The 115,343-nt window shown below is 45.3% G+C and carries 103 protein-coding genes, 1 pseudogene and 1 riboswitch (3 of these 105 running past the window's edge); of the genes and pseudogenes, 34 read left to right on the top strand and 70 right to left on the bottom strand.

What is annotated here, in order from left to right:
* Window positions 1–47, bottom strand: the beginning of a protein-coding gene (locus tag AAAA78_RS05610) for a TPM domain-containing protein (protein WP_340590808.1). The gene continues 766 nt to the left of window position 1, outside the view; only the first 47 of its 813 coding nucleotides appear in the window; the start codon lies at window positions 45–47; the stop codon falls past the left edge of the window.
* A protein-coding gene (locus AAAA78_RS05605) for a TPM domain-containing protein (RefSeq protein WP_340590807.1) crosses the window boundary here: on the bottom strand, window positions 1–681 show its 5' portion. Its footprint begins 57 nt before the window's first position; the window shows 681 of its 738 coding nt (coding positions 1–681); it begins with the start codon at window positions 679–681; its stop codon lies off the left edge, out of view. Before AAAA78_RS05605 ends, AAAA78_RS05610 begins: the two co-directional genes overlap by 104 nt.
* The gene (locus tag AAAA78_RS05600; protein WP_340590806.1) at window positions 681–1,268 is read right to left on the bottom strand and encodes a LemA family protein; all 588 of its coding nucleotides are present in this window, start codon (window positions 1,266–1,268) and stop codon (window positions 681–683) included. The genes AAAA78_RS05605 and AAAA78_RS05600 overlap by 1 nt, the downstream gene beginning before the upstream one ends.
* Before the next feature lie 188 nt (window positions 1,269–1,456).
* On the opposite strand from AAAA78_RS05600, the gene AAAA78_RS05595 reads away from it, so the two are divergent.
* Entirely contained in the window at window positions 1,457–3,022 is a 1,566-nt protein-coding gene (locus AAAA78_RS05595) for a class I SAM-dependent methyltransferase (RefSeq protein ID WP_340590805.1), read from the top strand.
* Here the strand turns inward: AAAA78_RS05595 and AAAA78_RS05590 are convergent.
* Window positions 3,019–3,438, bottom strand: a complete 420-nt coding sequence (locus AAAA78_RS05590; RefSeq protein WP_340590804.1) for a hypothetical protein — start codon at window positions 3,436–3,438, stop codon at window positions 3,019–3,021. The genes AAAA78_RS05595 and AAAA78_RS05590 overlap by 4 nt on opposite strands.
* Window positions 3,438–4,319, bottom strand: coding sequence for a phosphatase domain-containing putative toxin (locus AAAA78_RS05585; RefSeq protein WP_340590803.1), 882 nt, complete (start codon window positions 4,317–4,319; stop codon window positions 3,438–3,440). Before AAAA78_RS05585 ends, AAAA78_RS05590 begins: the two co-directional genes overlap by 1 nt.
* Before the next feature lie 131 nt (window positions 4,320–4,450).
* Here AAAA78_RS05585 and AAAA78_RS05580 point away from each other — a divergent pair, with 131 nt between their 5' ends.
* Window positions 4,451–5,074, top strand: coding sequence for a hypothetical protein (locus AAAA78_RS05580; protein WP_340590802.1), 624 nt, complete (start codon window positions 4,451–4,453; stop codon window positions 5,072–5,074).
* Window positions 5,075–5,169: 95 nt separating this feature from the next.
* Here the strand turns inward: AAAA78_RS05580 and AAAA78_RS05575 are convergent, their stop codons facing one another.
* The 3 genes from AAAA78_RS05575 to AAAA78_RS05565 all read right to left on the bottom strand — a co-directional run bounded on the left by AAAA78_RS05575 (window position 5,170) and on the right by AAAA78_RS05565 (window position 7,493).
* A complete protein-coding gene (locus AAAA78_RS05575; RefSeq protein ID WP_340590801.1) occupies window positions 5,170–5,325 on the bottom strand; it encodes a hypothetical protein in 156 nt (51 codons plus the stop codon).
* A gap of 237 nt (window positions 5,326–5,562) precedes the next feature.
* Window positions 5,563–6,279 (bottom strand): TrmH family RNA methyltransferase, encoded by a 717-nt coding sequence (locus AAAA78_RS05570; protein WP_295904903.1) that lies wholly within the window; start codon window positions 6,277–6,279, stop codon window positions 5,563–5,565.
* 5 nt (window positions 6,280–6,284) lie between these two features.
* Window positions 6,285–7,493 (bottom strand): acyl-CoA dehydrogenase family protein, encoded by a 1,209-nt coding sequence (locus tag AAAA78_RS05565; protein ID WP_340590800.1) that lies wholly within the window; start codon window positions 7,491–7,493, stop codon window positions 6,285–6,287.
* Between the two features lie 246 nt (window positions 7,494–7,739).
* Between AAAA78_RS05565 and AAAA78_RS05560 the strand changes: the two genes are divergently transcribed.
* From AAAA78_RS05560 to AAAA78_RS05550, 3 genes are all read left to right on the top strand, one after another.
* Entirely contained in the window at window positions 7,740–8,843 is a 1,104-nt protein-coding gene (locus AAAA78_RS05560) for a competence/damage-inducible protein A (RefSeq protein WP_340590799.1), read from the top strand.
* 78 nt (window positions 8,844–8,921) lie between these two features.
* Complete coding sequence (locus AAAA78_RS05555) at window positions 8,922–9,077, top strand: hypothetical protein (RefSeq protein ID WP_340590798.1); 156 nt, start codon at window positions 8,922–8,924, stop codon at window positions 9,075–9,077.
* Window positions 9,078–9,166: 89 nt separating this feature from the next.
* A complete protein-coding gene (locus tag AAAA78_RS05550; RefSeq protein ID WP_340590797.1) occupies window positions 9,167–10,426 on the top strand; it encodes a sensor histidine kinase in 1,260 nt (419 codons plus the stop codon).
* Here the strand turns inward: AAAA78_RS05550 and AAAA78_RS05545 are convergent, their stop codons facing one another.
* Both AAAA78_RS05545 and AAAA78_RS05540 read right to left on the bottom strand, forming a co-directional pair.
* Window positions 10,427–11,620 (bottom strand): S1 RNA-binding domain-containing protein, encoded by a 1,194-nt coding sequence (locus AAAA78_RS05545; protein ID WP_340590796.1) that lies wholly within the window; start codon window positions 11,618–11,620, stop codon window positions 10,427–10,429. It abuts the gene before it with no gap.
* Window positions 11,621–11,726: 106 nt separating this feature from the next.
* The gene (locus AAAA78_RS05540) at window positions 11,727–14,018 is read right to left on the bottom strand and encodes a vitamin B12-dependent ribonucleotide reductase (protein ID WP_340590795.1); all 2,292 of its coding nucleotides are present in this window, start codon (window positions 14,016–14,018) and stop codon (window positions 11,727–11,729) included.
* 173 nt (window positions 14,019–14,191) lie between these two features.
* On the opposite strand from AAAA78_RS05540, the gene AAAA78_RS05535 reads away from it, so the two are divergent.
* The 3 genes from AAAA78_RS05535 to AAAA78_RS05525 all read left to right on the top strand — a co-directional run bounded on the left by AAAA78_RS05535 (window position 14,192) and on the right by AAAA78_RS05525 (window position 17,329).
* Complete coding sequence (locus tag AAAA78_RS05535; protein ID WP_340590794.1) at window positions 14,192–15,637, top strand: hypothetical protein; 1,446 nt, start codon at window positions 14,192–14,194, stop codon at window positions 15,635–15,637.
* 56 nt (window positions 15,638–15,693) lie between these two features.
* Entirely contained in the window at window positions 15,694–16,884 is a 1,191-nt protein-coding gene (locus AAAA78_RS05530) for a cysteine desulfurase family protein (protein WP_340590793.1), read from the top strand.
* A gap of 118 nt (window positions 16,885–17,002) precedes the next feature.
* Window positions 17,003–17,329 carry a HesB/IscA family protein gene (locus AAAA78_RS05525; RefSeq protein WP_295905565.1) on the top strand — a complete coding sequence of 109 codons (327 nt, stop codon included), beginning with the start codon at window positions 17,003–17,005 and terminating at the stop codon, window positions 17,327–17,329.
* An 84-nt stretch (window positions 17,330–17,413) separates the two neighbouring features.
* Here the strand turns inward: AAAA78_RS05525 and AAAA78_RS05520 are convergent, their stop codons facing one another.
* The 10 genes from AAAA78_RS05520 to AAAA78_RS05475 form a co-directional block, all read right to left on the bottom strand.
* Window positions 17,414–18,223, bottom strand: a complete 810-nt coding sequence (locus AAAA78_RS05520) for an alpha/beta fold hydrolase (protein ID WP_340590792.1) — start codon at window positions 18,221–18,223, stop codon at window positions 17,414–17,416.
* Window positions 18,224–18,273: 50 nt separating this feature from the next.
* The gene (locus AAAA78_RS05515) at window positions 18,274–18,810 is read right to left on the bottom strand and encodes a 2Fe-2S iron-sulfur cluster-binding protein (protein ID WP_340590791.1); all 537 of its coding nucleotides are present in this window, start codon (window positions 18,808–18,810) and stop codon (window positions 18,274–18,276) included.
* A complete protein-coding gene (gene tyrS, locus AAAA78_RS05510; RefSeq protein ID WP_340590790.1) occupies window positions 18,810–20,015 on the bottom strand; it encodes a tyrosine--tRNA ligase in 1,206 nt (401 codons plus the stop codon). The genes AAAA78_RS05515 and tyrS overlap by 1 nt, the downstream gene beginning before the upstream one ends.
* Entirely contained in the window at window positions 20,012–21,577 is a 1,566-nt protein-coding gene (rny, locus tag AAAA78_RS05505) for a ribonuclease Y (RefSeq protein ID WP_295905444.1), read from the bottom strand. The genes tyrS and rny overlap by 4 nt, the downstream gene beginning before the upstream one ends.
* A 5-nt stretch (window positions 21,578–21,582) precedes the next feature.
* The gene (locus tag AAAA78_RS05500) at window positions 21,583–22,146 is read right to left on the bottom strand and encodes a 5-formyltetrahydrofolate cyclo-ligase (protein ID WP_340590789.1); all 564 of its coding nucleotides are present in this window, start codon (window positions 22,144–22,146) and stop codon (window positions 21,583–21,585) included.
* A 26-nt stretch (window positions 22,147–22,172) separates the two neighbouring features.
* The gene (locus tag AAAA78_RS05495; protein WP_295905448.1) at window positions 22,173–22,481 is read right to left on the bottom strand and encodes a cell division protein ZapA; all 309 of its coding nucleotides are present in this window, start codon (window positions 22,479–22,481) and stop codon (window positions 22,173–22,175) included.
* A 102-nt stretch (window positions 22,482–22,583) separates the two neighbouring features.
* Complete coding sequence (locus tag AAAA78_RS05490; protein ID WP_340590788.1) at window positions 22,584–23,174, bottom strand: hypothetical protein; 591 nt, start codon at window positions 23,172–23,174, stop codon at window positions 22,584–22,586.
* A 13-nt stretch (window positions 23,175–23,187) separates the two neighbouring features.
* Window positions 23,188–24,159 carry a hypothetical protein gene (locus AAAA78_RS05485; protein ID WP_340590787.1) on the bottom strand — a complete coding sequence of 324 codons (972 nt, stop codon included), beginning with the start codon at window positions 24,157–24,159 and terminating at the stop codon, window positions 23,188–23,190.
* Between the two features lie 11 nt (window positions 24,160–24,170).
* Window positions 24,171–25,859, bottom strand: coding sequence for a L,D-transpeptidase family protein (locus AAAA78_RS05480; RefSeq protein WP_340590786.1), 1,689 nt, complete (start codon window positions 25,857–25,859; stop codon window positions 24,171–24,173).
* 200 nt (window positions 25,860–26,059) lie between these two features.
* Complete coding sequence (locus AAAA78_RS05475; RefSeq protein ID WP_340590785.1) at window positions 26,060–27,685, bottom strand: hypothetical protein; 1,626 nt, start codon at window positions 27,683–27,685, stop codon at window positions 26,060–26,062.
* Window positions 27,686–27,848: 163 nt separating this feature from the next.
* Here AAAA78_RS05475 and AAAA78_RS05470 point away from each other — a divergent pair, with 163 nt between their 5' ends.
* Both AAAA78_RS05470 and AAAA78_RS05465 read left to right on the top strand, forming a co-directional pair.
* Window positions 27,849–29,408, top strand: a complete 1,560-nt coding sequence (locus AAAA78_RS05470; RefSeq protein ID WP_340590784.1) for a hypothetical protein — start codon at window positions 27,849–27,851, stop codon at window positions 29,406–29,408.
* A 7-nt stretch (window positions 29,409–29,415) separates the two neighbouring features.
* The gene (locus AAAA78_RS05465) at window positions 29,416–30,087 is read left to right on the top strand and encodes an oxidoreductase (protein WP_340590783.1); all 672 of its coding nucleotides are present in this window, start codon (window positions 29,416–29,418) and stop codon (window positions 30,085–30,087) included.
* 16 nt (window positions 30,088–30,103) lie between these two features.
* Here the strand turns inward: AAAA78_RS05465 and ftsY are convergent, their stop codons facing one another.
* The 4 genes from ftsY to AAAA78_RS05445 all read right to left on the bottom strand — a co-directional run bounded on the left by ftsY (window position 30,104) and on the right by AAAA78_RS05445 (window position 33,874).
* Complete coding sequence (ftsY, locus tag AAAA78_RS05460; RefSeq protein WP_340590782.1) at window positions 30,104–31,315, bottom strand: signal recognition particle-docking protein FtsY; 1,212 nt, start codon at window positions 31,313–31,315, stop codon at window positions 30,104–30,106.
* Window positions 31,316–31,424: 109 nt separating this feature from the next.
* Window positions 31,425–31,880: a chemotaxis protein CheW gene (locus tag AAAA78_RS05455; protein WP_340590781.1), complete on the bottom strand. Its 456-nt coding sequence runs from the start codon at window positions 31,878–31,880 to the stop codon at window positions 31,425–31,427.
* A 10-nt stretch (window positions 31,881–31,890) separates the two neighbouring features.
* Window positions 31,891–33,492, bottom strand: a complete 1,602-nt coding sequence (locus AAAA78_RS05450; RefSeq protein ID WP_340590780.1) for a HAMP domain-containing methyl-accepting chemotaxis protein — start codon at window positions 33,490–33,492, stop codon at window positions 31,891–31,893.
* A 157-nt stretch (window positions 33,493–33,649) separates the two neighbouring features.
* A complete protein-coding gene (locus AAAA78_RS05445; RefSeq protein WP_340590779.1) occupies window positions 33,650–33,874 on the bottom strand; it encodes a helix-turn-helix domain-containing protein in 225 nt (74 codons plus the stop codon).
* Between the two features lie 211 nt (window positions 33,875–34,085).
* Here AAAA78_RS05445 and AAAA78_RS05440 point away from each other — a divergent pair, with 211 nt between their 5' ends.
* Window positions 34,086–34,394, top strand: a complete 309-nt coding sequence (locus AAAA78_RS05440; RefSeq protein ID WP_340590778.1) for a KH domain-containing protein — start codon at window positions 34,086–34,088, stop codon at window positions 34,392–34,394.
* Between the two features lie 14 nt (window positions 34,395–34,408).
* Here the strand turns inward: AAAA78_RS05440 and AAAA78_RS05435 are convergent, their stop codons facing one another.
* The 7 genes from AAAA78_RS05435 to AAAA78_RS05405 form a co-directional block, all read right to left on the bottom strand.
* The gene (locus tag AAAA78_RS05435) at window positions 34,409–36,598 is read right to left on the bottom strand and encodes an FHA domain-containing protein (RefSeq protein ID WP_340590777.1); all 2,190 of its coding nucleotides are present in this window, start codon (window positions 36,596–36,598) and stop codon (window positions 34,409–34,411) included.
* Window positions 36,599–36,600: 2 nt separating this feature from the next.
* On the bottom strand, window positions 36,601–37,503 hold the full coding sequence (locus AAAA78_RS05430; protein WP_295906220.1) for a hypothetical protein: 903 nt from the start codon (window positions 37,501–37,503) through the stop codon (window positions 36,601–36,603).
* 12 nt (window positions 37,504–37,515) lie between these two features.
* Window positions 37,516–39,195 carry a microtubule-binding protein gene (locus tag AAAA78_RS05425; RefSeq protein WP_340590776.1) on the bottom strand — a complete coding sequence of 560 codons (1,680 nt, stop codon included), beginning with the start codon at window positions 39,193–39,195 and terminating at the stop codon, window positions 37,516–37,518.
* Window positions 39,196–39,393: 198 nt separating this feature from the next.
* Window positions 39,394–40,308: a hypothetical protein gene (locus AAAA78_RS05420; RefSeq protein WP_340590775.1), complete on the bottom strand. Its 915-nt coding sequence runs from the start codon at window positions 40,306–40,308 to the stop codon at window positions 39,394–39,396.
* An 87-nt stretch (window positions 40,309–40,395) separates the two neighbouring features.
* The gene (locus AAAA78_RS05415; protein WP_340590774.1) at window positions 40,396–40,590 is read right to left on the bottom strand and encodes a DUF5522 domain-containing protein; all 195 of its coding nucleotides are present in this window, start codon (window positions 40,588–40,590) and stop codon (window positions 40,396–40,398) included.
* On the bottom strand, window positions 40,583–41,134 hold the full coding sequence (locus AAAA78_RS05410) for a GNAT family N-acetyltransferase (RefSeq protein WP_295905843.1): 552 nt from the start codon (window positions 41,132–41,134) through the stop codon (window positions 40,583–40,585). Before AAAA78_RS05410 ends, AAAA78_RS05415 begins: the two co-directional genes overlap by 8 nt.
* 20 nt (window positions 41,135–41,154) lie before the next feature.
* The gene (locus AAAA78_RS05405; protein ID WP_295905842.1) at window positions 41,155–41,565 is read right to left on the bottom strand and encodes an RrF2 family transcriptional regulator; all 411 of its coding nucleotides are present in this window, start codon (window positions 41,563–41,565) and stop codon (window positions 41,155–41,157) included.
* 180 nt (window positions 41,566–41,745) lie between these two features.
* Between AAAA78_RS05405 and AAAA78_RS05400 the strand changes: the two genes are divergently transcribed.
* Window positions 41,746–42,387: an NAD(P)H-dependent oxidoreductase gene (locus AAAA78_RS05400; RefSeq protein WP_295905841.1), complete on the top strand. Its 642-nt coding sequence runs from the start codon at window positions 41,746–41,748 to the stop codon at window positions 42,385–42,387.
* A 14-nt stretch (window positions 42,388–42,401) separates the two neighbouring features.
* On the opposite strand, the gene AAAA78_RS05395 is transcribed toward AAAA78_RS05400, so the two are convergent.
* From AAAA78_RS05395 to ppdK, 8 genes are all read right to left on the bottom strand, one after another.
* Window positions 42,402–42,950 carry an NADPH-dependent FMN reductase gene (locus AAAA78_RS05395; RefSeq protein ID WP_340590773.1) on the bottom strand — a complete coding sequence of 183 codons (549 nt, stop codon included), beginning with the start codon at window positions 42,948–42,950 and terminating at the stop codon, window positions 42,402–42,404.
* Window positions 42,951–43,000: 50 nt separating this feature from the next.
* Window positions 43,001–43,834, bottom strand: coding sequence for a DUF6662 family protein (locus AAAA78_RS05390; protein WP_340590772.1), 834 nt, complete (start codon window positions 43,832–43,834; stop codon window positions 43,001–43,003).
* A gap of 183 nt (window positions 43,835–44,017) precedes the next feature.
* Window positions 44,018–47,605, bottom strand: a complete 3,588-nt coding sequence (gene smc / locus AAAA78_RS05385; RefSeq protein ID WP_340590771.1) for a chromosome segregation protein SMC — start codon at window positions 47,603–47,605, stop codon at window positions 44,018–44,020.
* 265 nt (window positions 47,606–47,870) lie between these two features.
* Window positions 47,871–48,392, bottom strand: coding sequence for a hypothetical protein (locus tag AAAA78_RS05380; RefSeq protein WP_340590770.1), 522 nt, complete (start codon window positions 48,390–48,392; stop codon window positions 47,871–47,873).
* 189 nt (window positions 48,393–48,581) lie between these two features.
* Window positions 48,582–49,049 (bottom strand): ankyrin repeat domain-containing protein, encoded by a 468-nt coding sequence (locus AAAA78_RS05375; RefSeq protein WP_340590769.1) that lies wholly within the window; start codon window positions 49,047–49,049, stop codon window positions 48,582–48,584.
* 82 nt (window positions 49,050–49,131) lie between these two features.
* The gene (locus AAAA78_RS05370) at window positions 49,132–49,761 is read right to left on the bottom strand and encodes a LysE/ArgO family amino acid transporter (protein ID WP_340590768.1); all 630 of its coding nucleotides are present in this window, start codon (window positions 49,759–49,761) and stop codon (window positions 49,132–49,134) included.
* Between the two features lie 177 nt (window positions 49,762–49,938).
* Window positions 49,939–52,563, bottom strand: a complete 2,625-nt coding sequence (locus AAAA78_RS05365) for an RCC1 domain-containing protein (RefSeq protein WP_340590767.1) — start codon at window positions 52,561–52,563, stop codon at window positions 49,939–49,941.
* Between the two features lie 180 nt (window positions 52,564–52,743).
* Window positions 52,744–55,458: a pyruvate, phosphate dikinase gene (ppdK, locus tag AAAA78_RS05360; RefSeq protein WP_340590766.1), complete on the bottom strand. Its 2,715-nt coding sequence runs from the start codon at window positions 55,456–55,458 to the stop codon at window positions 52,744–52,746.
* 260 nt (window positions 55,459–55,718) lie between these two features.
* On the opposite strand from ppdK, the gene AAAA78_RS05355 reads away from it, so the two are divergent.
* Window positions 55,719–56,033, top strand: a complete 315-nt coding sequence (locus AAAA78_RS05355) for a hypothetical protein (protein ID WP_340590765.1) — start codon at window positions 55,719–55,721, stop codon at window positions 56,031–56,033.
* A 72-nt stretch (window positions 56,034–56,105) separates the two neighbouring features.
* On the opposite strand, the gene AAAA78_RS05350 is transcribed toward AAAA78_RS05355, so the two are convergent.
* The 11 genes from AAAA78_RS05350 to AAAA78_RS05300 form a co-directional block, all read right to left on the bottom strand.
* Window positions 56,106–57,122, bottom strand: coding sequence for a VWA domain-containing protein (locus AAAA78_RS05350; protein ID WP_295905191.1), 1,017 nt, complete (start codon window positions 57,120–57,122; stop codon window positions 56,106–56,108).
* Between the two features lie 2 nt (window positions 57,123–57,124).
* Entirely contained in the window at window positions 57,125–58,714 is a 1,590-nt protein-coding gene (locus AAAA78_RS05345) for a tetratricopeptide repeat protein (RefSeq protein WP_340590764.1), read from the bottom strand.
* A complete protein-coding gene (locus AAAA78_RS05340; RefSeq protein ID WP_340590763.1) occupies window positions 58,711–59,418 on the bottom strand; it encodes an outer membrane beta-barrel domain-containing protein in 708 nt (235 codons plus the stop codon). Before AAAA78_RS05340 ends, AAAA78_RS05345 begins: the two co-directional genes overlap by 4 nt.
* Complete coding sequence (locus AAAA78_RS05335) at window positions 59,415–60,572, bottom strand: hypothetical protein (protein WP_340590762.1); 1,158 nt, start codon at window positions 60,570–60,572, stop codon at window positions 59,415–59,417. Before AAAA78_RS05335 ends, AAAA78_RS05340 begins: the two co-directional genes overlap by 4 nt.
* Window positions 60,573–60,575: 3 nt before the next feature.
* Complete coding sequence (locus AAAA78_RS05330; protein ID WP_340590761.1) at window positions 60,576–61,706, bottom strand: AgmX/PglI C-terminal domain-containing protein; 1,131 nt, start codon at window positions 61,704–61,706, stop codon at window positions 60,576–60,578.
* On the bottom strand, window positions 61,703–61,963 hold the full coding sequence (locus tag AAAA78_RS05325) for a hypothetical protein (RefSeq protein WP_340590760.1): 261 nt from the start codon (window positions 61,961–61,963) through the stop codon (window positions 61,703–61,705). The genes AAAA78_RS05330 and AAAA78_RS05325 overlap by 4 nt, the downstream gene beginning before the upstream one ends.
* Window positions 61,960–65,001, bottom strand: coding sequence for a tetratricopeptide repeat protein (locus AAAA78_RS05320; RefSeq protein ID WP_340590758.1), 3,042 nt, complete (start codon window positions 64,999–65,001; stop codon window positions 61,960–61,962). The genes AAAA78_RS05325 and AAAA78_RS05320 overlap by 4 nt, the downstream gene beginning before the upstream one ends.
* Before the next feature lie 24 nt (window positions 65,002–65,025).
* Window positions 65,026–65,523, bottom strand: a complete 498-nt coding sequence (locus AAAA78_RS05315) for an ExbD/TolR family protein (RefSeq protein WP_340590756.1) — start codon at window positions 65,521–65,523, stop codon at window positions 65,026–65,028.
* Between the two features lie 12 nt (window positions 65,524–65,535).
* The gene (locus tag AAAA78_RS05310) at window positions 65,536–65,991 is read right to left on the bottom strand and encodes an ExbD/TolR family protein (protein ID WP_340590754.1); all 456 of its coding nucleotides are present in this window, start codon (window positions 65,989–65,991) and stop codon (window positions 65,536–65,538) included.
* 16 nt (window positions 65,992–66,007) lie between these two features.
* Window positions 66,008–66,712, bottom strand: coding sequence for a MotA/TolQ/ExbB proton channel family protein (locus AAAA78_RS05305; RefSeq protein ID WP_340590752.1), 705 nt, complete (start codon window positions 66,710–66,712; stop codon window positions 66,008–66,010).
* A 201-nt stretch (window positions 66,713–66,913) separates the two neighbouring features.
* On the bottom strand, window positions 66,914–68,254 hold the full coding sequence (locus AAAA78_RS05300) for a glycine--tRNA ligase (RefSeq protein WP_340590750.1): 1,341 nt from the start codon (window positions 68,252–68,254) through the stop codon (window positions 66,914–66,916).
* A 117-nt stretch (window positions 68,255–68,371) separates the two neighbouring features.
* Between AAAA78_RS05300 and AAAA78_RS05295 the strand changes: the two genes are divergently transcribed.
* Entirely contained in the window at window positions 68,372–68,728 is a 357-nt protein-coding gene (locus tag AAAA78_RS05295; RefSeq protein ID WP_340590749.1) for a photosynthetic reaction center cytochrome c subunit family protein, read from the top strand.
* A 68-nt stretch (window positions 68,729–68,796) separates the two neighbouring features.
* Window positions 68,797–71,865, top strand: a complete 3,069-nt coding sequence (locus tag AAAA78_RS05290; protein WP_340590747.1) for an efflux RND transporter permease subunit — start codon at window positions 68,797–68,799, stop codon at window positions 71,863–71,865.
* A gap of 4 nt (window positions 71,866–71,869) precedes the next feature.
* Here the strand turns inward: AAAA78_RS05290 and AAAA78_RS05285 are convergent, their stop codons facing one another.
* Complete coding sequence (locus AAAA78_RS05285) at window positions 71,870–72,646, bottom strand: TIGR02147 family protein (protein WP_340590745.1); 777 nt, start codon at window positions 72,644–72,646, stop codon at window positions 71,870–71,872.
* Between AAAA78_RS05285 and AAAA78_RS05280 the strand changes: the two genes are divergently transcribed.
* Window positions 72,637–73,182, top strand: coding sequence for a YbaN family protein (locus tag AAAA78_RS05280; RefSeq protein WP_340590744.1), 546 nt, complete (start codon window positions 72,637–72,639; stop codon window positions 73,180–73,182). The two genes, AAAA78_RS05285 and AAAA78_RS05280, sit on opposite strands and share 10 nt — an antisense overlap.
* 395 nt (window positions 73,183–73,577) lie before the next feature.
* Here the strand turns inward: AAAA78_RS05280 and AAAA78_RS05275 are convergent.
* Window positions 73,578–74,459: pseudogene (locus AAAA78_RS05275) on the bottom strand (GAF domain-containing protein); the annotation flags it as partial.
* A 50-nt stretch (window positions 74,460–74,509) separates the two neighbouring features.
* Window positions 74,510–74,974, bottom strand: coding sequence for a hypothetical protein (locus AAAA78_RS05270; protein ID WP_340590740.1), 465 nt, complete (start codon window positions 74,972–74,974; stop codon window positions 74,510–74,512).
* 112 nt (window positions 74,975–75,086) lie between these two features.
* On the opposite strand from AAAA78_RS05270, the gene AAAA78_RS05265 reads away from it, so the two are divergent.
* On the top strand, window positions 75,087–75,587 hold the full coding sequence (locus AAAA78_RS05265) for a cytochrome C (RefSeq protein WP_340590738.1): 501 nt from the start codon (window positions 75,087–75,089) through the stop codon (window positions 75,585–75,587).
* A 136-nt stretch (window positions 75,588–75,723) separates the two neighbouring features.
* Window positions 75,724–76,209, top strand: coding sequence for a hypothetical protein (locus AAAA78_RS05260; protein WP_340590737.1), 486 nt, complete (start codon window positions 75,724–75,726; stop codon window positions 76,207–76,209).
* Between the two features lie 53 nt (window positions 76,210–76,262).
* Here the strand turns inward: AAAA78_RS05260 and AAAA78_RS05255 are convergent, their stop codons facing one another.
* Window positions 76,263–76,661, bottom strand: coding sequence for a hypothetical protein (locus AAAA78_RS05255; RefSeq protein ID WP_340590736.1), 399 nt, complete (start codon window positions 76,659–76,661; stop codon window positions 76,263–76,265).
* A gap of 50 nt (window positions 76,662–76,711) precedes the next feature.
* On the opposite strand from AAAA78_RS05255, the gene AAAA78_RS05250 reads away from it, so the two are divergent.
* From AAAA78_RS05250 to AAAA78_RS05240, 3 genes are all read left to right on the top strand, one after another.
* Window positions 76,712–77,506 carry an Mrp/NBP35 family ATP-binding protein gene (locus tag AAAA78_RS05250; RefSeq protein WP_340590734.1) on the top strand — a complete coding sequence of 265 codons (795 nt, stop codon included), beginning with the start codon at window positions 76,712–76,714 and terminating at the stop codon, window positions 77,504–77,506.
* A 103-nt stretch (window positions 77,507–77,609) separates the two neighbouring features.
* On the top strand, window positions 77,610–78,641 hold the full coding sequence (locus tag AAAA78_RS05245) for a hypothetical protein (RefSeq protein WP_340590733.1): 1,032 nt from the start codon (window positions 77,610–77,612) through the stop codon (window positions 78,639–78,641).
* A 430-nt stretch (window positions 78,642–79,071) separates the two neighbouring features.
* Window positions 79,072–79,154: riboswitch (cyclic di-GMP riboswitch) on the top strand.
* Window positions 79,155–79,429: 275 nt separating this feature from the next.
* Window positions 79,430–79,747: a KH domain-containing protein gene (locus AAAA78_RS05240; RefSeq protein ID WP_340590732.1), complete on the top strand. Its 318-nt coding sequence runs from the start codon at window positions 79,430–79,432 to the stop codon at window positions 79,745–79,747.
* 9 nt (window positions 79,748–79,756) lie between these two features.
* Here AAAA78_RS05240 and AAAA78_RS05235 read toward each other — a convergent pair whose 3' ends face one another.
* The 5 genes from AAAA78_RS05235 to AAAA78_RS05215 form a co-directional block, all read right to left on the bottom strand.
* Window positions 79,757–80,584 carry a hypothetical protein gene (locus tag AAAA78_RS05235; RefSeq protein WP_340590730.1) on the bottom strand — a complete coding sequence of 276 codons (828 nt, stop codon included), beginning with the start codon at window positions 80,582–80,584 and terminating at the stop codon, window positions 79,757–79,759.
* A gap of 171 nt (window positions 80,585–80,755) precedes the next feature.
* Window positions 80,756–81,436: a hypothetical protein gene (locus tag AAAA78_RS05230; RefSeq protein WP_340590728.1), complete on the bottom strand. Its 681-nt coding sequence runs from the start codon at window positions 81,434–81,436 to the stop codon at window positions 80,756–80,758.
* Between the two features lie 12 nt (window positions 81,437–81,448).
* Window positions 81,449–82,795 (bottom strand): hypothetical protein, encoded by a 1,347-nt coding sequence (locus AAAA78_RS05225; RefSeq protein WP_340590727.1) that lies wholly within the window; start codon window positions 82,793–82,795, stop codon window positions 81,449–81,451.
* On the bottom strand, window positions 82,779–83,978 hold the full coding sequence (locus tag AAAA78_RS05220) for a PilW family protein (protein ID WP_340590726.1): 1,200 nt from the start codon (window positions 83,976–83,978) through the stop codon (window positions 82,779–82,781). Before AAAA78_RS05220 ends, AAAA78_RS05225 begins: the two co-directional genes overlap by 17 nt.
* A complete protein-coding gene (locus AAAA78_RS05215) occupies window positions 83,972–84,499 on the bottom strand; it encodes a hypothetical protein (protein ID WP_340590724.1) in 528 nt (175 codons plus the stop codon). Before AAAA78_RS05215 ends, AAAA78_RS05220 begins: the two co-directional genes overlap by 7 nt.
* A gap of 169 nt (window positions 84,500–84,668) precedes the next feature.
* On the opposite strand from AAAA78_RS05215, the gene AAAA78_RS05210 reads away from it, so the two are divergent.
* The 3 genes from AAAA78_RS05210 to AAAA78_RS05200 all read left to right on the top strand — a co-directional run bounded on the left by AAAA78_RS05210 (window position 84,669) and on the right by AAAA78_RS05200 (window position 89,343).
* The gene (locus AAAA78_RS05210) at window positions 84,669–86,423 is read left to right on the top strand and encodes a hypothetical protein (RefSeq protein ID WP_340590722.1); all 1,755 of its coding nucleotides are present in this window, start codon (window positions 84,669–84,671) and stop codon (window positions 86,421–86,423) included.
* 1 nt (window position 86,424) lies between these two features.
* Window positions 86,425–87,510 carry a hypothetical protein gene (locus AAAA78_RS05205; protein ID WP_340590721.1) on the top strand — a complete coding sequence of 362 codons (1,086 nt, stop codon included), beginning with the start codon at window positions 86,425–86,427 and terminating at the stop codon, window positions 87,508–87,510.
* 207 nt (window positions 87,511–87,717) lie between these two features.
* Entirely contained in the window at window positions 87,718–89,343 is a 1,626-nt protein-coding gene (locus AAAA78_RS05200; protein WP_340590720.1) for a hypothetical protein, read from the top strand.
* Window positions 89,344–89,412: 69 nt separating this feature from the next.
* Here the strand turns inward: AAAA78_RS05200 and AAAA78_RS05195 are convergent, their stop codons facing one another.
* The 3 genes from AAAA78_RS05195 to AAAA78_RS05185 form a co-directional block, all read right to left on the bottom strand.
* A complete protein-coding gene (locus tag AAAA78_RS05195; RefSeq protein ID WP_340590719.1) occupies window positions 89,413–90,987 on the bottom strand; it encodes a LysM peptidoglycan-binding domain-containing protein in 1,575 nt (524 codons plus the stop codon).
* A gap of 69 nt (window positions 90,988–91,056) precedes the next feature.
* On the bottom strand, window positions 91,057–93,276 hold the full coding sequence (locus tag AAAA78_RS05190) for a lytic transglycosylase domain-containing protein (RefSeq protein WP_340590717.1): 2,220 nt from the start codon (window positions 93,274–93,276) through the stop codon (window positions 91,057–91,059).
* Window positions 93,277–93,278: 2 nt separating this feature from the next.
* Window positions 93,279–94,760, bottom strand: coding sequence for a flippase activity-associated protein Agl23 (locus AAAA78_RS05185; protein ID WP_340590716.1), 1,482 nt, complete (start codon window positions 94,758–94,760; stop codon window positions 93,279–93,281).
* Window positions 94,761–94,777: 17 nt separating this feature from the next.
* Between AAAA78_RS05185 and AAAA78_RS05180 the strand changes: the two genes are divergently transcribed.
* Window positions 94,778–95,500, top strand: coding sequence for a glycosyltransferase family 2 protein (locus AAAA78_RS05180; RefSeq protein ID WP_340590715.1), 723 nt, complete (start codon window positions 94,778–94,780; stop codon window positions 95,498–95,500).
* On the opposite strand, the gene AAAA78_RS05175 is transcribed toward AAAA78_RS05180, so the two are convergent.
* The 3 genes from AAAA78_RS05175 to greB all read right to left on the bottom strand — a co-directional run bounded on the left by AAAA78_RS05175 (window position 95,480) and on the right by greB (window position 97,553).
* Window positions 95,480–96,457, bottom strand: a complete 978-nt coding sequence (locus AAAA78_RS05175) for a YheT family hydrolase (RefSeq protein WP_340590714.1) — start codon at window positions 96,455–96,457, stop codon at window positions 95,480–95,482. The two genes, AAAA78_RS05180 and AAAA78_RS05175, sit on opposite strands and share 21 nt — an antisense overlap.
* The gene (locus tag AAAA78_RS05170; protein WP_340590713.1) at window positions 96,445–96,957 is read right to left on the bottom strand and encodes a DUF3465 domain-containing protein; all 513 of its coding nucleotides are present in this window, start codon (window positions 96,955–96,957) and stop codon (window positions 96,445–96,447) included. Before AAAA78_RS05170 ends, AAAA78_RS05175 begins: the two co-directional genes overlap by 13 nt.
* A gap of 119 nt (window positions 96,958–97,076) precedes the next feature.
* A complete protein-coding gene (gene greB / locus AAAA78_RS05165; RefSeq protein ID WP_340590711.1) occupies window positions 97,077–97,553 on the bottom strand; it encodes a transcription elongation factor GreB in 477 nt (158 codons plus the stop codon).
* A 115-nt stretch (window positions 97,554–97,668) separates the two neighbouring features.
* Between greB and AAAA78_RS05160 the strand changes: the two genes are divergently transcribed.
* From AAAA78_RS05160 to AAAA78_RS05135, 6 genes are all read left to right on the top strand, one after another.
* Entirely contained in the window at window positions 97,669–99,477 is a 1,809-nt protein-coding gene (locus tag AAAA78_RS05160; RefSeq protein WP_340590710.1) for a fibronectin type III domain-containing protein, read from the top strand.
* 5 nt (window positions 99,478–99,482) lie between these two features.
* The gene (locus AAAA78_RS05155; RefSeq protein ID WP_445291975.1) at window positions 99,483–101,099 is read left to right on the top strand and encodes a fibronectin type III domain-containing protein; all 1,617 of its coding nucleotides are present in this window, start codon (window positions 99,483–99,485) and stop codon (window positions 101,097–101,099) included.
* Window positions 101,100–101,112: 13 nt separating this feature from the next.
* On the top strand, window positions 101,113–102,939 hold the full coding sequence (locus tag AAAA78_RS05150) for an adenylate/guanylate cyclase domain-containing protein (protein ID WP_340590708.1): 1,827 nt from the start codon (window positions 101,113–101,115) through the stop codon (window positions 102,937–102,939).
* A gap of 66 nt (window positions 102,940–103,005) precedes the next feature.
* Complete coding sequence (locus AAAA78_RS05145) at window positions 103,006–103,698, top strand: JmjC domain-containing protein (protein ID WP_340590706.1); 693 nt, start codon at window positions 103,006–103,008, stop codon at window positions 103,696–103,698.
* Window positions 103,699–103,724: 26 nt separating this feature from the next.
* On the top strand, window positions 103,725–103,928 hold the full coding sequence (locus tag AAAA78_RS05140; protein WP_295902253.1) for a SlyX family protein: 204 nt from the start codon (window positions 103,725–103,727) through the stop codon (window positions 103,926–103,928).
* Between the two features lie 56 nt (window positions 103,929–103,984).
* Window positions 103,985–107,359, top strand: a complete 3,375-nt coding sequence (locus AAAA78_RS05135) for a beta strand repeat-containing protein (RefSeq protein ID WP_340590704.1) — start codon at window positions 103,985–103,987, stop codon at window positions 107,357–107,359.
* A gap of 7 nt (window positions 107,360–107,366) precedes the next feature.
* Here AAAA78_RS05135 and AAAA78_RS05130 read toward each other — a convergent pair whose 3' ends face one another.
* From AAAA78_RS05130 to AAAA78_RS05115, 4 genes are read right to left on the bottom strand one after another with little or no spacing between them, the layout of a single operon-like run.
* Window positions 107,367–108,632 carry an ABC transporter permease gene (locus AAAA78_RS05130; protein WP_340593628.1) on the bottom strand — a complete coding sequence of 422 codons (1,266 nt, stop codon included), beginning with the start codon at window positions 108,630–108,632 and terminating at the stop codon, window positions 107,367–107,369.
* The gene (locus AAAA78_RS05125; protein WP_445291974.1) at window positions 108,632–109,336 is read right to left on the bottom strand and encodes an ABC transporter ATP-binding protein; all 705 of its coding nucleotides are present in this window, start codon (window positions 109,334–109,336) and stop codon (window positions 108,632–108,634) included. The genes AAAA78_RS05130 and AAAA78_RS05125 overlap by 1 nt, the downstream gene beginning before the upstream one ends.
* Window positions 109,311–109,793 (bottom strand): ZrgA family zinc uptake protein, encoded by a 483-nt coding sequence (locus AAAA78_RS05120; RefSeq protein ID WP_340590701.1) that lies wholly within the window; start codon window positions 109,791–109,793, stop codon window positions 109,311–109,313. Before AAAA78_RS05120 ends, AAAA78_RS05125 begins: the two co-directional genes overlap by 26 nt.
* 23 nt (window positions 109,794–109,816) lie before the next feature.
* Window positions 109,817–110,266 (bottom strand): DUF3299 domain-containing protein, encoded by a 450-nt coding sequence (locus AAAA78_RS05115; RefSeq protein ID WP_295903092.1) that lies wholly within the window; start codon window positions 110,264–110,266, stop codon window positions 109,817–109,819.
* A 114-nt stretch (window positions 110,267–110,380) separates the two neighbouring features.
* Between AAAA78_RS05115 and hisS the strand changes: the two genes are divergently transcribed.
* Window positions 110,381–111,631 (top strand): histidine--tRNA ligase, encoded by a 1,251-nt coding sequence (gene hisS, locus AAAA78_RS05110; protein WP_340590700.1) that lies wholly within the window; start codon window positions 110,381–110,383, stop codon window positions 111,629–111,631.
* 205 nt (window positions 111,632–111,836) lie between these two features.
* Window positions 111,837–113,687, top strand: a complete 1,851-nt coding sequence (locus tag AAAA78_RS05105; RefSeq protein WP_340590699.1) for a C1 family peptidase — start codon at window positions 111,837–111,839, stop codon at window positions 113,685–113,687.
* Window positions 113,688–114,076: 389 nt separating this feature from the next.
* Here the strand turns inward: AAAA78_RS05105 and lgt are convergent, their stop codons facing one another.
* On the bottom strand, window positions 114,077–115,135 hold the full coding sequence (gene lgt / locus AAAA78_RS05100; protein ID WP_340590698.1) for a prolipoprotein diacylglyceryl transferase: 1,059 nt from the start codon (window positions 115,133–115,135) through the stop codon (window positions 114,077–114,079).
* Window positions 115,136–115,218: 83 nt separating this feature from the next.
* Here lgt and AAAA78_RS05095 point away from each other — a divergent pair, with 83 nt between their 5' ends.
* Window positions 115,219–115,343: the beginning of a hypothetical protein gene (locus tag AAAA78_RS05095; RefSeq protein ID WP_340590697.1), read on the top strand. The gene runs 634 nt beyond the window's last position; the window shows 125 of its 759 coding nt (coding positions 1–125); the start codon lies at window positions 115,219–115,221; the stop codon falls past the right edge of the window.

Genomic DNA, 115,343 nt, shown 5'->3' with positions numbered 1-115,343 from the left:
GCCGCCGCCTCCGCCAGAGGACCATCCTCCTCCACCGAAGCCGCCACCACCGCCCCAGCCTCCGCCGCCGCGATAGAAGCGTCCTCTTCCGCCACCGAATCGGCCGAGGATAGAGATGATGATTAACAGAGCGATGATCACAAAAACGGGAATGTCGCCGCCTTTGGATTCAGAGTCTTGCAGATTATTTTCGTCAGCAAATTCTTTATCCGCCAAACGAAGAATTTCATGAACACCGACAACGATGCCCGAAGAATATCTTTTAGCGCGGAAAAGCGGAATGACTTGATCGCTGATAATACGTTTCGCCGTGATATCAGGAATCGCACCCTCAAGGCCTTGTCCGACTTCGATGCGCATCGCTCGTTCTTGGGCGGAGATCAAAAACAAAACGCCATTGTCTTTTTTCTTATCGCCTAATTGCCACTTGTCAGTGATTTGAATGGAAGCTTGCTCAATCGGAAGACCTTGCAGGTCAGGCACAATCAAAACTTGCACCTGCGCTTTGCCACGACGATTGAAGTCGTAAAGAAGCTGCATCAGATCTTGGCGATCCGAACGATTTAAAAATCCCACCTCATCCATCACGGGCCCCGTGAGAGCGGGAACTTTAAATTCAGTCTGAGCGAAACCACTCAGACTGGTAAAAAATAAAAAGAAGGAAAGGGCCAAAAAGCGCATTAGAATTTAACTTCTGGAGCTTTCTCAGCCGTTGCTTTTTCCTCTGGAGTCAAATCCCACTGAGGCATTTTTTCGAAGTGATACATCACAGAGTTCGTCCAGCTTGTTGGCGGAACCGTGATAAGATTATTGAAATCACGAATAGATTCAATATAGCGCTGACGAGCAATCGTAATACGATTCTCAGTGCCTTCCAACTGCGCTTGAAGATCACGGAAGTTTTGATCGGCTTTCAAATCAGGATATTTTTCAGTCACAACCATCAAACGCCCCAAAGCTTGAGACAATCCAGATTGAGCTTGTTGAAACTTAGCCAACTGCTCAGGAGTCACCTTCGAAGGATCAATCTGCGTCGAAGTCGCCTTAGCACGAGCTTCCGTCACAGCCGTCAAAGTCTCCTGCTCATGCTTCGCATACCCTTTAACAACATTCACAAGATTAGGAATCAAATCAGCCCGACGTTTGTACTGGTTAGTAACCTCAGCCAAAGCCGCCTCAGTACTATTCTTACCTTGAGGAAGAGATTGAATCCCACAACCCGCAAGAAATGGAAACGCAAGCAGAACTACTATAATCAGGTTTTTCAAGAGAGACCTCCGTTATTCGCTAGAAAGTATAGCTGGATCTTGACGCAAGTTCCGCAACGAGGCGAAAAACAACGGCGGAGCCATCACCAAACCATTCGAGTGAGGACTGTCCGAAGCGGCAAGGTCCAGCTATACTTTCTAGCGAATATACCGATGACCCTCAATGAAAACCGGATTATAGTAGCCAGATGACACGTGTGATTAAGCTCCGATACACCGAATTAGCCGGCTGCATCTTTATTGACAAGATCGCAGGCCTCAACACCCATACTCCCGAGTTCGGGCAGCGTGGTTGCGTGGAAGTGTATGAAGAGGAACTGGATCGCAAACTCTACGTCGTGCATCGCCTGGACAAAGCAACATCAGGAGCCATGGTCTTCCCGACTTCGCAGGAATTAGCCGCCGAGATCACGCATCTTTTTGAACAACACAAGGTCGCTAAAAAATATCTTTTTCTCACGGACAAAAAATCTTCACAGAAAGAGTTCACTTACGAATCTTTAATCACGAAAGAAAGAAATGCTTTCGTCAGCTCGGTGAGCAAAGAGCCGAACTCTAAAACCAGTTTTAAATGGCTGAAGAGTGTTGGCGATTACGGTCTTTGGGAAGCAGTTCCCCACTCGGGAAAACCTCATCAAATTCGTTTGCACGCCGAAGCTAACGGCATTGCAATCTTAGGTGATAATGATCACAACGGAACTCCTTATTTCCGTTTGTGCCTTCACTCGCTTTCGCTTTCTTTTGAACTTCGTGGTGAAAAAATCCACTTTGAAACGGATCTTCCAGAGTGGGCCGAGCACAATGAACAATCTCAAACGGAAGAGCTGATTTTAGCGGAAGCGTTCCAGCGCCGTGAACGCATGTATAAGTTTTCGGAACTTAAAGAAGAATCATTGCGTCTTAGTCATCGTGAGTTGGACACTTACCGTATCGATCAATACGGTGAGTACCTTTGGGTTTATTGGTACAAAGAATCCGATCCAACGGTTCAAGATCTGCTTCGCTTTGAAAAGCTTGCTAAAAAACATCAAAAGAAAATCCTGGTGCGCAAAATGCTCAACCGTGGTGAAGATCCCAATGCTGAGATTCTTTGGAATATCGGCAATACTTCGACACGTTGGACGGCGAAAGAAAATGGCGTGAACTACGAACTTCGCAGTGACACGGGATTGTCTCCGGGACTTTTCCTGGATCAGCGTGAAAACCGTCTGTGGGTGAAAGAACATGCTGAAGATCGCCGTGTTTTAAATCTTTTCTCTTACACGAGTGGTTTCAGTGTGGTGTCAGCGTTAGCGGGAGCCCAGGAAGTTTGCACCGTCGACGTTTCGCAAAACTTCATTGATTGGAGTAAACGCAATTTCGAACTGAACAGTTTGAACCCAGAACAAGATAATTACGAGTTTTGGGTGCAAGACTGTTTGTTGTTCTTAAAGGGCACTATCCGTCGCAAAAGAAAATTTGGGTTGATCATCTGTGATCCTCCTTCTTTTGGTCGTTCGAAGAGTGGTGTGTTTTCAATCAGCAAAAACTTTGATGAGCTGATGATCAATTGCATGTACTGCTTAGAAAAAAACGGCCTTCTGCTTTTCTGCACGAACTACGAAAAATGGACGACCGGTGATTTGCATTTAAGATTGAACAAACTAAAAAGAGAATTTTCGTTTAAGATCTTGCCCGCTCCGGCGCAAGGTTTGGACTTTGAGCTCCCAGATCAGGAGCCCTTGATGAAATCCATCATCCTTCGTAAAAACTAAGGATAAAAATCGTATTTCACGTGCACGCGTTGCTCTCCTTGCAAGCCCATTTTTGAGCCGCTGGCATAAGGAGGCACCGCACGTGCGATTTTCTTTTTTGTTTTCGGGTAAGCTTTATCGTCTACGAAACAATCAAAGCGTTTGTCTTTACAAAGTGCTGTGAACTGCTTCTTATCATTTTTTAAAACATACAACTCCACAGCTTTCGTCATTTTTTCTAGAACTTGTAAATCCTTGGAATCGACGACGATACTTGAAGCCTTCGCCGGTTCTGCGGGAGCTTTTTCTGCTTTCTTTACAGTTGTTGCATGTTTTGTTTCTTTTAAATCTTCAAAACCAGAGTCATGGGATTTTGGTTTTGTCGCACAGGCTCCTAGAAACAACATGACCAAAACGATACTTAAATTCTTTTTCATTATTTCACCCACTCCGACCAAAGTTTTTTCTCACCACGTGGATTTTCTTTAGCGTATTCGTAAAAGGCACGAACGAAATCAGCGCGTTCTTTTTGGTAAGGCGCTCTCCAGTCTTTGGCATCAACAACAGCCATCACGTCGTAGTCTTCGCTGAGTTTCGCATTTCTATTGATGATGTCGTCAAACGGAACATACTTTGCGTTGATCAGCATATCGTACAAAACCATAAACGTCGTTGTACGACCTTTGCCCGCACGGCAGTGAAAATGAATCCACGCATTTTCCGGAAGCTCGCGAACCGCCTCAATGAAGCGATCTACTTCTGAATCCACCGGACGAACGTGGTCCGTCACGGTTAAGCGCACGTATTGATAGCCGGCACTTCGAACCATGCTCTCTTCCGTTTCGATACTTTTGATTTCTACACCATTGATTTTTTCCCCGACACGCAAATCACCAAGTTGACGGCGTTCGCGGCGAACAGCTTCGTCATGATTCAAATCGGCGTTGGCCCAATCGTGCTCTGCTTGCCACGTCACCGGAATGTCATTGATAAGACCGTGAGATTCTTGACGAAGATCAAACACGTAAAAAGGGGCTTTGTTCTTTTTAACAGGCTTAGCGACTTCCTTTAGAGCTTTCGGGTCTAAAGTCGCGCTCCCCGACATTTTGATATCGGGATTTTTTCGATAGTTCACCGCCTTTTTCCCTGCGTACTTTGTATCAAAGACCAACTCGACAGGTTCGGTCGGCTGAGGTTTTGTCATAAAAAACGAGGATTTTGCGGCGATGGGTGCCGGCTTATCACTATGATCCGTCACTACTTTCTCGGCGCAACCGGCAAGAACCGCAAGGGAGATTATCAAAGCTGTCTTTTTCATAGAGGCTCCTTCCATAGAAAAATCCTAGTGGAATTTGAGCCCAAGGACAACCCTTCAATCTAGACTCGAAGCTGGACAAAATTCCGTTTATCCTCAAAGAGCGGCATGTGAGCTCGCGGAACTGGAATACTATGAAAAAAGCGTCTCTCTTTTTAGCGTGTTTAGGTGTTCTTTCAACTCTTCCGGCTTTAGCTTCTCAAGAGCTTACAAACTTGATCCGTTGCCATGAAGCTTTGGATGGCAAAGCGGATGCTCGCACTTTTAAGCTCACAACCGATTCTGCAACACCATTTGAGTTTTCTTCCGGCAAGAAATTATATTTCGTAACAGACGAATCCATCGGAGTTCTTGAAAACAAATACGCCGATAAATCTTTAGTCATCCGTTTAGATGAAAAGAAACAACCGTTTTATCGTGTGTTGAACTTCCAAAAAAATGGAACGCTAGGAAATGTGTCTTTTCAAGAACCAACCAAAGAACAAAAAGCGCATGCTGAAACTCCAAGTGCGCAATTGGATAAATCTTTATTGGATCTATTAAAAAAAGAATTGATCCGCCAAATGAACAGCGTCACATCCGAATATCAAAACAAGTACGACCCAGCAGGCACAATTGAATCGCTGAATGTCTGCCGCAAAGTCGACTCACCAGAAATGCAAAAGAGCATCGACAAACAAATCGCATTCTATGAAAAACTCGTGCGCAAAAACGGCGGCAAAGGTTCGTATCAAAACAAATCTTCAGGAACGAAATAAATTAAAATCTGAGTTCCAAAGCAGGAACGGCGACATCTTTAAAACCCAATTTTTCATAAAGGTGTCGACCCTCTTTAGAAGTCCCCAAGTGAATTTTAGAAGCACCTGATTTTTTGGCATGCAGCAAGCCTCTCAAACTCAGGCGTCTTCTGAGACAAATCACCACCATCTTCACAAATCATCATGAAGCGAAGCTTCACCAATTCGGAAACATCTTCAATCTGCGCGGGACGAAAAATAATATTTTCCATAGACCAATTCTACAAACTCTAAAAACAGAGTCATTCGCAAAAGTACGCCGAGCTAAATCTTAATGCTAAACACAGGACATCATCGCTTTTGCTGGGGAAGAATCCTGGCAGTTCTGCGCAGTCAGACCTCCGCGCCGACACGAAGTCGTACCAAAGCGCGGTGAGGCACGATGCCGTGTCTGACGGAGCGGACCTGCCAGGATTCTTCCCCAGTAAAAGCGCCCGAGAGCCACGCGTTTAGGCTTTAAGGATTCCGCGAGAAAACATTTCTTCTAGGTATTGAGCTGCCGAGTCTTGTGTGCGCATGTAGTAATAAGCCTGCAAGATCCCCTGCTCTTCTTGAGATAAAGACGCATTTGATCCTAAGCGCTTCAAACGATCTTGAGAGATATGGTAAAGACTTAAAGCCCCCGCCACAGAGATGTTAAAACTTTGCACGAAGCCCGTCATTGGAATGATGATGGTTTCATCGGCAGCAGCAATCATCTCAGGGCTCACACCATCTTTTTCATTTCCTAAGACAAGGGCGACTTTGCCGGAAAAATCAATTTCGTGCAGAGGTTTGGCTTTGGCATCCAAGTGTGTGACACAGATTTTGTAGCCTTGGGATTTTAAAGTCTTTACGCAATCAGCGGTCTTTTTCCACTTCTGCACTTCCACCCATTTGTCGGCACCTTGAGTGACACGATTGGCTTCTTTGAATTTTTCTTGAGTTTCAATGACGTGGAAATTTCCAAAACCCAAGCCCTCGGCACTTCTCATCACCGCAGAAATATTCCCGCGATCATAAATGCCTTCAAGAACAACGGCCGTGTCGAAATTTCTTAAAGAGACAACACGCTCGATTTTTTGTCGGCGCTCGTCTGTGAGCAAAGGCCCGATCTTCTCAAGAATCAATTGATAGTGAACTTTTAAATTGGCGTTGATCTCAAGCTCGGGCCCGTATGGAAACATGATACCTACTTGTAAAGAGACTCAGGGCTCTTCGCCAAGTCACGAGTGATATTCTTTTGGTGCGCTTCCAAAGTTCCGCCGCCAATTTCTAATAACTTTGCGTCTCTCCAAAGTCTTTCAACAACGTACTCGCCCACGTAACCGTAGCCACCCAAAACTTGGATCGCGCGGTCTGCGACGTTTTTACCCATTGTTGTTGCAACAAGTTTTACACCGTCAGAATCCAAACGGTTTCCTTCTTTATTCAAATCCATGCGACGAGCTGTTTCGTAAACGTAAGCACGTGCCGCTTTGTATTCTGCATAGCTGTCAGCGATGTAGCGTTGAATTTGACCGAAGTGATTTAAAGATTTTCCGAAAGCCTCACGCTCTGTCGCGTAACGGTTCATGATTTCAATAGAACGACGGGCAATACCCAAGCTCATCGCAGCCAAAGTCAGACGCTCGATCTCAAGATTGCGCATCATGTGGAGCATAGAATCCCCTTCATGACCGATCAAGTTCGCTGCAGGAATATGGCAGTCTTGGAAAACAAGTTCCGCGGTGTTGGAACCACGCATGCCAAGCTTGTCTTTGATTTTTTGTCCGACTTCAAAACCCTTGTGATCTTTTTCAACGATGAATGTCGAAACCAGAGCGCGTCCGTGTTTCTCGCCTGTTTTTGCGTAAACCAAAACAAGATCGCAAGGAGTGTTATTTTCATCGATTGTGCCGTTGGTGATCCACATTTTACGACCGTTCAAAATATAGTCGTTTCCTGTTTTCACAGCTTTTGATTGCATACCCAAAACGTCTGTTCCCACGGCAGGCTCAGACATCGCCATGGAACCAACCCATTCGCCAGAGCAAAGTTTTGGCAAAACTCTGTGACGTTGTTCATCACTTCCGTTCACGGCAATGTTGTTCACGCAAAGCATGGAGTGCGCAAGGTAAGCCAAGCAGAATCCTGGATCTGATGCCGACAACTCTTCATGCACGATCGCAGCCGCTGTCGCATCCATTCCCGCACCACCGAATTGTTCAGGAACTGTGATACCAAGAAGTCCCAACTCACCGACTTTTTTGAAAAGAGCGAGATTGAATTTTTCAGAACGATCAAACTCATGAGCCTGCGGTTCGATTTCAGCTTCTGTGAATGCCTTCACAGTTTCACGAAGCATCGCGTGTTCAGGTGTTGGATTGTAAAGATCAAACTCTTTCCAATTAAAAGACATAACGGGACTCCTTCGGCGGACGCCGGCAGAGTGCAGGGCCACAGGCCCGGAACTGAAGCAGCGTCTTATTATCTAATTTAACTGCGTGAATCTATTGAGAGAGTGACACCGGGGCAAGGTTTTGACCACGATAATGCGATGCATATACGCCATTGGCAGAGCCTATTCGGAAGAATCTGGACGCAGATCTTGAGATTGGATCGTTTGGCGGGCAAAGTGAGAGAAAGATTTAGGAGAATTCTCGCAATGAAAGCCGCAATTTTAGGCATTGGCACAGAACTCACCGACGGACAAATCGTCAATAAAAACGCTTCGTGGATTTCTAAAAAATTAAAAGCGGCGGGCCTGACGACGACAGCGCATCTTGTGGTGCCCGATGAACGAAAGTTGATGCGCGAGGGTTTGGAATTTTGCGCTTCTCATGGAGATCTTTTATTTATTACCGGCGGACTGGGGCCTACGTCCGATGACTTCACTCGCGATATTGTGACGGAATGGGTGGGAGTTCCTTTGGAGTTTGATGAAACTTCCTGGAAGCATGTGAATGATCGCTTAAGCTCTCGCGGTTACGCCGTGAAGGACATCCAAAGACAGCAATGTTACTTCCCCCAAGGTTCCAAAATTCTGCTGAATTCTCAAGGGACGGCGAATGCTTTTTACCTTGAAGCTCATGGTAAAAAAGTTTTTGTCTTACCGGGACCCCCACGAGAAATCGAAGCCGTTTGGGAAGATTCTATTGCTGAGTGGCTCACAGAAAATACTAAAAATCTTGATCCCTATATCACACGCATCTGGGACACGATGGGTGTCGGTGAATCCGATGTCGCCGTGATTGTGGAAGACGTTTTAAAAGATGTGAAAATCGAAAAAGGATACCGCGTGCATCTTCCGTATGTGGAAGTAAAACTGTCTTTCTTTAAATCACAAGAAAAAGAAATGGCCGACGCTCTTGAAAAACTCACGGAGGCCTTGCAGTTCTGTACGATTGCTCGCGATGGCAACGATGCCGCTGAACTTTTTGCGGAGAATTTAAAGCAAATAAAATCTGTCTGCTTGATCGACGAAGTGACAGGGCAATTTTTAATGAACCGTTTAATGCCCGTATTACGAGACTTCATGACGGATCAATCGTGGAGTTTCTCAAAGTCTCGCGCAGTAAAGAATTCCGCGGATTTACATCTGCATGTGCTACCGAAAGATGAGCACAGTTGCGAAGTGAGTCTGCAATACAAAGGGCGCGTTCTTAAAGATATTATCGAAGCTCCCTACAAAACAGCGAACATGCGAGAGCGCCGTCATCAGTACTTCGCGGAAATGGCATTGATCTTTTGGCTTAAGAATCTTTCTTAGAATTTGTAAATAGACACTGGATTCTCCATTTTTTCGAAGGAAAATGATTCAATTTTTCTTAAGACAAAGGAGGACTCTATGATTCGCAAACTTAAATCAGGTGGATATAGAATTTACTCTCGTAAGAAAAATCCAAAGACAGGCAAACGGAGAAATCTCGGAACTTTTTCAACTTTAGCTGCCGCCCAAAAGCATGAAAAAGCCATCCAATATTTTAAACATCGCGGAGGTTAGTTTTACAAAAGTGTAATCAAGAAAAGGTCAAGGAGCTATTGAGACCTTATCACTTAGGAGCTAAAAGAGGGGTGACAAGGAAGTTTTCCATGGGCCCCAACTTTCAATTTATATTCGAGTCATCACCAGGCATTGACCTTATTCTTCTTCCCGACTCTCCTCGATTCACCATCGTAGCCGCGACGGACGCCGTTCTCGAAATCACAATGACAAAACGCGAAGACATTATAGGAAAAAGTCTTTTTGAAGCTTTTCCGGAGAATCCCAACGAATCCAACGCCGATGGAATGCGTAATCTTCGAATGTCATTAAACCGTGTTATTGCGAAACAAGGTCCCGATGCCATGGCCGTGCAGAAGTATGACATCCGCCTGCCCCCCGTCACAGGTAACTATCAAGTCCGTTATTGGAGCCCCTCCAACACTCCGCTTTTCGAAAACGGAGTGTTGAAGTACATCTATCACCACGTCGTCGATGTTACCGATTTTGTTTTAAACAATCATTTCCCGTCAAAAGATCCCAATCAAGAATTTAAAGAGTGTATAGAGCGCATGGAGAGAGACATCGTCAAGCGCGGAAAAGATTTGCAACTTGCCAACGAAAAATTGCGTGACGCTATTCAATTACGTGAAGATGTTCTAGCTATTGTTTCCCATGATTTGAATAATCCCTTGGGATCTATTCAAATGAGCGCCGAACTTCTTAAAGACAGCCTCACCGAGAGCGGACACAAGGAGCAACTGGAACTTGTTCAAATTATTGAAAGATCCGTGCGCTACATGAAACGCCTTATTGATGACCTCTTATGTTTCGCAAAAATCCAATCGGGAAATTTCACCGTGGAATTAAAACCCACCAATTTAAAAAAACTCGTGGAAGAAGGTCTTCATTCGGTCCACCACCACGTTGTTAAAACGAAAATACATATCAAGACAAACATTGAAGTAAGTAAAGAAGATATTCTCTGCGACCATGATCGCATCACGGAAGTTCTCTCTAATATTCTAAGCAATGCCATTAAGTTTTCTCCACCAGGAAGACTTGTCACTCTTTCTGCTCGCGAAGAGCAAGACGACATTCATTTTTCGATTAAAGATGAAGGCAAGGGGATCGCGCCGGAACATTTGCCGCATCTTTTTGACCGCTACTGGCAAGCAAAAGAAACTGCCAAATACGGTTCAGGTCTCGGCTTAGCCATCGCAAAAGGCATTGTCACAAGTCATGGAGGAAAAATCTGGGTAGAAAGCACTTTAGATCATGGTACGACCGTGCATTTTTCTATACCGCAAAAGATGATTTGGACTGGGTTGGCAGACACCAGTCCAAATAAAGAAAAGTATTTAAGTTAACTACTTCGGTTTGATATTTAGATTCTTCAAAGCATCACCCAAAGAACCAAAACCAGTGCCGGAAGCCGGTTGATGAGATCTCCAAGAGTGATCTTCACCTGCGCCCGGAACGCCCAAAGAAATCTTTTTCTCTTCAAATTTGATTTCATCGATTTGAACGACAATTTCATCACCGCGTTTTTTGTTTTCAAATTGCGCGCCATCAATATGATCACGCCATTTCGATTTTGGCAAAAGACCTGTGATGCCTGGAGCGATATTCACAAACAAACCGTAAGTTTCTTTCTTCTCTACTTTACCATTCACGACAGTTCCCACAGGGAATTTTGCCGGAACTGAATTCCAAGGATTGCCATCGCCGTCCGCTTGTTTCATCGATAAAGAAATTTTCAAGCGTCCGTCGACATCTTCAATCTTAAGAATTTTCACAGTCACAGTTTGACCAGCCGAAACAACTTCTTGTGGGCTGTGCACGCGAGACCAAGTCAGTTCTGACAAGTGAACCATACCTTCAACGCCCGCTTCTAGCTCAACAAAAGCACCGAATTTTTCCAAACGTGTGATACGACCTTCAAGGATGTCACCCGCTTTGCGTTTTTCCATGAAGACGCCTTCGTTTTCAGCTTTTTGCAAATCCAAAAGCTTACGACGAGAGACCACCATGTTGCGTTTGTCCATCTGTGTGATTAAGAAATCAAACTTGCGACCTACGTATTCCGCCGTGTCTTGCACAAATTTAGAGTCAATTTGTGAAATAGGACAGAACGCCGTTTTCCCCTGGATGTTCACGCGCAGACCACCATTCACAGCCTCTGTCACGGTTCCAGTCACTGGCAATTCCATATCGAAGGCGTCTTCCAAAGAATCTGTCGAAGCATTCTTAGAACCTTTTTTCGCCAAACGAATCTCGCCGCCCTTCGCAGAAATCACAACAACGTCGATCATATCACCCACGTGATATTTCACTTCTTTGTTTTCATCCATAAGGTCTTTAGTAAAAATCAATCCATCAACAGGAGTTCCTGTAGAAACAAAGGATTCTTCTTTTCCGATAGAAAGAATCTCTCCACGAATTTGATCGCCGACAGAAACACGAGTTTTCAATCCTTGTTCGGATTGAGCAAAAAGCTGCTCAAAACTCGCCATGTCTTTTGTTTCTTCAATTTCATCACCGAAAATATCTTTTTTGCTCATATAAACCTTTACTGCTTCAGTTTCGGGCCTCTGGCCCTACACTCTGCCCGCTGCCGCGGTACGACCTTACCTTAATTAATTCTGAATATCTAGAGCCGATTTTGCTCTAAGCGCAGCCCACCGTGGTGCCACAGTTAGGGCAACGATAACAACCGCTCGTAAGCACTGTGTCGCTGCCACATTCAGGACATTTCATGGTAAAACTCGGGATAACCGGCTCTGCCACGCCTTTAGGCTTATGGACATTCAGAGGTTGGCTCTGTTTGCTGCCGTCGCGATAAACGGCGACCGCCTTGATTCCCAACTTCCAAGCCAGGAAATAAATATTGCTGATGTCTTCTTCGGTAGCGCTATTAGGAAGGTTCACCGTCTTAGAAATTGCACCGCTGATAAAAGGCTGCACTGCGGCCATCATCTTCACGTGGCTTTCCGTAGAAAGAACCCGGTGCCCTGCCGCTCCCGTCGCACAATCAAAAATCGGAATATCTTCAGGATGCATCTGAGGACATTTTTCAACCGTGTTGTGATCCGCGACGTATTTTAGAATCCCCGTGATTTCTTCGGGCGTATAATCCAAAGTGCGCAGAGCTTGCTCAACGGATTGATTGACGATTTGAATTTCTCCACCACCAGAAAGTTTTTTAAATTTAATCAACGAGAAATCAGGCTCAATTCCCGTGGTATCACAGTCCATCAAAAGACCAATGGTTCCAGTTGGCGCAATCACGGTCGCTTGAGAGTTTCGATAACCGTGTTTCGTGCCGTTATACAAAACACCTTTCCAAAGATTTTTAACGGCCTTGTCTAAGCCTTGAGGCAAGAAAGACCATTGAATATCTTTGACGGCCTTTTCATGCTTTTTCATCACTTTCAGCATCGCCGCGCGGTTTTTCCTAAAGCCTGCGAAAGCTCCTTTCGCGCGCGCCACTTCTGAACTTGTTAAATAAGCGACACCATTCATCAACGCCGTGATGGCCCCCGCCCACGCACGTCCTTCATCGCTGTCGTAGGCGATTCCTTTACGCATCAAGAGACTTCCTAAATTCGCAAAGCCCAATCCCAAAGGACGATAGTCATGAGAGTTCTGCGCAATTTTTTCGGTTGGATAACTTGAATAATCCACTAAGATTTCTTGCGCGACAAAAAGTGTGCGAGCCGTGTGAATGAAAGCTTCAAAATCAAAACTGCCGTCTTCATTTAAAAACTTCACAAGATTGATCGAAGCCAAGTTGCAGGCCGAGTCGTCCAAGAACATGTATTCAGAACAAGGATTGCTAGAGTGAATTTCATCTGTGTTAGGGCATGTGTGCCATTTGTTGATCGTGTCGTGAAACTGAACGCCAGGATCTGCACACATCCACGCAGCATGAGTGATCCTGCGCCACACATCGACCGCCGGAAGTTCGTTGAGGGCTTTTCCCGAAACACGGGATTTTAATTTCCAATGTTTTCCATCTTCAACCGCTTTCATGAAAGCGTCACTGACACGAACCGAGTTGTTGGCATTCTGGCCAGAGACGGTGCGATAAGCTTCCCCTTCAAACTCAGGACTTAATCCTGCGGCGATAAGCATGTGCGCTTTTCGTTCCTCTTTCATTTTCCAATCGATGAAATCAAGAACTTCAGGGTGATCGATATCAACAACGACCATTTTAGCTGCTCGTCGAGTGGTTCCGCCGGATTTGATAGCTCCCGCGCCTTTATCCAAAACTTCCAGGAATGACAAAAGGCCTGAGCTTTTTCCACCGGCCCCCGTCATTTCGTAACGGCTGCGGATTTTTGAAAAATTACTGCCTGTGCCTGATCCGTATTTAAAAAGTTTTGCTTCCGTTTTTGCGAGTTCAAAAATGCCCTCGATAGAATCGTCAACACTTTGAATAAAGCACGCAGAACACTGCGGGCGTTCGTAAGCATTCGCTGTCGCAACGATCTGCTTCTTTTTTTCATCCCACGCAAAGTGCTCACTCGGAGATTCAATTTTATAAGATTCCCAAAGACCCGCATTAAACCATACGGGGCTATTAAAGGCGCCTCGTTGTGAAAGAAGAATGTATTGAAGTTCTTTGGCAAAAACATCGACGTCTTTTTTGTTCGCGAAATAACCGCCTTGTTTCACTGCGGAGCCTGCCACGGCCTTCACCACACGACTGACAAGTTGTCTGACGGAGTTTTCATGTTTCGTTCTTGGCACACCGACTTTGCGGAAGTATTTGCTGGCCGCGATATCAATGGCAAGTTGCGACCAACCTGCCGGGGCTTCTACATTTTTCATCTCGAAAAACACTTCGCCTTTGCGGTTGCGAATTTCAGAATCTACTTTTTTCCATTCAAACATGGACTCAGGATTTTTGCCGGCAGGAACAAAATAAGTCGGACTGTGCAGAGAATGTTTTTTCATGAAGAATATTGTAATGGTTCTCTCTGGTTCCGCCAAGCAAGGCTCTGCATAGCATGGATGTTCGAGACCACACCGCCTAAAGACTAGTCATCCGATTAAGCCTTCGTAATCTTGATTAAGATACTGTAGAAACACTCGCTTATTACGGTTAACAAACCGTTAAAGATGTACCTATGAATCAAGAGACTATTAAAAAATCGCTGCTTATTATTAAGTCTCAACCCGGCGGCCTCGGAGCTGTTGAGGGGTTTCTGAGAAATCGGGAATGGAAAGTTAAAGCCACGACAAATCTCAAAGAGGCTTTGATTTTTTTGGTTCAAGAACAGCCGCAGTTTGTGATGGTGAGCATTGATCATCCCAACCGCAAAGTGCGCAATCTTCCGAAAATTTTAACCCAAGCCTTTCCCGTTTGCGTGATTGCTTTTGCCGAAGAAAATTCGGCGGCTTCTTACAATTTGCTCAGCACCTGCGCGACGGAATATTTGCTGTATCCCCCTGTCACGGGTCCGGCTGTTGAAAGAACGGTGAATAAATACTACAAGGATTTGCAGACCAAGGGAGTTTCTCCACAGCAAATGCGTACGGGTCTTTCTTCTGAAGAAGCCAGTGTTATTGCGATTAAAGGCGAAGGCGGATTTTCCGCACAAAATGCGCAAAGTGTGTTGGCGCAAATGTTTAGTGACGATGCTCAAGGACTCGGAATGATTCCCGGAACAAGCACGAACAATTCAGGTCCTGTTGGACACGGCATCGGTGCTGGCACTTTGCATTCGCGGATGTTTGATACAGATGCGACAACGCCGCTCTCATCAACTCCGCAAAAACCCCAAGGAAATCTTCCTGGTTGGGCGCCTCTGCCGGAAACAAATACGCACAAAAAGAATCGCCTGACTCCAGAACAAGTTGAAAATGATCCTCAAGCGACAAAAAAAGATTCGATTATTTTGCGCGGAACCAAAGAGGCTCTAGAAAACTCTTGCCTCAAGACGACGTCTGAAACCGCGCAAGGAATTGAAGCCTCCACTAATGTTTCCTGCATCGTCATTGAATCCAGTCGTTTCTCAGGCTACCTCGTGACCGCCATGGGAAAAGACAAATCTTTGGATGCCGAGTTCATTGGAAAAATCCGCGAACGTCTGTTTCGTTTTTTAAGAAATAACGGCGAGGACATTCGCGATGGTGACTCGATGGATTTGGAAATTCGCGAAGTGCCTTTTGAAGACTGGGCGTTGCAATACGCAGAGTTTTTAAGAAAATCCATTCACAACGGCAACGAAGTCGCGATGGCTTTTTTTCCCCGCGCCGACATCAAGTCAAATTGCGGAGACTCCGCCGCCGAAGAAATGGCGTCGATCCATGTCGACGAACTCACAGGTGACGTGGCCGTGGAATTTAATGTTTATATACATCTCCCCAGGAACAATAAGTACGTTCTGTATACTCCTCGGGGAGGTGTTTTTTATCATACTCAAAAAGAGCGCCTGCAAAGCCAGGGAATTTCTCAGCTTCACATTTTAAAGGGCGACATCAAGGACCTCGATAAGTACCGCGCCCAGAACTTCCTCAATGAAAAAATCCAGGAATATGAGGAAAAGGAACGCGCCAAAGTAACAGCTTAATGCAGCAGGCATTTTTGCTGTTGACGCGAAGGCTTTGTCGGGATTAGCTCCTAGCCATGGACTTAAACTCTGAGCGCCCGATGGACACTAAAGTGCAACAAGACAAAGGCATCTATCTCGACTACAACGCCACGACTCCCGTGGATCCAAAAGTTTTTCAAGCGATGGAACCTTATTTCAAAGAATTCTTTGGAAATCCTGCCAGTGCCGGACATCATTGGGGTTGGCTTGCTGAAAATGCCGTGACCAAAGCGCGCGCTCAAGTCGCTTCTTTGATTGGCGCAAAATCCACTGAAATCATTTTCACTGGTGGCGCTACGGAATCCAACAATTGGGTTATCTTCGGTTTGATTTCAAAACTGCGCGAAGAAAATCCCCACGAGCCTATTCACTTTATCACAAGCACTGTTGAACACAGTTCCATCATGAAAGCGATGGCCGCGGCTCAAAAAATGGGTGTCGAAGTCGATTTCCTTCCTGTGAATTCATTTGGCCAAGTAGAAATTGAAACGATTCGTAAAGCAATCAAGCCTCACACAAAACTCATGAGTTTTATTTGGGTGAATAACGAAATCGGCACGATCAATCCGATCCCTGAGATCGCGCGCCTGGCAAAAGAACATAGAATTTATTTGCACACGGATGCGACTCAAGCTGCGGGAAAAATTCCGGTAGATGCCACAGAGATGGGAATTGATCTGATGTCTTTTTCAGCTCACAAAATTTACGGACCGAAAGGTGTCGGCGCTCTTTTCATTCGCTCTAAAGATCCCAAAGTTCAACTCAATCCACTCATCTATGGTGGCGGCCAAGAACGCGGGCTTCGCTCTGGAACTTTAAATGTTCCTGCGATCGTGGGCTTTGGTGTGGCGGCTGAAATTTGCGAACAAAATCTTCCAGAGGAATTTGCGAAGCTTACAAACCTTCGTGAATTTTTATGGACGAAATTGCAAGATGCTATTCCTGGAGTTCGTTTGAATGGTCATCCTACGGAGCGCGCTCCAAACAATCTCAACATCACTCTTCCTGGTTTTAAAACTGAACAGATTTTACCTCGCTTACAAAAAATCGGTGTGAGCACGGGCTCAGCCTGTGGCACTGGCGCTATGGTGATCAGTCACGTTTTGACGGGGCTTGGAATCAGTGTGGATGAGGTGCAGTGTTCTTTAAGAATCAGCGTCGGCCGCTGGACAACGGAAGAAGAACTTCTGCGTGCGGTGGAAATCCTGAAGAATTCTCTACGCTAGAATAATCCAGTATTTCCAGATACTTAAAGATCAACCCTGGGCCGAGTTTTCGGCCTCCTCAAGGCTTGACAGCTATGTTATACTGCCTAGGTATTTATCTCTGACAAGGAGCCCGCAAATGATTCAAATTTCACCTGAAGCAGCTCAAAAACTAGCCGCTTTGAAAAAAGAAGAAGGAAAAGAAGAATCTGCTTTTCTGCGCGTTGAGGTGAAAAAAGGCGGATGCTCGGGCCTTTCTTATAAAATGAATTTCGATACCGCTCAAAGAGACGGCGATAAACTTTTTGAATCCAACGGACAAAAAGTCGCCGTTGATCCGCAAAGCATGCTCTACATTTTAGGAATGACTTTGGAATATTCCGGCGGATTAAACGGCAAAGGTTTTGTCTTTAATAATCCAAACGCATCTAAACATTGCGGCTGCGGCTCTAGTTTTAATGTGTAATCCGCGGTAGCGGGCACGCAAGCTGAAGCAGCTCCGGCGGAAGCCGGCAGAGCGGAGGGCCGCATGGCCCGGGAGCTGAAGCAGCTAAGCCGCCTTTGAACCTTTTAAAAACTCCGACATCAAATCAGCAATCGCATCAGGGCAAGTTTTAATCGCCAGGTGCCCGGCTCCTTCAATCGGAATCAAATCTTCACAACCAATGTGCTTTGCGAATTTCGTGTAGGCTTCGTGGTTAAAGAGCAAATCTTCTTTATCAAAAATCAAACGGCATTCACCACGATACGTGTAGAGCTTCTGATTCCAAACACGCCAATCTTCAGAACGTAAAATCCAAGAGAAGTGATGAATCATGTGAGCGACAAACAAAAGCTTTCGGCCTTTGAGATGTTCAACGGCTGTGGCCCCTTCACTTCTTTCATCGCGGAAAATTTGCGCAGCTCTTTTAAGAAAAGCCTTTCCCATTGGCGTGGCCAGCATCACGTAGACGCTTTTTAGATTTAAGGGAATTGAGAAAAAGAATTTCAGTTCTTTAGGTAAAAAGAAACGCACCGGATCTGTGACCATTGGATTGATCAAAACAGTTTTCTTAACCAGATCTGGATGTTGAGTCGCGAGTCCCCAAGAAAGAGCGCCGCCATAACTGAGTCCCGCCACGCTGACTTTTTCACCAGGAAATGTTTCACGAATAAATTTCGCCAGCACTTCAATTTGTACAGAGAAAAACAATTTATCCGTGCTCATATAAAGATGCGTGAGATTAGGAATGACCACGCGGTACTGAGAAGAGAGACGATCTGCAATCGCCTCCCAATGATGGACGCTGCCTCCATAACCATGGAGTAAAATAAGCAGCGGTCCCTGACCTCGTTCCCGGTAAGTAATCTTGTGTGACATTCACATTACTTATCGGTAAAGGCATCTTAACATTGCACTAGACTAAGGACCTACTTCTTATCTTTTTTCGATGCTTCGGATCTTGAACCTTGTTGATGAGATTTTTGATGCTGATGTTGATGCTGGCGATGTCCCTCGTTAGCTTCAGCTTTCGGGTTTTGTTGTCCCCCACTTGGTCGATTATCGCCACCACTGCCTTCAATTTTTTCAGCTAAAAGCATTGTGTCGTTCACAGCCTTCGACTCAACTTGTTTGTTCGTACGGAAACCACGAATCTTCTTCGTTTGGTTTTCTGCGCGCTCCACTTGTTCCGTCAAATCAACTGTCACGTTGCCAAAGCAGCGCACTTGGCAGCTAAGCCTTCTACCATCGATAAAATAATTCGTACCGATAAGGCTCAACTCCGCTTTCGTCGGCGGAAGAATATTTGATTCGCCTTCCGCAATACGCACACGGCATTCTGCACAGGAAGGAACTCCTTTGCAGATCGAGCGGATTTCCAAATGATTTTCCGTCGCAATTTGCAGGAGACTCTTATCCGGAGTCGCCTCGACTTCAAGATTTTGCGGAAGAAATTTAATTTTCATTACTTAACCTTTATCTTAACGAACTTCTTCTTTCCCGCTTTTACAACGAAGCTCTGACCTGATTTTAAATCCATTTTGAGTTTTGGATCAGAGATTTTTTCGCTGTCAATTTGCACGCCGCCACCCTGGATAAGTCTGGAACCTTCGCCGTTCGAAGCGACAAGCCCCGCCTTCACCATCAAAGCAGGCAAGCCCACTTGAGCTTCGGCTTCGACTTCAAATTCAGGTACATCGTCAGGAAGACCTTTTTCTACGAAGATACGATTAAACTCATCTTCCGCCGCCTGAGCTGCTGTTTCAGAGTGGAAACGTTTGATTAAGAACTTCGCCAAATTCACTTTTACTTCACGAGGATGTTTGCGTTTTTCGGCCACATCCGTTTTAAGCTGCGACAACTGATTCGCTGTGATGTCCGTCAAAAGTTCGTACCAACGGTACATCAAATCATCAGAGATACGCATCGTCTTACCGAACATATCTTTCGGAGTATCAACAACGGAAATATAATTGTCCAAAGACTTGGACATTTTATTAACACCATCAATGCCTTCAAGAATTGGCATCGTTAAAACACATTGCGCTTCTTGCCCGTAAGCGGACTGCATGGCGCGCCCTACAAGCAAGTTGAATTTTTGATCCGTACCGCCCAACTCGACATCGGCCTTTAAAGCCACAGAGTCATAACCTTGAGTCAACGGATACAAGAATTCATGAATACCAATCGGAGTGCCTGACTTATAGCGCTTCGTGAAATCATCACGCTCTAGCATTTGCGCCACTGTGTACTGCGCTGACATGCGGATAAAATCCACCGGAGTCATTTTGCCAATCCAAGAGGAGTTGTAAACGATTTCGGTTTTTTCGGGATCTAAGATTTTAAAAATCTGTTTTGCGTAAGTACGACCGTTTTCTTCGATCTCTTCACGAGTGAGCATCGGACGAGTTGTGTTTTTTCCTGAAGGGTCGCCGATCATCGCTGTGAAGTCGCCAATCAAGAAATAAACTTTATGTCCCAGTTCTTGAAACGTTCTAAGCTTATTGATCACGACTGTGTGACCAATATGAATATCAGGACGCGTAGGATCTGCTCCCAGCTTGATATTCAATGGCTGACCTTTTTTTAGTTTCTTCAGCATGTCCTCGTCGTTGATAAACTCAGCGACACCGAACTTGATTCTTTCTAACTGCTCTTCAGGACGCATCATCGTGCATGCTCCACGCTGCGTGTTTCACGAACCACAGTGACCTTCACTTGGCCTGCTTGTGGCATCTCTCTTTCGATCTTACGAGCGATATCACGAGATAGCATCACAGCTTGGTCGTCTGTCACTTTACTGCTTTCTACAAGCACGCGCACGTCTTTACCGGCTTGCAGAGCCAATGTTTTAAGAACGCCGTCAAAGCTGTTACCGATGCTTTCAAGATCTTCCAAACGGTGGATGAAAGAATCCATTTGTGGACGACGAGCGCCTGGACGAGAGCTAGAAAGGATGAACGCCGCATGCACGATCCAAGCAAGGATCGAATGTGGTTTTTCTTCTTCATCATGGGCACGGATCGCGTGGCAGACGTCTTCAGACTCGTTGTATTTTTTCGCCGCTTCAGCGCCGACAAAGGCATAGCTGCCTTCGGCTGTGTGATCAATCGCTTTACCGATATTGTGCAAAAGACCCGCGCGACGAGCGAGCTTCACATTCACACCCATTTCACCAGCAAGAAGTCCTGCGATTTGTGCAACTTCCAAAGCTTGGTTCAAAGCGTTTTGACCTTGGTAAGAACGGTATTTCAAACCGCCGATAATTTTAACCAACTCAGGGTGCATGTTTGGAATACCCAATTCCATCACATGACGTTCACCCTCTTCTTTGATGGACTTCATCAATTCATTACGTTGTTTCTCAACAACTTCTTCGATACGCGCTGGATGCACGCGACCGTCTTCCATCAATTTTTCAATTGTACGACGAGCCAGCTCACGGCGAACAGGATCAAATCCTGAAATCACCACGGCTTCCGGAGTGTCATCGACAATCAAGTCGACACCGCAAAGAGCTTCCAGTGTACGAATATTACGACCTTCACGGCCGATGATTTTCCCTTTCATTTCATCGTTCGGAAGGGCCAAAACACTCACCGTGCGCTCAGATGTGTATTCAGAAGCGAAGCGAGAAAGTGCTGTTGCCAAAATGCGTTTTGCTTTTTTATCGGCTTCTTTGTTTGCTTCTTCTTCAATTTGCGCGATCTTTTTTGCGGCCTCTTGTTTTGCTTCGTCTTCCAGAGCGTTCAAAAGTTGACGACGAGCTTCTTCTTGCGACATTGCTGCCACAGATTCTAATTTTTGTTTGAGCTCACCAATATGAGCTTCGCCTTTTTTCTCTAGATCTTTGATACGATTTTCAGAGATCGCGATTTTTTCTTCACGGTCTTTCAAAGAATTCAGATAACGATCGTTTTCTTCCATCTTGTGCTTGAATTGATCGTCGATCTCTTTCAAACGACGCTCGAGTTGAGATTCTTTGTTTTTGACTGTGGACTTTTGCTTGTGAATATCCGCTTCCACGTTTTTACGGGCGCGGGCTTCAAAATCTTTGGCTTTCGTTTCCGAATCTTTTTTGATTTTCGCAGCTTCTGATTTTGCCTTGTTTACGATTCTTTCAGCTTCGATACGTGCTGATTTCTTTTTGTTCTCGTCTTGAAGACGCTTGATGATGAATACAACTGCTCCGCCCAACAACACACCGATAATTGCGGTGATAACTAACTCCATGATCCTTACTCCTGATACTTCCTGCAATCGACCAAGCCTGATTCGGTGACTAGATAATCCATCACGACATCGTGGGCTTCGGTAGGCAGTGGGTCCTTGGTAACTTGAAAATCAAAACCGATCCCCACTTTAATCCCCTGGTAGTTCATCAAGGTTTTGTCATAAAACCCTTTGCCCTTCCCCAGGCGATTGCCATTCTTATTAAACACTAAACCTGGAATCAGCAGACCTTGGATGTCCTTGAGATCTCGCGCGACAGAGTCAGGGGCTGGTTCCTGAACTCCGTAAAGACCTAGCACAAAATGTTGTGCTTCAAAGAATTCCAAATGGCCTTCCCGCATTCGCGGAAACACCCAATTCAAGTGAGAGATCTGAAAGACCTCTTCGACTTGAGCTTCCTCTGGCAAAGCCCGATAGGCTCCCCAGCGGCCCGATTGCGATTTTAAAAACTCTCGCAATTGAGCATTGAGCTGCTGTTGATTTTGAACAAGACCTTGCGCGAACTCTTGAGCGCAAAGAGATTTAAAGAAGGAACGACATTCCTTTTTAGAGCTCCAAGAAACAGACAATGGATCCCCAAGAAATCAAAACAAAGTTAGTTGTTCAAAACCTTGTTGCTCTTGGAATTTTCTAGATCAAGTGAAAGCTGCATCGCTTTTTCTTCGAGCTTCTCTAGCTCGCGATGGGCCTTGCGTTTTAAAAGGATCAACTCTTCCGCCAAATTCATCGCTGTCAAAACTGCAGCGTTTTGGAAAGAACCGTTTTTAGTAAGGGACATGGCTTGATTCATTTTGCTATTAACAAAATCGACGAGCTCTTGCACAGTGGCATCGTCATGAGAGGTTTTTAGTTTGTAAGGGACACCCGCAATTAGAAAATCGTAGGTTTTTTTATCAGATGTCACTAGCACCTCAGTTGCAGATCGCCTAAACCTTTTAAAACTCTAGAAAAAATCCTAGAACAACACTGCTAAAAGTATATCTCTAAAAGGTCGATATTCAACAGATTATTTTTTGGAACACGTGCATATAATGCCGAGATCACTCTTATTTTCGCAGAGAATCGAACGCTTATTGGGCTTATCGGCCAGTTCAATCTCTTCGATGTCTTTAAAGTTCCGGCGGTAGGTCGAGACCACGTCATTGAGCTTCGTGTCATTATAGGAGTATTCGTCCGATTTGATCGTCGAATTCAAAAGAAAGTTATTGATGATATCTTGCTTGGGATTGATGCGCTGATTCTCAGTGAGCTTGATGTCGGTCACAACACCTTTGGCATCCACCTGCTGCAAAATCAACTCCGTTTCCATTTTCTTTTCGCCGCGAAATTTTGTGCGCAAGATCAAATTCATGCCTTGCTTTTCAGCATCCAAATAGTGGATCTTTCTTTGACGCAGTTGCGATTGGGACGTCACGAATTTTTCGTCGATAATATCTTTAAGACGATTGAGATCTACTTTGAAAGAGAGCTTTTCATCCTGAAGTTCAGGGAAACAGCGCATGAGATTTTCATAGGAAACAGAAACAGGCTTAACACCTTGAGCCCACACAAAGTGAGGCCCAAGTCCTATAATTAAACTAACAACAATCTTTCGCATTGAACCTTTCCCATTACATGGGTTCGCAACTCTCCGCATTGGAGCGGTCGCAACCTTCTTGCTGGTCGCTCGTGCAGTACGCGCGGGACTCTGTTTTCCATGTACGTGCAGATGAGCAGTCCTCTCCATCTAGGTTAATGAAGGACTTCACCGCGTTCAATGAAAATCCAAAGGTCGATGCATTCTGGGACACGTTCCCTACTTTGACAGAGACGGACGGCATGTTTTTTCCGTCAGCTTGCACTTTATAAGCACCAGGGAACACAGCCACAAAGTCCTGTTCTGTCATAGGAGCTGACACTAAATAACGAGGATGTTTTGAAGGAATCACGTCGCCCGGGAAAGTGACCCACATTTCTTGAAATGTTCCATCGTTAGAAAAGTTATAAAGCTCACGAAGTCCCATCGGATCTTTGGCCGTATTCCAAGCGTTGCACACAGAGCGAGCGCCGCTGGAAACTTCACCGTAAGCATCAATGCGAGGGCACACTTCATAAGTGAAACGTTGAACGTAGTCGCGCTCCCAAAGACCCGCGATATAAAGATCGCCGAAGTTATCTTTATCCAAACGGAAAAGATGACGGTTCATCGCAAACATCGTCATATAGATTTTCTTTTGTTCAATCAAAGAAGAGAAATCACGATAAACGCGGATCTTTTGGCCGCGCACTTGCGAAGGAACACTGATTCTTTCCAAATTCAGAGTCGTTGTATAACCGCCGTTCACCTTCACCATTTCCGGATAAACAGAGTTTTCAAAACCCACGATGTAAGTTCCGGCCGGCACAGAAGCCGGAGCATTCAAATCAAAAAATACGGGAGCATCACAAGTTCCACGTTGGCCGACCACGCAGCGAACCGCTTTCACTTTTTGGAAAAGCTGCTGACTGCCCGCTTGTCCGTTCACCTGCAAGGCGCCCAGAGATTGAGCTTGAGCTAAACCTGCAAACAACAATGTCGATACTGCCATCCACCATTTTTTCATAGCTCAACTCCTTAAAACAACTCGCTAGAGTTTTTCTTGTTCTGCAAGGCTTTGCTCACGCGAGTGTCTTGCCCATACACGTCGTCGACGAATCGGAACGCTCCATCTTCTGTTTTTTCAACAGTGAGATAGAGGAAGTAAACCGGCATGGCCTTTTTCAAAAATACTTTTTTATCAATTTCGCCAGGAATGTTGTTGTCATAAAGAGGAACGTAAGACTTGATATCTTCCAGTCCCCAACCTGCTTGATCTCTTAAAAGATATGCGGCAAGTTCCAACGGTTGTTCCAAGCGGACACAGCCAGAGCTGCGGTGACGTTTGCTTTCGCCGAAAAGTTGTTTTTCATTTGTGTCGTGCATGTAAATCGCCCACGGATTTTGAAGCGGGAACTTCACTACGCCCAACGCATTATCAGGTCCCGGCAATTGACGGATGTAATAAGTGAAATTTCTTGCCGTCATACTGCGCCAGTCAATTGATGATGAATCGACAACTTGATCTGTTCCTTCGTCGATCAAAAGCATGTTGTGCTTTTCAAGATAGCGCGGATCTTGTTTTAACATTGGCAATTTATCTTTGATCGCGATACTGCGAGGCACTGTCCAATAAGGATTCAAGTTCACGAAAGTGATCGAGTCTCTCATCGAAGGAGTTCTGCGGAAGGGTTGGCCGTTCACTGTTTTAAAGTGGAATACTTTGCCACCTTCATCATAAAGACGGAATTCTGTTGTCGCTAAGTTCACAAAGATATGACGTTGCTCAACGTTGGCTGGCAACCAACGAAGTTTTTCCATCGTCACTTCCACTTGCGCGATTCTTTGGTTCACGGTGAAATTCAACGCACGCAAAACCTCGGAACGAGTTCCGATAATTCCGTCCGCTGTTAAGCCGTTCATGGATTGATATTGTCTTAAAACTTGATCGAATTCGTTATCGAATGTGTTTCCACCATTATAAGAGATACGATAACCCAATTGGTTGAAGCGTTCTCTGATTTGATTGATCACAGGGTCTTTCACTCCGAGCTTCAAAATAAAACCTGGAGAATTGATCGTGGCCCAGCCACCTTTGGCTTTCATGTCTTTAAGCTGCGCAAGAACGCCCATCAACTCGCGATAACGAGGATGAGTCGGCGCAAAACCTTCCAAAGAAGAAGCCAAAGATTCGGGACCATAAGAGACCGCCGCATTTAACTGTGTAAATTCAGCGAAATCTTTTTTCTTAAACTTAATATCAGTATCAATTTGCTCAGGATCAAAACGGCCCGCAGAAAGATGCGAAACGTAACGAATGAGCGCTTCAGAAACTAAGAGTTCAAAAGTAATCCACTGTACTCCGGGGTTTTTAAGAGTGGCTTGATAGCCTTTTTCAATTTGCTCATCCCAGTAGTCAGCACTGTTAAGTCCGTGTTTATCTGCTTCAGCGAAAATAGATTTAAGGCGTGCAGCCATCGCATTCGGAGTTCCGTTGGCGTCAACCCAAATAGCTTCGTAGTTTCTTAAAGAATAAAGCTTGGCAAGGCGATCCGTGCGCAGAAGGAAACTTCCCCAACGTGGATTGATGATAGGATTGGTTCTCGCTCTCGTCACCTGATCTTGAATGATCTGAGGTTTGCTTTGAGCCAAAGAAAATTGGGGAGCTAATACAATTAAACTCATACCCACGATAAACGACTTTTGTACTAAACTCTTCATCTTCATAACACCCTCTTCCAACGGTGTTACTATCAAGTAAAGTGCCAGCCCTATTGGACCTGCCTTGGCTTTCGTGAAAAATTTCTTATACAAGCGCCGAAAATTGTCGTCTTGATTTGGCTCACATATTTTTCAAAAACAAAGGCCGTCTCAAAATGAGACAGCCTTTTCAGAGGTTTCAGGAAAAGGTAACTGGTACCTTTTTTTTACTTCTGTGAATTCAAATAGCGAATGATATCCACATCCGGCGGTTGTGCGATTCCAGCGCCCGGTTTAGGACCTGTGAGTTCATCCAAAGAGAAATCCATGCGGGCGTCATAGCGGCGTTCCCATTGATTACGCAACCATCTTTCACGACTGTACCACTCACGCTTATTCGCATCGTCCATACAAGAAGCGAGCTCCTGTGGAGATTTCGCTCCCCAGCGAAGTTCGACACAGTGATAAGGGTCAAAGCTTAAGTCAAACAAACGCTGACGAGCATCTTCTGAATTCAGAGTGACAGCACCTCCACTGGAGTTCGTGTAAGTGAACTGACAACCACGAGTTTCGCGATCGTAAACCGCGAGCATATCTGCAGCGAGATTTGCTCCACTGTACACAATGCTCGGATCTCCCGTGCGGTGACGTTGAATCAAAATGCGAGCTTGAGAAAGCAAATCCATGTAGGACACTTTCAAACGCGCATCCCGTGCCGGCGACGCATAGGCTTCCCATTCTCCGTCAGTTCCGTAAATATTTTGCGGCAAACGTTCCGGATGGGGTTTTTTATCAATGCCGGCTTTGTTGCCTAGGCTCACTGCGACCACGCGGTCTTTTAAGCTTGTGCAGATATCGGCTAAGTTTTGTTGCATGTCGCGAAGAGGATCGATTTTCAAATCACCACTGGCCATCATGATACGAAGATATTCGTAGTATGGGAAAGCGGCTCCACGATAGATGAATTGACCTTTTTGCCAATCACCACTTGGATCAGGGCGATTTCCATAGAACTGTTCAAGACTGTAGTTAGGAAGTGCAGAGTTGCGAGCACCGACGATTCTGCCGCCGATGTATTCACCAGCTACGTTTCGATTTGCCCCCACCAAAGCCAACGGACGGAAATTTTTAAAACCCGCACCTTGCTGAGGGAAACTACGTGTGAATTTAGGAGTGTACATTCCTGACGTTAAAGTATTGTCAGGATGTGAATCGATATAAAAAATACGTCCGTCATCTGTGACTTTGTAGATGATAGCGACGTGACCGTTAGGATCATAGATCACAGTGCCTGGACGAATGCCCTCACGAGATAGTTTTACAGGATAAAAATCCGTGAAGTATCCCGTGTCTTCTTCTCCGATTAAACGGAACGAAGCGGACCACACCATATCGACCACTGTTTTATTGAGAATTTCAATGGCGTTGGGACTGCTGAATCGGGTCGGAATAACACTGTAGCGACCTGTAACGTAGTTTCCGTATTTTGTGTAGCGCACATCAGGATTGTCTCCGGATTGGCGTGGACTTACATCGCTCTGTACAGAGAGCGGAAGTCCATTTTTCCACGCAAAGTAAGCTCGTAAGAAATACGGAAGATCCGCACAGTCGGCAAACAAGCGCAGACTGGAAGGATCTGTTCCTGCGTAGGGATTCGCCGTGCTTTTTAAGCACGTGTCGACTTGAAGACATTCTCTGCGTTCCACCGCTGCACCGATTTTTGAGATAAACTCACCAAATTTATTTTCATCTTGATCGGTCCATTGTGGTTTTGTGATCCGCCAGCGCGTGCTTCCCTGCGCATATGACAGACACGGGAGAAATATCAGTAGAGCCGCCAATAATTTCTTCATGAAACCTCCTTGTTGCCCCTTTTGGGCGTCATTGAATAAGAATTTGACGGGAAAATTGGCCAAATAAAAAAATACCGTACCAAAGACCTCTGTCACGCTTCTTGCTAAGGGGATTTGAGTCAATGACAAAGGTTTAATAAGACGACTGTCTGGAGGACGTACTATGACAAAGCTTAAAACACGTCGACTGTGTTCTGCACTATTAGGTCTGCTGATTGCCAGCTCACCTCTTGTGGGTCTTGCACAAGAACTTACTGCCGATGCCACAAGCTCTGTGAGTGTTAATGCAGCCGCAGTGGCTCTTAACAAATCCCAGCTTAAAGTAGGACAACGTTATTTCATTTCAGCTGACAGCTTGAATGTTCGTAGCAGCAACTCCACAACGGCAAATAATATTGTCGGCAAACTGTCCATGAATGATGAAGTGGAAATTTATGATCTATTAAATGAAGCCACTCCCCTTGTGCAAATCAAGATCATCAAGTCGTCTTCTTTAAAAGCAGATGCTGCGGCTGAACTTTTTGTTTCAAAAGATTATCTTTCTGAAAAAGAACTTGTGACGGCAGCTTCTAAATACTTCGTGATTCAAAACGTGGCGACGGAAAAAACTCGCGTTTATGAACGTTGCACGGAGACTCCGGGTTGCCCTCACAAACTTGTGATGGAAACAGAAATGGTTGTCGGTCGTCCCGAAGAAGGTACGAAAGAAGATCCAAATGCGTTTAAGACCTGGCTAGGCCATGCGAGAATTTCTGAATGGGTGAAGTTCTATCAAGACGGTCAAGGCCACTATCCGCATTGGTATAAAGCTGGACAAGATTTAAAATCAATCCCAGGTCCTATCACTGACGGCATTTCTAAAATCGCTTCTTCACGTAAATGGATGGTTGAAGACGCTCACGGTAAAACAACAATCTATGGTGCTTTCGGTTGGTTTGCAGCAAAAGTGACTCCGGCAGACGAAATCAATGGTATGAACTACCAATGGATGCACGGAACGATTGGTTGGGGTAAAGATGGCGCGGCTTCTATTGAACTGACTCGCGGTTTCTTAATGAATCTTTTCTCAAATCCAGGTTCTTCAGGTTGCACACGCTTGGAAAACAAAGCGGTTGCGTACTTGCGCAGTTTGTTGCCAGTAGGCACAGACATCTACCGTGTTTACGCTCGTGAATCGACTCGCGAAAAAGAAGTGACGACAGGTATCTTCAAAAAGAAAACAACTCCACTTCCTCGCTATGCGGATAAGTTTGAAAAACCAGGACATTGGGATTTCATCCTTTTGACAAATGGCGCGCAACAAAGTGGTGGTTTGACAGCGGACGCAAAAACAATCATCGACAAAGCCATTCCTGTAATCGCGGGTCAAAACCTGATCGAGCAAGGAACGTATGACATCGACCAATATCCAAATGCGGTTCAATTGAATTATGGCAACCAAGCATCTTCTGGAAAATCAGGCGACCGTTACAGAATCGATTCTGGAAAACAAGCGGACGCCATGAAAACAAACTTCCGCGGTTACTTCTTGGTGGACGAAGGTCGTTTTGTTGATTACGCTCATCCAGATGCACGTCTTACAAAAGGTGTGATCAAGGTCAGCGGTCTTGCGGATTTCAGAGACTCTGTTCCTGAGTTCTTGAAAACTTCTGGTGCGCACAACCCACCAGAGATCAAGTACCAAGCTGAAAATGACAACAACAATACCAGAAACGGCAACTAATAATTAAATGATCTATCCAACTGATGTATGTATGGTAGGTGCGACGGGGCTCGTGGGACACGAGCTCCTTCTCATTTTAGCGCATCTTGAACAAGTCACAAAAGTCAAAGCGATCAGTCGCTCCCCGATGGGAAAAATTCCTCCGCACACGGAAAACATCATTCTGAATTTCGACAAACTCAAAGACCATCCTGACGCTTTAAAGGCGCAGATTTTTATTTGTTGTTTAGGAACGACGATTAAAAAAGCCGGCAGTCAGGAAGCTTTTCGTAAAGTCGACTACAAGTATGTTTTGGAGTTTGCAAAACTTGCTGAACAAGTCAAAGCGCAAAAGTTTATCGTGATTTCAGCCATGGGTGCTGATGCGAATTCGAGTGTTTTCTATAATCGCGTCAAAGGCGAAATGGAAAAATCGCTGCGGGAATTAAAAATTCCGCAAATTGAAATCTTTAGACCCTCCTTGATATTGGGAGAGCGCAAAGAACAGCGCTCTGGCGAAGGTGTTGCTCAAAAACTGAGTTCTTATATCAATCCCCTTCTTGTGGGACCGTTAAGAAAATACCGCGCGATCAAAGCAACTGATATTGCGAAAGCGATGGCGATTGCCGCCTTGAATTTCCAACCGGGATTTCATATTTACCAATCCGATCAGATTCAGCATATCGCCGACCAAAAGTGATGATCCGTTAGACTCTCTATTGAAAAAGAGAGTCTACAAACTCTTGAGACGAGAACGTGCGAAGATCTTGGATTCTTTCGCCGACACCGATAAGCTTGATAGGGATTTGCAACTCTTGGGCAAGTCCCACCGCCACGCCACCTTTCGCGGTGCCATCCATTTTTGTTAGAATCGCCCCTGTTAAAGCCAAAGCGTTGTGGAATTCTTTTGCTTGCATCAAAGCGTTTTGTCCTGAGTTCGCATCAAGCACGATCAAAGTTTCATGAGGAGCCTCAGGAATGACTTTCGTCATCACGCGCTTCATTTTTTTAATTTCTTCCATCAAGTTCGCTTGGGTGTGCAGGCGTCCCGCCGTATCGACGATCACAACATCATAACCTTGCGCTTTGCCTTTGGCGACAGCATCAAATGCCACGGCACTTGGATCTGTTACACCTTCCGGAGAAAAAATTTCGACTTGAGCGCGATCCGTCCAAACTTTGAGTTGTCCTCCCGCCGCCGCACGGAAAGTGTCGCCTGCAGCCACCAAAACTTTTTTACCTTGGCCGGCCAATTGTGCAGAGATTTTTCCGATGGACGTAGTTTTACCCGCACCATTCACCCCTACAATCATCAAAACTGTCGGACCTTCTGCTGCGAACTGGATTTTAGATAGGATACCCTGATCCGGAGCTGCGGAGTGAGAGCCAGCAAAAATATTTTTAATTTCTTCTTTTAGAGCCGTGCGAACCGTGTCGTAATCAGCGCGCTCTTTCTTGGACAATTTATCTTCAAGAGCCGCCATCAAACGTTGCACCGTCATTGGCCCCAAGTCGCTGGTATATAAAATCTCTTCGATTTCTTCGAGATGTTTATTGTTTGTATCACCTTTAAACAAATTGCGAATGCGACCAAAAAGATTTTCTTCGGTTTTCTTAAGGGCTTCTTTGAGATCAACCGCTGTTTCTTCAACAACGTGGCGAGCTTCTTTGGCAAGATCTGGAATCTCGATGTCAGAGACCATCTCGCCTGTGGAGTCAGTGTGCGCTAAAGCTTCCTCTACTTCTGTCTTTTCTTTTTCCGCCGTTGTCGGCATTTCGCGTTTCGCTTGATACTCTAAAGTCTTTTTATCTTCGCGACGTGCATTTCTCCACACACCGATGAAAATCACAGCGAAAATAATCGTAAGAAGAAGGCCCGCTACGGCGAATAGAATTTCAATTTGTTGCTCATGCCCCGGCGACATCATAAGTCCTCCAACGAACCGCGTCACATTATCTGCGTAAGTCACCTCTATCTATCTTATTTTCCGTTTAGAAACCAGATGAAAAATGATCTTACGCAACAACGAGATGCGGTTACGCGGCTTCGGCGGCGATTGCTTCGCCGCCAAAGATCAACTCTGAGCCCAGGCATTTTTCGATATCAACAAGCAAGACCATTCCGTTTTCGAGCTTGCCGACGCCGATGATATAATTCTCGTCGCCTTGTTGGACCGGAGTTTCATCAACGTCTTTTTTATCAAGATTAATCACAGAACTGACGGAGTCTACGATCACACCGACCTGCCCCGCTTTTGTTTCAACAACAATCGTGCAAGTCTCTTTTGTGACGTCTGCCTCTGCCAACTTCATACGCAGGCGCAATGTCACCACCGGAATGACTTTTCCGCGCAAGTTCATCACTCCCGCCACGTAGGCAGGAGCTTCGGGAACTTTGGTGATTTCACTGATGCGATTGATTTCTCGAATGGCACTGATTTGAACACCGTAGTTCTGTTTATCGACCGTGAAAGTTAAATATTGGTCAATCATATTATCCTCTTTAGAAACCAGAAACGTTTCCGACTTTGCGCTCGCTGGCATCTTCAAGAGGCAGAATTTCTTCGGCTTCTTTTCTATGTTTCACTAAAGTAGGTTTCGCCGTATTCTTTACAGTAGCCATTGGAGCTGCTTTTCTTTTGGGACGAACTGCATCTTGTGCCACTTCTGCACCATTGCCCTGAACAAGACCGCGAAGATCCATTACCAACTCCGCAAGTAAGACAGCTTGTGCTGACATTTCTTCAGAGGACGCCGCCACTTCTTCAGAAGACGCCGCATTTCCTTGTGTCGCTTGATCCAATTGGTTCATCGCTTTTGAAATCTGCTCAAGTCCACTGGCCTGCTCTTGGCTGGCTACGGAAATTTCACTGTTCAAATCCGCCACTTTTTTGACAGATGTCACGATGTCTTTAAGAACCGCGCCGCTTTGACTTGCAACGCGCGCTCCGTTTTCACTTTTTGAAACGTTATCTTGAATCAAAGACGTGATGTCTTTCGCTGCCGCCGCACTTCTTTGTGCCAAGTTTCTGACAGCTTCAGCAACAACGGCGAAACCCTTCCCTTGTTCGCCGGCACGGGCTGCTTCCACCGCCGCGTTCAAAGCCAGAAGATTTGTTTGGAAGGCGATATCATCAATAACTGTGATAATCTCTTCGATCTTTTTTGAACCGCTGGCGATATCTTCCATGGCACCAATAAGCTTTGTGATTTCACTTTCACCTTGCTCTGCAGAGTCTTTTGATTTTTGCGACAACGCATTAGCTTCTTTGGCGTGATCGGCATTGAGTTTAACCATGCTTGAAAGCTCTTCCAAGGACGCCACAGTTTCCTCAAGAGAAGCCGCCGCTTCAGAAGAACCCGAAGAAAGCTGTTGGCTCGCAGCGGACAACTGAGTTCCGGAGGCTGAAGTTTGATCAGCAGAGTTTGAAATCTCACCACTGATACGGCTTAACGTGTTTGCCAATGAGTTTGCGAACAGGAAGCCCGTCACACACGCGAGCAAGAAACCAATAACAATTGTGAAAGTCACAAAAATTTCGCCTTGATGAGTTGTGCTTTCAGCCGAAGCTCTTGCTGCTTTCACTTTTTCATCATGGAAAGCAAGAAGAGCATCCAGACCATCAACATGGTCTCGACGGATTTGACGAACTTCTTCATCCAAAAGCTTTTGTCCATGAGCTTCTTGGTCCGGTCTTCCCGCAAGCTTTAAAACTTCTTGAGCAGAAGCCACGTATTTTTTCCATGAATCATCGGCCTTTTTGAAAAGCGCTTCTTCACCTGGAAAGAATTCGACTTCCAAGTATTTTTTTGTGAAGTCTTCATAGATCTTAAGCGATTCGTTAAACTCTTTTGTGTAATAAGCAATCTCATTGGGATCTTTCGCCATAAAAGCCCGAAGCATTGTGCGGTTCACCTCCTGCGCGCGATAGCGAAGACGACCAATGTTTTGAATATTCGGTAAATTCTGCGCCGTGATACTTGAATAAATAGATGAAACGGTTTTGTTGGACCACCACCCGATACCGCCTACAACCAGTAGTAACATCGAAATCCCAACAAACGCCGACAACATCTTAGCCTTCAGACTGAGCTTTGAAAACATCCCTAAATCCCCTGTATTTTTTTGTTTTTATTTGGAAGACGGTGGAAATAACCGTAGTGGTGTACTTATACCGTAAACACGAAAATGTTATCGGCAGGGATTTGAAAATCTTAATAGGTGAGGAATAATATTATTCGAATTTTTTCGAAAAAGAAAACTATTTGAGAAACTCGGAGATCTCTACACGAAAGGCGATAGATAATTTATGAAGAGTGTAAAGGCTGGGGGAATGGCTTCCCGCCTCGAGTCTTTGATAATTTCGCAAATCAAAGCCGTAGTCTTCCATATTTCGCTGAGACAAACCCTTGGATTTGCGGATTTTTTTAATATTCTCCGCGATTCGTTTCATCAGCTTGTCATATTTTGTTTCGATTGATGCCACCTAAATAAGTTTATATGTACGGTATAATTCTACCAGTGGTGTTCTTTTACCGTAAATAAGTCGGGGACATTTTGTTAGAAAACACGGATGCGTAGTGAGTAAACAAGAAAACAAAACTAGACTTTGTTTTTTCCAGATTCTCCCGAATCAACAGGCACAAAAAAAGTAAAACTCAAATTTGCTGACAATTAGGATAAAGGATAAATCAAAAATGAATTCAACACACGTGCTTAAAGTAGATGGATTAAGAAAAGCATTCCGTGATGAAGTGAAAGAGATCATACAGAACGTGCTGACAACAATGCTCAATCATTCAGAAAAAGTGACTGTGACTTATGAAGTGGGGACAAAGACCACCGTTTTCAAAGTGGATTGTCATCCCGAAGATTACGGGCAGCTCTTAGGGAAACAAGGACGAAACATTGAAGGCATTCGCCGCATTACAGTTGCTATGATGGCTAAGTATGGTTGCCGCGCCATTGTGGAAGTACCTTATATTAAGAAAAATCTGGAATCGTGATTGCTTTACAAATTTTAGTGCTGCGCCATTCTTCTGCGCTGCACTTCTTCTCTATAGAAATTACGTTCGAATCGGCGGAACGACTCTACACGAACTTCGGAACCTAAAATATCCTTCATTCGGGCGAGCGTTTCTGTTTCAAGGCCGCGCATTTTTTCAATGCCTTCTTTAATAAAATCAGGATGAATCTTTCCTTTTTTTTCGGTCAGCTCTTTCACCAGAGCTGTCGCAGTAGAAAGTACTTGGATCGATTTGTCCTCATCCACTCTCCAGGTCTTCAACAGATATTGGGATGCGGACTTATAAAGTTTCTGCTGGAACTGTTGATCCGTGTAGATATCCGGGAAGTTTCTCGTGTAAATGACCGCATCCGTATAGCTGTCTTTAAGCTCTTCGGCTTGAGCGGGATTAAAACGGCGTTTCTCGAGTTCTTCTTGTCGCTTCTTGGCTTCGTTCTGCACTAGAGTTTGCATCGGAGCCTGATCGCCGGACACTTTCTCAACAACCACTTGGCTGACGAAATATGCCAGTGCTCCCATAGCAAGGCCCATGGAAGCCCAACGCAGTTTTTCGCTCTTGCGCTTTTTCATGAAGTCGACAGGTTTTGCAGATGTCACTGAAGACTGCGACAATGAGGCAACCCGGCCCTCGACAGCTTCCTTAATATGTTCCTCGACGGACGCGGAAATATTGCGCCATTGAGTTGGCTCCATCAAAAGCACGATCTCTTTTTCAACGGCGGCGTGGATTTCCTTAATTAGGTTTTCTTTTTTACGAATGACGTCATCTAAAAGATCCCGCTCCATTTTTTGTAAACGCTTGGACATTTCCAGACGCATTTCTTCCAAACGCTCTTCTTCGGTTTTTACCATGGCGGATTTTTCTTTTTCTAACTTTTCATTCAGAAAAATCTTCTGGGCTTCGTATTCTTTAAAGAGATGCGTTTTTTTGGCCTCAATGTCGCGAACATCCATGCTGAGAGCGGCTTGTTTTTCTTGTAAAGAACGAACTGCGTCCTCAAGGGTTTTATTTTGCTGAGTTAAAGTTTGCAACTGACCACGGTGCTCTTTGACACGGGTTTCTTCTTCAGTAAGGCGTTCTTTAATACGGGTATCTTCTTTTTCATAGAGCGCTTTTAAACGAGTGGCCTCATCCTCTAAAAGAGTCTTGATTCGTGTTTCTTCGTACTGAATTTTTAACTGCAACTCTAACTCAATGGCCTTTGTTTCTTCCAATGAATTGATTGAAGTCGCCAACATCTCGCGAGTTGTTGCAAGTTCACCGCTCACTTTTTCAAGAGCTTCTTTTTCGGATTTTAATTTTTCTTGAGTTTCTTGGGTTTGTAACTGTGCAAATTCCAGGATGCGCGAGGCCTCTTCACGAGCTCCACGCAACATTCCATCGGTTTCATTTTGTGCGGCTTGACGACCCTGTTCCAAAGCTTCCGTTTTCATCTTTTCTGCCGCTAAGGTCGCCTCAGAAATAATATCTTCGGTGTCGCGTTTGGCTTTTTCTTTCAGGCCTTGAACATACATGTCGACTTCTTCACGCAGTTCTTGGGCCATGTTGCGCGCATCTTGCAAAAGATTGCGGCCTTGTTGTTGGTAATCCGCTAAAATCGCATCGGCCTCTTTATGAGCTTCCGTCATGCGAGTTTGATAAAAATATTCAGCTTGCGCCTGAGCTTCGCGGGCTTTTTGATAAATCGCCTGCACGCGTTTTTCGGCTTGGGTCTCCCCCTCTAAAATAATTTGCGCGGCTTTTCTTTTTGCGTCATGCAAAGCTTTTTCGGCCTGAAAAGGCGCATTGCTTGGCGGAGGCATTGCCACCGTGTCTTCTAAAACGGGCTCCTCAGCAGATGCCGCTTCCGGTTCCGGAACGGGCTCTGCGACTTCTTCTGTTTTAAGATCAATCACAATAATGTATTCGGAGCGGCCCAATTGAATTTTATCAGTGGAAACAACGTTGACCGGAGTTCCCTGTACGATTTTGGTGCCGTTAACAAAGGTGCCGTTGGAAGAATTTTTATCTTCAATCCAAATTTGGTTCCAACGGCGGCTTACAACAAGGTGAACGCGGCTGACATGGTTGTCATTTAACGAAATGTCACAGTCGATAGATCGGCCGACGGTGAATGAATCTTTATTCACCTCACGGCTGAGCACCTGATCCTTCCTGTGGATAGTGACTGTGAACGTATTCAAAACTAAGCTCCTCGGGCCACGGGCGCCTTCCCAATTTCTTTATTCAGAGCATCCTCTGCCAACGCTTCTACGGCATCACGATGTTCATCAAAAGGTCTTTCATGGGCAGGGAAATTATTGTTATCGCTGCGATACCAAAGAAGGTCTAATGCACTTTCAAAACGATCGACCATCGACACATAAGATCTTTCAGGAGATAAGATCGTATTCGTCACGTGCGAAAGCAACGAGAAGATAATACCGACGATAGATGTCTTCATCGCAAAAGAGATTTCATGAAGGAAACGGTCCATGATGTTTTTGGTATTCTCAAGATCTTGCAGATTCATTGTTCCTAGTTCCTGCAAACCACCGGCGATCCCGATGAAAGTTCCCAAGATACCAGCCACGACGAAAAGACCTGGCAAGATTGAAATCAAATCATTGATTCCCACCATCGGCAAAACGCCAAACACACGGTTGAAACAAGGATTATGTTGCAAAGTTGCTTTTGTGATGTTGAGAAGTTTTGGATTTCCTTCGTTCCATTTTAAAAATTTCAACTGTTTTAAAATGTCTTTCACCAACCACGCACACCCCTGGCGCACCAAGAAGACGCGGTCACTAGTGGACATTATTGAATCCGGCTTTCTGCGTTTCATACGGTCGCGGATTTCAAAAACCTCGTAATAAGTTCTTTCCAGGATTTTTTTTGATAAGACATAGAAAGACACGTTCTCCGATTTTCCGGGAACCTCGCCCTCCATATACTGATTTACACGTTTTTCAAATTCCCGTGCAAACCATTCGTGGCGACGAACGGTGTAATAAATAATGCTTCTGAAGAACAGCCCCACTAAAAACACGCCCGCCATGCAGTATGGGAGCATTATTATAAAATATTCTGCCAATGCCTTTGTAGTCACAACCCACCCCTATTACTTTTTAGTATCCATGCTGAAACGAATGATAACTCTTTGAGCTTTCTTACAATCATTTTGCTTACAGAACTCCGCCGCAGAAGCGATATTGCGGTTCTGTACTTTCATCACTTCCAAGAAACTTCGGCCTGAGACTTTCATCAAAGAAAGAAGCTCTTTTTGGTGATCAAACTGAACGTTTTGTTGATCCAGCATATAAGTGAAAATAGAGTTCGCGCGACGGTAGCTCAGATCCATATTGTACTTGAGGGCCACTTTATCTTCGGCCTTAGAACTTTGTGGATCGATAAAACGACCTTGGTATGTTGGAGAAGCAAAACCAATGATCTCCACCGCAGAAATTTTGTCAGACACTCTAGGGTTTCCAAACAGCGATTTGGAATAAATCGGCATCGCTTTTTCAAGCACGCCTTTCATTTCCTTTTTTAAACGATCGGAGTCGCTGTCAAAGTAAGCCTGGCCGAAATCCAAAACCACGTCACCTGTTTGTAAATCGATATCAGCTTTGACACCGGCCTTAGCAAAACCGCGTTGGATTTCTCCGGCCACCATTTTTCGCGCTTCGATTTCAGCTTTCGCTTTGGCAAGCTGTCCTTGTGTATCGCTCAACTGCCCTTGTAAGGCTGCCACTTTTTGTGCGCCCGCTTGGCGCTCCGCCATCAGGCCCGCATGAGCTGCTGCCAGCTTCTGGGCCGCCGCTGCTTTTTCGGCGGCTAAACCTTGTTGCAAACCCGCTTTTTCCGCAGCAAAGCCTGCCTGCATCCCTGCTTTCTCTGCGGCGAATCCCTGTGACATCGCAGCCATCTTAGCTTGCGACTCGGCTTTCGTTTTTGAAAGAGTTCCCGCGAGATATTTTGCTTCCTGCTCTTTTTCTGTCAGCATGCCTTGAGTTTTTGAAAGCTCTCCCTGAACTTGTCCCAACTGCGCACTGGCTTGCTGTAATTGTGCTTGATATTGCGCATTCACATTTGCAAGCTGCTGAACCTTTTGATGGTTCTCAGCACGAGCTTGAGCCATCTTCTGCTCAAACAGGTTTTTTGAAAGTTTATTCATTTTATAAGCGTAACGAAGTTCGTTCACACGCTTTTGCAATGCTGCCTGCGTTTCCTTGATTTTGTTTTCGCCCTGAGCGATGAGTTGTTTTTTCGATTGAATATCCTGGTTCAACTCAGTGATAGTTTGTTCCTGGCCTTCGATCTCGACATCTTGTTCTTTGATCAAATCATCACGGTTGATGATTTTCGCCTTCGCCATTTTATTAGAATTTAAAACGTTGCGAACCATTTGTTGGTATTTATTAAGAGCTTTGACTTTTTTTTCGTTTTCAAGTGCTTCTTGCACTAAACGGTCTTTTTCGCTCTTCGCATCTTCTTGCAAGAGAGTGAGCTTATCCATAAGCTCCTGATACTCTTGGGCCTCGTCCTTCGTGGCTTGGTTTTCGATATAGTCATTCTTGACTGATTCATACATTTTCAATTGATGCTCCAACTCTTCCACTTTCATGGAAAGCTTTTGGTTCTCAATTTGATTTCGCAATCCTTCTGTTCCTGTTCGAAGACTGGCTGTCACATACAATAAAAGAAAAATCGTACTCAAGCCTAAAAACAAATCCGAATAGGACGTCCAAAAACTATCTTGCGAATGATGTTCCTTATTCTTGTTATAATTAAAAGACATAACAGTCGCACCCCACCTGCAACAAGGATAGCAGGGCTTGCGGGAAGCATGGTGCCTCAAAAACAGAATCTTGTGTTTTTCTTTAAAGAAAAGTGCCAAAGTCCTGGACAGGCACCTCTGTTGCGCGGTCTATTTCAAAGAAATCTGACAACACTTTTTTCACTAAATTAAGAAATGGTCAAAGTATCTCAAAAATTTCTATTTCGCTCCCCGAGACGGGCGTGGCGTTGGGATTGGTACTTGTGCTACATGCGAAGATTTTTCTTCAGGCGACGGAGCCGCTTCAACAACGTCGTCATCGTCGTCTTCATCGTCTCCATTATCAGGTGTGATAACGGCATCTTCATCTGTCTCTACTTCAGCCACACTTCCTAAATCCGATGGACGAGGGATTGGGAGCGGAACAACCGAAGGCGTTTCGGGGTTCTGATCATCCGAATTTCTGTCGCAACTTGAGATTTTATGGTTCGTATTTGGAAATAATTTTTTAGACATGAACTCAAAAGCTTTAGGACATTTTTGTTCTAAAAGATCCGGATAGACGACGTAAGCCTCAAAAACTTCCGCGAACTCTTCGTTGAATTTTGAAGCAGCATAACCGGTGATGCGGCAGCGCGTGCGCCCCGTGAAGCTTTGATATTTTTGATACACGCCTGAGTTTCCAACTTTATGTCCCAACTCGTGCATCATACGTCCGACATTGGTGCCCTTGGGTGAGCCTTTAGGACGACGGACATTGATAGATGTCGCGCCTTGATTCCATTTTCCAGTCGCCGTAATAAAATTATAATTTTGGCGCCACGGAATCGGCAATGGATCACCTAAAAGATTTTCTACTTGAGCAATGCCTTTTGCGAGAGCGGCCACTTCCTGCTCTGAAGGATTGCCGGAATATTTAATTCCGTTGCGGCGAAGAATTTCTTTCGGAGTTGAATCGTGATCCGGAACGCACGAGCCCTTTGCTGCCACATCATAGCGATAGACAGTGTAAAAGCCGCCGACTGCGTTCGCCTTGCGAGCTAGAGAGATTTCTGGCGACAGAAACATAGTTGCAATTAGAGACAGTTTTAAAAGAACGTCTTTGCAGTCTGCAAGTGCTAACTTGTTTTTCACTCAAGATCTCCCTGTTTTGATTTCGGGTGTATGAGATTTATGAATGCAAGAAGCAATCCCAAGCAACGTTTCTAGTTGAAACACTTTTTAGTTTTGAGAATCTTCGTCGTTGGATTTTTTATTGATGCCGTAAGGACAATGACGGCAGCCCGACTGACAACAATGACCTCGGCGCTTATGAAATAATTCCGTGAACACCATATAGCCTGTGTCGGGATCAATGTACGTATCCTCTCCTCTTTCACAGGCTTTTTCGTGAAGTTCTGAAATGCGTTTATCCATTGCGGAGTTTCGCGTAGATTAAAGTATCGCGGCGCTGACCGTTTTCAATACTGTGTTTACGAAGACGGCCCTCCAAAGTGTAGCCGCATCTTTCCGCTACGGCTCCTGACTTTGCGTTCATTCCTGAGCAGCGAATTTCGATGCGATAAAAGCCGACATTAAAAAGTGTTTTCTCCAAAGCTTGAACCGCTTCGCTAATAAGACCTTTGCCTTCGAATTTTCCTAAGATCCAGTAACCAATTTCACAACGGTTGTGATCCCAGGCAATTGTGTGAACGCCGACATTGCCAACGTAAGTATTTCCATCGTTAAGGAAAACTCCATAGTCGAACATTTTATAGTCTTTCCATTGACGATGGGTCATCTCAATATAGTCGCGTTCATCATGAATGCCTTTAGTCCAAGCAACCCATGGCAAAAATTTACCAAGACGCTCGCGATCCTCATCAACATAACGAAACATGATTTCGGCTAAATCAAGACTGTGCTTCCTTAACGTGATTCTTTCGGAAGTAATCAGTTCAGGAAGAAATTGAGGAATCACACGGGCCTCGCTGACAGTCTTTATTTAATCTTGGAAGTGAGTTCGGAAAGACGAATGTTAGAAAGATAATTCATAGAGTTGATTTCAATACCATTGACGACTTCATCAAGAAGTTTTCCCATATTGCAACTCACTAAACACTGCTTCGCAGGTTCTTTATCCGGAGTCGCAATCAACTTCTTATCACAGACCGCGGTGTAAATATCTTTAAGAGAAATTTCTTTAGCGGCTTTTGAAAGGCGCACTCCACCGGCTTTTCCTTTGAAGGACTCAAGAAGTCCCGCCTCAACCAACTTTGCAACCAAACGGCGAATCACTGTTGGATTCGTGCGAATGCTATCCGCAAGCTGTTCTGACGTCATCAGCTCGCCCTTGTGAAAAGCCAGCGCCGTCATGATATGAACTGAGACAGAGAATCTTTGATCAACCATGCTTTGAGCATACCCTAAGCCTCAAAAATAAACAATCTTAAGGACCTAAGGTCTCTTTATTAGCGATTATAAGGAGGCCTCACTTTAAATGTGCGTTTTACTGTTGCATTTAGATTTAAAGCCGCCTATATTGTGCTTGTGTCTGTTACATTAAGACTCAAATGCACTGGAGTGATGAATATGAATCATGCGAACATTAAAGAAGCCCTAGAATGGCGATACGCCACAAAACGCTATGACGCGACAAAAAAGATCTCAGACAATGACTGGAACCTTCTAAAACAATCGTTGCAGCTTTCCCCCTCCTCGTACGGCGTGCAACCTTGGAAGTTTCTCGTGATTGAAAATCCTGAGATCCGCGAAAAATTAAAAGCCGCATCTTGGAATCAAACCCAAGTGACGGACGCAAGCCACTATGTAGTTTTCTTGTACAAACCTGAGATTGATCCACCATTCATTCAAAAGTATGTCGATCGCATCGTCGAAGTTCGTAATGTTCCGGCCGAGTCTTTGGACGGCTATAAGAACATGATGATTGAAAATCTGGCGAAAGCTCCTGAGGAGAAAATCCGCGTGTGGTCGCAACGCCAAGCTTATATTGCTATGGGGTTCCTGTTGCAAACCGCTGCATTGTTGAAAATCGATGCGACTCCGATGGAAGGTTTAGATCCTTCGGCGTACGACAAAATTCTGGATCTTGAGGGTTCGGGTTACAAAACCGTTGCTACAGTCGCTTTGGGATATCGACATCCTGAAGATTCTTTCCAAAATCTCAAAAAAGTCCGCTTCGCTGAAGACGCAATTATTCAGTACGTGAAGTAGATCCCGCCTTTTACCTAACGGATGCCTTTTTCAGCGGTGGCCTTAACCAACGCGTTCACCCCAGACTTTAGGGCCTCTCTTAAAGAGGCATCCGTTATCTTTCCTTTTTCATCCAACTTTGTTCTTACCGCAGAAACGCTGACGATGGCGTCTTCAATGACATGCTTTCCAGAAAGCACATTTAAAACTTCTTTCAAAGCTTCTTGCGCATAAGTCGGTCCCGTCGGAGACGGTGAAGCGTTGATCAAGCCCACGGGCACACCGTCAAGATCCCCGCTGCTGACAATCCAATCGAGAGCATTTTTTAAAGTTCCAGGAATTCCGTGAGCATATTCGGGGCTGCACACTAAAAGTGCGTGGGATTTTTTTAGTTCATTTCTGAAATTTTGAACTGTATCAGGAGGAGTTTCTGAATCTAAATCAGGATTGAAATGCGGAAGTGAGGCGAGGCCTTCATAGAAAACGATTTCTACGTCTAGCGGAACCAACTCAGTCGTGGCTTTCAAAAGAAAGGTGTTTGTTGACTGAGCACGAAGACTTCCGGAAATAGCTAAAATACGCACAACGCACCCCTTGGTTTAGAGGTACGCCGTACCTTTTTGTAATGCAATGTTTATTCAGCTAAAGGGATGCCGAATTTGAAACGAACTTGGAATTTTTCTTTTTCATCCAAATTTAAATCAGCATCAGTTTTTGGCCATGCTGAAATCTGCGGAAGCGCTGTCAAAGTCCACCAGAAATTATCAGCTGCATAGTGCACAGTCGGTCCTGCTGACCAAGCGTAGAACTCTTGTTTTGCAAAGTTCATATCTTCATATTCGAAATCGTTCACGATCTCCAAACCTACGTAAGTTTTTGGTTGAACACGGTAAGTAACACCGGCCGTGATTCCCGCTTCTAGTGAAGATTCACGCTCAGCTCCGTCGCGTTTCCACTCCGGCTCCAACTTCAAGTTCAAAACTGTGACCAATGAGTTTTCTAGGAAGTTCTTTTGCAAAATCACTTTTGCATCTATGGCTTTTTTATTCACAGGTTGGCCAGAAGAACTTTTACGCACTTCAACCTCTGGTTCCACGTAGAAGCTCAAACCGAAAGAATCTTTGTAAGGGCTCAACACATTGTAAAGGAACTCAACCGACAAACCGTTCACATCAAATTCGTTGATGTCAGCGACTTCAGGATTGCCGCTCACGTTGTTGTAAGACGTGTTTAGGTAAAGAGCCATTTGCAACTTATCAGTGATACCCGTTTCAAGTTCGAACTTAACGTCCAAAGCGTTGTACTCGCCTTCGCCTTTTCCAGATCTCAAAGTGTTGTGCTGTTCATACTCCCAAGTTCCTTTGGCATGAGTGTCTGCCACGTAAGAGTAACCAAAAAACGCTTCGCTTGCGTGAGCAGACGTAGCAAAAAACAAAGCACCTAGTGCCATCAATTTAACGGATTTCATAAATTCTCCACGAATGTATTTAGGACTCGAAACTTAAGCTCTCACCGACTACCTGACAATGACTCTCTTGTGCAAAAAGCTAATTGAGAATGTGATGAGAAATCTCCATCCACGGGGTTTAAAAAAGAAAACCCGTAGATTTCTCTACGGGTTTTAGAATTTTCAGTCTTCGATTTCTGATTCTTACTTAATATCTTGAAGAGAAACAGAAACCATTGTGGAAACACCGCGCTCTTGCATAGTCACGCCGTAAAGTTTTCCAGCCACTTCCATCGTGTGTTTGTTGTGTGTAACAACGATGATTTGTGAACGCTTCGCCATTTCACGAACAAGGTCGTTGAAACGGAAGACGTTGGCGTCATCAAGTGGAGCGTCAACCTCATCCAGCAAGCAGTATGGAGACGGCTTCACTAGGAAGATCGAGAAGACCAGCGCCACCGCCGTCAACGCCTTCTCACCACCCGACATCAAAGACACGTTTTGCGTCTTTTTGCCTGGAGGGCGTGCGATGATTTCGATACCTGCTTCGTTTTTCTCTGTTTCTTCAACAAGCTCCAACCACGCTTCACCACCACCGAAGAGCACTGGGAAGACGCGAGTGAATCTGTCGTTAACCAAATCAAATGTCTCTTTGAAACGTTTTGAGCAGATTCTGTTGATACGATCGATCACTTTACGAAGCTGTTCTTTCGCCTCTGTCAAATCTGCATGTTGTTTCGTCAAGAACTCATAACGTTGAGCTGTTTCTTCGTACTCTTCGATTGCAGAAAGATTCACTTCACCGATCTTAGACAGCTTCTCGCGAAGCTCTTTAAGTTCAGCGTCTGCCGCCATGAAGTCGCCTTCACGGTTCACGTACTTCTCGATAACGTCCGGAAGGTTCAACATGTAACGCTCGCGGATTTGATCGATCAAGTACTGCTCTTTCATCTTAGCTTGTTCAAGCTTCAATTGAGAGTCGTTCATTTTGTGCTGTCTTTCGTTACGAGCACGTTGAGAAGCACTTGCTTCTTCTTCGATCGCGCGGATAGATTCAGCCATCACTTCGTATTCGTCTTTCGTGCGAGCCGCTTGAAGTTTCAATTGCTCCACTTCATCCAAAAGACGTTCAAATTCAATTTTCTTTTCTTCTAAAAGCATTTGGCTCTCAGTCATCTGAGAGTTGTAGCCTTCAGCTTCTTCGCTCATACGAGCGAGTTGCGCTTCAAGGTCACCCAATGACTTAGAAACCATCTCAAGCTGTCTTAGAACACCTTGGTATTCTTGAGTTTTAGAAGCGGACTTCACTTGAAGATCTGTTACTTCCGCCTGAAGACCGTCGAAACCCAAACGAACAGAGTTCAATTCGTTATTCAAAGTCTCAACTTCACCCTCAAGAAGAACTTTCTTCTCGCGAGCTTCGATCAAAGCTTGGTTCAACTCTTCCATTTTTTGTTCTTGAACTTCCAATTGCTCAGTCAATTTTTTGACTTCACGTTCTTGGCGTTCCACAGCTTGTTGAGCGTTTTGAACTTCATTTTCAGCGCGTTCAAAGTCTTTTCTCAATTCCGCAACTTTGATCTCTTGATCCATTTTGCGTTTTTGAGCGCCTTCGAAATCGTTCACAACGTTGTTCAATTGCTCTTCAACTTTTTTCAAAGCCAATTGAGCCAATTGAAGCTTTCCAGCGTATTCGTCTTTTTTCTCTGACAATTCTTTGATCTCACGACGACGCTTAAGCATTCCAGAATCTGCAGATTCAGAAGAGCCGCCCGTCAAAACACCGTCAGCCGTCAACGTGTCACCGTCAAGAGTCACGAATGTCCAGCCTGTGTATTTCGCGCGAAGATTCAAAGCCGTGCGGATGGAATCAACGATCGCAACACCGTCCAACATGTAAGTGACGGCATTTTGGAATTTATCAGCCGCTTTCACCACGTCTTTCAGGATGGCTTGAACGCCTTCTTGTCCGATCGGAGCTTCAGAACGGTTGTAAGTCAAAGTTTGATCATTCGCAGACATGAAGCTGGAACGACCGGATTTTTGTTCTTTCAAATGAGAAACCGCATCAATGGCTACGTTCGCATCGGAAGACAAAAGCATTTGCAGGCGAGAGCCCAATGCTGCTTCCATAGCGACTTCGTACTCTGCCGGAACTTCAACAACCTCAGAAACCGGTTGGAAGTGAGTGACTACAGAACCATCTGCCATCAACTCTTGAGTGCGAGTTTTTTGCCACAACATCACTTGCTTCACGCCTTCTTGGAAACCCTCGAAGTTGTTTTGCAAGTTCTCTAGACCGTACAAACGAGAAGCCACTTCATTCAAAGAATCTTTGAATGATTCCACTTCTGATTTTTTCTCTGCCAAAGACTCCGTAAGGATTTTTTTGTTGGCTTCGAAAGAATCCACATCGCTTGCCAAGTCCAATTGCATTTGGCGTTCTTTATCGAGTTCATTCGTCACTTTTTTGCGACGTGATTCGAATTCAACTTGTTTTTCGCGAAGTTCATTCAATACCTGTTGTTCATTGTCCTGACGGTCCGTCAAATCAGCGATCTGTGCTGACAATGAATTCACACGGGCATCCAAAGAAGACTCCGACTGACCGACCGCGAACAACTCGCGACGTTTTGTCGTCAAATCTTCATCAACAGTGCCGATACGAGAGTTGAAGTTTTGGAAGATGTCGTTTTTCTCTGTGAAAGTCGCTGTCAATGTTTCAGCTTCTTCTTTCAACTCTGTGACTTGCGCTTCTAAAGCCGCTTTGTCACGGGCAAGCAATTCTTGGCGCGCTTGCTGTTCTTGCAAGATCGTACCCGTCATTTGCTCGTTACGGCGAGCCTGCTCAATTTCGAAACGAAGCTCTTGGATCTCCATTTCTTTTTTCTGAACAGTGCTTTGTTTTTCGAAGTGAAGATTTTGGTGCTCTTCCGCCATTTTTTCTTTTTCAAGAATTTGAAGTTTCAAAACTTCCAATTGGCCTTGAAGAGTCGAAAGGTTGGCGTCGCCTTCCACTTCCATGCTTTGTGCTTCATTGAAGATCGCTTGCGCTTCATCAGCGGCGCGCTTCAACTCAACATATTGAGCTGTCGACAACCACAAATCCAAATCTTCGATTTGGTTTTTGATATTGCGGTAACGTTCTGCACGTTGCGCTTGTCTTTGCAAAGAATCGATTTGGCGCTTCAACTCGCCGATAATGTCTTGCAAACGCACCAAGTTCTGATCTGTGGAAACCAATTTACGTTGAGATTCTTTTTTACGAGCTTTGAACTTCGTAATACCCGCAGCTTCTTCGATCAACATACGACGGTCTTCAGGTTTCGAAGTGATGATCTTACCGATCATACCTTGAGCGATGATAGAGAAACCTTTCGAGCCCGCACCTGTATCCATGAAGATCTCTTGCACGTCTTTCAAACGCGCAGGTTCTTTATTGATGTAGTACTCACCCTCGCCGCTTCTGTGCAGACGACGAGTCACCATGATCTCAGTGTGTTTGATATATTTAAGCGGGAATGCGCCACCGTCATTTTCAAGAGTCAAAGACACTTCACACATACCTAGTGGTGCGTAGCCCTCTGCTCCCCCGAAGATAACGTCTGTCATTTGTGATGCACGAAGATCCTTCGCGGACTGGTCACCCATAACCCACATGAGGGCATCAACGATATTGGATTTACCGCAACCATTCGGACCTACGATACCGGTAATGCCGGCGTCGAAGTGGATGACGGTGCGATCTTTAAAAGACTTAAAACCAATCAGTTCAATTTTTTTAATTCTCACGAAACTTCCCCTCAATACCGCCCTTGGTCTAGCTAGACTAAGGACCATTTCAATCTCGCGAGTGTTGGGAAGTATGTCAACAAGAGGCTCTTAAAAGAGGACGTGTCGCTGAAAACTTAGGCAGAGTTTATGGGTTATATTTCGCATCGCGTTTCTTTGCAACGCTCATTGTGCTTAGCTCTTATGCAAAGCGGAAGAGTTCGCAAATACAAACGGCGCACCTTGTTTGGCGCGCCGCATGTTTAAATTCGTATCTTGGGAGGAATTATTGGCAGCGAACGATTTGACCTTGTTGGTTCATCAAAGTGTAACCAGAGCAGTTCGCTTCAACACCGCAGTTCCACCAGCGGATGCTGTCGTAGTAGTAACCGCTGCACACCATCGTTTGGTAACCACCGTTGTTGTAAGTTGAGCAAAGTGATGTGTTTGCTTGTTGGATCAATTGTCCGTTCACGTTTTGGTAGCAGATACCGTTGATGTATTGGTATGAACCCGTTGAGCTTGTGCAAAGAGATGTATTTGCTTGCTGGATCAACTGTCCATTTACGTTTTGATAACAGATACCATTTTGCATGACGTAACTGCCGCCGTTGTTATAGCAAAGGCTTGTATTCGATTGTTGAATCAACTGACCGTTTACGTTTTGATAACAGATGTTACCTACTAATTGATAGGTTCCTACTGTCGTTGAACTTTTATTGTCTTTGCTACAATTCGCAAGAAGAAGAGTCATTGCTACAAGAGACAACGCTTTAAAAATTTTAGATACGATATTTAATGTTTTCATAAAATTTGTTTCCTTAATGCCTTTACCTAGAGCAAGAGGTCGGCCAACCCGTGCCAACTTTTAAATTGCACAGTCATTTCTATCAATTAGCTAACTAAGGAAAGAGTATTGAGGGCCTTGTTCCTGTCTGTTCCATGGACAATGCCGTGATTTGGCAGGCCCATTAACGTCACTTGAAAAGAAAATGTTTCATGGTGAGACGATTTCTTGAGGGTTCGTTTCTCCCAGATTTCCTCCTATATAAGGAGGAGGATCAAACGATTCGTACCACGATGACGAATCATCTTGCGACAAGAGAGCCAGCACATCTCGGCGGGCGAAGATCTTTGCGAAATCCATCGCCGTCATACCTTGCGCATTTTGAATTCGTACGTCGGCTCCTTTGGAGAGCAAAAGACTCACGATCTCTTTGAGTCCTTTAAATGCGGCTCCCATCAACACGGTATTACCTCCGTGATCTTGAGAGTTCACCGCGGCTCCATGTTCTAATAAAAGCTGCGTAGCCCTGAATTGTTGGTTGTATGCTGCCAGCATCAAAAGAGAATAGCCACGTTGGTTGCGCGCTTCCACATCGCCCTTGTTTTCAATGTATTTGCGAAGCTCTTCGTAATTGCCTGTGCGCGCGTTTTCGAAAACGCCGTGTTGTAGCTCGTCCATAACTTCCTCTTTTTCTGCTTTGGTACTTGGCTTTAGAATAAGAAAGGAATGGATTTATTTATATTCGCTTTTAAGTAATGTGTTAAAGGGCAAGCACCCAGGTCCACACTTCCCGCGCGAGTTGCAGGCCAATCAGAATTAAAATGACTCCCGCGACGATCATGACTCGACGAAGACGTTGGGCCGACTGCAAAAGAGGCCGCATCTTCGTCGCGCCCAGTCCCAGTCCGAAGAACCAGATCGCTGAAAATGTCGAAGCTCCCGCTGCGAAAACAAGTCGCGCCGAGAGTTCAGGGAATTTCGCAGAAACTCCGCCAATAAGAACAACCGTATCTAAATAAACATGGGGATTTAAAAGACTGAACGCCAGAGCTTGAAGCATGACAATTTTGTTGGCGGCTCTCCTGTGAGCATGAGTCGCTAAAGGCAACGTCACCACGCCTTCGCGGATTTTTTGAACTCCGTAGTAAAGAAGAAACAAAACACCGAGCACACCGAAGATCACTTTGATAATGGGAAAGTGAATAAAAATACTTGCTGCTCCGACAACGCCCAAGAGAATCAAAAACAAATCGCAGAGCGTGCACACCAAGGCAACCAGGGCCGGATTGTTTTTGCGCAAGCCCGACTCCAGAACAAAAATATTCTGCGCACCAAGCGCGAAGATCAAACTGCCCTGAAGTAAGAAGCCCTGGAGAAAATAAGAACTCATAAATTCTTTATAACTTTTTTATTTGAAGTTGTCGTCAATTTACACTGTGTTGAGGCGAAAGACTTATGTTTGAGGGCAAGGAGATGTCTTATGCAATACAAAAAAACTGAAATAGAAAAAGAAGTCCCAGGTTTTTCTGTGTCGAACCCACAATCAACTTGCGGCCACTGCCGCGATTCACTGAGCCGGAGACAGAATTTTTTTAGGTTTATATTGAGGAACGCCAAAATTGCAACTTCCCATACAATAAAGTTTTCCTTGCTGAGTTGCTATTAACACATTACCTCGCACCTCAAGGGTCGTCGGCATAAAGCCCCCGATCACGGAGGATGTATCAACATATGTCGGCCCAATCACACCGCCACTGACCCCATTGAATCCCTTCTTTGCATTACCCCAACAAGCCACTTTAGAATCAGCCATGATCGCGCATCCCAAGTCCCAACTGCTATAATCCGCTCGATGTTGTAATACGACCTGTGATCCTGAAAGAGAACTCAAAGAAAAGTTGGAAACCGTAGATGATGCCACGCCTCCCGTCCCCCAACATCCAAGCGCCCCGGCAGAGTCTAAAACACACCCGCCTGCCTGAATAGATGTCAACGTACCAGAATGCGTAAATGAAGAACTGGCTGTTTGCAAACTCGAATTAACATAGCCATTACCCGGCTCGGGAAACACCCCGGAATATTTAATACTAAAATCGTTTTGAATAGCCACAATTTGCTTTCCTATTGCATCAATATCTAAGAAAGCTGAAGAACTTTTTAAAATCGGAATCTCCTCATCGCTTCCGCTGTTACAAAAATAGGAAAATTGACTTCCCCAACAGTACAGTTTGTCGTCAGTTCCCAGCGCCATGAATGTTCCCAGCCACTCCGAAGATACGGCGATTTTTTTAAAACCGACGCCTCCAGGAAGATTAGTTTTACTAACTTGCACGGGAAGATCACTTTGACTGGCAGGCCCATTTCCTAGAAAACCGCTCCCCCAACAATAGGCTTCATTGTCTTCTGCTACCGCGCAAGTCAAACCTCCTCCAACAACAACCGATATAAAATTCGTCGAACCCGCGATAGTTGTTGTATTCACGAGAACAGGTTTTTCTCGGTGTATCTTATCACCCGTGCCTAAGGCTCCTTTGGCATTCCCGCCCCAGCAATACAATTTCTTAAAGTTGTCGATGGCGCATGCATGGTCGTAACTTTCGGAGACTTGGGTAAAGTAAACTCCGAATGCAAGATCACTGGTATTGATTTCATTCAGCGCTCCATTGTCGAAGGTTCCAATGAGCCCGTAATACGATCCTCCCCAGCAAAATGTCTCATCATTGGCTGTGATGGCGCACATGGTTTCCTCGTGCCCGTTCATCGCTACAATCTGCTGTGCACCGTATTCAGAAAAATCGACTTTCATCGGAGTCAAGCTGTCGATCTCACTTCCAATCCCCAACGAACCATCCCAGTTGCTCCCCACACAATAAAGATTGTATTTATTCGTCGTGAAACACGCTCGGTTATAATAACTATGCACAAGTACAGGATGTTCATCTGAGAGCAATCCCGACAGGTTCATGGGCGTAGGATTATAACTGACGTCCATGGTTCCATTTCCCATTTCTCCGCCGCCGTTTTCTCCCCAACACAAAATACGTTCCTTTGTCGTCAAGCCACAAACTGTCTTTCCCGCTCCCACATGCAGACTCGTAAAACGCTCTTCAGGCAATAAGTTCGAAGTATTAACAGCAATAGGGATGTTAGATGGCGTGGCCGTCACGTCGTCAGTAACATTTCCAAACCTCCCCCAACAATAAGCCTTACCTTCTCGAGTCAAAGCACAGGCAACACCATCACCGATATTCGCTTGTACAAAATAAGGAGACGGTGAAATATGGTCCACCTTAATGGGTGTAGGAGAAGCTGCATCCGTATTCGTTCCATCGCCGATTTCACCGTAGAAATTTCTCCCCGAACAAAGAACCCTTCCTTGATTGGTGGTAATACATAGATTTGTGTTCCACGAACCTACGTCGTGACTGATCGGAAATTCTCCAACATCAAGGGCTGAAAGATCTAACTCCACTGGAACATCCGCCTGGCTTGCTGGAAAACCTGCGCTGGAAAAATCAGAACCCCATTGATAGATTTTTCTATCAGCAGTTCTTCCGATAGTAATACTTTCTTCCGTTGCCGATATGTCCAAAAATTTTTTACTTCCAGTAATAGAACTTGTGGTTATTCTTTGTGGGCGAAACACATTAAAACCGGCAGGTATCGGTCCTGCTGCGCCACTGTAGTTTTCCCCCCAACAATAGACGTCGCCAAGCGAATCCACTCGACAGCCATGAACGTACCCCAAAGCCACTTTGTTGGAATCATAAGTTACTGAAACTTGCGCCACATCTCCCGAGTAAGCAATTTCGTTGACAACTCCGTCATTCCACTCAAAGGAGTTCTCCCGCAATCGAGGGTTCAACTCTCCCACTTCCCCATGGACATATCCTTTGAGTATGAATTTTTTTGATTCCGCAGTCTCCTCAAGGTCCCAGACCACGGGAGAGCCCGCGTTGATATTCTCAAAATCGCCGACGTCGAGAGTGTTTCTCTTTATGTCCTCAGAAAAATTTACTTCGAATTCAACGTATGGAATTTTGTTTGCAACAGATGTCGTCTCAGAATGAGATATAATTACGAATTTACCTTGTTCCCCGGCCAGCTGATTCTCTAAGTGAACGTCAACAAAACAGCCCGGACAAACCAATAAAACACTAAGCAAGAAAGTACCGAAGTAAGTGATTTTCATTTGAGTATTATATCGGCTGTTTTAAAAAGTTTGTTTAGGTTACCTTTAATGCCTCAACAAAGAGCGCTCTCTCATAGAGAACATTCCCTCCTTTGATCCAACCAAACTCGATATTTAATAATAAAAAAGCCACATCTGTTTAGCGATGTGGCTTTTTCAAATTGTCTTGGTATTTTCGACTTAGTGAAGCTTTTTCCCCATCAAAGCCGCACGAGCTGCTGCCAAACGCGCAATAGGTACGCGGAATGGAGAACAAGAAACGTAATCAAGCCCCACACGGTGGAAGAACTCGATAGATTCTGGATCACCACCGTGCTCACCGCAGACACCGACCTTAAGGTCAGGTTTTGTGCGACGGCCTAGGTCTGTTCCCATTTTTACAAGGGAGCCTACGCCCACTTGATCAATCGACATGAAAGGATCTTTTGGTAAGATGCCAGAAGAAACGTAAGAACCTAAGAAACGGCCGGAGTCATCACGAGAAAGACCCAAAGTTGTTTGAGTCAAATCGTTCGTACCGAAGCTAAAGAAATCTGCGTGCTCTGCAATCGCATCAGCTGTGATCGCTGCACGTGGAAGCTCGATCATTGTTCCCACTAGGTAATCAAACTTCACGTTCTTTTCTGCCTGCACCTTTTTCACTTCGTTGATCGAAAGTGTGCGCAAGAAATCCAACTCTTTGTCTGTCGCAACAAGCGGAATCATGATTTCAGGAACAAGTTTTTTACCTTCAGCGACCAATTGCGCTGCGGCTTCTGCAATCGCGCGAACTTGCATGATATAAATTTCGGGATAAGTGATCGCCAAACGACAACCGCGGTGACCTAGCATCGGGTTGAACTCATGCAATGATTTTACTTTTGAGCGCAAACGATCAAAGTCTGTGCCCAAACGCTTCGCCAATTCTTTTGTTTCCTCGTCTGTGTGAGGAACGAACTCGTGCAATGGCGGGTCCAACAAACGGATCGTCACTGGCAAACCGTCCATGATCTTAAAGAGTTGATAGAAGTCATCTCTTTGCATTGGAAGAAGTTTTGCCAAGGCTTTTTCACGCTCTGATTTGTTATCAGCGATAATCATTTCACGAACAGCGTCGATACGGTCCGCACCGAAGAACATGTGCTCCGTACGGCAAAGACCGATACCTTCTGCTCCGAAGTTGCGTGCTGTTTGTGCGTCTTTTGGAGTATCCGCGTTTGTGCGAACTTTCAACTTACGAACGCGATCCGCGATTTTCATGATACGTTCGAAAGTGCCTTCAAGTTTTGGCTCGATTGTTTTTACTTCGCCCAAGAAGACTTCACCCGTAGAACCATCCAAAGTGATCACATCGCCCTTTTTAAGAACGTAGCCTTTCACTTTCATCGTTTCATTGCGGTAGTCGACTTCCACTTCTCCGCAACCAGCGACACAGCATTTACCCATACCACGCGCGACAACCGCTGCATGAGATGTCATACCACCGCGAGTTGTGAAGATACCTTGAGCTGCGACCATCCCCGCGATGTCTTCAGGAGATGTTTCAATACGAACAAGAATGACTTTTTTACCTTGCTCTTTCCACTCTACAGCTTCTTCAGAAGTGAAAACGATTTGACCGTTCACGCCACCTGGAGATGCTGGTAAACCTTTCGCAAGAACTGTCTTCTGTGCTTTAGGGTCTAGAGTTGGGTGAAGAAGTTGATCCAAAGCTTGTGGCTCTAGACGCAAAATAGCTTCTTCTTCCGTGATCAACTTTTCGTCGATCATGTCACACGCAATTTTCAGTGCCGCTGCTGCCGTTCTTTTTCCGTTACGAGTTTGCAGCATCCACAAAACACCGCGCTCAATTGTGAACTCGATGTCTTGCATGTCGCGATAGTGCGCTTCCAATTTTTTGTAGATCTCAACAAGTTGAGCGTAGGCTTGCGGAAGAGCTTCTTCCAAAGATTTTACACCCGCCGCTGCTGCCGCCACTTTTGTGATGGGCTGCGGAGTACGGATACCCGCAACAACGTCTTCACCTTGAGCGTTGATCAAGAATTCGCCGAAGAACGCTTTTTCACCTGTAGAAGGATTTCTTGTGAACGCCACACCCGTTGCAGAGTCATCACCCATGTTTCCGAAAACCATGGATTGCACGTTCACCGCTGTTCCCCAGCTTGCAGGGATGCTGTGAAGTTCGCGGTAAGTGATAGCGCGAGGAGTATTCCAAGAGCGGAACACAGCTGAAACCGCGCCCCACAATTGTTCCCAAGGATCCGCCGGGAAAGATTGACCTGTCATTTGATGAACAAGATCTTTGAATTTTTTAACTAACAACTTCAAATCATCGACCGTCATTTCCGTGTCGAGCTTGTAGTGTTTTTCTTCTTTTAAATCTTCCAATGTCACTTCAAGAAGTGATGAGTTCATACCCATCACCACATCAGAGTACATTTGAATGAAACGACGATAAGAATCCCACGCAAAACGCGGATTGTTTGAAGACTTCGCCAAGCCCTCAACTGTTTGATCGTTCAAACCCAGATTCAAGATGGTGTCCATCATCCCTGGCATTGATGCGCGGGCTCCTGAACGAACAGAAACCAAAAGAGGATTGTTCACATCACCAAATTTTTTACCGATCTTTGCTTCCACTTTATTCATGGCAGCGATGACTGCAGGACGAACCCACTCAGGAAGTTTGCCGCCGGCTTCAGTGAAGTGCGTGCAGATCTCTGTCGAAATCGTAAAGCCCGGAGGAACCGGAATTCCCAAAGAAGTCATCTCTGCGAGATTGGCTCCTTTACCGCCGAGGATGTTTTTCATCCCTGCGTTGCCTTCCGTTTCACCTGCGGAGAAGAAATATACGAACTTCTGCGGGATCGCCGTTGTTGATGATGATTTGCTTTCAGTGTTTACGTTCTGGTGCATAAGTCTCCCTCCCAGAAAAGTATTCCTCCCCATAAAACACTGCTAAGTGCTTAATATCAATGACTATTTTAAGTGCCTTTGCGACGAGTTATTAGAGCCTCTGCTCGAAATAATTTCCGTTTTTAAAGAGATGAAAAACACTTTATTTTCTGCGTACTTAGAGAATTTTCATGCCCTCGCAATACTGACCAATTCTTAAAAAACTTCGCGCAAATCCTGTGCTACAAGGAGCGCATCGAGAATAAACAGGAGATAAATCCATGAAAAAGATCGCATTCGTTTTGGCTTTTTTGGCTACAAATTCAGCATTTGCTTATCAAGCTTGCAATAATCTAGAGGCGCAAATGATCGCACAAGCAAGCTCCGTTGAAGCTTTGGAAAACGGCCAATGCCGCGTGAAACTTGCGTGGACTGGCAACTGGATGCTGAACCCTTCTTACGCATGTCCTTTGGATATCGATGAGGTGAGCTCTTTTGGCGTGATCACCTCTTGTGGTGTGAAAGTGGGCGACACTGTTTCTGGTATCGTTTACCGCAGTGTGAACGACGGGCCTGAAAGCATCTACCTTTACTAATTTTGCAAATTTAGAAATAAAAAAGGCTGCAAGTTTCCTTGAAGCCTTTTTATTTTTTTGTTTTAAAAACTTTTAGTCTTTTACATCGATCACTTCGAAGTCGATGCTCAAACCGACATTCGGTCCTTGATCCACCCACTCAATGCCTTCAGAAAGAAGGATTGAATTTGTTGATGGTTGGTAAACCCATCCTTTTACCGGATCATTTGGAATCACTTGAGTGCCGTAAGACACCTTGATGGTTTTTGCATTCGGAACACGAGTCAACTTCACCGAGCCCGCAGTTCTTTTCACGATGTCTTTCGCGAATTCTGCCAACTTCATACCGTAGTCCGGAGCACAAAGGCTTAAGATGTTTTTCTGAGTTCTGTCGCCGTTTGCAACAGACGCCAAGAAGTCTTCAAGCTTGCTGTCCAGATCTTCTGAAGATTCGCATGATTTTTCTTCAGCCAAGGTACGGATCACACCGTAAGCCAAGACACGGTTTGGATCGACTTTTTTGCTTCTCAAGAACTGAAGAAGTTCTTGCGGAGAGTATCTTGACTGATCTTTCGCATCCGTGATGAAGATCACAGCCAAGAAAGCATCTTGACGGTAGAAGCCCGCATTCGTTGTTGTGTCTAGTGGAGAGCTTAAAGCTGCTACCACCGGACCGAACATTTCTTCTGAAGCACTGCCGTCAGTTCCCACTTGCATTCTGCGAGACAAAAGCCCCACGAAATCCGGAGTGGATTTCTGCAAGAATGCCGGGAAACCCTGAAGCTTACCGCAATTGTCACGGCAATCATTCATATCCGTTGTCAAAACACCGATGTGATAATCAAGCAAAGACACTTTTGAAATCGCATCTGCAAATTGGAAGGCATTGCGGCTTAAGTTTTGTTGAGCCGAATCCATACTTCCAGAGCTGTCGATCACAAAAAGAATATCTACTTTTGGATTGAAGGCTTCAAAGTCCTTTGGTTTTTCGGAGAACTCTTCTTTCGGGATCACAGATTTTGGAACCAACAAGTTTTTGCTGGATTCAATTCCGCAACCCACAACTGACAAAGCAAGAACAAGTGAAAGAGCTTTAGTAAAGTTCTTCATTCTTACTCCTTCCCTTTCGAGCAACCTTTTTTAACATCGACTTTGAAATTTGAAAGTTCATCGAACCAGATCTCTTTGTCGTTAGAGAAATTCATCGCAAATTTAGCGCCCGAGCCTGTCGAACCCATTTTTGCTTCAGAAGCATTGGCGTGCTTCAAGAATTTAGAAGCTGAATCCACTTGTTGGATCATCTCCACTTCAACGATTCTTAGACGTTGCATAACTTGTTTGGAGTCTTCAAGTTCCGCTTTCGCCAATTCTTGAACACGTTGGTAACCCGCACCTTGAGTCATCTGAGCGCGAGTTTGCACCTGGTTTTTCAAAGTTTCGTACTGACCTTGCAAGTTTCCAAACGTCAAAGAGCGAGTGTAAAGCTGTTCCGCAATCTCAGACTCTTTCGTCAAGTATTGGTGTCTTTTTACTAGCAAAGACAAAACTTCATCTTTAGAAGCCACTGTTGGCAACTGATGAGCGTCTTTACCCAACTTGGCAGTGCTCACAGGACCTTCAGACAATGCCTTCATCAAGTTCGCAACAGCAGGTTGATGAGGATCTGCGCTCAATTTTTCAAGAGCCACTAAATGCTCACCGAATTGAATTTTGATTGATTTCATCGTCGTCAAAACACCTGGATAGTCACAAACTTTCAAGCTGCTGAATGAACCCAAAAGATAAGATTCAATGCCCACCCAACCTTTAAAGTGCGGGTAAGTCAGAGTCTTTGTGATTGCCATCGCGTTTTGCGGCTCACCTTTTCTCATGTAAGCCCAAGCCATTTCTTCTTGTGCCTGGAACCAGTAGTCTGATTTCTTAGAGATCTTTTCGTAGTACTTCAAGGAAGCATCTAAGAATCCGTTTTGGTACAACAAACGACCCGCTGTGATTGTCATAAGGTCTTTGTCGATCGGATTGTTTTTGGCTTTCATCAAGTGCGCAAGAACTTGCGCGGCTTTACCAGCATCACCACGGATACCAAGGTTCAAAACCAATTGCCATTGCAAGATATTGCGTTCTACAGAATCAACCGGAGTTTTCTTGATAAGTTCCGTCAAAGCAGCGATGTCTTCAGTCACATAGCTCTTTTGCAGAACCACGGCCATCTCAGCACCCGTTCCGAACACTGTTGTCCAGTAGGGATTCCAAGTGACTTGCGCCATACCCCAAACAGGGTCTTTGTCGTTCAAGTTTTCTTTCCAAAGGCTGATCACTGTTGCATCAATCTTTTGTGGATTTTGAATCGCCAAAAGACTTTCAACACCTGTGAGTTTCAAACCATTTTTGAAATTCAAGAAAGCTTCAAGAGCTTTGCCCGTTTCCGTTGCTTGGAAAGCTGAACCATTGAAAGCCGTGCTCCATTGGAACATTGCCTTTTCATAGTTTTTCTCGACCAAGAATTGGAAGAAAATATTTTGTTCAGCCGAAGAAGGGTTCACCGCTTTTTTAAGCTTTGCCACTTCTTCGCTTTCAACGAATTGTGCTGCTGCTTGGCTTGTTTTACCTTCAAGAATGCTCATGAGGTCGTCTTCCGCAAAAGCCACCCCGTGAGTTCCTAAAAGCAAAGAAGCTACTGTTAATGATTTAACTAACATCATAACATCCAACCCATTTGTACAGAGCCTACGCCTGTAAGCATGTCTTGTGTTTTATCGTAGTATTCCGCTTTGTATTGTTGTGCACGGTACTCAAGACGAGTTGTTAGATTCTTGTTGATCCAGAATCCCATGCCCACGCCCAAAGTCGCCTCTGAAGTCGTGTTATTAGAAAGCTCGATGTTTCCATAACCCGCAAGCAAGTAAGTGTCGAAGTGAGCCACACCCAATTTACCAAAGCTCAACTTACCAACAACTGGATACCAGTTCACAAGAGCCAAAGTTTCAGACTTTGGATAGATCACTTGGGGGAAAAGGTAATTTGGATCTTTTGGATTTTCAGAGGCCGCTTTAGAAGCCTTGTCCACCATGGACTGACCTTCCGGAGTCAAATTGTTGAACGCGTAGTTGTACTTCACACCCACGCTCCAGCTTGGATTGATGTGGTAGTGAACGTTGATACCTGCGTTTGTTGTGCGGTTGTAAGCATCACCGCCGAAAACACCTGAAAACTCAGGAGCCAATTCAAAACGGTTTGTTCTTTGCGAGAAACGGTTTTGAACAACATCGCTTTCAACTTCCGGATTCAAGGCTTTCGCTTTCATGTAAAGCGCTTCGTTACCACCGAAAGAGTCCAACTCTTGCTCAACTTGAGCGAAAGCTGTTGAAGATGCAAAAAGAGCTAGGATTAAAAGAGATTTCATCATGGAGTCACCGCCGCCTTAACGTTAATGCGTAGAGTGTGGTTAGTTGTCACTTTTTGAGCAGAGTTAGAACCTGCGTTTTCAACAACAAAGTTCACTTCGTAAACTTTCACTGTCGCTGAAGTCGCATCGATCAAACCTTTGCAATCAAGTTGGTACTTTGTTGAGAACGAACGATTGCAAGTCAAAGAAGAGCCCGGAAGGATTGCCGCAATGTCGTCTTGAGACTTCATTGTCAATTGTCCGTTTCCAGTCGGATCATAGATTGCGAATCCGATTTGGATCTTTTCGCCCACGCGAACTTCAGGCGCAGTCTCCATCGTCATTCTTGTGTTTTTCATCTTAGCTTCGATGTTGATTTCTCTTTTATAAAGATCGGAAACCACGCCGTGCTTAGAAACTGCCTGCAAACCGAAGCAGTATGTTCCAGAAGAAAGAAGGCCTGCTTTCGTCAAATCAAGTCTTACTTTTCCTTGGTATTTATTCGGAGTCGTTGTGTTCGCCGCCACGTTTCTTACTTCAACCAAGTGAGCAATAGAATCGCTGTAGTAGCTTGTTGTGCAGTCTCTTACCTGAATAGAGGCATCCGTCTCATTCAATGCATCAACGTCTTCCATTGTGAAATCAAAGTCGTAAGTTGAACCTACTGTGACGCTTGTTGGACCTGTCACGGTGTTCACGATCGGCTTAGAGTACGCGTTTTGGATCACCAAAGAGATCACTTTTTTCTCAACAGAAATTGTCGGGCTTGCCGCTGATACTTCTGTTGCCAAAGTCACGCGAAGTGGAAGCTCCATACTTGGGAAGCTGCCCACTTCTTTTTTTGAAGGAACCCATTTGAAATCGCCTGTTGTGTCGTCAAACGTCGCGCCAGGGAAATCAGCCAAGTTGTCGATAGAGATTTTAAATCCTACATCCGGAGTCATCACACGACCCAAGATTTTGAATTCAACCGGAGCACCTACACGGCCATTCACCAATGTTGGAGCGTCGATTTGCAAAGCTTCTTTAGGAAGAGGCTTAGCCGCTACTGGCTTGTTCGATGTTGGAGGAACACCTTGACGAACCTGATCAGAAGCTCCTTTGATCGGATCCTGTTGCAGTTCGCAAGCAGTCAAAAACATTAAGCTTGTCAATAAAGCCAACAATACCTTCATTTTTTACCCCTGACCTTGTCTACGTAATACAAATGGATAAGTTACTTTCACGTCCACGCCTCCTTGAGGCACTGGGAACTTCCACGTTTTCAAACGCATCGTAATGCAATCTTCAACGCCTTTATTGGCCATCGAAGAACTTTCAACTTGAGCTGTTTTCACAAGACCGTTTCCACCGATGGTGAAACCCATCGCAACACGGCCACTCAATTGAGGCGCGCCTTGCAAAGCTTGCTCGTAACAGAAACGAACCTGACCCAAATTACGACGAATCACTTCGTCAATCGCAGAACGGTCCAAACCTTGAGCAACTTCCGCTTCAGCTCCCAATGGAACCGGTGCACCACCTGCGGAACCTACAAGTGAAAGGCTGCCGTAACCAGCTTGGCCGCCGCCTTTTCCTTTTGTTCCGTAACCGCCGCCACCATTGATGTTAGCGCCCGAACCCAGAGGAGCCGATGTGATTCCTTTTCCGTACAAAGAAGTTTGCACGCCACCGCTTCCGCCCGTGCCGCCCAAACCGATACCTGCTGTTGTATTCACAGCACCCAAGTTCAAGCCGCCACGTTGTTTGCCAGAACGAAGGCTACCCAACGCTGCCAAAGCGCCCGAGCGTTTTACAAGTTCAGCTCTTTTTGTCGGCATCTTCGTCGCCGTTTGATCCGCCATCATATTTGTTGTCGGAGCCACCGTTTTCTTTTTCATTTCTTTTGTCTGAACAATCTTAACAACTTGTTGTTTCAATTCTTCAGTCACTTTCGCATTCTCTTTTGGAGCAAAACGAACGATCGAAAGAAGCATCAAGAAGATCGCAAAAGCCAAAAGGACAGACGCCTTAAGATCTTTTTTACCGTCTTGTTTTACGGAACCATCAACCGGAACCGCTGCCACTTCTTTAACAAGGCGAAGAGAACCAAAGCTGCCAAGAGGAAGCTTTTCGTTTTTCATCTCATCAAAATCAAGATCCGCGATTTTAGAGAATTGGATTTTGTTTTTCACCAACGCCGCCGTGTCGGTTACGACTTCAAGGCGTTTCGTGTCCATACGTTGGATCACTTGCGCTTTTTTCTCCGTCACCGGGATTTGGCGAGTGATATTTCCTAAATTGTCTTCAATGACTAATCTTAGACTCATTTGCTCTTCACCTCACCCAAAGTCGCTGATTGTTTCATGCGATCTTTGAAGTCTGTTCTTACACCGATCAAACTGTTCAAAACTTTATCTTCTTCCACTGTTGTCACAGCTTCGTCAGAGAAGTGATATTGACCGCTGACAAGAAGGTCTTCGAAATTCATATCTTGCGCCTTCTTCGTCGCTGGTTTTCCAGCTTCGGGAGCAGCGTGGGCCATTCCAGCCATCACCAATACCGTCATCAACGCATATTTCATCATTGTTGTTTCTCCTTCACTTCACTGTCCTTCTTAGCCAATGTCGCCAAACGTCCTTCAAGGTATTCCACCATGCTCTTACGTTGGGCTTTTTTTTCAAGAGCAATCGCTTCTTGAATCGCACTTGCTGCAAACGGATTTTGTTTCAAGTTCGTACGAGCTTTTTCAAGTTCCGCCAAAGAAGGTTTCTGCAAAGAACCCTCTGCGGCTTTGATCTCAACAACAGCTGCTGTCCAAGCGGGCTTTTGGTCTTCCGGAGCAATCGCCGTCACTGCTTCCACTTCAGAAGCAATGTACTTAGACCAGTTGTAGTTGTTAGCAGCGAAAGTTTTGTAAGAATCCAAAGCTGATTTTTGCGCCCAGAATTCTTTCACTTTAGTTTCAGCCATCGTTGCTGTGTTTTGGTTCGGAGCCACTTGTTGAGAAAGAATCGTCAAGTATTCGTTCTCTTGCTCTGGAGTCAAACCCGCAGGCATTGGAAGAGCCAAAGCTTCGTTATAGAAACGAGCATTTTCTTTAGCCACAAGATCCAAAGCAAGCAATTGAGATGACCAGTCACCCGCTGCAATCGCACGGTTGGCAAGAGCGTCCGCTTTTTCAAGCATCTTCACGCGCGCTTTAAGGCCCGTTGCAATTGTGTTTTGATTTTTCGTATCGATCTTGTGAGCCGCAAGTTGCGCACTCAAAGCTTTTACTTCATCCAAAGTCAGGATTTTTTCGATCATCACAAACGCGTCTTGTTTTGAAGAGCCTTTTTCTTTCAAAGCTTTTTCCAAAACTTTTTTGTCGTTTGTAACACCGTAAACTTCCAAAGCCGCACGAGCATAAAGACCCGCGTTGTTTTTGAAGTAAGGTTTGTAAGTCTCAAGATCTTTCGCCGGAGTTTTAGACAAGCGGATCAATTGAGAAGCAATCAAGGCTTTCTTTTCGTCATCTTTGGACTGCTTTAGATATTGAGAGTAGTAAGTCGCAGGACTTTTATCCGCAAGCTCTGAGTACATCGCCAGTTTCAAAACTTTTTCGTCTTGAGACAATGTGCTGAACTTCATTTGCTCTGCCGCTTTCAAAGCTGTTGCGAAATCAAGTTCAAGTTCCGCAAACCAAACTTTGCGTCCCAATGCGAACTCACGCTCATCAGCTGTCAAAGATGGTTCACGAAGAAGGTCCTCAGTTGCTACGCGAGCTTCTGTGATCTTGTTCAATTTTTCGCTAAGCAAGATTTTATTTTTCAAATAAGTTTTTCTGTCTTCAGACGTAGCCGCGGCCATATTAAAGCCCGCCATCGCCGCCAAAGCTTGATCCGGTTGTGCTTCTGCTAATTTCGCAGATTGAGTCAGGATCGATTTTTGGTGGATTTGCAAAAATTCAGATTTTTTATCTGCAAACTTAGAAGCAAATTCTCCAGACCATTGTTGAATGCGAGCATCGTCTTTAAGAAGAGCCAAGGCATCCAAAGCCAATTCCGCAGATTGAACTTTGATTTGTTGTGAACCTTTGCCGTTCACAGCCAAGTCTTTCAACTGGTCTGCCGCCGCTGCGTAATCACCCTTTTGGTAAATCGCATAAGCTTTTTGGTATTGAACGTCGAAAGTTTTTTGTTTCAATACAGACTTCGTCAAATAGTCGTCTTGAGCTGCCGCCAAAAGTTTGTCAGCCTCTGCTTCAGCTCCAGGCCGCTGGCCTTCCGCTCTGCCGGCTACCGCCGCTTTAGACTTCTCAGCATTTTCGATACCCAAGAGCAAATTCTTCTCAAGCTTTTCAGCTTGCGCTTTCTTTTGAGCAGAATCTTTTTCAACAGTGTACTTAGCCAAGATCACTTTATTAGCTAAAGCTGTCCATTGCGCTGCTTGAGCATAGTTACCAGCCGTTGCCGCTGCTTGAGAACCCCATACGTACATATCTTCATCTTCAGAGAAGACTTTGAAGTATTCGTCGTAAGCGGCCAAAAGCTCGGCACTTGGTTTTGAATTTTCAATACGATTCCAACCAACAACAAACTGACGAAGACCTTTTGCAGATTCTTCGCAAGTCGTCGCATTGCAATCAGTCGCTCCCCAAAGGTTCAAAGCCATTTGATAAGACTTCGCTGCCGCAGGAACGTTTTTAAGATCGAAATTAAGTTGCGCCATGCGCACTTGCGCTTCAAGACGCATTTTTGGATCACTTTGTTTTTGATAAACAAAGTCCCACACTTTCAAAGAAGGTTCTTTTTGACCTAAACGCAAACCTTCACGAGCGAGCATAGTCACTTGTTGAAGTTTAAATTGCTCAGGAGAAAGTGAGTAAAGAACTTCAGCATCATTGTCTTTGATTCCACGCGCGGCCATGAAAGTCGCCATATCGCGAGAAACCTCTTCAAGGAACTGAACATCCGCCACACCACGCGCTGAAGACATGCGTGACTGAAGTTTTGGATTTTTCAAGATCTCTTGAAGTTGAACGATGGATGCATCCAGATTTCCCATACGGAAAGCGCACCAAGCTTTGCGGTATGCTGCCAAGCCTTGAGAACTTGCGCCTTCTGTTGCCAATACTTTTTCGTAAAGGCCTTGAGCTTTTTGGAAATCCGATTTTCTAAATGCCATTTCCGCCAATGACAGATTGGCTTCCGCCATCTCAATCGGAGAAGATGAAGAACTCAACATCGCTTGATAGCTTTTTTCAGCCAATTCATTGCGACCTTGAAGTTCATAGAGATGACCCATTTGTAAATGGACTTTTGCTACTGAGTTGGCAGAAACTTTCGTCAATGCTTCTGTATAATATGTCAGTGCCTTTTCGCGGTCTTTTTCGCCTGCTTTACAAACGGTGCAACCGTCAGCGATTTCCTTCATGGAAAGTTGACGGGCACGTTCTGCATGCAAGTCCGCCAAGCGCAAAAGGACGCCGGCTCTGGCAGGATCTGCCGGAGCCAAGCCCAATTGTACTTGTGTAAGTTTTTGAATTAGGAGGTCTTGAGTTGACCCGTTTGCTGCCGGTGATTGAGCGTGCGCCGCTGCTGCCACCGACAAAGAGATAATTAAAAGTCCTTTTTTCATCATCGAGACCCCCTCTGTCCCTACTTACTACTTAACAACTACTGCAAATTTAATATCGCTGTATCCCGCCTGGTTCATCGCCAGTATCACCTGGTTTAAGAACTCGTACTTCACTCGGCGGTCCGCCTGAATCGTCGCGATTCCAGGGAACTCTTCTTTCGGATGAAGTTCCTGGTACTTCTTACGAAGATCCAGAAGCTCGGCCGTGATAGAATTTGCATCGACCAATTTATCTTCAACATACAATTTGTTGTCGTCGATTTTGATCACAGGATTTCTTTCAAGAACATCTGCCAAGTGTGCTTTCGGAAGCTCTTGGTTTTTACCGATCATCAGGATTTCGCCCGTGCTCGAGAAGTTCATCAAAAGGAAGATCACAAGAATAGAGAAAGCATCAATCAACGCTGTCAAAAGAAGATCAGCGGCGATTTGTCTTTTAAACTTAGCACCGCGCGGAGTGATAATAGAGTGCCCCTCTAAAGTCCCCGTCAGTACCGATGCTTTTAAAATGCCATCAGAAATCACAAAATCCCCCTCTTACAGTGGAGAAACGCCCAAATCAGTCATTCCGCTCTTTTTAAGCTTGTCCATCACGTCGATGATCTCTTCGTAAGATGTCGAAGCTGTCGGTTGAATCAACCCAGTGTTCAAAGAAGGCTCAACCTGTTTCAGGTTTGTAAGAGCTTTCTCAAGACCTTCGTAATTCACCTTTTTGTCTTGTTGAGCGACGCGGAACTTGCGAAGAGCGCCAGGAACTAGAGAGCTTTGTTGAACCTCTAGATCCAAATCTCCTTGCGCTGTCATGCGAATCCACACAAGAGGGCTCTTTTTAGTGTCCTCTTGCGCTTGGCCGCCGACAGCTTGTTTCACGTTCATCGATCCGACGTTCAACCACACTGCTGTGATCAAAAGAAAGCAGATCGACACTGACAACAAGTCAATGAACGGAATCAAGTTAACTTCAAAATCCAAATGCTTTTTAGAGTGTTTCATTAAAACCTCTTAAAGCTTACGCGTTCACTTCAGTGTTGCGCTCTGATTTAGAAGTCTTGATTTGGTAAGAAGTGATAGGTTCGTAAGCATAGCTCAACCAGTTGTAGACTTTTAGTCCACCTTGATTCAAGTCTTCAGCCAAACGATTTGCACGGTTTTGCAAGATTGCATAAGCAACTAGTGCTGGGATCGCTGCAATCAAACCGTAAGCTGTGGCATTCATCGCCTCAGAGATACCCGCAGAAAGCAAAGATGCTTTTTCAGCAGGATTCGCAAACGCAACCGCCGCGAAAGATTTGATCATACCTGTGATCGTACCAAGAAGACCTGTCAATGTTGCTACGTTACCTAGCATAGACAAGAAAGCTGTGCGGTGATCAAGGTGAGCGTTCTCTTCAAGAAGAACTTCGTCCATTTTACCTTGGATCTCTTCTTTGCCACCCAAGTTACGAGCTGCCAACGCACCCGCCGCGATAGCGCGAGCTACTGGGTTTTGAGCTGAAGCCGCTTGAGCTTTAGAGATGATGTTGTCCATTTCGCCACGACGAATAGACTCTTCATATCCAAGAGCGAATGCTGTTTGGTTTAGTTTTCTGCGAACAAAAAGCGCGTACGCTCTTTCGATAATGATCGCAATAGAGCTCACCTGAATGAGCAAAATCGGCCACATCCAGAAACCACCGTGTTCAAATGCCTGTGCTACTTTAGTAAGAAATTCCATGTATTTCCCCTCCAATCGCCAAAGATTACAGACCATGGTCCAGACACATGCAAAGAGAAATGCGCAATGACACGGAACGAAATCGACAAAATCTTAACTTGTTACTGTTAAATCACTAAAAAAGGTTCGCGGAGGGTTCTGGAACAAGAGAAACTTGCGCCCACACAGCTTAAGAACCTGCGTGGACGCGGAAGTTAAGGATTACTGATTAAATGTTTTTAGTTTCGCAGCGACATAAGAATTCAATTGCGACATTGGAACGCGCTCTTGAGTCATCTTATCACGGTGACGAACAGTCACAGCTTGATCGTTGATCGTATCAAAGTCGACAGTCACGCAGAACGGTGTGCCCACTTCGTCTTGACGACGGTAGCGTTTACCAATCGAAGCTGTTTCATCGTAAGTCACATCAAAATCATCTGCCAATTGATCGCGAAGTTTTTCCGCAATCGAAGTCAGTTCTTCTTTTTTAGACAATGGCAAGACCGCCACTTTATAAGGAGCGATTTCCGGGTGAAGCCCCATCACCACGCGCACGTCTTCCTTGCCTGACTCATCTGTTGTGACTTCTTCACGGTAGGCATCACACATGAAAGCCAAGAACAAACGATCACAACCCACGGCTGTTTCAATAACATAAGGGATGTATTTTTCTTTGTTCGCTTCATCGAAGTACTCAAGGGACTTACCAGAAAACTTCTGATGTTGAGTCAAGTCGAAGTCAGAACGGTTGTGAATACCTTCAAGTTCTGAGAAGCCCATTGGGAATTTGTATTCCACGTCTACAGCGGCACGCGCGTAGTGCGCGAGTTTTTCGTGAACATGGATTTTCAAATTCTCTTCTTTGATTCCGTATTTCAAATAGAACTTCCAGCGGCGCTCTTTCCACTCTTCAAAGAATTTTTCGTCCGTGCCTGGTTTTACGAAATATTGCATTTCCATTTGTTCGAACTCACGCGTTCTGAAAATGAAATTTCCCGGAGTGATTTCATTACGGAAAGACTTACCGATCGCGGCAATTCCGAATGGAATTTTATAACGAGACGACTGTTGGCAGTTTAAGAAATTCACGAAGTGACCTTGCGCTGTTTCAGGACGCAAGTACACCACACTCGCAGAATCCTCCAAAGGACCCATGTGAGTTTTGAACATCAAGTTGAAATTTCTTTCTTCAGAAAGATTTTTGCTGCCGCAGTTCGGGCACTTTTTATCTTTAATATAAGATTCTGTGTTATCCGCACGGAAACGCGTTTTACAATCCTTACAGTCCACCAACGGATCAGAGAACCCATCGACGTGCCCGGAAGCTTTCCACACCATCGGGTGCATCAAGATCGCGGCATCAAGACCTACGATGTCAGATCTGCGAGTCATTGCATTCCACCAGGCGCGCTTCACATTGAGCTTCATCAAAGAACCCAAAGGACCGTAATCCCAGCAACTCCCCAGACCGCCGTAAATTTCGCTTGATTGAAATACAAAACCGCGACGCTTGCTGAGGGAAACAAGAGTGTTTAAATCCTCAAGGTGCTTAATTTTCATGTGTTGGCTCCAAGTGTAAGAAAAAAGCTGACATTTATGGTTACACTTGGGTCTAGATACAGTCAAGAAATCGGGGTCTTACTTGATCTCGGGCGGGGTCTTAGGGAAGCTATATTTATGCAGCGCGCTTCAAAAAGGTACGGCGTACCTCTTCTCTTCTTTCTTCTTTTGATTCCTCAGGCTCATTCCGAGTCTGTTACCAAGTTTGTAACGAAAGAAGAAAAAATCCGCGAAGAGATGATCACAATTTCTCGCGAACTCGGTGTGACCTGCACCGAGTGCCATAATGTGCAAAACTTCCGTGATGATTCGAAGAAGACCTTCAAGGTCAGTAAAGAGCATATGAAGATCACTCAGATGTTAAAAGAAAACGGTTTTGATGGAAAAAAAGGCCCCATGTCCACGTGCTATATGTGTCATCGTGGGAAATTAAAGCCGGACTATAAAGAGCCGGTTTCTGCAAAAGCTCACTAAGAGCCTCGGCTCGAGTTTTAAGTGAACCTAAAGCCTCCCTCATCCGTCTAAATGCCGGAGGAACCACCATGAACTTGATTGACCTTTCGATTCGCCGCCCCGTCTTTGCCTGGGTTCTGATGTTTGCATTGATTGTTTTCGGCGCGATTTGCATGAATCGAATGGGGATCAGCCAACTTCCCGACGTCGATTTCCCGATCGTGAGTGTTTCGGTGACTTACGAAGGAGCAGCTCCTGAGGTCGTCGAAGCTGAACTGATTGACCCTGTCGAAGAACGACTGCTTGCGATTGAAGGCATTAAGGAAATGCGTTCTTCTGCTCGCCAAGGGTCGGGCTCCGTGACACTCGAATTTGATATCAATCGCAACGTCGACGTGGTTTTGCAAGAAGTGCAAACGGCGTTAAGCCAAATGCGCATGCCTCCAGGAGTCGACCCCGCTGTTGTTCGCAAACAAAATCCTGAAGAAGATCCGATCATCATTATCTCTGTCTATGGAGAAGCCCCTCTGAAAGAGATGCTTAATTGGACAGAGAATTATCTTTTAGATCAAATTCGTTTCCTGCCTGGCGTTGGTGAAGTGAGTATCGGCGGTTTCAGCCAAAGAAACTTACGCATCTGGCTTGATACAAAAAAATTAGCGGATCTTTATCTGACTGTCGGCGACGTCGTGAGTGCCTTAAGCACACAGCACTTAGAGAGTGCCGCGGGGCAATTCACCGAAGGACGTCGTGAACTGCGCGTGCGTTGGCTGGGTGAAGCGACGAATGTCGATGAAGTTAAAAACATTCAAATTCTTCGCCGTGGTGGACAACGAATTTATGACCGCGAGATTTTTATTCGCGATGTCGCGACAGTCGAAGACGGCCTTTCGGATATTCGCCGTGTGGCGCGCGTTGACGGTCAACAAGCGGTTTCTATGCAGATTCGTAAACAACGTGGCACCAATGAGGTCACAGTTGCAAACACCATTTTTAAAAAAATGGATGAGATCAAAGACACCTTCCCCAAAGGTTTTAAATATCGCGTGAATGTGGACTACACGCGCTCTACCGAAGCCACCGTCAACCTAACGATTGAAAAGTTGTGGGTTGCGGCCCTCATCACAATTTTAGTGTGTTTCTTTTTCCTGGGAAGCATTCCGGCTGCGATCAATATCCTTTTCTCAATTCCCACGTCCATTGTCGGAACCTTTATCATTCTTTATTTTTCCGGATTTACTTTAAATCTTTTCACCCTGCTCGCTTTGACGTTGTCGATTTCAATTGTGGTCGACGATGCGATCATGCTTTTAGAAAACATCGTGCGCCACTATCGCATGGGAAAAGGTTCCGCGAAAGCGGCCTCTGACGGAGCCAAAGAAGTTTTGCCTGCGGCGATCGCCGCGACCTTGGCCGTTGTCGCCGTATTCCTTCCAGTTGTTTTCATGGATGGCATTATCGGTAAGTTCTTCTTCCAATTCGGCGTGACAATGAGTGCTGCCGTTTTGATTTCACTTCTTGAAGCCGTCACGATCACACCGATGCGTGCGGCGGCCTTCTTAAGCAGTGAACCTAAAGTTTCTAAGCTTGAGCATTACCTTGACGAAGTTTTTGAAAAGCTCTCGCACATTTATCAGAAGATCTTGCATGGGACTCTTCGTTGGAAATACCTGATCGTCTTAGGTTCTGTGGTGTTCTTTGTGGTTTCACTTTTCTTGGTTACAAAAGTGCGCCAAGAATTTGTGCCGCCGCAAGATCAGGATCTGATCATCGTTTCAGCGCAAACGCCTCCAGGAACTTCGCTGGAGACAACCAGTAACGCCGCAAAACAGTTGGAAGATATTTTAAGAGCGAATCCTAACGTTCAGGGGCTTTATGTTTCCGTCGGCGGTGGTGGCGGAGGCTCCAACGTTAATCAAGTGTTTATGCCAGTGAATTTAAAACCGCGTGCTGAGCGCGAAAAGAATCACTCACAAATCATGAATGATCTGCGTGCGGAATTTAAAAAGATCAAAGGCATGCGTGTGACGATGAGGGATATCTCTGCCAGAAATCTTTCTTCAGGCCGTCAGAATCCTTTGGCCATCAACTTACGCGGCCCGGATTTAAATATTCTTCTGGCAAAATCCAATGAGCTGATGGACCGCCTAGAAAAAGAAAATCTGGCGGTGGATTTGGATACGGATTTCCGTACGGGAATTCCTGAGTTGGTTTTAACTCCGAGTCGCAAGGCCATGTCCGATCGCGGTGTGTCCGTTGAAGACGTAGGCGACGTGCTTTCTGCAGGTGTTGGCGGACTTCGCCAAGGTCGTTACACGGCAGATGGTCGTCGCTACGACATTCGCTTTAAAATCAAAGAAGATCAAATCCGTGAGCCTGATGATTTCAAACGACTTTTTGTCAGAAATAATTTTGGGAATCTTATTCCACTATCACAGTTAGTGAATATTAAAGAAGGAAACGCCATTCAGGGTATTAGCCGCGTGAATCGTCAAAGGTCGATTTCTGTTTTTGGAAACTTGGCTCCGGGTCAATCTCAGGCCGCTGTTCTGGAACGTGCGGGAGCTATTGCTAAAGAAATTCTGCCAACAGGATACTCTTTTGCACTTGAAGGAGCCTCTGCGGGATTCTCTGAGTCTTTCAAGAGTCTTTATTCTGCGTTGATGGTGGGTATCCTCGTCGCCTTCTTGATTTTAGCTGTGCAGTTTAATTCTTTCATTCATCCGATCTCAGTTCTTGTAGCACTGCCCTTTAGCGTGACCGGAGCTTTGGTCGCCCTGTGGATGTTTAATATTTCTTTAAATCTATTTAGCTTCATCGGATTGATCGTGCTCATGGGTATCGCGAAAAAGAATTCGATCTTGCTTGTGGAGTTTACAAATCAAGTGCGCCGTCATGGTCAACCGAATATCGAACAAGCCTTGCTTGAGGCCTGCCCTGTGCGCCTGCGACCGATCTTAATGACGTCGGTGGCGACCGTTGCCGCTGCAACGCCTTTGGTTTTGGGCTCAGGCATCGGTTCAGAAACGCGTCTTCCGATGGGTCTTGCGATCATTGGTGGGACGGTTGTTTCGACATTGTTAACTTTGTTTGTCGTGCCCGCTTTGTATCTGATACTGTCACCACTTGAGAGCAAAAAGAAAGCACCGGAACTTTAAGCCGCTATTTTTTGACTTTTGTTACGGGCACCAACTGAATATTTAAATTGTAGACTTCGGATTTATTTTCCCCGTTCAGAAGCTCGGCCATCTTTCGGCGGAAGTTTCGAATGTGCTTTTTCGCCTCGTCCAGTTTGGCCGGATCGGCGGGAATCGTAATCGAAGTGATATCGCGAACAGAAATATCATCTTTTTGCAAAGATAAGAGCGCATGTTCCAAAATTTGCCGATGGGATTCCTTCACGACTGTTGACGGAATTTCATGCGTGGTTGAAACCCGAGACTTTAAACGCTTCAGACGGCCATTGTGTCTTTTTACCAAACCAAGACGTTCCATGCGCTCGATTGCGTTTTGAATCTTAAGCTCCGACGTTTGCAGGCGTTTGGCCATCCAAGCCACATCGTCAGAAAAGCCGGAAGTGCCCATCAACATCAGCAGTGCAAAATGCTCCCAGTCCGCAATCAATGAAAATTCATCTTCACGCAGAAGATGTGCTCCCCCGATCCTTGAAGCATATTCCCTGTTGCGTGAGATAAGATGTTGAAACTTTGCGCTTTCATCTTCCGTCATTTTTAACGCCATAATCATACGGGCACTCAGTCTTTTACCCGGAATGCGACGGCCCGACAAAAAGTCAGACAACCGGCCCGGGGATATTTCAAGATCCCGCGCAAAGGCCCGCAAGGAATACTGAGAATTGCGTTTTTTTCGTGAATCTAAAATTTCATGAAGAAATAAAGACAGAGACGAGTTATTTTCAGACACTAACTTTGTTAACATTAAAAATCTTTCCCAGTACCAGCTTCGCGCTGACTATTCTTAACTATTTAGACGAAGTGGTCGGTGGCGTCATGTACATTTTGAATATCGCCAACGGAAGACTGACAATTGTCTCCTTGAACAAAAGACAGTTAAATCATTACAATGTCATCATGTTAAAATCGACGGTAAAGACAGTTTATTTTATTTTCGGATGGATCTTTCTGCTCTTGGGAGTCATTGGAATTTTTCTTCCTCTTTTGCCGACGACACCGTTTTTACTTCTCACGGCTTTTTGTTTTGCGCGCAGTTCAGAGCGCTGGCACCAGTGGCTTTTAAGTCAACCGCATTTAGGTCCGTTTATTCTGGATTGGCAACGCCATGGCGTGATCCGTCTGCGTGCGAAAATTCTAGCGACAGTGTTGATGGTGCCGCTGGTTTCATTGTCGTTAATAAATGAGCGCGTGCCTCGTTATGCGCAGATCAGTGCAGGCATTATTTGCACCTGTGTTTTGATTTTTATTTGGACTCGTCCTTCGCAGCAGAAAGTTGATTAAAACTGCAACTTTCCAGCGACTTCAATGCGGAAGCGGCCACGGCCGGTCGACTGTAAACGGATGGCAGGGCATTGTTCTTCAAGACGTTTACGCAGAAGAATCAAACGTGTTTCCAGATTATCTTTGATTTCCGGAAGTTGCAGACTCTTTTCCGCGCGAAGTTCCATATTTGAAAACTCACTTCGGCCCGTCTTCTGGTAGGTTTGCAAAAGATACCACAAGATTCTCGCTGGAATATTTTTAATTAAATACTGATCGTTGACGAAAATAAGTTCTGATTCAGGCACCCAACGTAAGCGCAAAGATTTTGCGTCTATCGGCGTTGGCATTACCGGTTCTGTTTTTGTCACTTTCATGATCGTGCCTTGATTCTCCAAAGCACGAATTCCCACAGCTAAGAAATTACTCACGGTTGAAAGCAGAAGCTGTTCTTTAAATCCCCAGTAGAAATTTTTCTCTGACTCCACGGCAAGCACACCGATAAAGTCCCCTTGAACTTTCAATGGCGCTGCGATTTGCGAAGCCGGATTCGTCAATCCCGGGAAAGGAATTTTCGCTGATAGATTTTCTTGAGCATGCCCTACTTTGGCGGCTTGAGCATAACGTAGACCTTCCCCCAAAGAACTGACCTGCAAAAGACGCTTATGTTCAGCGCAAAGTCCAACAAGTCCTTGTCCCCAGCGGATTTCCGCTCCGACACCGCCAAAAGGATATCCAAAGCTAGAGTGCGTGACCAAAACCTTTTGCTGCAAGTCCGCCAGCAAAAGAATCATGTGAGTCCACCCCAAATAGCGATTTAAAATATCCATGGAGTGATCTAAAAGCTCTTCCAAACTGGAAAGACCGCTGAACTTATCCGAGATCACACGCAACATCTCTAAATCAGCCAAACTAACGTTGAATCCACACAGATCGGGAGCGGGCATCGTCGTTTGATCCGCGATTTCTTTAACCTCTAGGACTTCGTAAATATCGGCGGCTTTCATTTTAAAAATTGATCCCATGCCTTCATAAGCCGCAATCACGTCGAGCTTTAAGGACATCTGATCGAAGTTAGGTCCCTGCTCTTCGCTGCGCAGATATTTAACCTTGAGATGATAAGACTGAAGATTTCCAGGATGACGAACTTTGATCATCGCGAATGGATTCTCTAAAAGATTCGCGCGGGTTTTATTAAAGAACTGAAACGACGTCGCTACATGCTTTTCATCGACGCGATAGACGTGACTGATGTAAGTCACATTGGGAGTTCCATCTTGCGAACACGTCGCAATCATAGAGGGAACTACGCCTTCAAAACAGCAAGCTAAATCCGACAACTTCAATGTCATGCAAGCTCCAGCTTCGTTCCTGCGCGCGGTCCCGGCGTTTGCAGATATATATTTTCAACTTCGACTTCCAAAGTGGTATCGGCTTGCAGTTTTAATCCCATTGCAGCTTCATTGGTCACTCCGATTAACTGGATCTCTTTACGAAATCTTTCTGCCCAAGCTTGAGATTGATTGTGTTCTTCGGTGGTCATCGGACGAACTCCCACCACTTTGCCTTTGATCTGTGCCGCTTCAAAGGTGCAAGGACGTGACAGGGAGACAGCAATAGCACCATTGCTCTTGATATTCTGCAAACTATGATCAGCGTGAGCTTGCGAAACAAAAACAGACATCATTTTGCTGTCTTCGCGCAAATGAAGGCCTACAACCTCACAAAGATCGGGCCACATATCGGCGTTGCGTGTGGACATAACCATTCCAACACCTGTCTCAATTAATTGTCGCAGCTCTGCTGAATTCATCTCGCCCATCCTACAGGCCGTTTAGGAAAAATTTAAGATCTTTTTAGGACATTCCTAGCAAATTCGCGCCCCGTAAAATGCTAAATTGGCTTATCTCAATCAAGGAGTGAGTATGAAAACAGCAAATATGGTTCTTCTCGGGGTTTTACTCTCTGGTCACTTGGCTTTAGGTCAAGACAGAGCAAAGTCTGCCAGCAATGAACCTACGGCAGAGCATGGACGTTATTTAATTCAAATCACGGGCTGCAACGACTGCCATACTCCCATGTACGCCCCTAAAAACGGCGCTGTGCCTGAAAAAGATTGGCTCAGCGGTTCTGACGTCGGTTGGAAAGGTCCATGGGGAACTTCGTATCCTACAAATCTTCGCGCGCGTGTCGCTGGCATGACAGAAGATCAATGGGTGACTTATTTGAAACATCTTAAATCTCTTCCCCCGATGCCTTATTACTCTGTGAATGCCATGGCCGAGAAAGATGCGCGCTCCATTTATCGCTTCATCCGTTCTTTGGGAAATCATTCGCAGTCAATTCCTTCCTCGTTGCCTCCGGGAAAAATCCCGCAGACACCGTATGTGAATTTCGACGTGATTCCTCCGCAAGCTAAAAAGTAAAAATCAAAAGCGCCGTTTTTGTCACTCTCTGTGAAGTTTAACATTTCACTTTGAGAATGGCGGAACGTCGCTTTGTTTAAATGCATCTGTGCCTGCATGACCTTTGCTTTGAATCTCTTTATTCGAAGGAGTTTTCATGCGCTGGCAAAAAGTTTTCTTTTTTCTCATTTTGGGACTGCAAGCGGCCACACATCAGTGGTCGGCGGCTCCTGAACAGTTGATTGCCCGCGCGCCACAAAGTGTAGCTCCTGCGCCCGCTTCTGTCGGTGTTTACTATTTCGTGACCGGAACTGAAGGCTGCCCGAAAGAAATTGAATGGAGTGCCGAATGCGGCGGTTTCACCTTGCGTCCGACGGATGAAGGCGACACGCAGAAGTTTTGCAATATCAATAAAGGCTCTAAAATTGTTCACGAAAAAGTTGAGCACGGAAAAAAGAAAATTCTGACGTATGTCAGTCGCAAAGATAATGTGATTCGCAAAATGGAAACGACTCTTTTTTCTAACGAGGAAACGGCCGTTACACTTCAACAAGAAGACACTGTGATTATCGACGAAACAGGAAAATTCTTGTGGGAGCACAGCCAAAATCGCAAGGGCTTTAGCTGTTTGTATTCAAGATGATCGGCGGACGCCGGCAGTGCCAGAGCGCCCGTGGCGCGCAGGCTGAAGCAGTACTAACTTTTATTCAAAATCGCCTTATAGGCCGTCTCTAAAAACTCCAAAGACTCTTTATCTGATCGGCGAATGGCGGCCTGATAAGCCTCGGTGACGATTTTTAAAGACGCTCCCGCTGGAACTCCCAAGACTTCATAGGCGTCCCAGCTGTGTCCATTGTAGTTAAACATCACATTCAGGCTTTTTGTAACGGTGCCTTCAACGTCGGGATGACGACGCAAAGCTACACCCGCCGTGGTTGGAGGTTCTGGTGTCGCTTCCATGAGTGGCGGTGCGCTATCCTTGGCTTTCATATTTAACTGCGTCGGACGACGTGATCCTCCGCGCGATACGAGATACCAGAAGATGAAAGCCCCCGCTCCAACTAAATTCAATGTCAAAAAGTCTTGGCTATTCATTCAACTTCTATTATTCGTTGTGAGCACAAAATTATCAAGGAGTCCCATTCATGGCTGCCCCAAATCCCTTTGAAAAACAGACACCCATTCCCGGAGTGAAACACATTATTGCCGTAAGTTCGGGCAAAGGTGGCGTTGGAAAAAGTACGGTGGCTACTAATCTTGCTATGGCTTTAGGCAAAAAAAGCAAGGTTGGTTTACTTGATGCGGATATCTACGGTCCGAGCATTCCTCGTATGTTGGGAACACTAGGGCAAAAACCACAAATCAATCCCGAAACAAATCAACTTGAGCCAATCACTCGTTACGGCATCAAACTTATGAGCATTGGTTTTTTGGTTGAAGAAGGTGCCGCCGTTGTATGGCGTGGTCCCATGCTTTTTAAAGCCATGGATCAATTCCTTCGCGATGTGAACTGGGGCGAGTTGGATTACCTTCTTGTCGATCTTCCACCAGGGACCGGCGATATCCAATTGACGCTCGCACAGAAAGTTCCTGTGGCCGGTGCAGTTGTTGTTTCAACTCCGCAGAACGTGGCGTTGCTTGATGTGAAAAAAGCCGTCGACATGTTCCAACGCGTGAATGTTCCAATGCTAGGTATGATTGAGAACATGGCTTACATGATCAATCCTGTGAACGGCGAAAAAATGCAGCTTTTCCCTAAAGGAGAAATGGATTCTTACGCTGACTCCAAAGGCATTGCTAAGCTCGGCGCGGTTCCATTTAATCCTTCTGTAGGTCTTGCATGTGAAGCGGGAATTCCGATTGTTGAGGCGAATAGCAATGGCGCTGAAGCTCAAGAGTTTATGAAGATTGCGGATCGCATTCGCGAGATTCTTCCCTAGAGTTTCGCAAAAGTGCGACTTTTGGATGAAGGTCTTGTAAACCAATTTTCATGTTGATTTGAGGTTTTAATATGTGAGCATTTCTTATTTAAAGGAAGTGCTCATGAAAATTAATCCCAAGTTTACGATTTTATTTTTCGTCTTAGCCAATATCGGCTGCCAATCGCTTACCAAAAGCGTAGATCAAATTAAAAACAATGCCCCTCCGGCCATGATCCAAATTCTCGAAGCCCCTGACAAGCAAGGGATTGTCTTTGGGGACCCTTCTTCATTCGAGTTCATTATCAGACAAGGCCTTTTCAATAAACTCACAGTACGAGTAAGTGGAATTGAACTTGAACATGTCACTGATATTCCCAAAAGATCAACTGAACTCGTAGACCAAAAACGAATGTTCTATACGACAGCCGATGTGGGGTCCGACACAAAAACAAAAACCTGGGATCGTGTTATTTCCATTCACAACCCATACAAGATGGCGTCTCCGCATACTCCATCAGCTATTGTTATCGACCTTTCCTTCACGGAAGAGTCTATCAATCCTCAATACGACAACGAACCAAACAGTAAAAGAAAAAGTATTTCTCATTTGATGGTTAGAGCTGGCAAACCGCAAGTCTTTCTGACTGTGCCGGAAAGAGTGAATAGGCATCCTGAAGATACGACAAAGATTGACGTTCCTGTTTCATGGAGAGTGAGTGGAGCGAACAATGTAAAGGTCTATCGTGGAAGTAAAATGATACGCAACCAAGGCGTTGGCGGGAAAGAATTTAAAAACGCCGAATACGTTGGAAATATTATTGATCAAAGATCCGGGGTTCATTTAGGCAGCGGCTCCATTGAATATAAGATTGTTGCAAGTCTAGATGCGTATCAAAAAACAGAGATAAAAAAAGCGAAGTTTTCCGCGAGCACTGAACTTCAAACTGAAGTGACAAGTCCCTGCCCGGAAGGCCAATGGCCTCAGTATTTCATTTTGTGTAGACGTTGCTATGATAGCAAGGGGCAACTTATGTTCACTCCTGGGGAAAGATTTCAGCCAGCGTGTTCGTTGGATCAAGCTAAAGAAGAAGCGAAAAGAGGAGACGTAAGTTGTACTTATGAGGAAGTGACAGCGAGCTCCCCTTGTCGATAATCGACTGCATATCGAAATAATTATTTAAAAAAGGACTCTGAGCGAGTCCTTTTTTGTTTCAGCTTAAAACAAGATCCCCGCCTTATTCTCGGAGCGAAACGCATTTTCGACATATTTTGAGAATCGACAGTGGTGCTATTGAAAATAAAACTTTGGTCGAGCTATCCTAAAAGAGTTGAAACCACATGGCTCGGGAGACTTACCTCGGGTAAGTGAAAGCTTTTAGGGCCAAGCTAAGGGAGGACGCGGATGAAAAATCGAATTCACGATCATCATGATGAACCACCGAAGTGACGTGCGAATCACCAGGATTGCTACCAAGAGGTTTCGGGTTCAGGCCTCTCTAAAAAAACGATGAACTGGTTGGATCTATCAAGAATAACTCAAAGGAGGTTCCTAGGGTTATACTCGTTAGGATTTAGATCCTTCCTTTGCCTCAAGGCAAACCGTCGGAAACGGCGGGACGCAAAGCTAAAGGGGTGTCGGTGCGAACCACGCCAGCCAGCTGCCAAAGGTGAGTCACCTGAGGAATCAGAGGTGTGCATATGGAAGGAACAATTACATACAAGGATTGGTTTCATTCCCCTTAGCTTGCGAGTTATCACTGAAGATTCCTCGCAAGCACTTTTTTTAGGACCTTGCGAATTAAAATCCCCATCGAGGGATTTTTTCTTTTTTAAACAGCACTCTTTAAGCGCACAAGATCCTAGTACCACTCATTCACTTTTCTTTGAGATCACGAAATCAACATGCTCCAATAAATTAACAAAAACAGAAGGGACTTACGATTGCGATCCATTCCTGTCACAAAGAAACCTTCCTTCGGCACCTCTAACGACATAACGGTTTGCCGAGAGAATGTCCGAGCTCTGTTGGAGTCTTTAATTAAGAATATGGTTGATAAGCTCGATCAGGAATCCGTTTCTGTGGATATCGAGATTGGCGACCAAACAACAGTCTACAAATTATCTTTCAATAAAAATTGTGTCGGAAAAGTTCTTGGCGTCGGAGGAAAAAACATCACGGCTCTACGAACAATCATCCTTGCTATCTGTTCCCGACAAGGATTTAGAGCGGTTATTGAAGTCCCCCACTTTCCTAAGTAATCGCGGCAACTAAGGCTCTTTATAAAAACAGCCTAAAGAAGTGTGATTTCCAAGAATCGGACTGTCCATGCGAGGCTTCCATCCATGCCACCCGCCGCGAGCCGCTTTACTCACCTTCATCGCCACATCCCCGCAAGCCTGGAAACGGTCCTTAGTGCCACAGTTTTTACTTCCACCAGAGGACACACAAACCGTGCAGACCGGAAGATCTTTATAGTTGCTCCAATCAGCAGAGATTTTCTTGAATCCATATTGCGGTAAAATCGTCTCTGCTTGATAAGCAGCCGCTCCTGGCAGATAAACATCGACACCACATTGAGACATCAAACGCTTTTTCACGTTACGATAGCAATAGGTCATGCCTCCACGACTGCCGCCCGTACGACGGCCTCTGCGTTTTTGCGCGGGACCTGCCACCTCGTATTCATCATCATAAGATTTTACATCCTGATAAAGACTATCTTGCGCGTTCATCATTTGCGGTTGACCAAGTGTCAAATCGCGAGCGTCAACCCAAAGATCGGACGGGAGGTCATTCATATAATCTTCTTCCACATCCAAACCGATGCGCACGAGTTCCCGACCGTCACTACCTTTGAAATTTTCAATAACTTCAAACTCAGTGCCGCGATCCAAGGTCAATGAGTTGTTCTGGGACTCTGTTTGATTGGGCTCTTCTTTTCCCAACAATGTCATGCGACTCAAAACGTAACGACTGCCAACACGGAATGTGCCCCAGGAATTTTCTCTGACAGAATCCGTGGGCGAGACAGCCCCTTGGGCAAAGAGGCTTACAGTAAGAATAGCGAAGGCCATGGACATGTGTCTAAATCGCATAAAATCTCCGTTCATCTTAAGTTCGATGCAAAACGAAGACCCTGGCCATTTTCAGCCAGATTGTTTTAAATGGTACATTCTCTGAACGCGAGCCAAGAAATGTCGCCTAAGTTCGCTCATTCAGATGGGAGCGAACCACTTCGGGTCGATCTGATGAATGGCGAGACAAAGTCAAAAAGGTCTGCCGCCATTCAGCTGAATGACTTGATCCGTGCCGCTGACGTTGATGTATTTGCCGTACATCATGTTATTCCACGAATACCCGCAATACGATCCTCCTGAAGACGAATTAGGATACGTCGAAATTGATCCCTGAATCGCACCGCGATCTTCGTTCACGGTGATTTTTAGAGTACCGGAAAGATTAATACTCGTTGCGAAAGTTTTCGCTGGGCCAATAGGATTTCCATAAGTTCCTTCGCCCATGCCAACAATGGAAATCACCGTTGAACTGTTCGGAGCCAAGGACCACTTTCCCTCCCCGGTATAGTTATTAATAGGACCATTGCTAGCACTGGTTTTTGTGCCACTCACGTTGCCACAAATGACAACGGTGGTGTTCATACTATACGCGGGACAACACATGTTGTTTCCGTAATTTCCAGAACCGTTATTAAACGAAACACTTCCCGTCTGCGGAAGTTTCGAAAGATTCGACAATGTTACTTTGACGATGAAGCCGGAAATGATCGGGGTGCCGTCCGTCGTTCCTGTTGCTCCCTCCCAAACATCTTTCCTAAAATCATGGTAGGACGCCAAATCCAACGGTGGAGAAATCAAAACTCGATTGGCAAAACTTTGCATGCTCAACAAACTCACAGAGATGAGAACAAATATTTTCATTAAGCCCATAGAAACTCCTCTTTAAAAAATATAATAGGGTCTGCTGACTTGCTTTCCGCGGGTCAGGCCGAGCGTTCGGGTGTTTTCAATGTCCTGCTCGTAGGTGTCAGGAAAACCTGTGCATATAAATTTTCGTCCATTGGTCTGCGTAACCAGGAACTCGGGCTCAAGTCCCGTGAGGTCCTCTGACGTCGCCACTGATTTAATCAAGACATAAAGAAGTTTTCCTGAATCCGATTTTAAAAGAAACGTCGAAACACTCGCGGAAGGATTTGAAGAGTCTAAAATCAAACTGTGGCTTCCAATGGTGCCTGCAATTCCAGAAAATCCCTGGGCCCATCCCATCTGACCGAGTTTACAAATCGGGATCAGAGATTTTGTCGTCGTGTTCAGATAACTTATCACCGTTCCCTCGCCTCCACCGTGAACGGCAATCAACTGATCTTCTCCGGCATCTTCGCCTAAGATTTCAATATCGTCGACATTGGTAAAAGCTTCCTTGTTATATTCTGGAAAAACCTTAACCCCATTCAAACTGCCATTTTCCGCGACAAGGTAGGAGCTACCATTGAGATTGCGAAAGTTGACAATCTGACCGTCGTTAGCACGCAGACCAAAAAAATCCCCTCGGTAAAAAGCGACTCCCGTCCCGCCGCCTAAGTTCGCAACCTCATCGCAAGATGTGCCCGAATACTGTCGATACTTGGACCACATTTGATTGCGACAAGCATCGTTGGCAGTGGGATATTGCTGCACGATCTTAAGATCTCCAGAATCCAGATGCATGCGATTCGGAGAGTCCGAGGTGAACAAAGAAAACCGATTGTTCGCGATTCTTTCACCGTTGTTATAAAGAACGGCATTAAACTCCGCGCGGTCTTTTGAGGTGAACGTGTTATTGTAGAAAAAATCGACCTGCATACGATCCATGCTCACGGACATCACTTTGCGAGTCATCGGACCTTGGGCAGGGGAAGCTTCCTGAATCTCCCAATCCTCGCCATAAGTAAAAAGACTGCGTTCTTCCAAAGTCAGCCCCGAAAGATCGTCCACCGTGAAGGTCGTCAATTTTTTCCCGCCAAGCTGAGAACAATGATGTCCTTCAGCTAAGGCACGCAGAAACAGACGAGCATCATCACAGTGTCGGGTTTCAATCATGTACTTTGCTTCAGCGAAGCGAACTGCCACCATAAAAGTTTCAATAGCGGAGCTTAATGCCAACCTATGCTGGGAACTCTGCCGTTGGCGTACGGCTTCCTTGATCTGATCATTGATCAATGCCGCGACGGCACTCACGATGATTCCTAACACTCCTACCAAAATCAGGCTTAAAACAATATTTCCCCGCTGATCAAAACGAGCTGACATGATAAACCTCGTTGATGAGTGGAGCATTGGTCATTCCGGTTTTGTAATCACGATTGATTTGCAAATAAAAACTAATGGTGTGGATGTATTCCTGTTTCACCAAAGAAAAGGCACTTTTCACGATCTGACCGTCGGACTCCCCTGAAAGTGCGACCGGCAATGGCGACGGAAGGCTCAACACCTGGCATCCCGATGTATCACAATAAATATTTGAAAAGGCCACGGAACGAATTTCTTTTTCACCTGCAAATGGTTTGTTGAAAATCTGTTGGGCGTGCACACTGACAACACCCTCCGTTCTAAGAAAAACCTTGGTGCAAGAAATTTTATCTCCACTTTGCAACACGCAGTCACTCACCACCAGGTTCAGCTCTTTTTCAACGTGGTCCATTCCTGTGCTCATCAAACGCACCGGAGACAGCTTCATTGGAGGGCGTCCCATTGCATTGATAATCGTCGTCGCATCCGGAGTATCCGCTCCCGAATCAGGAACTAAAAACGGTTTGACAGAAATCGTATAAAGTCGCGACTTATCTCGTGTGTACTTAAGACAATCCGAATTGTTGGCATAACGAACTTCACCGTAAGTCCCCGTTACGGCGTTGTATTGTGGATCGAATTTTTGCACGCTTCCGGTGATTGCGAATAACACCGAATTAGGTTCATCCGTCAGAGCGATCACCGTATTCACCGAAAGATCTATTTCCCCTACCGGCATTTGTGTGCCGTTAGAACTGACCAGGGCGGCATTCGCAGAAATTCCTAAATTACCGAAGTCACTTACTGAAGAATCAATGAGAAGAGTCTTTTCATCCAAAGGACAGATGATCGGCAGAGACGGACTTTTGACATCGGAGTACACCCAAAGATATGACGTCGAGTTTTCACAATTTTCCGTAAGGCTTGCACATTTTCCTTCGTAGGGAATAACCAAGCGCCCTAAAGGAAGACCTGTCACCTGCGCGGCAAAGGCGTAAAAATGAACGTCGGATCTTAGCATATTTCTTTGCAAGAAACCCATCAGAAGATTCGCATCCGTTTTAATCGACCGATTCAAAAAAACTTTATTGAAATCTTTCGTGATGTCTGAAAATGCGGAGGAAATGGCGAAAATTCCAATCAGAGTTACACCTAAAGCCACGAGAATTTCTATCAAGGAAAAACCGCTCTGATTTTTTACCATGGCCCCCTCCGAATTTTCACGGTCTTAAATTCCAGTTTCTGTGATTTCGTAGAAAAATAATAATAATTAAATGACAGTTCCAAGAGCTGATTGGCGACGATGTACTTGCAATACATTAAATCAATACAGCTTGGAGACGCATAGTGAGGCCCGATAAAAAACGCCAAGTTCTTTCCTAGAAGCTCACCCATCGCGGGAATGTCGTTGATGTTTTCCGCGTTGATGGGAACTCCCACTTTTTCTGTCTCTAGGCTGATGGCTTCACAAGGACTGCTCGTCCGTCGCTCCCAGGCATTCTTGTCACTGCAAAGTCGTGCGATTTTATAACGAGGTGACTTAAAGACATCTGTAAAAATCGTGACGGAAAGATCGTTGGATTTTCCTTCCCGCGAGAGATCCGAGGAGATGGCCCAGTAGTTGTTAAATACAACGGCCGCCGCCATCGTAGCAATGGAGACTACAAGGATGGCAACAAGGCTCTCAAGAATGGTCAGCCCGCCGCTGTTTTTAAAAACGTGCATGTGCAATAAGACTATGCAATTCAAGATTTCGAGTAAAGGCACCTGGCCCTTCTTTCTGTTCGCTCAGAGTGACTATATTTGTTACCTCCGAACCTTCTTTGTCGATTTCCTGACGTAAAAACCTTTATACGCCCTCTGAAGAGGCCGGAATTTTGCTCTGTTTAGCTGAATGATGAGAACATCCCGCTTTGTTTCATTTTTATTTATTCTGCTACTAAGTCTTTCGGGCTTGGCGACTCAAAGCTACGACTACGCGAAGATCTTTGATCTCACGTACAAGGTCATGTCGAATAAAGATCTTTATAAAGCGCTGAATGAGGCTTTAGTGCAGCAGTCTCAACCTCTCACGCAAAGTCAGATTGTCTTCGTTCTGCAAAACAAACCGGAGTACATGCCATTAATAGAGCAAGTGACGACCCGCATGGCCGTGTCTCAATCTGAGTCACCGGAGGCTTACGCCGAGTATTTGAAAACCGTGAAGGCTCAGCTCAAAAATCTGGTGCAGTCTCCCGAGTTCCAAAAGCAAATCGAGGCCTACGCAAGTCCGAGCAATCCTGCCGTGCTTTCTTTACCAGGCGACGCCCCTGGATATAAAGGCATGCGTTTGTTTGTTAACCATCCGCACCTGCGCAATTTGAATGACCCCAAAAGCGTTGTGCCTGGTGATAATCTTCGCAAAGTCGTCGTCGATTTTATCAACGGAGCAGAACAAGAAATATGGTACAACGTTTTTGACTTTGATCTTCAAGTGATCGCGGACGCCCTTAAAAACCGCCACCTTAAAAAAGGCGTGAAGGTTCACGGTGGTATTGATGCCGGAACTATTTCCACTCGACCTGAAGTCAAAAAGATTTTTGATTTCCTTTCAGAAATTGAAAGCGAAAACTTTAAAACCGTGGCGGTCAATTCTGTCGGTCTGAATCACCAAAAAATTATCGTGCGCGATCCGTTCGGTCCTCGCGCGGCGGTTCTTTTCTTGTCCGGCAATTTTACCCAAAGCTGCATTGGCCCCGAAGGGGACCTTGTTGACATTCCGAAAGAAAAAAGACCGATCTATTCAATTCCTAACGCCAACCACGCTTTGATTATTTTGGGAACTTTGCCTGCGCAAGTCACGCAAGCTGAGCTTCGCAAAACTTTGGAATTTAAAATCCGCGGGCAAAGCCAGTATCCGATTGGTGGAAGCTTTAAAATCTTTGGTGATAAAAAAGACGCTCAAGAGGCGCCTTACATTGTTCTTTCCTTCTCACCAAAAGGCGGAGATGGTGACGTCAATAAAAGCATTTACGTTCCGTTAATCCTAAATACACATGGCCCTATTGAAGCCGTGCACTTTGCGTTTTCTTCAAAACAAATTCAGGACGCTCTTTTCCAAAGAGCGAAACGCGATATGGAAGAGCGTGGAACGTTTGAGTTCCGCTCTGTCGGAGACACGCCGTTTGCGATGCGCGAGTGGAGTGTGTTTCTTTCTTTATCAGGACTCAAAAAAGACCTCGCATCTGGAAAATATTTAGTGGACCAGGAAGCTCCGATCCTGAGTGCTCTGGGCGCTTTGGGTGTCACGAATCTTCAGCAAACCATTCGCACTGCGCCTGAAATTTACGGCGAGAGACATTTAAAGCTGGAAGATGGCACCAGTGTGAAAACGACTTCGAAAATTCATCATAAAGTTTTTATTTTCCCTGAAGACTCTTTGGCGGTTTTAGGAACTTCTTTTAATCCAAGTGAAAATGCAGAAAGCAATAACGAGCAGATCGTGATCGTTAAAGATAAAAACATCGTGACTCAAGCCCGCGGCTTCTTCCTTTATTTATACCAACAGTCTGCAAAGTCCGTCACTCAAGAAGCCAACCGCAGAAACATGAGAGCATTGCCCGACACTTCCGGCGATGACGCCGATACACTTTCAGAGCGAGGCCAATAAAATGATGAAATTTATTTTGTCCGCCGTTTTAATTCTAACTTCTTCCTGGGCTTGGGCCTCGGGTGACTTCCGCACTTACTTTGAAGAAAAAAACAAAATCAATCAGCAAGGCGACCTTGCCGCGATTAAATATTTTCACAGCAAGTGGGCGACGTCACAATATGTGGTGATAAATAAAAAAGAAAAAACCGCGATATTGTTTGGCGAACAAAACCAAGTTCTAAGCAAATCTTCCATCCGTGTTTATCCTGGTGATGAATTGGAAAAAGGTGGCGCCGGAATTTATATTTATTCCGGAGTAAAACAAACGTTCCACTATGGCAAAGCTGAAAAAGATGATTCCGTTCATGCTCTCTTTTTAGGAAACTTTAGTCTGCACGTAGGCACCCCGATTTATGTTTTGCCGGAATCCACAGATCACCGCTTCCGCATTCGCAATCAAACACTGACCTTCGGTGCGGCTCAAGTATTAAGAAATCGTCCGGCCTTCAACTACTCGCCTTTAAACGTTTCCGCCAAAGATAGTGAGATGTCGGTGGATTTCACCGACCGTTTTACAAGAAAATATGTTCAAGCATTGCAGGAAGAAAAAAAGAAGTTGATGGAACTTCTGCAAATTGAAAATGACGAATACAATATGCTGGCGGAATTTGCTTTCGGTGTACTTTCACCGGAAACAGACTATGGCACAAGCTGGAAGTACCGTTTAAAACAAACTGCTCCTGTCGTGGTGTCGGTTCTTAAAGGAAATGGCTTTGATACCAGCGCGAACAGTCGCGGTCCGACACAGATCAAAAACATTCCTGACGTGATCACTGAGCACTATCACATTGAAAAAAACGAATTGCGCAAACCCGAAAACGCCGCCATCACGACTTTGGCTTTCGCCGCGGAACAATTAAAAGAACTGCGCAATATGGCTTCGTCTCATAAAGAGATTACGGAAGAAACCCTGCAAGACTATTTGTATTACCTCTACAATGGCCGTCGTAACGAGATTAAGAAGGCAACCGCCACGCCGGAAAAAAACATCCTCATCCAAAAGATTAAAGAGGCCATTCGTCATCTTCATATTGAGGAAGTATAGAAAGCGTTCGCAAGTTTGACAGGGAACATCTCTTCTTTACCGCCGTCTATCCGATGAATTATTGACAGCTACGTAGAATCACTGGGCTAAGACGGCGTCGAACTGATAGACATCTTATTTTGATCAGCCGCCGACAGAAAAACTGAGTTTCTCGAGCGAACAATGGTATTCTTTAAAAACATAGCTTCTTGTGTTCGGGGGAATGACATGAAGAAATCAAATGCCGCTTTGCTTGTGGCTCTTTCTGTTTTAAACGTTACGTTCTTTCAAAACTGTGCGCCCAATAATGGTCTGCAATTTTCTATCGACGCAAATTCCGCTTACAACATTTACGGTGATTTGCCTCCGAACGCTCAGGTCGTGAGTTTAAAACCTGAAGAATCTAAAGAATATCCTTCAACTCAATTGGTCCTTGTGATCGACAACTCGGCGACAATGAAACAATCGCAAGAAGCTTTGGCGGAAAAAGCTGAGAAACTTTTGACAAGTCTTTCCAGCAAAAAAGTCACTGTTCATCTTTTGACGACTTCAAGCTATATCTCCAATACCATTGCGGGTTACGGCATGGTCAACAACGGTGTTGAGACCTACGTCAAAACAACGGCTGAGTTGACAGGAGCACCAGAAAATCAAGTCGCGAAGTTGAACTTCGGCACGTTGAACCCAACTAATTTTGTCTTAAATCCCACGGACTCTGAAACAGCCAGACAAACTGTTCTTAACAAAATTAGATCAGCCATCAAAGGCGTAGGCATCGGCGGCATTGATCAGGAATCCGGCCTGTGCAGCGTGATTCAGTTCCTTTCACAAACTCCGGCGAAATTAAGTGAAAACGAAAAAACCGTGGTGTTTCTTTTAACAGACGAAGACAACTACGCTGTTGCTAACCACTGTAAGAAAGAAACCGTTAACACGTTAACAACGTTCCGCTCTTATACTTACAGTCGCACAATGGTTGAATACGAAATTGCCGGCGAAGGTTACACAGAAAGAGACGGCGTGAAATCGGCGGTGCAAGCCCTCACCTTCACAGACCGTGTTGGTTCGGTCATCCGTGGCGTCGAAAGTATGGAAGGCCAAAATTGTGCGACGGAAGATGCCAATGCTATCAGCAAGTCCGTTGCCGCCCGTGTTGGCACCACATCGCTAATTGTGAATACCAAAGTTTTCTTTAATTCGGCGCACGTGGCGAGCTGCAAATACAAAAACTACGGTTATGGTTTCTCCACTTCTACAGCTAGCGAAAATGCTGTCGACTACTGTGTGAATCCTTACCGCGGCAGTGCGAACATGATGCAATATCTGGCACTGGTTTATACGGGCGTTGCGGGCACTCAAGCTTGCCGCTCGAACACTCAGTATTTCGTTGGTGCCGTGAACCGTGCACAATACTATTTAAACAGTGGCGCGACAGTGGCGGAATCCTTCCTAAAAGATTTATCCGCTTCGAAAATGGGAAGTAACTTCTTCATGTCCATTGTCACAAATATCAAAGGTCAGTCTTGCGCTCTTAACCAAGGTCAGTCTTATGGGGACTCATTGGTAAGACTTTCTGAACTTTCACCGTTTAATATTAAAACCTACTCGATCTGCCCGGGCGATGACACTTTCACAGACGCCTTTGAGGAAATTGCAGCGGCTTCGACGTATGTGTCTCAAGAGTTTGATTTGACGATTCCGGAGGATCAACAAATCCGTGACGTGATTCTTTCTCATGCGGACGGAACTATCGTGAAATTGAAATCGAATGTTTACGAAGTTCACGATGGCAAAATCAACTTTAAGAACATTAAACTGTCGGCTTCAGACAGTATTAAAGTGGTGATTTTCTAATTTCGATAGGCCTATAAAGACAAAAAAAGGGACTCTGTTGAGTCCCTTTTTTATTCTGGCACTTTTTATTTATTGTGCAGATTCAGAAGGAATTACGATGCGTGATCCGACAACTAACGAAGCTGGATTGCGGATTTTGTTTTTTTGCTTAATGTCTGACATCGATACATTGTATTTCGCGGCGATCACAGAAAGATTTTCGCCTCTTTTAACAACGTGAACTTTTGCTTTCGCCACTTCACGAACAGAAGAACTGTCAGGAGTTGGCACACGCAATTTCATTCCGACTTTCAATGTGCGGCCACGCTTGATGCTGTTCAAACGTTGAAGCTCAGAAACACTTGTTGAATACTTGCGCGCGATTGTGAACAAAGAGTCACCAGACTGAACGATGTAGTAACGTCCATCTTCGCTCATCACAGCACTCACCTTTTGAAGGCCTGAATCCGAGTTTGATTTTTTCGCTACGATAGAACGATTGACAGAAGTACGGTCTTTGATCGGCGTGCGATCTGGAACGTAGATTCTCATACCCACGCGCAATGGCTTGCGGCGAGGAATATCATTCAGGTCACGAAGGTACGCAACAGTCGTGCGGTACTTGCGAGCCACCGTACTCAAAGTATCACCGCGACGGATACGGTATGCTTGAGTGTCACCAGAGTCGGCGATGAACTGCACGTTAGCGACAACGCTTTCATTCGCTGCCACGATAGCCGCTTCCGTTGTTCCCGGTGGGACACGCAAGATCAGCTCTTCACCTTTAACCGTTGCCACTTCCCCTTTGAACTTCGGATTGAGGGCTTTGAAGTCCTCATAGTTTAAGTTCAACTTTTCAGCCATGGAACGAAGGTTCACAGGTTGTTTTAAAGAGATGTGATCGAACTCAATCGGTGGAAGATAATCGATATCGTCAAATCCATATTTCGCTGGATCTTTACCGATCATTTTCGCTGCGATGAATTTAGGAACGTAATTGATAGTTTCTTTTGGCAAACGTTTTTTACGAGCGAGTTCCCAGAAGTCGCGTGTGTAGTGATTCATCACTTCGCGCTTCACACGGTTTTCACCCACGTTGTAAGAAGCCATCGCCAAATACCAGGAACCGAAAACGCTATAAAGACCTTTGAAGTATTCTGCCGCTGCTTGAGTGGCAAAAACAGGGTCACGACGTTCATCGACGAACGGGCTGATCTCTAGACCATAACGTTTTCCTGTGCCGCGAATAAACTGCCAGTAACCGACAGCCGCTGCATGCGATGTTGCTTGGGAACTAAAACCAGATTCGATCAATGCGATGTAGAAAAGATCTTCAGGAAGTCCGTTGTCACGCAAAACTTTTTTCATCAGTTTTTCGTAACGAGTGGAACGTGCTAAATATCTTTCCATATGCGGACGACCGCGGCCTTGGAAATAAGCAATCCATTTTTCAACAAGAGGATTCACTTCCGTAGGAATTGATTCCAATTCTTGATCGACCACTTTGGGCCCTTCGGGGTCTGACAAACGGAAGGAACTGATGTCCTTGATTTCCGTTTCAGCATTGGCTCCTTCTGAACCTCCGGCTGCTGTTGTGCTTACGTTCTTGTGCGCACATCCCGCCACAAAGGCCAGGACCAAACTCAATGTAAAAAGTCTCCTCATGAGTCCCTCTCCTCCGACACAGATTTCAGGCTACAGTGCCCCGAGGAGTTTTTCAATAAAACATCTCCCTTATTTTGCCTTTTTATTCAGCAAATCCTGCCATAAGACGGGTTTTAGAGTGAAACTGCTCTCTTCCGCTAGACGATAGAGCAAAACGTTGCGCAAGATCGCTTTCACGTAAAAGCTTGTCTCTGTCCATGGAAGTTCATCAAACCACACTTCGTCTCGAGGAGCGCTGCTGGGTTTCGCCATTAATTCGCTGACCTCAGCTCTTCCATCAAACCACGCCTGCAAACGATAGGGTCCTGCGTTATATGCAGCTAGAGCGAAAGGCACGTTGTTTTCGAACTGGCCTAACATCTGGGAAATATAAAACGAACCCATCGGAATATTCACTTCAGGGCGGAACATATCATCCGGCAATTCGATTTTGAGTCCTAATTTTTTCGACACTTCCTGCGCTGTCGGCGGAATCATTTGCATCAACCCTAAAGCATTCGATGTAGAGACCGCGCGCAAATTAAACGCACTCTCTTGACGAGTGAGACTTCGCAACAGAGAAGCATGCACACCGTAGCGTTCCGCCTCAGCTTGATACAAAGAACCAAAAACTTCAGGATACCCAAGCTTCACAAATTGCTCTCGGCGCAAACTCGGATCTGTTTCCAAAGCATCATTGATCAAACGAATCGCTGTCATGTATTGCTGACGCTCAGACATTTTTTCAGCCAAAGACACTTTCACCGTCGCGTCTTTGATAGGTGGAAGCGCCGAAAGTTCCGACTGGGCTTCACTCACCCAACCTGCATCCGAAAGTTTTTTAAAACGCTGCCATGATTTTTTCTGATTTCCCGCAAGATAAAATTCTGTCTGCAACTTTGGCGGTTTGTCTTTCAGATCTGGCCAAGAGAGTTTTCCGTCCTGTGATTCCGCACGAAGGCGCAAACCATAATAAGAGAACGGATACTTTTCGATCAATGCTGCGGCTGTCTGTTTTGCGCGCTCCGGATTTGTTTCCTGCAGTGAGCGAATCAACCAGTACTGCGCATTGAGATCATAACGATCACGTCCCTGTAGTAAAAGACGCTCCAGCAGGGCCGATGCCGTTGAAAAATCTTTTTTGCGATAGTAAATCAAACTGGAACGGAAAAGAGCTTCTGCCGCTTCATCTGAACCGTTATTGTAAGTGATCAATTTTTGAAAATGCTCTAATGCCCGGTCATACTGACCTAAAAAGTGAGCACAGCGCCCCGCAATCCACAAAGCACTGGGAATCTGTGGAGACATCGGACTTTTTTCTGCCGCCGCTTGAGCTAAAGACATTGCACCCGCATAATCGCCGCGACGGTGCAGGTTCTGCGCCCAATCCAACAATCGACTGCTATCGGCTTCTTCCATTTCGTTCAGCGCTTTGACCTTCGCCAATTTTTCTGCCAGTGAATTGTAGATTTCCAAAGGTTTATCTTTCAAACGTCGGGCACTTCTGCTTCCCGGATACTGATTTAAAACCGTGATCGCGTCTTTTAAAGCCGCCACAGAATCATTTTGCTTTAAAGACTGACGAAGACGTTCTTCGATTTTAACTTCTTCCCCGAGTTCCGGAGTTTCAATAGCGACTTTCGGAGAAATGCTTTCGCCGCGGGCCTTTGCTAGGAATTCTAACTTTTCTTGAAGATACTTAGAATCTTTTTGATCTTGCGCTTCTTCATACAAGAACTGCGCCTCATGATAATTCACTTTTGCCAAAGCCAAATCACCCAAGGCTTGATAAATGCGTGATTTTTGTTCTTTGCTTAATTTAAAGGGCTCGTTAAGTAATTCACCCAAAGCATTCGCGGCTTTGGATTCTTTCTTTTGCACTTGCGCTTCTAGTTGATCTAAGCGCAAAGAAACCCAACGGCTTGCTAAATCATCAGCCCAAGGACCTTCTTTAAAAAGATCTTTGTGAGTGCTTAAAGTCGACAAAGCTTTTTCCATTGCCGCAAGGTCAGTCTTTTTCTTTTGTCCTTGCTCTAGACAGTGAAGCCACGTTTGTCCAACCCAACCACGCAATTCCTTCTGATTCGCAAAAACTTTTGGAGCCAGCACAATACACTCTTGCCACTTCAAATGAATTTCATAGTCTTTGAGCTGTGACAAAGGCGAAAGAGTTTTATTTTTCTTCCCGGTGATTTGATAAAGATCCACAATGTGAGCAGCAGAAAGGTCTTTTTTTAAATCGACTTTTTGCACTTGAGCTCCCGCAGAAGCCGCAAAAAAAACTGTTAGTGTTGTCACCGTTTTTTTCATTTCTACTCCTCTTCACCCACAGTTTCCGCTCCCTTAAAGAGCGCCTCCGGAAAGGCTGATTTTTTTAAATAAATCAGCGAAGCTTCTCGGGACTGTCGCAATATCACCGTGAGCTTCCAATAAGGCTCATTCACAGCGTGGTCAACCTCATACGCGGCTGACAAATCACAAAAATAAATCAAGGCGTTTTCATTTAAATTCTTTGAACACAGATTGTAATCAAAATTTTTAAAAGAACGCAAAAGCCACGGCCAAGGCCACTGCTCTTTCATTCCGATTTGCACAGGGCCCTGAAGTATTTCAGGATGCGTCTTAGCCTGATCCATGATCGTTTTATAGAGTGTCGTCAGATCCTGCGTGGAGTTCACATACACATACGGATGCTCCATCCAAATTGGATGTTGATACACTGAGGTGTAAGCACTTCTCATCCCTACAACTGACAAAAGCAGGACAAACCAACGCAGGTGCTTCACTTCAATAAGAGCAAAAGCAAGAACGAAGTAAAATCCCCACACCAAAGACAACACACACCATACCGTCTTGTAAGGAATGACGGAGTAAATGAAAAGCTGTGAAAGTGAAAACACGCTCATGGCACGAAGAGCTTTAGTTTTTGAAAACACTCCCCACAAAGCGACTCCCACTCCGAGAAGAATCAACGGTTCTGCTTCCCAAAAAACTTGCAACCAGTACGTAAAAACTTTTTCGTGTCCCTTACCTTCAACACCCGTCTTAGCCCAAGGTAAAAACGCTTTCACAAAATCCACAAGACCTGACGGGTTTTTAAAAAAGCCCGTAAAGAGCTGGACGAATAAAAGAGCTAAAACAGCACTCAGCACCGTCAAACGCGGTGTCCACGCTTGTTTCAATTTATTTCGGTCTAAATAGGCCCGCCATTGTTGAGACCCTAAAGACAAAAATGCTAAGGCAAAACCAAAAAGCGTGATAACAAAAGTCTCTTTAAGCGTGCTCATGCCCCAAAGACCGACAAGCATCAATCCTAGGGCCTTGTCGTCGGCATTTTCAAACCAGCGCAAGAAACCCAACGCAAAAAGAATTTGAAAAAACACAAAAGGCATTTCGTGAATGCCTGAGCGACCGAAGAATAAAAATGCCGGACTGACAAAAATAAAAAACATCATCCAGCGTTGCGCTGGCTTTGACGACAAAATACCAAAAGAAAAAACCATCACGCTTAAAAAACTGAAAAACGCTGGCACTGCTCGCAAAACTTCAAGACTGCGTCCCCAGAGAAATTCAAAAAACTGCAAAATATAAAAATACAAAGGGCCATGATAATTGTTCGGATCGTATTTGTAATACCCCACAGATTGCATCTGCATCACAAACCATCCGTTAATGCTTTCATCAAAATGGATAGGCTTGTTTGCCAGGTCGTAAAAGCGTGTGACCATTGCCAGGAAAAGCAAGGCGAACCACAAAAGAATCCATGAGAAATGCGTGACCTTAGATGATTTCATTGTTACCTATCGTAAAGATGGAATCCTCTGTGTCAACCCCGCATTGTTCATTCGTGATCTATTTGGATAAAGACGCCGCTATTATCGGCCCTTTTCTGCAAGATCTGCGCAGCTTTTTTCAAAAGTTTCCGCTGCACTATGAGCTTGTTGCGGTCACTGAAAAAAAAGCGTCGGAATGTGCCCAACAGCTCGAGCAAGCGCAAAAAGAATCCGGTGAGCGAGAGCAGATCGTGCTTTTGCAAAACACACGGCATCTCGGTCGCGCCGAAAGCCTGCGCCAAGGCTTGAATAAAGCCACTGGAAATTATCTGATCCTTGCCGATCCAGCAACTGCAACTCCACTGGGAGATCTTTTTAAAATTTTGCAGAACCTGATGAGCGAGCCCACGCTGGATATATGCTGGGGGCAAAGGCTGAGCAAAAAAGACAGTCCGTTTTTAACTTCAAACTCGCGCCGTCACCGTCTTGAAAGACTCTTTAACGGAATTTTGCATGAGCGTGAAAAACATGTCGCCGATCCTCTTTGTGAAATCGGTGGGCTTAAAAAAGAAGCCTGGTTGCGAGTGAATAATTTCCCGGCCGCTCTCAAAGGTTGGTACTTCCATCTCCACCTGCAAAAACAAATCGCCAAAGCGGGTTTAAAGAAAACAGAAATTCCGATTTATGACTCAGGAAAGACGTCCGCGTCTTACTCTTACTGGCGGGAACGTTGGCATCTCTTAAGACAAAGTATTTTCTAAAGCTTTAAAAGCTTCAAACAGATAATAATCCATCCAACGTGTCGAGCCTAGAACCGTTGGTTTTCCTGTCAAATAACCAAGGTGCCCTCCGCGCGGTTCGATGTGCACTTGCGTGGTTTTTGAAAACGGCGCTTTTAAATAATCGTGAACTGAAACAAACGGATCGTCATGCGACGTTAGCACATAAGTTGGCACGTCAATCTGAGAAAGATAGTGGATGGAAGAACAACTGTGGTAGTAATCTTCACGGTCTCTAAATCCTGAAGCCGGTGCCGTGTAGATTTGATCCATATCCCACACTGTAGACCAAGGCGGAATGTTGTAGCGCTCGGAAATCAAACCTTGGCGATATTTATCCTCAATGGTTTTACGAAGACGCAAAACAAAACGCATATCATACACGCGGTTAAATCCGGTTTTTAAAAGTTGTGATCCTCGCAGCAAATTCAAAGGACCATTGATAGTGACAGCACCATCGGGTTTTACGCTGCCGCGATAACCGCCCAACAAACACAGCACAATGTTTCCGCTCATGGAATAACCCACTGTGATCTGTTTCTTATTCGGAAACATCGTTCTTAACTTTTCTAAAACTTTTGAAATATCCTCAGCACGCCCTGAATGATAAGGGTGTTTCGCTGCCGGTGAACCCGGTCCTGCCCCGCGGTGATTTACCAGCACCACCGTGTGGCCCATCTTCTGACAAAGCAAAGCAGTTCTTTGCATATAATCGGCGTGAACGTCACCAGAAAGGCCATGATAAAGACTGATCACGAGATTTGAAGAACCCGGAAGATAAAAACAAGAAAGTCGATCCCCGTCAGGAAGATCGACTTCAAAATTATTTCCTAAATGTGTGAGTTCAGGAGATTTTAAGAAGTGAGCCCATAAAGTCTGACTGTGACCGCTATCGGCCCAGAAAGGTGCTTTACATGGATTCAGTTCTAATCTTTGCAATAGTACTTCCCGTTGACGTAGACGTATCCGTCTGGACGATTGCCACGAGGATCGTGATGCAACCAGTGAAGAAGCGCTCCCGTGTTCGTCCAAAGGAACATTCCACCCATCGCAACCACGTCACCTACTTTGATCGGTACGCGAGGGCACATGTCTGAATTATACACAGCCTGCATGGTCTTTCCATTAGAAAGACGAACAACCCATTTTTGATGCTTTAAACCATTGTTGTCGTCAGGCAAAACTTTCGTCACAACCATGCCACCGCCCTCAACAAAGTTTACACGGCGTTGATCGTTAACAGCCCGAACAATATCAGAATCATTTGCACCGTTATCGACCGCTTGAGACCCTTGAGAAGAAGAATCTTCCTTGGAACTTTGATCTGAATTTTCGATTTGGTCTTTGCGATTGCGGCGTTTTGCCTCGGCAGAATTGAAAGAAGAAAAAACAACAGTGAATGCTAAAAATGCTAGTGCGTAATTCGCAACAAATTTCATGGATCCCCCTCCATTGCGGAGGAGTCTCCTCAATAATGCGGACAAATACAATCTCTAATGCATAACGAGTTTCAAAAAATGTATAAAAACCGGCGGAACCCTAACAGAATCTGAAAATTTTACTTATACTCGACATTCTCGATAGTTACGAACTCTTCACCGGCGGGTTTGACTATTCGAACCTCATCTCCGAGCTTTTTTCCTAAAAGCGCTTTGGCCACCGGAGACTTCCAGGAAATCTTTCCGAGTTTAGGATCGAACTCATCCTCACCTACAATTTGATAAGTCACCTCAATGCCATCTTCATTCGCCAAAGTCACGGTCGCACTAAAAAGAACAGTGCTCCCTTGCATGGTTTTAGGGTCCACTATTTCAGCGTCTTCAATTCTTTTTGTGAGAAAATGCACGCGACGATCAATTTCACGCAAACGACGTTTGCCGTATTGATAATCTGCGTTTTCAGAACGATCGCCATTACTCGCAGCCCACGCAACCACCTCAACAAGCTTCGGTCTTTCCACGTGCATCAGTTCATGGTACTCGGCTTTCAATTTTGCTAGACCTTCGGGCGTAATGTAGTTCTTGTTATTGTCCATATCGCAAGACTCTAGACCATCTGCCCGAACAAATCTTCCACAATCTCTCGGACCTGGACTTAAGCGCTATTAAATATCCCGACATTTTCTCCGAAAAAACCATGAGGAGGAATTGATGAAAAAACAGTGGAAACGATTGCTTATCGCAGCACTTAGCTCGTCATCTGTTTTTGCTGTGACCTGGTATTGGTATCAATCCTCCGATCATCGAATTTCATCTCACGGAAATGAAAAACCTTTGGCGTATGTTGGCAAAGTTGTTGAGGATATTCAACGTCGTCCTGCTTCGCGCTTGTTGTGGCAACTCGTCAATACGGGTGAGCCTTTGTACAACGGTGAAGCCATTCGTACGAGTGAGCGCGGTGAAGTGCGTATTCAATTTGTCGATTCAGATCGTTATTTGGATTTGGAACCAGAGTCTCTTATCGTGATTAAAAAATCCGAAGGCGAAATCGCTCTCGATTTGATGGAAGGTAGTTTGTTCGTCAATGCGAAAGCCGGTGGCGCGGAAGCTGGTGCTCCGGGCCTTGTCTTAAATTCGGCGAATGGAAAAGTCGATCTCTCGCAAGCTTCCGCTTCGTTATCAAAAGGCCGCGGTAATTCTGTCGATGTCCAAGTCTTGGAAGGTAAAGCTTCTATTAAAGGCAACGACGGTCAAAGCAAAGACCTGACTTCAACGTCTTCTGAAATTCGTATTTTGACTCCATCCCCTGCAAAACCTATCGCGATGGATGCAGAGTCTTTGCAACCAATTCCTTTCCAATGGCAGGGATTTCCTTCTAACACACAAGTGTCGTTGTGGGTGGGACCCAGTCGTAAACTTCTCAAAGAGTTTGTGAAAGCTCCTTTGAATCAAAATCAAACAATGGCGTCACTTCCCTTCGGACGTCATTACTGGAAACTTGTAGCGACATCCAAAGAAGGGAAAGTGGTCGCTGAAAGTCCGATCTATAAAACAGAAGTTGTCGCCCGTTATGCTCCGACAGTTGTCTTTCCGACGGCAGATGCAGAGATCCCAGCGACAACAACACCTTTTGATATGACCTTTAAATGGCAAAAAGGAGACGACACTCGTCAAACCACTTTGGAAGTTTGGAGTGACGCTAACTTAAAAAACAAAGTGACGTCGCAAAGTTTCTCGAAAGAAGAAAGTTTCGTCGTTCCCGCGTTAAAACCTGGCACTTATTACTGGCGCATGAGTTCTTATTATACAGACTCCGACAAACCCGTTTTGGGTAAGGTGCAAAAGTTCGCTGTCAAACCAGCGGAACAAGTTAAACTGGAACCACCTCCACTTGTTCCAGTGCAAGTGAATTTCACGATTCCTGAAACTCAGGTCACTCAATACTATGTTGAGTCTCCTCGTTTGGGTTTGAGTTGGAAAGTGGATAAAGCAGATCAAGTGTCTTTGTGGCGCGTGAAGCTCATGGAAGAAAACGCAGATCCGACAACGGCTTCCAGTGTTGAAGTGAAAGACACGAAACTCACGACACCTGTGACAAAACCAGGTCGCTACATCGCTTCGATTGAAGCGTTAAATAAAGACGGTCAAGTTCTTGGCACAACAACGTCACAAACTTTGACGGTGGCTCCATTGCCATTGCTGCAAGCACCGGATTTCGTTCCTGCCGAAGGTCAATTGCAAGCTTCGATGGACGGACGATCTCAGTTGGAGTGGTCTAAGATCGAAGGAGCTAAAGAGTATTGGCTCACGATCAGCAAAGACGGAAAACAATTAAAACGAAGTAAGTATACGAATAACACGACAGCATTAAAAAATCTTTTGCCGGGCGAATACGAAGTTCAAGTGTCGGCAACGGACTCTTATGGTCGTTCGAGTGAACCGGGGCCCGTGCGCAAACTTCTTGTGCCGGATAAATCCAATGTTCGCGCGCCGACTTTAAAGAAGATTAAGGTAAATTGATGCGATTGAGCGCTTCGCTTTTCATTCTTATTTTCACATTCTGGACCGCAGCGGTCTGGGCGGCGCCGTTTCGCCGTTTGGTGAACTTTGAGTGGGAAGCCATTGAAGGCGCTAAATCCTACGAGATCGAACTTTCACAAAGTAAAGAAGACGATAAAGAAGATGGCAAAGGCAAAACTTTTACTTTCAAAGTGAAAGATGCTGCCTGGAATGGTCGTTTGGCTCCGGGAAAATACATGATGAAATTGCGTTCGCGCGATTATCGTGGCGTTCCTGGTGAATGGAGTCCGGCGAGCGAATTCAACGTCGGTCTTGAAACAGCCGTCTTAAAATCCCCGGCTTCCCGTTCACGTATTGTTTCCAAAGAATCTGACAAAGTGAAAATGGATTTCCAATGGGCCCCGGTGGGCGGTGCTGACCAATATCAATTCACTTTGACTTCGGAAGACGGCAAAACGCAAGTTTCAGAAACTTTGAACGACACGCATATCAAAGTCGAACTTCCGGTAGCAATGAACTACACATGGAAAGTTTCGGCCGCTAATAAAGATGGCATTCAAAGTGACGCGACATCGGTCGGGCAATTCTCCGTTTTAGGTAAAGGCATTGAAAATCCTAAGATTGAAAAACCTGAAAGCGAATTCGTGCGCGAAATCAAATGGACTCGTCCGGATTATGCTTCTCGCTATGATGTTTATGTTTTGAAACTCAATGAAAAAGCCAAAAAATGGGAAAAGTTTAAAGTCATTGAGAACACTCAAGAAGACACTTTGCCTTTTGATGAAACATGGCCTGGCGGAAAATACCAGGTAGCTGTTCGCGCAAAATCAGATATGCGTCCTAGCTCTCCTCTGGCAAAACAAAGTTTTTCTGTTCGTCATGGTGATCGCTCTCCTGCGGCGGAATACACGGCTCTTGTTAGAAAATCCATCGACCGTGTGACGGGCTGGTATGCTGTTGCTAGTTATCTGATAACCGAAATGCAGTTTAGAGGAAGCAATCCAGAAAAAAACTCGGCGGTCGCCTACAGTGCGATGGGCGGAACAGGCCGGATGGGCTTAGGATGGTTTAATCCAAACACGCCGTGGGGATTTTTAAGTATTATAGATTTAAGCGGTTTCACATTTAACGGAAAAACTCAGACCTTTGCTTCGGCAGAGGTCAACGCCGTTTATAGACAGACCATAGGAGACCGCGGCGAAGTGCGTTTCCAAATGGGGCCTTACTACAAGGAACTTCCTGAAACCGTCGGTGACCCTTTCTCGGGGCAATCTCAAGATTTAAAAATCACGTCGGCGGGGCCGCATGTAGGCGCAGAGTATTGGTACTCACTCACGCCAAAACTGGGATTACAAATTAACGCACACTTGTACATGTCGTTGTTGAAAATTAGCACACCTAACGGAGAACCACTTCGTCCGGCGCTTTCAACTCAATTTGGATTTTTAGGAAGTTATCGTTTCACTCCGACTTTCACAGGCCTTGTCGGTTATGCCCGTCGCGAAGACAAAATGTCTTACAATGCCGTGCCTCGCTCTGACAACTTTGCCGTGGATGGCGACGTGAACGAGTCCACTATCGTCGGAAACTATCTAAACATTTTTGCGGAGTGGGCTTTCTAGCCTGGAGATTGTTATGAGAATACCTATTTCAACAAAACTCATCACAGTAACGATTCTGATTCTGGTCGCGGCAACCGGAACGATCACTTGGATCTCTTCAGACTTCTTTGAAAAGAAATCTTCTGAGCAAGTCGATATCGCGAACTTGGAATCTGCGGCAGCTAAGGCGAAGGAAGTTGAAAACATCATTGGTTCTTTGGTGGAAAAAACTCGCGTCAGCGCGTCTCTTTTAATGAAGGGAACTGCGGCGGAAACAGCCACAGGTGACGACTTTGATTTTAGTTTTACGAAAGATAAAAATTTTATCGCTCTTGAAGTTTTAAAATTGGATGGAAGCTCCGTTGAAACTGTCGCGCGTAAAGTAAAAGACGAAGTGCTTAAGCCTTACGGTCTTTCCAGCACTTATATTATTCATGTGCGCTCGTGGCAGAAGTTTCCTTTGCGTTCGGTTGCGCAAGGAAGTGTGGAACTTAAAAATGCTTCCTATCCAAAAGCTCCGGCGATGATTACGATCGGTATCCCACTGGTACGCGACGCTCAAGGAAAAATCACGCATATTGCTTTGGCAGATATTGCTTTAGCTCCACTTGAAAAACCATTCACGGATCCTTCAGAGAGAACGCAGTATCTTGTGGATCGTTACGGTGAACTTTTAGCGCATAAAGATGAACAAAAGGCCATGGCAAGACTGAACTTAGCAAAAAATCCTTTTGTGCAAAAGGCTTTGGCGCAAAAGTCGCCTCAGTATCAAACGAAATTCGTTGATCCTGATTTTGATAAAAACTATTTTGGCGCGTCTGTAAAAACATCTTTTGGGGCGACGTTGATTTCACAAACCTCTGAAGAAACAATCCTGGAAGTGTCCCATGAGGTGAAACGTCGAGCGATCTTTGTTGCCGGATCTGCGATCTCCATGGCGATCTTCTTTATCTTCCTTTTCTCTATGACACTCACCTCCCCGATTGAAAAATTGGCGGACATGATCAACTTGGTTTCTAAAGGGAACTTCGATGTGAAGGCCCGTGCGCAAGTCCGATCTCACGATGAAGTGGGTGACTTGGCAGAAGCGTTTGATCACATGACGGAAGGTCTGAAAGAGCGTGATAAAGTAAAAAATCTTTTCTCAAAATTCCACGGCTCTTCTGTCGCTGAAGACTTGATCAGCAAAGACATCGGTGTCGGCGGTCAATCAAAAGAAGTCGTCGTCTTCTTCTCGGACATTCGTGGCTTTACGGCGTTTTCAGAAAAACGCTCTCCAGAAGAAGTCGTTGAGATGCTCAATGAGTACTTTGGTGTGATGGTTAAAATCATCAATGCTCATGGCGGGGTCGTTGATAAATTTATCGGGGATGCGATTATGGCCGTATGGGGCGCACCGAAAGGTTCTGAGCGCGACGCTCACAATGCCGTTCGTGCTTGCCTTGAAATGAGGAAAGCTCTTGAGGGCCTCAATGAACTGCGTATTTCCCGTGGCCAACCTGCGATCAATATCGGTATGGGTCTTCATGCCGGAGCCGCAATTTCAGGAACAATCGGTTCTGACGAGCGCATGGAGTACACTGTCATTGGAAACACGGTCAATACAGCATCACGTATTGAAGCTTCAACAAAAGCGTTCGGTGCAGATCTTTTGATTTCCGATACCGTCATTGAAAAAATCGGTGGAGATTTCAAAACAGAACTTGCCGGTGCCGCCGAAGTGAAAGGCCGCTCTGAAGCATTAAAGATGTTCAAGGTTCGCGGTTATCGCGCTGCGGATGGCACTATGGTAGAAGTCAGCACACCTTATTCCGACTACGAAGCGGAAGCAGCTGACAAGGTGAAAGTGAAAGCTGCGTAATTTTCCTAAGATTAATTTGTTCGTTTATTTAGGAGCAAGGTAAGAAGTTTTTTTAAGGAGTCACTTATGTCGATTCTGGAAGAACTTCTTTCCCCCATTCCTTTTTCTATGTTTTCCCAGGAGTACATTGCTAAAGAGCGTCCCTTTGCTGCTCCCGAAAAAGCGCTCTTCATGAAAAACTGCATCTCGTGGTTTATGCTGCAAGAAATTTTAGAAAATCGTCACAGTGATTGCTGGCTTCCGATGCAGGGAAAACTTCCCGAGGATTCATCTTTGAATACGGGTACTTTAAGCAAAGAGCAGTTTCTTCATGGGTTTAAAAACAAGCGCACTCTTTTGATTCGTCATGCGGAACAGGCTCATCCCATAACACAAATGATTGCCCAGGATTTTCAGTCCTTCTTTCAATGCCCGATAGATTTACAAGTCTACTGTACGCCTGCGCAACAAGAGGGCTTTGAATGGCACTATGATTTAGACGAGGTTTTCGTGATTCAAACTTTTGGAGAAAAAGAATTTCGCCTGCGCAAAAACACCACGACTCCCCGTCCGCTAGACCGTAAAGCTTCGCAGCGGGAATATTTTTTAAGGGAACCTCCGGCTCCTGAAATTCGCTGTTGGCTTAAGGCTGGAGACTGGCTTTATATTCCAGCAGGTTATTGGCATAAGGCGCAGGCTATGACCGACTCCATCCATCTTTCTATTGGAGTCCACACCGCGGAAGTGCTTCAACCCGAGCAGAATTTACACTTGTATTAGAGCCTAAAAAGTGGGAAAAGCAGCGCATGTCTGAACAACGCTTTATTGATCTTGAAACCAAAATTGCCCATCAGGAATTCCTTCTTGAGGAACTCAACCAAGTTCTTTATCAACAACAGCAAACAATTGATAAACTGGAAGGCCTCTTGCAAGCCCTGACGAAACGTCTGCAAGGTCTAGGCGACGGAGACGACGTTCGTGGTCCTGGAGAAAAGCCACCGCACTATTAGTCGTCTCAAACTGAGAACGTCTTCAGTTTCCTTGTTAAATTTCCGATAAAGAATGTATGAAGAGCCCTCTTTGTACGTACTTGTTTTTATTGGCCTTCTTTTTTTCTGTTTCAATGGAAGCAGCACCTAATTTTTTGACCTATCAAGGTCGCATCGTTAAAACCGACGGTTCTCCTTTAGAATACAATAACGTCAGTTTTCTGTTTGAAATTACGAGTAACAATGGCACGTGCGTTATCTATCGTGAACAAAAAAGCGGTATCGATATGACCAATAGCCACGGAATTTTTGACGTGCCTATTGGCACCGGAACAAAACTGTTTCCCCCTTCTCCGACAAAAACTTTATTGAGTGTTTTTGATAATAGTCAAACACAGGACTGCGCTGATCCTAATAACAACGTCGTTAGTTCATATACGCCGACAGAAGGTCATGCTCGCCTCTTACGAGTTCAATTTCATGACGGTACTGGTTGGAAGGTGATCAGTCCTGATAATGAAATTCGCACGGTTCCTTATTCTGCTTATGCGGCTTCTGCTGCAAAACTCGGTACGAAAACTGAAAATGATTTCGTTTTGAAAACAGGAGTTCCAACTTGTGCCGCCAACGAATTTTTAAGTTGGAATGGAACGGCGATGGTTTGCGCTCCGGTAACAGGAGCCAGCGGTGGAACCGTAACAACAGTGAGTTCGGCAAATGCTTATTTGAGTGTGACTAATCCAACATCGACTCCACAACTGACACTGAATGTGGGTACGACGACCGGAACAGTCGCTGCGGGCGATGACTCTCGTTTTACAAATTCACGTCCACCGACAGGAACTGCTGGTGGAGATCTGTCTGGGACTTATCCGAATCCCGCTGTTGCGAAACTTCAAGGAGTGGCGGTTTCCAATACCGCTCCAACGACTGGCCACTTTCTAAAATTTGACGGCTCTCAATGGGGAAGCTCTGCGATTGCAATCAGTGACGTCACGAATTTGACATCAACACTGAGTGGTTATCACACTGTCGCCGCTTTTAATTCAGCCGTGGGAAGTGCGAATTGTGCCGCTCACCAAACTCCTTATTGGAATTCTGTTTCTGGATCTTTTCAATGTCAGGCGATCAATGTTTCTGTTGCAGGTGATGTGAGCGGAACTATTGGCGCTGTTTCCGTTAACAAGATTAAAGGCGTTGATGTTGACACGACCGGATTAACTTCTGGCCAAGTCTTAAAATACGATGGAACGAAGTGGGCCCCGGCTTCTGATAATAATGCTGGTGGTACAGTTACGAATGTAGCAACAGGTACGGGCTTAAGCGGTGGCCCCATCACTTCGACAGGAACTATTTCATTAGCAAATACTGCTGTGACCGCAGGCTCATATGGTTCTACAACACAAGTTGGCACTTTCACCGTCGATGCTCAAGGTCGTTTGACAGCGGCTTCAAATTCTGCAATTGCTTTTCCTGTGACCTCCGTTGCTACAAAAACGGGTGCTGTCACTTTAGATTACGGCGACATCAATAGTGCCGTGACAAAATATTTAACTTATAAACCTAACAACGTCGCTTGTACTGACGGCCAAGTCTTAAAGTGGATCGCTGCAAATTCTCGCTGGGAATGTGCGAATGATACGGACACTTCTTCTGGTGGAACCGTGACAAATGTTACTGGAACAGCTCCGATCGTTGTCGCGACAGGTTCAACAACTCCAGCGATTTCAATTAACGACGCAACAACATCGGCCAAAGGGGCCGTGCAAGTTGGAGCGGGTATCGCAGTTTCCTCTGGCACGATCAGCGCAGATCCAGCAAACTTCCCATCTGCTGTTCCTACAACTAAAGGTGGTACAGGAGCTACGTCATTCGCTGCAAACAGATTGATTGTTTCCAATGGAACGGGAAACGCGTTAACAACTTTCAACTGCGGCGTCGGAGAACTTGTAACTTTCGACGGTGCCGGAGTGATGGGTTGTACCAACTACTCCTCTTCCGGAGTTTTTGCTAATGGTGGAAATAGTTTTGGCGCCAATGCCACGCTGGGTTTGAATGATTCCTTCAACCTAAATTTTGAAACGAACAATGCTTCCCGCATGACGATTACAAGTAATGGCAAAGTGGGAATCGGAACGACGTCACCAACTTCCAACTTTCAAGTGACTGGCACTGCAAATGGACAAGCTGATTATGGCATGACCACATTTGAAGACGCCTCCAATAACGGAATGACTTTTGGTTACGATACGACGAATAATTGGTCGTGGATGTATTCGCGTTCCGTCAATACTGTTCCGCGTGCGATTGCTCTTTTTACTCACAACTCAAATCAAATTCCTGATTTAATGATTGCGACGAATGGGTCTATCGGTGTCGGCAATAATGCGCCTGAAGTAAGGATGCACGTAACAGGAACGGACTGGAGTTCCAGCAGTTTGTATTTAACTCGCTTTGAAAATGCTTCTGCAGCGGCAGGCCACTGGTCGATCAAAAGTCGTGGAACCAGTGTCGGGACATATGCTCCGGTTCTGGCCAATGACGAAATTGCAGCATTCGGAGGCAGCGCTTACTACGGAACAACTTCCACAGACCGCGCAACAACAGGTTATCTCTCTTTCGTTTCTGCTACAAACTGGAGTGCGGGCTCTACACCTGGTGCGATGAAAGTAGTTCTGAATAAAGGCGATAATACGCTTATCACTCCTTTAGTGGTTTTAAATACGGGATACGTGGGTATCGGAACAACAAATCCCGCAGGTCAACTGGCAAACACCGCCATCAACTTAGGCGACACAGGCACCATCGCCAGTGTTAACGGAAACGGAATTGCGCCGGGAGGATTAAGTTGGCAGACGGCGACAACGGGTTATTCTGGAATCTTTTTTAATTCCGGCACAGCCGCTGCTTCAAACGGACTTCAAGTTTATACGGCAGCAACGGATACGGCTTCGTATGTGATCAATGCGCGCTCTAATGGCACGAGCCGCCTGGCCGTTCGCGCTGACGGAAACGTGGGTGTCGGAACAGCAGCGCCGACTGCAAAGTTGGACGTTAATGGAAATTTCAAATCAAGCAACTCTTGGTCAAAGAATAATCCTGGAAATACAAGCTTTACCTCTGCAGGCACGATTGCCTCATTTACAATGACCTGTAATGGCGGTCCCATTCTTATTTTTGCGAATTTTAGTGCCTCAAATTTGAGTAGCGTGGGCTGGAACGGAACATCGTTTTATATTCGAGTCGGCTCTGCCTCGGGAACGGTTATTCGAGGAGTCTCTAATACTACGAATGATGCAGGAGCCGTGGGCAATCACATGTCGACAATTCAAACACTTTACAACTGCCCAGCCGGGTCGACAACTTTCTATCTTACGGGAACCACAAACGCCGGTGCGACCGTCGGAGTTTACGAAATAGAATTTAGCGCCGCGGAACTCGGCTTGCGTTAGTGAAGCCCTAGAGCTTCACACTCAAGCCGTCTTTGAGAGCCAAGTTCTGTGCCCTAAGAGCCGGGATCAAACCGATTAAAGTTCCGCCGATCAGGGTGATAACCATGTAAAGAAGTTCGCGCTGTGTGAACCACGGTCCAACAAGGTAAAGACCGAACTCTGTTTCAATCCACGGTTTTAGAATAGCGACAAGTCCCACGGATAACACCACTCCAAGTGCCACCCCTAAAGCGGTCAACAGAGCAGATTCAAAAACCAACAGACCGACGATTTGCGAAGACTGCGCCCCCACCGCGCGAAGGATAGCCATTTCACGACGGCGTTCATTCAATGTCGTCGTTAATGAAATCAACATCGCCATCAAGCCCACGACAACAACCATCCATGAAATCATTCTCAACACGCCTTCCACATAAGAAAGCCCGTTCCAGAGTTCACTCAAAGTCACACCGGGAATGATTGCGAGAAGGGGTTCTTCTTTATAGTTATTGATTTCACGTTGCAGTTTCAAAGTTTCGATGCGGGATTTAGCGCCGACAAAGAACGCCGTGATTGAATGAACTTTCAATTTCTCTTTGCTAAGCTGTTCACGAGGAATCATTTTGTCAGCTGTTGGAGCTGCTCCCTCCTGCCAATCCACGTGCAAAGCTTCCATGCCCTCTAATGACATATAGACAGCGCGGTCCAGCGGAGTTCCTGTGGGTTTCATAATTCCAGAAACAACAAAAGGCTTGTCTTCGTGATTCTGAATGCCCTCACCTTTTGTCACTCCATGCGCGACAACGATGCGATCCCCTAATTTATAATTTAATTTGCGGGCGACATCAGCGCCAATCACCACATCCCACAAATCATGGAACTCAATACCGTGCTCAAGTTCGATTTTTTGATCGCCACGATAGTGATAGTGCTTAAAGAAATCTTCGTTCGTTCCAACAACGCGGAAGCCACGATGGCCGTCACCTAAAGAATACGGAATCGTCCAATCAATGGCCGGATTCTTTTTTACGTCCTGATAAGTTTCATAGGAAATATTGTGAGTGGCATTTCCCATATTGAAAACGGTATAGAGAATCAATTGCAACGGTCCACTGCGCGCGCCCACAATCAAATCTGTTTTACTGATTGTTTGCGTGAAACCTTCTTCCGCGGCACGCTTGGCGCGCTCAACCGATAAAAGCAAAGACACGCTGAGTGCGATAGAGATCACAGTCAAAGTGGTAGCAAACGCACGATTCTTCAATGACTTGATAGCTAATTTTAAGAAAACCATCACACAACCTTGTTAATGGAGTCCAACGAGATGGAACGAGTAAAAAGTTTTTCTATGCTGCGGTCATGGGACACAAACACCACGGTTGTGCCATAAAGCTCTGACAACTCAAACATCAGTTTTAAAAATCTCTCGCGGTGATCGGCATCCAAAGCGGATGTGGGCTCGTCAGCCAAAAGAAGATCAGGTTTTCCTAAAAGCGCGCGAGCCACAGCCACACGTTGCTGTTGGCCGACACTCAATTCCCCGACTTTTTTTCCAAGCAAATCACCGATACCTAAGTTCCCACACAGAGCACGGATCACCATTTCAGTATCAACACTGCCTAAGCGCGCGCGACGAGCGGCACTTAAGTGCAAGGGAAGTTCAATATTTTCTTGAACAGTCAAATATGGAATCAAATTGAAATTCTGGAAAACGTAACCCATGTGCTCGGCACGGAAAACGTCTCTTTCTGCCGCGCTCATCTGAACGAAATCGCAACCTAAAATTTTCAAGCTGCCCTGGCTGGGTTTTAAAACGCCCGAAAGCATTTCTAACAAAGTTGTTTTACCAGTGCCGCTCGGTCCATAAAGAAACAACTCCTCACCACGCACCACTGAGAATTCAGGAATGCGCAAAGTAGGAGTCGTTTGACCTTCGTAAGTGTATTGCAGGTCGCGGATCTCAATCAGGATGTTACTTGAGGTCAAGACTGTCTCCATTCTTCAGTACTTGTGCTGACTTTTGCACTCCATCAGCAATCACGTCTACTTGAACTTTCTTTAAACGCGAAAATACTTTCGAAAAATGGAAAGAAACGGAACTGCCCGCCACAGGAGCCTGACAAGTGACAGAAAATTCAGCATCTACGTCCGCATGATTTTTTTCCTGGTTCACCTCAAAGATCTCTTTTTTGATTTCACACTTCAATGAGGAATCAAAAACGATCATCTCCGAAATTTTATCTTCCAGTTTTTTCAGCGCTTCTTCTTTTTTCTGTTTATCTTGCTTAGAGCGGGCTTCGTGTTCGAAGCCGAAAAGAGTGTCGGCGGGAATTTCCATTTCGATTTTTCCCTTTTTGCCGTCAAACCCCATACTGACTTTACCGGCGCCATGAACGTGGGCACCTTGTTCGCGAGCTGCAAAAACCAATGCTGAGAACATAAGAACTTTTAACATAGGACCTCCTCCTTGTTAGCAGATCATTTGTACGGCTCAACAGCTTCACCAACGAGCTCGAACGACGCATCTCCGTACATGGATTTTTTTGTAACTAAATTCAAAGTCCCGTAAACCCAGATAGGTCCCACCGCCACATCTGTGCCTTTTTTCATTTTCACATAGACCATTTGATTCGGTGGCGGAGGCGGAACGTGAATACAAGCTTGCGGGCTTGGTACGAGCAAAAACTCCACCACATCGCGGGAGTTGTCTTCAAGAGGCACCATAAAACCAGGAATTTTAACGGGCTTACCATTCAAAGCCTGCAGCTCAGAAGAAGATTTGCCTGTGATATAGTCCATTTCTCCAAGCAAGCGCCAGTCCACCTCGACACCAGACAAGGCGGCACCACGCGAACCCATGGTTTGATAGATCACCGCGCCAGTAACGGCCGCTAATATAAATACGCCTGCGAGAACCCACTTTTTCATTATGCCTTACCCCAGTTCTTATTAGAAACTGCACCTTAACTAAATGCAATAGCTTTGCGCACCGCCCTTCCCTCTGTTATAAAGGAAATTCTAGTCAGAGAATGAGGCCGAGATATGAGCAATAAAATTCAAAGAGTTCGTGGCACACGCGATCTACTTCCAGAGGACAGTCTTCTTTTCCGTTTTGTCGAAGAATCAGCCTATGAGAAGTCCCTTTTGTACGGTTACGGAGAAATTGAAACTCCGATTTTTGAATTTTCTGACGTTTTTCATCGCACTTTGGGCGAAACGTCCGATGTTGTGAATAAAGAGACTTATGATTTTACAGATCGTGGCGGAGAAAGTCTCACATTAAGACCTGAGGGAACAGCGGGTGTGGCGCGCGCTTTTATCTCTGAAGGTATGATGCAGAACCTTCCATTAAAGTTTTATTATTCAGGTCCGATGTTTCGATATGAGCGACCACAAAAAGGACGATATCGCCAATTTTACCAATTGGGCGCAGAGTGTTTAGGTTATGAGTCCCCGCTTGCCGACGTGGAATGCATCGCACTTGCGTGGGATATCTTACAAAAAATCGGAATCTCTGCGGAGTGCACGCTTGAGATCAACACTTTAGGCGACGTTGAAAGTCGCGCAGCTTATCGCGAGGCTTTGGTAAAATACTTCACAGCTCACCAAGATCAACTGTCTGCGGATAGCAAAATGCGTTTAGAGAAAAATCCTTTGCGTATTTTAGATTCCAAAGATGAAGGCGACAAAAAACTCAATGCGAATGCGCCCAAACTTGAACAGTATTTAAACGAAACTTCACAAACTTTCTTTAAAAAAGTTTTGGAAGGTATTGAGAAGCTCGGCATCCCGTACAAGTTGAATGATCACTTGGTGCGTGGCCTTGATTACTACTGCCACACCGTTTTTGAATTCACGACATCGAAGCTCGGCGCCCAAGGCACTGTGCTTGCTGGTGGACGCTACGACGGTTTGATTGAAACTATGGGCGGCCCAAGAACTCCAGGTGTAGGTTGGGCTGCGGGTATTGATCGTTTGGCGGATTTAACTCCAAAAGAACTCGCGGTTAAAAAAGAAGTTTTGATTGCGGTGGTTGGAGCTGACGACCAAGGCGAAGAAGAGGGCGTAAAAGTCGCTTACGAAATTCGCGCGCGTGGTTTGAAGGCGGAAAATTTCTTATCAGGCAAGATGGGAAAGAAAATGCAGAAAGCGAACAAAGTCGGCGCGAACTACGCTTTGATTTTAGGTGGCAATGAAGTGGCAAATAAAACGGTCACAATTAAAAACTTCGCAACGGGTGAACAAACAGAAATCACTCGTGAGGCTCTGAAAACTTTTGAATTTAAAATTTAAATTTAGTGTAAAAAATTTGGACTAAGATCCGTAAAAAAAGGCGCTGTTTCTTCAGCGCCTTTTTTATTTTATTTTTTAGTGTCGAGCTTTTGATCTTAAGCTCTCTATTATCTCCTCGCATTCGGATTTCATCGCGTGTTTTTTCTAGGGAAAATTCAAGTTTGCTCCTTAACATGGAACAAACTTTTTTCAGGGAGAAAACTGAATGAGAAATTATTTAAAACCTGGCAGAGCCGCGATCGCTCTGACATTAAGTCTGTACGTTTCTCATGCATTGGCTCAGCCGAGCTTCGATCGACCGGGTCTTAAGGAGATGACCCAAGAAGAATCACAAAAACTTCACAAACGAAAAATTAAAAAAGTTCATCCGAACCGCCTGGGCTTAGAGCGCGTAAACAAAGAACGCCGTCAAAAAGGCCAGGCTCCTCTGGTTACAGATACGTCTGCTCCAGAGATGGAATTTGATGACGCTCAAAATGGCGCTAAAAACACGAATACAGCACCCGAGACCACAGCTTTGGGATCTGCGCCTGCGCAAGTCGACAACTCTGTGCTGCCTTCATTCCCAGCGATTGCCAATCAAGGCGCCCAGGGTTCTTGTGTCGCTTGGGCCACGACTTACTATCTTATGAGCCACGAAGTGTGTTTGACTTTGGGTTGCGACAACAAGACAGCTCGCGCTCGCGTTTATTCACCGAAGTGGACTTACAACATGATCAACGGTGGGGTTGATAATGGATCTTATTTCTCTGATGCGTTTTCTGTCTTAGAAAAACACGGAGCCGCTTTACTAACAGACTTCCCTTACGACGGTAATTACCTCGGTTGGGATATGACATCAGAGCACTGGAAACGTGCGATTAACTCACGCATGAAAACCATGAGCTACACAAGCATCAACACGGACGCCGGAATTGCGAACGTAAAACAAATGCTTGCGAATGGTCACGTTGTTGTGGTGGGAACTTACATCAACAGTTGGGTTTACAGAACCGTGCAAGCCAACCCGAATGTCGGCTCAAATCCTTTCGTAGGGCAAGCGATCGCCACTTATATGAATGGCACAGTCGCAGGTCACGCAATCACGATCGTGGGATATGATGACACGATCTGGACAGACATCAATGGCAATGGAGTTGTGGAAGCTCAAGAAGTCGGCGCCTTTAAATTCGCCAACTCTTTTGGTAACACTTGGAAAAACCAAGGTTACTCCTGGGTTTCCTACGATGCTCTTAGAGCGACATCAACAGTGCCGGGCTTTGCTCCCGCAGGCCGTGTGCAACTGACACAAAGTGGAACTGCGTTCTATACAACATACACTCCTTACACACCAAAACTTTTGGCAGAAGTGAATATGTCCCACGCCTTGCGTTCGCAAGCTTCGTTGCAATTCGGATCTTCTTCGAACACAGCAACAAGTCCTTCTATGACGTGGACTCCATCAGCCTTCGTCAATCGCGGTGGTGGTTATGCGTTTGACGGAACGACAGTGGAAAAATCCGGCACTTTCTACTTTGATATTTCTTCATTGGCTGGTTCTGATGTGAGCACACAGAAGTTTTATCTAAACATGAAGGACAGTGCTGCAGGTTCTGCATTGACGACTTCAGCGTTTAACGTGATTAACGCCAGCGTTGGAAATACATTGATGTCAGCGCCGGGCGTTCCTATGGCAGTAGACGCGACAACAAAAACATTGGTCGCAGGAACAACACCAGCGCCAACTCCTACACCTACACCGACACCGACACCCACTCCAAGTCCGTCGGATACGATTGCCCCAACAGCTCCAAACTACTTCACGGCAAATCTTGAAACTTATCAAAGAAACAGAAGAGCCCGAGTTGTTTTGAACTGGAAAGGCGCTACAGACAATGTGGGAGTTGCAAAATACTACATCTATAGAAACAACGTTCGTATCGCGACAACGACATCGTTGACATACACGGACGGCAATATTTCCAAAGGTGTGAACCACACATACCAAGTGTCAGCCGTCGACGCCGCAGGAAATGAATCACCAAGATCATTCCCAATCACAGGAATGTGGCAGTAAAATCTCCGAAAGAACAAAAATAGGGGCTCTACTATAGAGCCCTTATTTTTTTGCATCAAAGATTTCAAATCCTTCTGGATAAACAGCAACGCAAAAACGCAGCACTGCTATCCAAAAAAAATCAACCACGTTAGCGAGGAAGAGAGAGTGGGCCTACGGCACTAAAAACCGAGTTCCACAGCGCCAAGAAAGAACAGCAGTAGCAATCAGAAGACTAAAAAAATAAAAAAAGGGAGCCAGCAAAGCTCCCTCAAAGCGCGAGGGAAAAATGGCCATGATGGCCATTTTTCGCGGAGGCCGTAGGCTTGAGGGCAGGAGCCCTCAACACTGTCCGAGAGTTTTTAGTGCCGTAGGCCCACTCTCTCTTCCTCGCGTATCGTCGTTAAGATTTATTTGCGATACAGCTTAACGGATTGTCCTTTTCCCCAACCTGAGATCTTGAGTGAACTCGCACGAGTCCATACAAACATCAAAATTAAACCGACGGCAAACATCGCGATTGAAAGCCACTGTCCACGAGTCAGGCCCAACCATTGGAAGCCGATGTGTGCATCTGGCATACGGAAGTGTTCATCACCGACGCGAACGATCGCATAGAGCAAAACAAACGTCGCTGCGATAAATCCTGGCTTGCGTGGTTTTCTCCACAACAAGAAAAGAATCAAGAATAAGAAAAGGCCTTCACCCAACGCCGCGAAAAGCTGTGACGGATAACGAGGTGTCAACAGCGGAGCAATCGCTTCTTTTGCTGCCGTGTTGCCGTTTTGAATTCCTTCAATCACTTTATTCATGATCGAATAAACCTGATCGCGCGAAACCATATCGAAACGGAATTTATCAACAAGCTCCAACCATTGTTCACGGTTCACGCCGACTTTTTCAACAACAGGCACAAGCTCCGTTAATTTTGTCATATCTTGTGATGGCCACTGCAAAATATCTTGCGGGAATTTCACAGCCAAAGGGAACGTCGAATCACAAGGACGTCCCACAAGTTCTCCGTTGATGAAGTTGGCAATACGACCAAAGAAAACACCGATCGGTCCAGAAACTGCGACAAGATCCAAAAGATACAAAGAGTTCACAGAATATTTACGAGCATACAACAAGCACGCTAGCACGATCCCGATCATGCCTCCGTGGCTCGCCATACCGCCTTCGTTCACCGCCAACACTCCCCAGTACGGAAATGTGGATTTAAATTTCATGAAAAGATCCGGACCATAGAAAATCACGTAGCCCAAACGACCGCCCACCAAAGTACCGATCGCCGCATACGTGATAAAATCGCCGACCATTTGTGGTGTGAGGCCTGCTCTTTGTCTTTTTGCCAACCAAGTAATCAGCAAATAAGCACAGATAAAACCCATCATGTAAGACAGGCCATACCAACGAATTCCAAAATCGCCGGAAATTCTTAGAGCAAACGGATCGAAATCATGAACCACAACGTATCCTTTTTTGAGACGTTAACAGTATATCAAAACGGGAATATTTAGACGCCACCTAATAAAAGCGAGAAAATAGGGACATGTCTAGGTTTTCATCTTTGCTTCTACTGTGCATTATCGCGTTTTCAACGACACCCTCCTTCGCTCAAAGTGGCAGTCGCTGGGGAAGTGGTATCGACTTCACTAAACGAGCGGCCAACCGTGA

It is taken from the genome of Bdellovibrio sp. BCCA, assembly GCF_037996825.1.
Taxonomy (GTDB): domain Bacteria; phylum Bdellovibrionota; class Bdellovibrionia; order Bdellovibrionales; family Bdellovibrionaceae; genus Bdellovibrio.
This window is presented reverse-complemented; position numbering and strand designations above follow the sequence as displayed.

Coding starts and splice junctions, on each gene's coding strand:
- AAAA78_RS05595 (WP_340590805.1), top strand. CDS start 1,457: ATGACACGTGTGATTAAGCTCCGATACACCGAATTAGCCGGCTGCATC.
- AAAA78_RS05590 (WP_340590804.1), bottom strand. CDS start 3,438: ATGAAAAAGAATTTAAGTATCGTTTTGGTCATGTTGTTTCTAGGAGCC.
- AAAA78_RS05585 (WP_340590803.1), bottom strand. CDS start 4,319: ATGAAAAAGACAGCTTTGATAATCTCCCTTGCGGTTCTTGCCGGTTGC.
- AAAA78_RS05580 (WP_340590802.1), top strand. CDS start 4,451: ATGAAAAAAGCGTCTCTCTTTTTAGCGTGTTTAGGTGTTCTTTCAACT.
- AAAA78_RS05575 (WP_340590801.1), bottom strand. CDS start 5,325: ATGGAAAATATTATTTTTCGTCCCGCGCAGATTGAAGATGTTTCCGAA.
- AAAA78_RS05570 (WP_295904903.1), bottom strand. CDS start 6,279: ATGTTTCCATACGGGCCCGAGCTTGAGATCAACGCCAATTTAAAAGTT.
- AAAA78_RS05565 (WP_340590800.1), bottom strand. CDS start 7,493: ATGTCTTTTAATTGGAAAGAGTTTGATCTTTACAATCCAACACCTGAA.
- AAAA78_RS05560 (WP_340590799.1), top strand. CDS start 7,740: ATGAAAGCCGCAATTTTAGGCATTGGCACAGAACTCACCGACGGACAA.
- AAAA78_RS05555 (WP_340590798.1), top strand. CDS start 8,922: ATGATTCGCAAACTTAAATCAGGTGGATATAGAATTTACTCTCGTAAG.
- AAAA78_RS05550 (WP_340590797.1), top strand. CDS start 9,167: ATGGGCCCCAACTTTCAATTTATATTCGAGTCATCACCAGGCATTGAC.
- AAAA78_RS05545 (WP_340590796.1), bottom strand. CDS start 11,620: ATGAGCAAAAAAGATATTTTCGGTGATGAAATTGAAGAAACAAAAGAC.
- AAAA78_RS05540 (WP_340590795.1), bottom strand. CDS start 14,018: ATGAAAAAACATTCTCTGCACAGTCCGACTTATTTTGTTCCTGCCGGC.
- AAAA78_RS05535 (WP_340590794.1), top strand. CDS start 14,192: ATGAATCAAGAGACTATTAAAAAATCGCTGCTTATTATTAAGTCTCAA.
- AAAA78_RS05530 (WP_340590793.1), top strand. CDS start 15,694: ATGGACTTAAACTCTGAGCGCCCGATGGACACTAAAGTGCAACAAGAC.
- AAAA78_RS05525 (WP_295905565.1), top strand. CDS start 17,003: ATGATTCAAATTTCACCTGAAGCAGCTCAAAAACTAGCCGCTTTGAAA.
- AAAA78_RS05520 (WP_340590792.1), bottom strand. CDS start 18,223: ATGTCACACAAGATTACTTACCGGGAACGAGGTCAGGGACCGCTGCTT.
- AAAA78_RS05515 (WP_340590791.1), bottom strand. CDS start 18,810: ATGAAAATTAAATTTCTTCCGCAAAATCTTGAAGTCGAGGCGACTCCG.
- tyrS (WP_340590790.1), bottom strand. CDS start 20,015: ATGATGCGTCCTGAAGAGCAGTTAGAAAGAATCAAGTTCGGTGTCGCT.
- rny (WP_295905444.1), bottom strand. CDS start 21,577: ATGGAGTTAGTTATCACCGCAATTATCGGTGTGTTGTTGGGCGGAGCA.
- AAAA78_RS05490 (WP_340590788.1), bottom strand. CDS start 23,174: ATGCGAAAGATTGTTGTTAGTTTAATTATAGGACTTGGGCCTCACTTT.
- AAAA78_RS05485 (WP_340590787.1), bottom strand. CDS start 24,159: ATGAAAAAATGGTGGATGGCAGTATCGACATTGTTGTTTGCAGGTTTA.
- AAAA78_RS05480 (WP_340590786.1), bottom strand. CDS start 25,859: ATGAAGATGAAGAGTTTAGTACAAAAGTCGTTTATCGTGGGTATGAGT.
- AAAA78_RS05475 (WP_340590785.1), bottom strand. CDS start 27,685: ATGAAGAAATTATTGGCGGCTCTACTGATATTTCTCCCGTGTCTGTCA.
- AAAA78_RS05470 (WP_340590784.1), top strand. CDS start 27,849: ATGACAAAGCTTAAAACACGTCGACTGTGTTCTGCACTATTAGGTCTG.
- AAAA78_RS05465 (WP_340590783.1), top strand. CDS start 29,416: ATGATCTATCCAACTGATGTATGTATGGTAGGTGCGACGGGGCTCGTG.
- ftsY (WP_340590782.1), bottom strand. CDS start 31,315: ATGATGTCGCCGGGGCATGAGCAACAAATTGAAATTCTATTCGCCGTA.
- AAAA78_RS05455 (WP_340590781.1), bottom strand. CDS start 31,880: ATGATTGACCAATATTTAACTTTCACGGTCGATAAACAGAACTACGGT.
- AAAA78_RS05450 (WP_340590780.1), bottom strand. CDS start 33,492: ATGTTTTCAAAGCTCAGTCTGAAGGCTAAGATGTTGTCGGCGTTTGTT.
- AAAA78_RS05440 (WP_340590778.1), top strand. CDS start 34,086: ATGAATTCAACACACGTGCTTAAAGTAGATGGATTAAGAAAAGCATTC.
- AAAA78_RS05425 (WP_340590776.1), bottom strand. CDS start 39,195: ATGTCTTTTAATTATAACAAGAATAAGGAACATCATTCGCAAGATAGT.
- AAAA78_RS05415 (WP_340590774.1), bottom strand. CDS start 40,590: ATGGATAAACGCATTTCAGAACTTCACGAAAAAGCCTGTGAAAGAGGA.
- AAAA78_RS05405 (WP_295905842.1), bottom strand. CDS start 41,565: ATGGTTGATCAAAGATTCTCTGTCTCAGTTCATATCATGACGGCGCTG.
- AAAA78_RS05400 (WP_295905841.1), top strand. CDS start 41,746: ATGAATCATGCGAACATTAAAGAAGCCCTAGAATGGCGATACGCCACA.
- AAAA78_RS05390 (WP_340590772.1), bottom strand. CDS start 43,834: ATGAAATCCGTTAAATTGATGGCACTAGGTGCTTTGTTTTTTGCTACG.
- AAAA78_RS05380 (WP_340590770.1), bottom strand. CDS start 48,392: ATGAAAACATTAAATATCGTATCTAAAATTTTTAAAGCGTTGTCTCTT.
- AAAA78_RS05375 (WP_340590769.1), bottom strand. CDS start 49,049: ATGGACGAGCTACAACACGGCGTTTTCGAAAACGCGCGCACAGGCAAT.
- AAAA78_RS05370 (WP_340590768.1), bottom strand. CDS start 49,761: ATGAGTTCTTATTTTCTCCAGGGCTTCTTACTTCAGGGCAGTTTGATC.
- AAAA78_RS05365 (WP_340590767.1), bottom strand. CDS start 52,563: ATGAAAATCACTTACTTCGGTACTTTCTTGCTTAGTGTTTTATTGGTT.
- ppdK (WP_340590766.1), bottom strand. CDS start 55,458: ATGCACCAGAACGTAAACACTGAAAGCAAATCATCATCAACAACGGCG.
- AAAA78_RS05355 (WP_340590765.1), top strand. CDS start 55,719: ATGAAAAAGATCGCATTCGTTTTGGCTTTTTTGGCTACAAATTCAGCA.
- AAAA78_RS05350 (WP_295905191.1), bottom strand. CDS start 57,122: ATGAAGAACTTTACTAAAGCTCTTTCACTTGTTCTTGCTTTGTCAGTT.
- AAAA78_RS05345 (WP_340590764.1), bottom strand. CDS start 58,714: ATGATGTTAGTTAAATCATTAACAGTAGCTTCTTTGCTTTTAGGAACT.
- AAAA78_RS05340 (WP_340590763.1), bottom strand. CDS start 59,418: ATGATGAAATCTCTTTTAATCCTAGCTCTTTTTGCATCTTCAACAGCT.
- AAAA78_RS05335 (WP_340590762.1), bottom strand. CDS start 60,572: ATGAAGGTATTGTTGGCTTTATTGACAAGCTTAATGTTTTTGACTGCT.
- AAAA78_RS05330 (WP_340590761.1), bottom strand. CDS start 61,706: ATGAGTCTAAGATTAGTCATTGAAGACAATTTAGGAAATATCACTCGC.
- AAAA78_RS05325 (WP_340590760.1), bottom strand. CDS start 61,963: ATGATGAAATATGCGTTGATGACGGTATTGGTGATGGCTGGAATGGCC.
- AAAA78_RS05320 (WP_340590758.1), bottom strand. CDS start 65,001: ATGATGAAAAAAGGACTTTTAATTATCTCTTTGTCGGTGGCAGCAGCG.
- AAAA78_RS05310 (WP_340590754.1), bottom strand. CDS start 65,991: ATGAAACACTCTAAAAAGCATTTGGATTTTGAAGTTAACTTGATTCCG.
- AAAA78_RS05305 (WP_340590752.1), bottom strand. CDS start 66,712: ATGGAATTTCTTACTAAAGTAGCACAGGCATTTGAACACGGTGGTTTC.
- AAAA78_RS05300 (WP_340590750.1), bottom strand. CDS start 68,254: ATGAAAATTAAGCACCTTGAGGATTTAAACACTCTTGTTTCCCTCAGC.
- AAAA78_RS05295 (WP_340590749.1), top strand. CDS start 68,372: ATGCAGCGCGCTTCAAAAAGGTACGGCGTACCTCTTCTCTTCTTTCTT.
- AAAA78_RS05290 (WP_340590747.1), top strand. CDS start 68,797: ATGAACTTGATTGACCTTTCGATTCGCCGCCCCGTCTTTGCCTGGGTT.
- AAAA78_RS05285 (WP_340590745.1), bottom strand. CDS start 72,646: ATGTTAACAAAGTTAGTGTCTGAAAATAACTCGTCTCTGTCTTTATTT.
- AAAA78_RS05270 (WP_340590740.1), bottom strand. CDS start 74,974: ATGAATTCAGCAGAGCTGCGACAATTAATTGAGACAGGTGTTGGAATG.
- AAAA78_RS05265 (WP_340590738.1), top strand. CDS start 75,087: ATGAAAACAGCAAATATGGTTCTTCTCGGGGTTTTACTCTCTGGTCAC.
- AAAA78_RS05260 (WP_340590737.1), top strand. CDS start 75,724: ATGCGCTGGCAAAAAGTTTTCTTTTTTCTCATTTTGGGACTGCAAGCG.
- AAAA78_RS05255 (WP_340590736.1), bottom strand. CDS start 76,661: ATGAATAGCCAAGACTTTTTGACATTGAATTTAGTTGGAGCGGGGGCT.
- AAAA78_RS05250 (WP_340590734.1), top strand. CDS start 76,712: ATGGCTGCCCCAAATCCCTTTGAAAAACAGACACCCATTCCCGGAGTG.
- AAAA78_RS05245 (WP_340590733.1), top strand. CDS start 77,610: ATGAAAATTAATCCCAAGTTTACGATTTTATTTTTCGTCTTAGCCAAT.
- AAAA78_RS05235 (WP_340590730.1), bottom strand. CDS start 80,584: ATGCGATTTAGACACATGTCCATGGCCTTCGCTATTCTTACTGTAAGC.
- AAAA78_RS05230 (WP_340590728.1), bottom strand. CDS start 81,436: ATGGGCTTAATGAAAATATTTGTTCTCATCTCTGTGAGTTTGTTGAGC.
- AAAA78_RS05225 (WP_340590727.1), bottom strand. CDS start 82,795: ATGTCAGCTCGTTTTGATCAGCGGGGAAATATTGTTTTAAGCCTGATT.
- AAAA78_RS05220 (WP_340590726.1), bottom strand. CDS start 83,978: ATGGTAAAAAATCAGAGCGGTTTTTCCTTGATAGAAATTCTCGTGGCT.
- AAAA78_RS05215 (WP_340590724.1), bottom strand. CDS start 84,499: ATGCACGTTTTTAAAAACAGCGGCGGGCTGACCATTCTTGAGAGCCTT.
- AAAA78_RS05210 (WP_340590722.1), top strand. CDS start 84,669: ATGATGAGAACATCCCGCTTTGTTTCATTTTTATTTATTCTGCTACTA.
- AAAA78_RS05205 (WP_340590721.1), top strand. CDS start 86,425: ATGATGAAATTTATTTTGTCCGCCGTTTTAATTCTAACTTCTTCCTGG.
- AAAA78_RS05200 (WP_340590720.1), top strand. CDS start 87,718: ATGAAGAAATCAAATGCCGCTTTGCTTGTGGCTCTTTCTGTTTTAAAC.
- AAAA78_RS05195 (WP_340590719.1), bottom strand. CDS start 90,987: ATGAGGAGACTTTTTACATTGAGTTTGGTCCTGGCCTTTGTGGCGGGA.
- AAAA78_RS05190 (WP_340590717.1), bottom strand. CDS start 93,276: ATGAAAAAAACGGTGACAACACTAACAGTTTTTTTTGCGGCTTCTGCG.
- AAAA78_RS05185 (WP_340590716.1), bottom strand. CDS start 94,760: ATGAAATCATCTAAGGTCACGCATTTCTCATGGATTCTTTTGTGGTTC.
- AAAA78_RS05180 (WP_340590715.1), top strand. CDS start 94,778: ATGGAATCCTCTGTGTCAACCCCGCATTGTTCATTCGTGATCTATTTG.
- AAAA78_RS05170 (WP_340590713.1), bottom strand. CDS start 96,957: ATGAAATTTGTTGCGAATTACGCACTAGCATTTTTAGCATTCACTGTT.
- greB (WP_340590711.1), bottom strand. CDS start 97,553: ATGGACAATAACAAGAACTACATTACGCCCGAAGGTCTAGCAAAATTG.
- AAAA78_RS05160 (WP_340590710.1), top strand. CDS start 97,669: ATGAAAAAACAGTGGAAACGATTGCTTATCGCAGCACTTAGCTCGTCA.
- AAAA78_RS05150 (WP_340590708.1), top strand. CDS start 101,113: ATGAGAATACCTATTTCAACAAAACTCATCACAGTAACGATTCTGATT.
- AAAA78_RS05145 (WP_340590706.1), top strand. CDS start 103,006: ATGTCGATTCTGGAAGAACTTCTTTCCCCCATTCCTTTTTCTATGTTT.
- AAAA78_RS05140 (WP_295902253.1), top strand. CDS start 103,725: ATGTCTGAACAACGCTTTATTGATCTTGAAACCAAAATTGCCCATCAG.
- AAAA78_RS05135 (WP_340590704.1), top strand. CDS start 103,985: ATGAAGAGCCCTCTTTGTACGTACTTGTTTTTATTGGCCTTCTTTTTT.
- AAAA78_RS05130 (WP_340593628.1), bottom strand. CDS start 108,632: ATGGTTTTCTTAAAATTAGCTATCAAGTCATTGAAGAATCGTGCGTTT.
- AAAA78_RS05125 (WP_445291974.1), bottom strand. CDS start 109,336: ATGGAGACAGTCTTGACCTCAAGTAACATCCTGATTGAGATCCGCGAC.
- AAAA78_RS05120 (WP_340590701.1), bottom strand. CDS start 109,793: ATGTTAAAAGTTCTTATGTTCTCAGCATTGGTTTTTGCAGCTCGCGAA.
- AAAA78_RS05115 (WP_295903092.1), bottom strand. CDS start 110,266: ATGAAAAAGTGGGTTCTCGCAGGCGTATTTATATTAGCGGCCGTTACT.
- hisS (WP_340590700.1), top strand. CDS start 110,381: ATGAGCAATAAAATTCAAAGAGTTCGTGGCACACGCGATCTACTTCCA.
- AAAA78_RS05105 (WP_340590699.1), top strand. CDS start 111,837: ATGAGAAATTATTTAAAACCTGGCAGAGCCGCGATCGCTCTGACATTA.